The 114300-nt window shown below is 60.3% G+C and carries 107 protein-coding genes and 2 tRNA genes (2 of these 109 running past the window's edge); 50 read left to right on the forward strand and 59 right to left on the reverse strand.

All coding sequences use genetic code 11. The features are described 5' to 3' along the window. From pip to hutC, 14 genes are all read right to left on the reverse strand, one after another. A protein-coding gene (gene pip, locus L6D74_RS08430) for a prolyl aminopeptidase (RefSeq protein WP_007952436.1) crosses the window boundary here: on the reverse strand, window positions 1–967 show its 5' portion. 5 nt of this gene lie to the left of the window's left edge; the window shows 967 of its 972 coding nt (coding positions 1–967); the start codon lies at window positions 965–967; the stop codon falls past the left edge of the window. Between the two features lie 104 nt (window positions 968–1071). Next, window positions 1072–1989 (reverse strand): alpha/beta hydrolase, encoded by a 918-nt coding sequence (locus L6D74_RS08435; RefSeq protein ID WP_236188671.1) that lies wholly within the window; start codon window positions 1987–1989, stop codon window positions 1072–1074. Next, window positions 1989–2936 (reverse strand): choline ABC transporter substrate-binding protein, encoded by a 948-nt coding sequence (locus L6D74_RS08440; RefSeq protein ID WP_236188672.1) that lies wholly within the window; start codon window positions 2934–2936, stop codon window positions 1989–1991. The genes L6D74_RS08435 and L6D74_RS08440 overlap by 1 nt, the downstream gene beginning before the upstream one ends. A 205-nt stretch (window positions 2937–3141) precedes the next feature. Continuing rightward, window positions 3142–3945 carry an N-formylglutamate deformylase gene (gene hutG, locus L6D74_RS08445; protein WP_236188677.1) on the reverse strand — a complete coding sequence of 268 codons (804 nt, stop codon included), beginning with the start codon at window positions 3943–3945 and terminating at the stop codon, window positions 3142–3144. A 10-nt stretch (window positions 3946–3955) separates the two neighbouring features. Beyond that, the gene (gene hutI, locus L6D74_RS08450; protein WP_236188679.1) at window positions 3956–5161 is read right to left on the reverse strand and encodes an imidazolonepropionase; all 1206 of its coding nucleotides are present in this window, start codon (window positions 5159–5161) and stop codon (window positions 3956–3958) included. 57 nt (window positions 5162–5218) lie between these two features. Beyond that, window positions 5219–6751 (reverse strand): histidine ammonia-lyase, encoded by a 1533-nt coding sequence (gene hutH / locus L6D74_RS08455; RefSeq protein WP_007952448.1) that lies wholly within the window; start codon window positions 6749–6751, stop codon window positions 5219–5221. Window positions 6752–6868: 117 nt separating this feature from the next. Continuing rightward, window positions 6869–8392, reverse strand: a complete 1524-nt coding sequence (gene hutH / locus L6D74_RS08460; protein WP_236188681.1) for a histidine ammonia-lyase — start codon at window positions 8390–8392, stop codon at window positions 6869–6871. 134 nt (window positions 8393–8526) lie between these two features. Further along, window positions 8527–9357, reverse strand: a complete 831-nt coding sequence (locus tag L6D74_RS08465; RefSeq protein ID WP_236188683.1) for a quaternary amine ABC transporter ATP-binding protein — start codon at window positions 9355–9357, stop codon at window positions 8527–8529. Further along, entirely contained in the window at window positions 9354–10205 is an 852-nt protein-coding gene (locus L6D74_RS08470) for an ABC transporter permease (protein WP_007952475.1), read from the reverse strand. Before L6D74_RS08470 ends, L6D74_RS08465 begins: the two co-directional genes overlap by 4 nt. 84 nt (window positions 10206–10289) lie before the next feature. Then, window positions 10290–11258: an ABC transporter substrate-binding protein gene (locus L6D74_RS08475; RefSeq protein ID WP_236188685.1), complete on the reverse strand. Its 969-nt coding sequence runs from the start codon at window positions 11256–11258 to the stop codon at window positions 10290–10292. 70 nt (window positions 11259–11328) lie between these two features. Beyond that, the gene (locus tag L6D74_RS08480; protein ID WP_236188687.1) at window positions 11329–12801 is read right to left on the reverse strand and encodes a purine-cytosine permease family protein; all 1473 of its coding nucleotides are present in this window, start codon (window positions 12799–12801) and stop codon (window positions 11329–11331) included. Between the two features lie 144 nt (window positions 12802–12945). Next, a complete protein-coding gene (hutU, locus tag L6D74_RS08485; RefSeq protein ID WP_064382814.1) occupies window positions 12946–14628 on the reverse strand; it encodes a urocanate hydratase in 1683 nt (560 codons plus the stop codon). Window positions 14629–15048: 420 nt separating this feature from the next. Then, window positions 15049–15618, reverse strand: a complete 570-nt coding sequence (locus L6D74_RS08490) for a HutD/Ves family protein (RefSeq protein WP_236188689.1) — start codon at window positions 15616–15618, stop codon at window positions 15049–15051. Then, a complete protein-coding gene (hutC, locus tag L6D74_RS08495; protein ID WP_170844914.1) occupies window positions 15615–16325 on the reverse strand; it encodes a histidine utilization repressor in 711 nt (236 codons plus the stop codon). Before hutC ends, L6D74_RS08490 begins: the two co-directional genes overlap by 4 nt. Window positions 16326–16470: 145 nt before the next feature. Between hutC and L6D74_RS08500 the strand changes: the two genes are divergently transcribed. Continuing rightward, window positions 16471–17835: a formimidoylglutamate deiminase gene (locus L6D74_RS08500; protein WP_236188691.1), complete on the forward strand. Its 1365-nt coding sequence runs from the start codon at window positions 16471–16473 to the stop codon at window positions 17833–17835. 47 nt (window positions 17836–17882) lie between these two features. On the opposite strand, the gene L6D74_RS08505 is transcribed toward L6D74_RS08500, so the two are convergent. Together L6D74_RS08505 and L6D74_RS08510 are read right to left on the reverse strand one after the other, a co-directional pair. Continuing rightward, complete coding sequence (locus L6D74_RS08505; RefSeq protein ID WP_236188693.1) at window positions 17883–18452, reverse strand: lipocalin family protein; 570 nt, start codon at window positions 18450–18452, stop codon at window positions 17883–17885. 31 nt (window positions 18453–18483) lie between these two features. Beyond that, on the reverse strand, window positions 18484–18738 hold the full coding sequence (locus L6D74_RS08510; RefSeq protein WP_016772095.1) for a hypothetical protein: 255 nt from the start codon (window positions 18736–18738) through the stop codon (window positions 18484–18486). 282 nt (window positions 18739–19020) lie between these two features. Between L6D74_RS08510 and L6D74_RS08515 the strand changes: the two genes are divergently transcribed. From L6D74_RS08515 to L6D74_RS08525, 3 genes are all read left to right on the forward strand, one after another. After that, entirely contained in the window at window positions 19021–20913 is a 1893-nt protein-coding gene (locus L6D74_RS08515) for a methyl-accepting chemotaxis protein (RefSeq protein ID WP_221398512.1), read from the forward strand. 131 nt (window positions 20914–21044) lie between these two features. Continuing rightward, window positions 21045–21317: a type II toxin-antitoxin system Phd/YefM family antitoxin gene (locus L6D74_RS08520; protein ID WP_039764708.1), complete on the forward strand. Its 273-nt coding sequence runs from the start codon at window positions 21045–21047 to the stop codon at window positions 21315–21317. Next, window positions 21314–21646, forward strand: a complete 333-nt coding sequence (locus tag L6D74_RS08525; protein ID WP_039764706.1) for a type II toxin-antitoxin system RelE/ParE family toxin — start codon at window positions 21314–21316, stop codon at window positions 21644–21646. Before L6D74_RS08520 ends, L6D74_RS08525 begins: the two co-directional genes overlap by 4 nt. A 13-nt stretch (window positions 21647–21659) precedes the next feature. Here the strand turns inward: L6D74_RS08525 and L6D74_RS08530 are convergent, their stop codons facing one another. The 5 genes from L6D74_RS08530 to L6D74_RS08550 form a co-directional block, all read right to left on the reverse strand. Next, window positions 21660–22262 carry a DUF924 family protein gene (locus L6D74_RS08530; protein ID WP_236188695.1) on the reverse strand — a complete coding sequence of 201 codons (603 nt, stop codon included), beginning with the start codon at window positions 22260–22262 and terminating at the stop codon, window positions 21660–21662. A 3-nt stretch (window positions 22263–22265) separates the two neighbouring features. Beyond that, window positions 22266–23276, reverse strand: coding sequence for a class 1 fructose-bisphosphatase (locus L6D74_RS08535; protein WP_007952492.1), 1011 nt, complete (start codon window positions 23274–23276; stop codon window positions 22266–22268). Window positions 23277–23470: 194 nt separating this feature from the next. Next, complete coding sequence (locus L6D74_RS08540) at window positions 23471–24835, reverse strand: DUF3999 domain-containing protein (protein WP_236188704.1); 1365 nt, start codon at window positions 24833–24835, stop codon at window positions 23471–23473. Then, on the reverse strand, window positions 24832–28428 hold the full coding sequence (locus L6D74_RS08545; RefSeq protein ID WP_236188705.1) for a DUF2339 domain-containing protein: 3597 nt from the start codon (window positions 28426–28428) through the stop codon (window positions 24832–24834). Before L6D74_RS08545 ends, L6D74_RS08540 begins: the two co-directional genes overlap by 4 nt. Before the next feature lie 102 nt (window positions 28429–28530). Next, entirely contained in the window at window positions 28531–30981 is a 2451-nt protein-coding gene (locus tag L6D74_RS08550) for a glycogen/starch/alpha-glucan phosphorylase (protein ID WP_039764697.1), read from the reverse strand. A gap of 257 nt (window positions 30982–31238) precedes the next feature. On the opposite strand from L6D74_RS08550, the gene L6D74_RS08555 reads away from it, so the two are divergent. Continuing rightward, the gene (locus L6D74_RS08555; RefSeq protein WP_236188706.1) at window positions 31239–31676 is read left to right on the forward strand and encodes a YkgJ family cysteine cluster protein; all 438 of its coding nucleotides are present in this window, start codon (window positions 31239–31241) and stop codon (window positions 31674–31676) included. Between the two features lie 281 nt (window positions 31677–31957). Here L6D74_RS08555 and typA read toward each other — a convergent pair whose 3' ends face one another. Together typA and thiI are read right to left on the reverse strand one after the other, a co-directional pair. After that, entirely contained in the window at window positions 31958–33778 is a 1821-nt protein-coding gene (typA, locus tag L6D74_RS08560; protein ID WP_007952502.1) for a translational GTPase TypA, read from the reverse strand. Window positions 33779–33917: 139 nt separating this feature from the next. Then, a complete protein-coding gene (gene thiI / locus L6D74_RS08565; RefSeq protein WP_011332034.1) occupies window positions 33918–35372 on the reverse strand; it encodes a tRNA uracil 4-sulfurtransferase ThiI in 1455 nt (484 codons plus the stop codon). A 327-nt stretch (window positions 35373–35699) separates the two neighbouring features. On the opposite strand from thiI, the gene glnA reads away from it, so the two are divergent. The 6 genes from glnA (at window position 35700) to ntrC (ending at window position 42500) form a co-directional block, all read left to right on the forward strand. After that, window positions 35700–37106 carry a glutamate--ammonia ligase gene (glnA, locus tag L6D74_RS08570; RefSeq protein ID WP_011332032.1) on the forward strand — a complete coding sequence of 469 codons (1407 nt, stop codon included), beginning with the start codon at window positions 35700–35702 and terminating at the stop codon, window positions 37104–37106. A gap of 129 nt (window positions 37107–37235) precedes the next feature. Continuing rightward, window positions 37236–38525: a hypothetical protein gene (locus tag L6D74_RS08575; RefSeq protein ID WP_236188707.1), complete on the forward strand. Its 1290-nt coding sequence runs from the start codon at window positions 37236–37238 to the stop codon at window positions 38523–38525. 99 nt (window positions 38526–38624) lie between these two features. Next, window positions 38625–39131 (forward strand): DUF4124 domain-containing protein, encoded by a 507-nt coding sequence (locus L6D74_RS08580; protein WP_236188709.1) that lies wholly within the window; start codon window positions 38625–38627, stop codon window positions 39129–39131. Beyond that, on the forward strand, window positions 39128–39751 hold the full coding sequence (locus tag L6D74_RS08585; protein ID WP_236188711.1) for a DUF4124 domain-containing protein: 624 nt from the start codon (window positions 39128–39130) through the stop codon (window positions 39749–39751). The genes L6D74_RS08580 and L6D74_RS08585 overlap by 4 nt, the downstream gene beginning before the upstream one ends. A 230-nt stretch (window positions 39752–39981) precedes the next feature. After that, window positions 39982–41067 carry a nitrogen regulation protein NR(II) gene (gene glnL, locus L6D74_RS08590; protein ID WP_007952516.1) on the forward strand — a complete coding sequence of 362 codons (1086 nt, stop codon included), beginning with the start codon at window positions 39982–39984 and terminating at the stop codon, window positions 41065–41067. After that, window positions 41064–42500, forward strand: coding sequence for a nitrogen regulation protein NR(I) (gene ntrC / locus L6D74_RS08595; RefSeq protein ID WP_007952518.1), 1437 nt, complete (start codon window positions 41064–41066; stop codon window positions 42498–42500). The genes glnL and ntrC overlap by 4 nt, the downstream gene beginning before the upstream one ends. A gap of 410 nt (window positions 42501–42910) precedes the next feature. On the opposite strand, the gene L6D74_RS08600 is transcribed toward ntrC, so the two are convergent. Continuing rightward, a complete protein-coding gene (locus L6D74_RS08600; RefSeq protein WP_064592837.1) occupies window positions 42911–43351 on the reverse strand; it encodes a hypothetical protein in 441 nt (146 codons plus the stop codon). On the opposite strand from L6D74_RS08600, the gene L6D74_RS08605 reads away from it, so the two are divergent. Continuing rightward, complete coding sequence (locus tag L6D74_RS08605; RefSeq protein WP_007952520.1) at window positions 43350–43805, forward strand: tRNA (cytidine(34)-2'-O)-methyltransferase; 456 nt, start codon at window positions 43350–43352, stop codon at window positions 43803–43805. The genes L6D74_RS08600 and L6D74_RS08605 overlap by 2 nt on opposite strands. Before the next feature lie 131 nt (window positions 43806–43936). Here L6D74_RS08605 and secB read toward each other — a convergent pair whose 3' ends face one another. The 3 genes from secB to L6D74_RS08620 are packed head-to-tail and all read right to left on the reverse strand — an operon-like array spanning window position 43937 to window position 45145. After that, window positions 43937–44422: a protein-export chaperone SecB gene (gene secB, locus L6D74_RS08610; protein WP_007909233.1), complete on the reverse strand. Its 486-nt coding sequence runs from the start codon at window positions 44420–44422 to the stop codon at window positions 43937–43939. A 53-nt stretch (window positions 44423–44475) separates the two neighbouring features. After that, window positions 44476–44730, reverse strand: a complete 255-nt coding sequence (grxC, locus tag L6D74_RS08615) for a glutaredoxin 3 (RefSeq protein WP_236188722.1) — start codon at window positions 44728–44730, stop codon at window positions 44476–44478. Between the two features lies 1 nt (window position 44731). Continuing rightward, window positions 44732–45145: a rhodanese-like domain-containing protein gene (locus tag L6D74_RS08620; protein ID WP_007952524.1), complete on the reverse strand. Its 414-nt coding sequence runs from the start codon at window positions 45143–45145 to the stop codon at window positions 44732–44734. A 152-nt stretch (window positions 45146–45297) separates the two neighbouring features. On the opposite strand from L6D74_RS08620, the gene gpmI reads away from it, so the two are divergent. The 5 genes from gpmI (at window position 45298) to L6D74_RS08645 (ending at window position 51867) form a co-directional block, all read left to right on the forward strand. Next, window positions 45298–46824, forward strand: coding sequence for a 2,3-bisphosphoglycerate-independent phosphoglycerate mutase (gpmI, locus tag L6D74_RS08625; RefSeq protein WP_064592833.1), 1527 nt, complete (start codon window positions 45298–45300; stop codon window positions 46822–46824). A gap of 136 nt (window positions 46825–46960) precedes the next feature. Continuing rightward, the gene (locus tag L6D74_RS08630; protein ID WP_236188724.1) at window positions 46961–48247 is read left to right on the forward strand and encodes a murein hydrolase activator EnvC family protein; all 1287 of its coding nucleotides are present in this window, start codon (window positions 46961–46963) and stop codon (window positions 48245–48247) included. 31 nt (window positions 48248–48278) lie between these two features. Continuing rightward, on the forward strand, window positions 48279–49598 hold the full coding sequence (locus tag L6D74_RS08635; protein ID WP_011332024.1) for a S41 family peptidase: 1320 nt from the start codon (window positions 48279–48281) through the stop codon (window positions 49596–49598). Between the two features lie 2 nt (window positions 49599–49600). Next, window positions 49601–50377: a divergent polysaccharide deacetylase family protein gene (locus tag L6D74_RS08640; RefSeq protein WP_085647987.1), complete on the forward strand. Its 777-nt coding sequence runs from the start codon at window positions 49601–49603 to the stop codon at window positions 50375–50377. A 116-nt stretch (window positions 50378–50493) separates the two neighbouring features. After that, window positions 50494–51867: a Vps62-related protein gene (locus L6D74_RS08645; protein ID WP_236188726.1), complete on the forward strand. Its 1374-nt coding sequence runs from the start codon at window positions 50494–50496 to the stop codon at window positions 51865–51867. On the opposite strand, the gene L6D74_RS08650 is transcribed toward L6D74_RS08645, so the two are convergent. From L6D74_RS08650 to L6D74_RS08680, 7 genes are all read right to left on the reverse strand, one after another. Then, the gene (locus tag L6D74_RS08650) at window positions 51848–52603 is read right to left on the reverse strand and encodes a substrate-binding periplasmic protein (protein WP_236188728.1); all 756 of its coding nucleotides are present in this window, start codon (window positions 52601–52603) and stop codon (window positions 51848–51850) included. The two genes, L6D74_RS08645 and L6D74_RS08650, sit on opposite strands and share 20 nt — an antisense overlap. Window positions 52604–52679: 76 nt before the next feature. Continuing rightward, window positions 52680–53450, reverse strand: coding sequence for an imidazole glycerol phosphate synthase subunit HisF (gene hisF / locus L6D74_RS08655; RefSeq protein WP_007897430.1), 771 nt, complete (start codon window positions 53448–53450; stop codon window positions 52680–52682). A 9-nt stretch (window positions 53451–53459) separates the two neighbouring features. Beyond that, window positions 53460–54197 carry a 1-(5-phosphoribosyl)-5-[(5-phosphoribosylamino)methylideneamino]imidazole-4-carboxamide isomerase gene (gene hisA, locus L6D74_RS08660; protein WP_236188731.1) on the reverse strand — a complete coding sequence of 246 codons (738 nt, stop codon included), beginning with the start codon at window positions 54195–54197 and terminating at the stop codon, window positions 53460–53462. Window positions 54198–54239: 42 nt separating this feature from the next. After that, a complete protein-coding gene (locus tag L6D74_RS08665) occupies window positions 54240–54500 on the reverse strand; it encodes a DUF2164 domain-containing protein (protein ID WP_025110933.1) in 261 nt (86 codons plus the stop codon). Next, entirely contained in the window at window positions 54501–55139 is a 639-nt protein-coding gene (hisH, locus tag L6D74_RS08670) for an imidazole glycerol phosphate synthase subunit HisH (protein ID WP_236188735.1), read from the reverse strand. Continuing rightward, window positions 55139–55732 carry an imidazoleglycerol-phosphate dehydratase HisB gene (gene hisB / locus L6D74_RS08675; RefSeq protein WP_039764670.1) on the reverse strand — a complete coding sequence of 198 codons (594 nt, stop codon included), beginning with the start codon at window positions 55730–55732 and terminating at the stop codon, window positions 55139–55141. Before hisB ends, hisH begins: the two co-directional genes overlap by 1 nt. Before the next feature lie 291 nt (window positions 55733–56023). After that, window positions 56024–57688, reverse strand: a complete 1665-nt coding sequence (locus L6D74_RS08680) for an OFA family MFS transporter (RefSeq protein WP_039764668.1) — start codon at window positions 57686–57688, stop codon at window positions 56024–56026. Window positions 57689–58042: 354 nt separating this feature from the next. Here L6D74_RS08680 and L6D74_RS08685 point away from each other — a divergent pair, with 354 nt between their 5' ends. The 6 genes from L6D74_RS08685 to L6D74_RS08710 all read left to right on the forward strand — a co-directional run bounded on the left by L6D74_RS08685 (window position 58043) and on the right by L6D74_RS08710 (window position 64010). Then, on the forward strand, window positions 58043–60265 hold the full coding sequence (locus L6D74_RS08685; protein WP_236188736.1) for an AsmA family protein: 2223 nt from the start codon (window positions 58043–58045) through the stop codon (window positions 60263–60265). Then, window positions 60262–61329, forward strand: a complete 1068-nt coding sequence (mutY, locus tag L6D74_RS08690; protein ID WP_236188737.1) for an A/G-specific adenine glycosylase — start codon at window positions 60262–60264, stop codon at window positions 61327–61329. The genes L6D74_RS08685 and mutY overlap by 4 nt, the downstream gene beginning before the upstream one ends. Next, on the forward strand, window positions 61326–61598 hold the full coding sequence (locus L6D74_RS08695) for an oxidative damage protection protein (protein ID WP_007952551.1): 273 nt from the start codon (window positions 61326–61328) through the stop codon (window positions 61596–61598). The genes mutY and L6D74_RS08695 overlap by 4 nt, the downstream gene beginning before the upstream one ends. A 104-nt stretch (window positions 61599–61702) precedes the next feature. Beyond that, window positions 61703–61778: transfer RNA gene (locus tag L6D74_RS08700), tRNA-Phe, on the forward strand. A gap of 318 nt (window positions 61779–62096) precedes the next feature. Continuing rightward, window positions 62097–62702: a hypothetical protein gene (locus tag L6D74_RS08705; RefSeq protein ID WP_236188740.1), complete on the forward strand. Its 606-nt coding sequence runs from the start codon at window positions 62097–62099 to the stop codon at window positions 62700–62702. 516 nt (window positions 62703–63218) lie between these two features. Next, complete coding sequence (locus tag L6D74_RS08710) at window positions 63219–64010, forward strand: TSUP family transporter (RefSeq protein WP_085647980.1); 792 nt, start codon at window positions 63219–63221, stop codon at window positions 64008–64010. A gap of 34 nt (window positions 64011–64044) precedes the next feature. On the opposite strand, the gene L6D74_RS08715 is transcribed toward L6D74_RS08710, so the two are convergent. Continuing rightward, window positions 64045–64494, reverse strand: a complete 450-nt coding sequence (locus L6D74_RS08715) for a carboxypeptidase regulatory-like domain-containing protein (protein ID WP_236188742.1) — start codon at window positions 64492–64494, stop codon at window positions 64045–64047. Between the two features lie 260 nt (window positions 64495–64754). Between L6D74_RS08715 and L6D74_RS08720 the strand changes: the two genes are divergently transcribed. The 4 genes from L6D74_RS08720 (at window position 64755) to L6D74_RS08735 (ending at window position 67747) form a co-directional block, all read left to right on the forward strand. Continuing rightward, on the forward strand, window positions 64755–65813 hold the full coding sequence (locus L6D74_RS08720) for a PDDEXK nuclease domain-containing protein (protein WP_085647978.1): 1059 nt from the start codon (window positions 64755–64757) through the stop codon (window positions 65811–65813). Between the two features lie 69 nt (window positions 65814–65882). After that, entirely contained in the window at window positions 65883–66854 is a 972-nt protein-coding gene (locus L6D74_RS08725) for an alpha/beta hydrolase family protein (protein ID WP_236188743.1), read from the forward strand. A 20-nt stretch (window positions 66855–66874) separates the two neighbouring features. Continuing rightward, window positions 66875–67288, forward strand: a complete 414-nt coding sequence (locus L6D74_RS08730; protein ID WP_007952560.1) for a hypothetical protein — start codon at window positions 66875–66877, stop codon at window positions 67286–67288. 6 nt (window positions 67289–67294) lie between these two features. Further along, window positions 67295–67747 (forward strand): hypothetical protein, encoded by a 453-nt coding sequence (locus tag L6D74_RS08735; protein WP_085608645.1) that lies wholly within the window; start codon window positions 67295–67297, stop codon window positions 67745–67747. Window positions 67748–67817: 70 nt separating this feature from the next. Here the strand turns inward: L6D74_RS08735 and gabP are convergent, their stop codons facing one another. Then, window positions 67818–69209, reverse strand: a complete 1392-nt coding sequence (gene gabP / locus L6D74_RS08740; RefSeq protein WP_236188745.1) for a GABA permease — start codon at window positions 69207–69209, stop codon at window positions 67818–67820. Window positions 69210–69761: 552 nt separating this feature from the next. Here gabP and L6D74_RS08745 point away from each other — a divergent pair. From L6D74_RS08745 to L6D74_RS08790, 10 genes are all read left to right on the forward strand, one after another. Continuing rightward, window positions 69762–70535: an ABC transporter ATP-binding protein gene (locus L6D74_RS08745; RefSeq protein WP_007897462.1), complete on the forward strand. Its 774-nt coding sequence runs from the start codon at window positions 69762–69764 to the stop codon at window positions 70533–70535. Between the two features lie 13 nt (window positions 70536–70548). Next, entirely contained in the window at window positions 70549–71295 is a 747-nt protein-coding gene (locus L6D74_RS08750) for an ABC transporter substrate-binding protein (RefSeq protein WP_064592811.1), read from the forward strand. A gap of 78 nt (window positions 71296–71373) precedes the next feature. Further along, the gene (locus L6D74_RS08755) at window positions 71374–72069 is read left to right on the forward strand and encodes an ABC transporter permease (RefSeq protein WP_236188747.1); all 696 of its coding nucleotides are present in this window, start codon (window positions 71374–71376) and stop codon (window positions 72067–72069) included. Continuing rightward, window positions 72066–72755: an ABC transporter permease gene (locus L6D74_RS08760; protein ID WP_039764656.1), complete on the forward strand. Its 690-nt coding sequence runs from the start codon at window positions 72066–72068 to the stop codon at window positions 72753–72755. Before L6D74_RS08755 ends, L6D74_RS08760 begins: the two co-directional genes overlap by 4 nt. Then, window positions 72736–73971, forward strand: a complete 1236-nt coding sequence (locus L6D74_RS08765; protein ID WP_236188749.1) for a methyltransferase — start codon at window positions 72736–72738, stop codon at window positions 73969–73971. Before L6D74_RS08760 ends, L6D74_RS08765 begins: the two co-directional genes overlap by 20 nt. A gap of 344 nt (window positions 73972–74315) precedes the next feature. Next, entirely contained in the window at window positions 74316–75131 is an 816-nt protein-coding gene (locus tag L6D74_RS08770) for an FkbM family methyltransferase (RefSeq protein WP_236188751.1), read from the forward strand. Between the two features lie 76 nt (window positions 75132–75207). Next, window positions 75208–75283: transfer RNA gene (locus L6D74_RS08775), tRNA-Thr, on the forward strand. A gap of 172 nt (window positions 75284–75455) precedes the next feature. After that, entirely contained in the window at window positions 75456–76778 is a 1323-nt protein-coding gene (locus L6D74_RS08780) for a tyrosine-type recombinase/integrase (protein ID WP_236188753.1), read from the forward strand. Window positions 76779–77681: 903 nt separating this feature from the next. Next, window positions 77682–78662 carry an integrase domain-containing protein gene (locus L6D74_RS08785; protein ID WP_236188755.1) on the forward strand — a complete coding sequence of 327 codons (981 nt, stop codon included), beginning with the start codon at window positions 77682–77684 and terminating at the stop codon, window positions 78660–78662. After that, window positions 78659–78934: a hypothetical protein gene (locus tag L6D74_RS08790; RefSeq protein WP_010567876.1), complete on the forward strand. Its 276-nt coding sequence runs from the start codon at window positions 78659–78661 to the stop codon at window positions 78932–78934. The genes L6D74_RS08785 and L6D74_RS08790 overlap by 4 nt, the downstream gene beginning before the upstream one ends. A 738-nt stretch (window positions 78935–79672) precedes the next feature. On the opposite strand, the gene L6D74_RS08795 is transcribed toward L6D74_RS08790, so the two are convergent. The 4 genes from L6D74_RS08795 to L6D74_RS08810 all read right to left on the reverse strand — a co-directional run bounded on the left by L6D74_RS08795 (window position 79673) and on the right by L6D74_RS08810 (window position 84962). After that, window positions 79673–81841 carry a C39 family peptidase gene (locus L6D74_RS08795; protein ID WP_236188759.1) on the reverse strand — a complete coding sequence of 723 codons (2169 nt, stop codon included), beginning with the start codon at window positions 81839–81841 and terminating at the stop codon, window positions 79673–79675. 781 nt (window positions 81842–82622) lie between these two features. Beyond that, on the reverse strand, window positions 82623–83054 hold the full coding sequence (locus L6D74_RS08800; protein ID WP_236188760.1) for a ubiquitination-like system serine protease family protein: 432 nt from the start codon (window positions 83052–83054) through the stop codon (window positions 82623–82625). Next, the gene (locus tag L6D74_RS08805) at window positions 83051–84277 is read right to left on the reverse strand and encodes a ThiF family adenylyltransferase (RefSeq protein ID WP_309295709.1); all 1227 of its coding nucleotides are present in this window, start codon (window positions 84275–84277) and stop codon (window positions 83051–83053) included. Before L6D74_RS08805 ends, L6D74_RS08800 begins: the two co-directional genes overlap by 4 nt. Beyond that, window positions 84213–84962: a multiubiquitin domain-containing protein gene (locus L6D74_RS08810; RefSeq protein ID WP_236188763.1), complete on the reverse strand. Its 750-nt coding sequence runs from the start codon at window positions 84960–84962 to the stop codon at window positions 84213–84215. Before L6D74_RS08810 ends, L6D74_RS08805 begins: the two co-directional genes overlap by 65 nt. Window positions 84963–85174: 212 nt before the next feature. On the opposite strand from L6D74_RS08810, the gene L6D74_RS08815 reads away from it, so the two are divergent. Both L6D74_RS08815 and L6D74_RS08820 read left to right on the forward strand, forming a co-directional pair. Then, on the forward strand, window positions 85175–85546 hold the full coding sequence (locus L6D74_RS08815) for a helix-turn-helix domain-containing protein (RefSeq protein ID WP_236188764.1): 372 nt from the start codon (window positions 85175–85177) through the stop codon (window positions 85544–85546). A 14-nt stretch (window positions 85547–85560) separates the two neighbouring features. Further along, window positions 85561–86430 carry an ImmA/IrrE family metallo-endopeptidase gene (locus L6D74_RS08820; RefSeq protein WP_092201216.1) on the forward strand — a complete coding sequence of 290 codons (870 nt, stop codon included), beginning with the start codon at window positions 85561–85563 and terminating at the stop codon, window positions 86428–86430. Between the two features lie 499 nt (window positions 86431–86929). Here the strand turns inward: L6D74_RS08820 and L6D74_RS08825 are convergent, their stop codons facing one another. Together L6D74_RS08825 and L6D74_RS08830 are read right to left on the reverse strand one after the other, a co-directional pair. Further along, window positions 86930–87355: a type II toxin-antitoxin system HicB family antitoxin gene (locus tag L6D74_RS08825; RefSeq protein WP_064382776.1), complete on the reverse strand. Its 426-nt coding sequence runs from the start codon at window positions 87353–87355 to the stop codon at window positions 86930–86932. 31 nt (window positions 87356–87386) lie between these two features. Beyond that, on the reverse strand, window positions 87387–87569 hold the full coding sequence (locus L6D74_RS08830) for a type II toxin-antitoxin system HicA family toxin (protein WP_027611238.1): 183 nt from the start codon (window positions 87567–87569) through the stop codon (window positions 87387–87389). A gap of 454 nt (window positions 87570–88023) precedes the next feature. Here L6D74_RS08830 and L6D74_RS08835 point away from each other — a divergent pair, with 454 nt between their 5' ends. Beyond that, complete coding sequence (locus tag L6D74_RS08835; RefSeq protein ID WP_085698038.1) at window positions 88024–88290, forward strand: DUF3077 domain-containing protein; 267 nt, start codon at window positions 88024–88026, stop codon at window positions 88288–88290. Between the two features lie 58 nt (window positions 88291–88348). On the opposite strand, the gene L6D74_RS08840 is transcribed toward L6D74_RS08835, so the two are convergent. The 4 genes from L6D74_RS08840 to L6D74_RS08855 form a co-directional block, all read right to left on the reverse strand. After that, on the reverse strand, window positions 88349–89059 hold the full coding sequence (locus L6D74_RS08840; protein ID WP_085608639.1) for an SDR family NAD(P)-dependent oxidoreductase: 711 nt from the start codon (window positions 89057–89059) through the stop codon (window positions 88349–88351). A gap of 33 nt (window positions 89060–89092) precedes the next feature. Further along, entirely contained in the window at window positions 89093–89737 is a 645-nt protein-coding gene (locus tag L6D74_RS08845; RefSeq protein WP_236188765.1) for a DsbA family oxidoreductase, read from the reverse strand. Then, window positions 89734–89952 carry a tautomerase family protein gene (locus L6D74_RS08850; protein WP_007952610.1) on the reverse strand — a complete coding sequence of 73 codons (219 nt, stop codon included), beginning with the start codon at window positions 89950–89952 and terminating at the stop codon, window positions 89734–89736. The genes L6D74_RS08845 and L6D74_RS08850 overlap by 4 nt, the downstream gene beginning before the upstream one ends. Before the next feature lie 348 nt (window positions 89953–90300). After that, a complete protein-coding gene (locus L6D74_RS08855) occupies window positions 90301–90834 on the reverse strand; it encodes a PBECR2 nuclease fold domain-containing protein (protein WP_236188766.1) in 534 nt (177 codons plus the stop codon). A gap of 447 nt (window positions 90835–91281) precedes the next feature. Between L6D74_RS08855 and L6D74_RS08860 the strand changes: the two genes are divergently transcribed. Then, window positions 91282–92208: a LysR family transcriptional regulator gene (locus tag L6D74_RS08860; RefSeq protein ID WP_064592778.1), complete on the forward strand. Its 927-nt coding sequence runs from the start codon at window positions 91282–91284 to the stop codon at window positions 92206–92208. Here the strand turns inward: L6D74_RS08860 and L6D74_RS08865 are convergent. From L6D74_RS08865 to L6D74_RS08905, 9 genes are all read right to left on the reverse strand, one after another. Further along, on the reverse strand, window positions 92125–92442 hold the full coding sequence (locus tag L6D74_RS08865) for an AzlD domain-containing protein (protein ID WP_007952614.1): 318 nt from the start codon (window positions 92440–92442) through the stop codon (window positions 92125–92127). The two genes, L6D74_RS08860 and L6D74_RS08865, sit on opposite strands and share 84 nt — an antisense overlap. Next, window positions 92421–93137, reverse strand: a complete 717-nt coding sequence (locus L6D74_RS08870) for an AzlC family ABC transporter permease (RefSeq protein WP_236188767.1) — start codon at window positions 93135–93137, stop codon at window positions 92421–92423. Before L6D74_RS08870 ends, L6D74_RS08865 begins: the two co-directional genes overlap by 22 nt. Continuing rightward, the gene (locus L6D74_RS08875) at window positions 93134–93511 is read right to left on the reverse strand and encodes a GNAT family N-acetyltransferase (RefSeq protein WP_007952618.1); all 378 of its coding nucleotides are present in this window, start codon (window positions 93509–93511) and stop codon (window positions 93134–93136) included. Before L6D74_RS08875 ends, L6D74_RS08870 begins: the two co-directional genes overlap by 4 nt. Window positions 93512–93590: 79 nt before the next feature. Next, window positions 93591–94337 (reverse strand): 2OG-Fe dioxygenase family protein, encoded by a 747-nt coding sequence (locus L6D74_RS08880; RefSeq protein ID WP_011331995.1) that lies wholly within the window; start codon window positions 94335–94337, stop codon window positions 93591–93593. Window positions 94338–94569: 232 nt separating this feature from the next. Continuing rightward, window positions 94570–95856 carry an OprD family porin gene (locus L6D74_RS08885; RefSeq protein ID WP_064592776.1) on the reverse strand — a complete coding sequence of 429 codons (1287 nt, stop codon included), beginning with the start codon at window positions 95854–95856 and terminating at the stop codon, window positions 94570–94572. 299 nt (window positions 95857–96155) lie between these two features. Next, window positions 96156–96824 (reverse strand): DsbA family protein, encoded by a 669-nt coding sequence (locus L6D74_RS08890; protein WP_236188768.1) that lies wholly within the window; start codon window positions 96822–96824, stop codon window positions 96156–96158. A 244-nt stretch (window positions 96825–97068) separates the two neighbouring features. Then, window positions 97069–97281, reverse strand: coding sequence for a hypothetical protein (locus L6D74_RS08895; protein ID WP_007952633.1), 213 nt, complete (start codon window positions 97279–97281; stop codon window positions 97069–97071). 245 nt (window positions 97282–97526) lie between these two features. Next, window positions 97527–98633, reverse strand: a complete 1107-nt coding sequence (aguA, locus tag L6D74_RS08900) for an agmatine deiminase (protein ID WP_085647963.1) — start codon at window positions 98631–98633, stop codon at window positions 97527–97529. A 178-nt stretch (window positions 98634–98811) separates the two neighbouring features. Next, window positions 98812–101724, reverse strand: a complete 2913-nt coding sequence (locus tag L6D74_RS08905) for an aminotransferase (protein ID WP_236188769.1) — start codon at window positions 101722–101724, stop codon at window positions 98812–98814. Between the two features lie 180 nt (window positions 101725–101904). On the opposite strand from L6D74_RS08905, the gene rfbC reads away from it, so the two are divergent. The 4 genes from rfbC (at window position 101905) to L6D74_RS08925 (ending at window position 106246) form a co-directional block, all read left to right on the forward strand. Then, window positions 101905–102450 (forward strand): dTDP-4-dehydrorhamnose 3,5-epimerase, encoded by a 546-nt coding sequence (gene rfbC / locus L6D74_RS08910; RefSeq protein ID WP_236188770.1) that lies wholly within the window; start codon window positions 101905–101907, stop codon window positions 102448–102450. 106 nt (window positions 102451–102556) lie between these two features. Beyond that, window positions 102557–104365 carry a sensor histidine kinase gene (locus L6D74_RS08915; RefSeq protein WP_039764746.1) on the forward strand — a complete coding sequence of 603 codons (1809 nt, stop codon included), beginning with the start codon at window positions 102557–102559 and terminating at the stop codon, window positions 104363–104365. Further along, entirely contained in the window at window positions 104362–105750 is a 1389-nt protein-coding gene (locus L6D74_RS08920; RefSeq protein WP_074689475.1) for a sigma-54-dependent transcriptional regulator, read from the forward strand. The genes L6D74_RS08915 and L6D74_RS08920 overlap by 4 nt, the downstream gene beginning before the upstream one ends. 40 nt (window positions 105751–105790) lie before the next feature. Further along, complete coding sequence (locus tag L6D74_RS08925) at window positions 105791–106246, forward strand: YiiD C-terminal domain-containing protein (RefSeq protein ID WP_236188771.1); 456 nt, start codon at window positions 105791–105793, stop codon at window positions 106244–106246. Window positions 106247–106259: 13 nt separating this feature from the next. On the opposite strand, the gene cysQ is transcribed toward L6D74_RS08925, so the two are convergent. Together cysQ and nudE are read right to left on the reverse strand one after the other, a co-directional pair. Beyond that, window positions 106260–107093 (reverse strand): 3'(2'),5'-bisphosphate nucleotidase CysQ, encoded by an 834-nt coding sequence (gene cysQ / locus L6D74_RS08930; protein ID WP_085648154.1) that lies wholly within the window; start codon window positions 107091–107093, stop codon window positions 106260–106262. Window position 107094: 1 nt separating this feature from the next. After that, window positions 107095–107664, reverse strand: coding sequence for an ADP compounds hydrolase NudE (nudE, locus tag L6D74_RS08935; RefSeq protein WP_064592763.1), 570 nt, complete (start codon window positions 107662–107664; stop codon window positions 107095–107097). Between the two features lie 88 nt (window positions 107665–107752). Here nudE and yrfG point away from each other — a divergent pair, with 88 nt between their 5' ends. Continuing rightward, entirely contained in the window at window positions 107753–108415 is a 663-nt protein-coding gene (gene yrfG, locus L6D74_RS08940; RefSeq protein ID WP_236188773.1) for a GMP/IMP nucleotidase, read from the forward strand. A gap of 93 nt (window positions 108416–108508) precedes the next feature. On the opposite strand, the gene lysM is transcribed toward yrfG, so the two are convergent. Continuing rightward, window positions 108509–108949: a peptidoglycan-binding protein LysM gene (lysM, locus tag L6D74_RS08945; RefSeq protein ID WP_039764611.1), complete on the reverse strand. Its 441-nt coding sequence runs from the start codon at window positions 108947–108949 to the stop codon at window positions 108509–108511. A gap of 137 nt (window positions 108950–109086) precedes the next feature. On the opposite strand from lysM, the gene L6D74_RS08950 reads away from it, so the two are divergent. The 4 genes from L6D74_RS08950 (at window position 109087) to L6D74_RS08965 (ending at window position 113962) form a co-directional block, all read left to right on the forward strand. Then, window positions 109087–109974, forward strand: a complete 888-nt coding sequence (locus tag L6D74_RS08950; protein ID WP_085611192.1) for a LysR family transcriptional regulator — start codon at window positions 109087–109089, stop codon at window positions 109972–109974. A gap of 92 nt (window positions 109975–110066) precedes the next feature. Next, the gene (gene fdhD / locus L6D74_RS08955; protein WP_085611193.1) at window positions 110067–110906 is read left to right on the forward strand and encodes a formate dehydrogenase accessory sulfurtransferase FdhD; all 840 of its coding nucleotides are present in this window, start codon (window positions 110067–110069) and stop codon (window positions 110904–110906) included. Then, on the forward strand, window positions 110903–113251 hold the full coding sequence (locus tag L6D74_RS08960; protein ID WP_064592755.1) for an FdhF/YdeP family oxidoreductase: 2349 nt from the start codon (window positions 110903–110905) through the stop codon (window positions 113249–113251). The genes fdhD and L6D74_RS08960 overlap by 4 nt, the downstream gene beginning before the upstream one ends. Window positions 113252–113482: 231 nt before the next feature. Further along, complete coding sequence (locus L6D74_RS08965) at window positions 113483–113962, forward strand: glycine zipper domain-containing protein (protein WP_011331978.1); 480 nt, start codon at window positions 113483–113485, stop codon at window positions 113960–113962. Between the two features lie 65 nt (window positions 113963–114027). Here the strand turns inward: L6D74_RS08965 and L6D74_RS08970 are convergent, their stop codons facing one another. Then, window positions 114028–114300 carry the 3' portion of an acyl-CoA thioesterase gene (locus L6D74_RS08970; protein WP_039764604.1) on the reverse strand. The gene runs 159 nt beyond the window's last position, so 273 of the gene's 432 nt are visible here — the last part of the coding sequence; the start codon falls outside the window, past its right edge — the gene reads right to left on this strand; the stop codon is at window positions 114028–114030.

Genomic DNA, 114300 nt, shown 5'->3' on the forward strand with positions numbered 1-114300 from the left:
CTTCTTCGGGCGGCAGGTCGAGCAGACGACGGGCCATTTTGCTGGCGGCGCGCACCAATGCATCGGTGATGCCCGGTTCCGAGGCAGCGTGGCCGGCATCGCGGATCACCTGCAGCTCGCTGTTCGGCCAGGCCTGATGCAGTTCCCAGGCGTTGTCGAGCGGGCAGATCACGTCGTAGCGACCGTGGATGATCACGCCCGGCAGATGGGCGATCTTGCCCATGTCGCGAATCAGCTGGTTCGGCTCAAGGAACGCGTTGTTGGTGAAGTAGTGGCATTCGATCCGCGCGATCGACAAGGCGCGCTGCGGCTCGGAGAAACGGTCGACCACCAGCGGATTCGGACGCAGGGTCGCGGTGCGCCCTTCCCAGGTCGACCAGGCCTTGGCCGCGTGCATCTGGGCGATCTGGTCGTTGCCGGTCAGGCGCTTGTGGAAAGCGCTGAGCAGGTCGTCGCGCTCGTCCAGCGGGATCGGCGCGAGGTAGTCCTGCCAGTAATCGGGGAACAGACGGCTGGCGCCGGCCTGGTAGAACCATTCGATTTCCTGCGGACGGCAGAGAAAGATCCCGCGCAGGATCAGCCCATGCACGCGCTCCGGGTGGGTCTGCGCGTAGGCCAGCGCCAGGGTCGAACCCCAGGAACCGCCGAACAGCACCCATTTGTCGATGCCCAGATGTTTACGGATGCGCTCGAGGTCTTCGACCAGATCCCAGGTGGTGTTGTTTTCCAGGCTGGCGTGAGGCGTGGAACGACCACAGCCGCGCTGATCGAAGGTGACAATGCGATACAGGTTCGGATCAAAATAGCGGCGACTCTGGGCGTCGCACCCGGCGCCGGGACCTCCGTGGATGAACACCACCGGCAAACCTTCCGGTGAACCGCTTTCGTCGACGTACAGCGTATGGGTGTCATCGACGGCCAGATCGTGCCGTGCGTGAGGTTTGATCTGCGGAAACAAAGTCTGCATTGCGCGCTCCGTAAGGGGTCGAGGTCATCCCTGGGGGGACTTCTATTATTCTGCCGTCCGGCATCATAAACCCGATTTACGTCAATGAGCATGCCCGTGCGCTGTCACATTTTGTCAGCCATGAACCCCAGCAGGTTCTCAAAGAGACGATCGACCTCGGCGACCTGATGCCGCGCCCGCAGGCAGCCGTGAACCAGCCCTTCGCCGTAGTACAGCGCCGCGTCGACGCCCGCCGCGTTCAGCCGTTCGGCGTAACACACGCCGTCGTCACGCAACGGATCGAATTGCGCCACGGCGATCCAGGCCGGGGGCAGACCGCTGAAATCCCGGGCCAGCAACGGCATCGCATAGGCGCTCGGCTTTGTGGTGCCACGCAGGTACAAGGCGTGATAACAGTCGAGATCGCTGCTGGCGAGCAACGGCGCATCGGCGCATTCGCTGCGCGACGCTAACTGCTCGTCGCCTCCCAGCCCCGGATAAATCAAGACCTGCGCACCCGGCAGCGGCTCGTCGGCATCGCGCAGTGCCAGGCACAGCGCCGCCGCCAGATTGCCGCCGGCGCTGTCGCCCGCCACCAGCATCCGTCCGGGGTCGAACCAGAAGGGCCCACTGCGCAACGCGCGCCAGACGCTCAGGCAATCCTCGAAACCGGCGGGGAACGGATGTTCCGGCGCCAGCCGGTAATCCACCGCCACCACCATCGCCCCAAGCGCCATGGCCAGCTCGCAGCAGATGAAGTCATGGGAATCCAGCCCGCCGACCACCCAACCGCCGCCGTGCAGGTACAACACGCACGGCCAGCCACTGGCCGATGGCCGGACAGGCGGGCGATACGAACGCACCGCCACCCCGCTCAACTGGAAATCCACCACCTCCAGACCCACCGGCCGTTCGGGCGTGAAGGCGCGGCACATATCGTCATAGGATTTGCGCAATCCGCCGAGGCTGCTGTCATCGCTGGCAAAGCCTTCGGTTCTGGAAACGAAGGCTGCCATCGACGGCGAAAGTGGATAAGTGTCCATCAGTTTTTCAGGCTGGCCTGAACCGTGGCCACGCCGTCCTTGCCATCGAAACTGCTGACACCCGCCAGCCAGCGTTGCAGGTCTTCGGGATGCTCACGCAGCCAGCTCTTCGCCACTTCCTGAGGGGTCTTGCGCTCCATGATCGGCACCATCAACTGGCTTTCCTGGGCGGCGGTGAAGGTCAGGTTTTCCAGCAGTCGATGAACGTTCGGGCAGCGCTCGGCGTAGTCCGGCGCGGTGACCGTGGAAACGGTGGCGGCGCCTTCGTTCGGGCCGTAAACATCTTCGCTGCCGGTCAGGTAGGTGATTTTCATGTTGATGTTCATCGGGTGCGGGGTCCAGCCGACGAACACCACGAACTCCTTGCGGTTCACCGCCCGCTGCACGGCGGCGAGCATGCCGGCCTCACCGGATTCGATGATCTTGAAATCCTTCAGGCCGAAATGGTTGGTTTCGATCATGGTCTTGATCGTGGTGTTGGCGCCGCTGCCGGGCTCGATGCCGTAGATCTTAGCGCCGAGCTGATCCTTGAATTTCGCGATGTCGCCGAAGGTTTTCAGCCCTGCCGCCGCCACGTAGTCCGGAACCGCCAGCGTCGCCTGGGCGTCGGCCAGGCTGGGCTTGTCCATGACCTTGACCTGATTGGCGGCGAGGAACGGCGCGATGTTCTTGTCCATTGCCGGTTTCCAGTAGCCGAGGAAGATATCGAGGCGCTTGTCGCGGATGCCGGCGAAGATGATTTGCTGCACGGCGCTGGTCTGCTTGCTTTCGTAACCGAGGCCGTTGAGCAGCACGTCGGCCATGCCGCTGGTGGCGATCACGTCGGTCCAGTTGACCACGCCCATGCGCACGGTTCTGCAGGATGCATCGTCGGAAGCCATGGCGCCGGCGCTAAGCAGCGCACTGCCGGTAAGGATTAACGCACAACGAGTGAACAGTCTTTTCATGTGGGATCGTCTCGTGCGGCAGCGGGTTATTGTTCGGATCGGTGTCTTCTTGCACCGTGGCCGAAACATTACGCAGCAGACGAGCGGGAAAAGCGAACTGTGGCGACCGGGATTTGCACGGTGGCGACCCAAGCCGTGCACAAACCTGTGGTCACCACAAAAACTGTGGGAGCAAGCTCGCTCCCACAGGGTTCCTGGTGTGTATTCAGGATTTGTAGCGAGTCGCGCCCCAGGCAAGCAGCCCCTGCAGCAACTCCTTGAGCACCACCCGCGTCGGCTCCGCCAGATCGGCGCGGTAGCGGAACGGTTCGAACTCTTCCATGTAGGTGCACTGGCCCAGTTCCAGTTGCACGGCGTGGATGTTCTCGGCCGGGTTACCGTAGTGACGGGTAATGTGGCCGCCCTTGAAGCGTCCGTTCAGCACATGGCTGTAATCGCCATGGCGTGCGCAGATCGCTTCCAGTTGCGTGGCCAACTGCGGATCGCAACTGGCGCCGTTGAAAGTGCCGAGATTGAAGTCCGGCAGCTTGCCATCGAACAGGTGCGGGATGATCGAGCGGATCGAATGCGCATCGAACAGCAGCGCGTAACCGAACTCGGCTTTCAGCCGCGCCAGCTCTTCCTGCAAGGTGCGGTGGTACGGCGTCCAGATCTGCTCCAGATAGGTCGCACGCTCTTCTTTCGACGGCTCCTGCCCGTCCTTGAACAACGGAATGCCATCGAACAGGGTCGCCGGGTACAGCCCGGTGGTGGCGCCGGCGTACAGCGGTTTGTCGTCGGACGGCCGGTTCAGGTCGATGACAAATCGCGAGTACTCGGCCGCCAGGGTGCTGGCGCCCAGTTCGGCGGCGAAATCGTAGAGCTGCGGAATATGCCAGTCGGTGTCCGGCAGGCTTTTCGCGTCCGGGATCAACCCGGCCTCGACCGCCGGGGTCAGGCGCACACCGGCGTGGGGCATGCTGATCAGCAGCGGCACGCGACCTTGTTTGAAGTTCAGAACCTTATCCACAACCGCTCTCCTACAGACTTGATTCAACGCCGTGACGCACGACGCGTTTGTCCAGTTCACCACCCAGCCAGTACGCCAGATCCGCCGGGCGATCGATCTGCCAGGCGACAAAATCCGCGACCTTGCCGGCTTCCAGCGAACCATGGGTGTCGGCCATGCCCAAGGCTTGTGCCGCATGAATCGTGGCGCCGGCCAGGGCTTCTTCCGGGGTCATGCGGAAACAGGTGCAGGCCATGTTCAGCATCAGGCGCAAAGACAACGCTGGCGAGGTGCCGGGGTTGAGGTCGCTGGCGATGGCGATTTTCACTTTGTGTTTGCGCAGGGCGTCCATCGGCGGCAACTGGGTTTCGCGCAGGAAGTAGAACGCGCCCGGCAACAACACCGCGACGGTGTCGGACTCGGCCATGGCGATGGCGTCGGCTTCGTCCATGAACTCCAAGTGATCGGCGGAAAGTGCGTGGTAGCGCGCAGCGAGGCTGGAGCCGTGCAGCGACGACAATTGCTCGGCGTGCAGCTTCACCGGCAGATCGAGTTTTTGCGCGGCGATGAACACCCGCTCGACCTGTTCCGGGGAGAACGCCAGGTATTCGCAGAACGCATCCACCGCATCGACCAGGCCTTCGGCGGCCAGCGCGGGCAGCATCTCGGCGCAGATGTGATCGATGTAATCGTCGGCGCGGTCCTTGTATTCCGGCGGCAAGGCGTGGGCAGCTAGGCAGGTGCTGCGCACGCTGATCGGCAGCTCGGCGGCGAGGCGACGGATGACCCGCAGAATCTTGCGCTCGCTGGCCAGATCGAGGCCGTAGCCGGATTTCATTTCGACCGTGGTCACGCCGTCGCGCATCAGGCTTTTCAGGCGTTTGGCGGCGCTGGCGAACAGCTCGTCTTCCGAGGCTTCGCGCGTGGCCCGCACAGTGCTGGCGATGCCGCCGCCGGCCGCTGCGATTTCGGCATAGCTGACGCCTTGCAGGCGCTTCTCGAACTCGCCGCTGCGGTTGCCGCCGAACACGGTGTGGGTGTGGCAGTCGATCAAGCCGGGAGTGACCCACGCGCCTTGCAGGTCATTGACCGCCGGGTATTCGCCTGACGGCAATTGGCTGCGCGGGCCGATCCACTCGATGAGTGCACCGGACGTCACGATGGCCGCATCCTCGATGATCGAGTAGATGCCTTGCGCCATGGTTGCGACGTGGCAGTGTTGCCAGAGGGTTTTCATCCCAAGTCCTCGTCTTGCGATCGTTCCCACGCTCTGCGAGGGAACGATCAGTGGTGGTTAAAGGCTCGGCAGCAGTTTCGCCGGAACCAGCTCCGTCAGAACCCGCGAAGCCAGCAGTTCGGTCGCCGCATTGATGTCCGGTGCGAAGAAGCGGTCCTTCTCGTAGAACGGCACTTCGCGACGCAGAATCCCGCGGGCCTGCTCCAGTTTGGTCGAGGTCTTCAGGCCGTTGCGCAGGTCCAGGCCCTGCACCGCCGCCAGCCATTCCACCGCGAGAATCCCGCGCGTGTTCTCGGCCATTTCCCACAGGCGCTTGCCGGCGGCCGGGGCCATCGACACGTGGTCTTCCTGGTTGGCGGAGGTTGGCAGGCTGTCCACCGAATGCGGATGGGACAGCGCCTTGTTTTCGCTGGCCAGGGCCGCAGCGGTCACTTGGGCGATCATGAAGCCGGAGTTCACGCCTCCGTTGGCGACGAGGAACGGCGGCAGCTGCGACATGTGCTTGTCCATCATCAACGAGATGCGGCGCTCGCTCAGGGAACCGATTTCGGCAATGGCCAGGGCCATGTTGTCAGCGGCCATGGCCACTGGTTCAGCGTGGAAGTTGCCGCCGGAAATCACGTCGCCTTCGGCCGCGAACACCAGCGGGTTGTCGGATACGGCGTTGGCCTCGACAGCCAGCACTTCGGCGGCCTGGCGGAACTGGGTCAGGCACGCGCCCATGACTTGTGGCTGGCAACGCAGCGAGTACGGATCCTGCACCTTTTCGCAGTTCTGGTGCGAGTCGGAGACTTCGCTGCGCTCGCCCAGCAGATCGCGGTAAGCGGCAGCGGCGTCGATCTGGCCTTTCTGGCCACGGGCAGCGTGGATGCGTGCGTCGAACGGCGAACGCGAACCGAGCACCGCCTCCACCGTCAGACCGCCCAGCGCCAGCGCGCCGGCGAACAGGTCTTCACCTTCGAACAGGCCGCGCAGCGCGAATGCGGTGGAAACTTGAGTACCGTTGAGCAGCGCCAGACCTTCTTTCGCCGCCAGGGTCAGCGGGGTCAGACCGGCGACTTTCAGCGCTTCGGTCGCTTCCATCCACTCGCCCTTGTAGCGCGCCTTGCCCTCACCCAGCAGCACCAGCGACATGTGCGCCAGCGGCGCGAGGTCACCGGATGCACCGACCGAGCCTTTCAACGGAATGTGCGGATAGACCTCGGCGTTGATCAGCGCGATCAGCGCATCGATCACCACGCGACGGATGCCAGAGAAACCACGGCTGAGGCTGTTGACCTTGAGCACCATGATCAGGCGCACCAGCTCATCGCTGATCGGCTGGCCGACACCGGCGGCGTGGGACAGCACCAGCGAACGCTGGAGGTTTTCCAGGTCTTCGCTGGCGATGCGGGTCGAGGCCAGCAGGCCGAAACCGGTGTTGATGCCGTAGGCGGTGCGGTTTTCCGCAAGGATCTGCTCGACGCAGGCCACGCTGGCCTCGATCTGCGCGCTGGCGCTGTTGTCGAGGGTCAGCTTGACCGGGTTCTGATAAACGTCACGCAGTTGGGCCAGGCTCAGTTGGCCGGGGATCAGGTTCAGCGCAGTCATTTAAATGCTCCTTTTGAGGCATTGTTATTAACTACCAGTCGCTCCGGAGCATTCCGTTATCCGTCGCTTCTCGTCTTTTGGACGATCCGCGCCTTGGCACGCTGGTATGGGTAGTTGTCAGTGCAGATTCGGTAATGCGTTGTGCAGCAGATCCGGGTCTTTCAGAACGCTTGCGGCAGCGGCGATGTCCGGCGCCAGCCAGCGGTCCTGATCGTAGGCCGGGACCTTTTCGCGCAGCAGTCGCCAGGCGGTATCGGTGCCCGCGCCGAAGCGCTGTTCCTTGAGAAATTCAAACGCCTGGGCCGCCAGCAGGTACTCGATGGCGAGGATCTGCGTGCAGTTTTCCAGCGCGCGATGCAGCTTCAGCGCGGCGTTGGTGCCCATGCTCAGATGGTCTTCCTGCAGGCCCGAGGTGACGTAGTTGTCGAGCACCGCCGGTTGCGCCAACTGGCGGTTTTCCGCGCACAGCGACGCGGCGACGTATTGCACGATCATCATCCCGGAGTTCACCCCCGGATTGGCCACCAGAAACGCCGGCAGACCGCTGACGTGCGGGTTGATCAGGCGATCCAGACGCCGCTCGGCAATCGAGCCGATTTCGGCCATCGCAATCGCCAGCAGATCCGCCGCCAGCGCCACTGATTGCCCGTGCGGGTTGGCCTGGGACATCACCCGGAAGTCGTCCGGTGTGCCCAGCAGCAAAGGGTTGTCGGTGCAGCCATTGAGTTCGGTTTCGATCTGTTTGATCGCGTGTTCCAGTTGATCGCGGGCGGCACCGTGCACCTGCGGGATCGAGCGGATGCTCAAGGCATCCTGAGTGCGAATGCCTTTGCTCGCGGCGATCACTTCGCTGCCATCGAGCAAGGCGCGCAGATTGACGCCGACCTGCTGCATGCCCGGATGCGGTTTGAGCGCAATGATCTCGGCATCGAACGCGGCGATCTGACCGCGCTGGGCTTCGAAGCTCATCGCACCGATCACGTCGGCCCATTGCAGCAGACGCGTGGCGTCGGCAATCGCCAGGCAACCGAGGCCGGTCATGCACGGCGTGCCGTTGACCAGGCACAGACCGTCCTTCGCCCCGAGCTGCACCGGTTGCAGGCCCTCTTCGGCCAGCGCCTGCTGTGCAGACACGATCTGCCCGCGATAGCTGACATCGCCCACGCCCAGCAGCGCGATGCCGATGTGCGCCATGTGGGTCAGGTAACCCACCGAACCCTGGGACGGTACTTGTGGGGTGATACCGCGATTGAGCAGCGCCAGCAGCGCTTCGACCACCCGGCGATGAATGCCGGATTTGCCGTGGCTGTAGTTGCGGATCGCAGCGCACAGGATGGCGCGGGTCTGCTCATCGGCCAGCACCGGACCGACGCCACACGCATGGCTGAGCAAGGTGTTGCGCGACAGCTGACTGAGCTGTTCGTCTTTCAGCGAGACGTTGCACAGCGCACCGAGCCCGGTGTTCACGCCATAGGCGCGCTCACCGCTGGCGACGATGCGCTGGACGATGCCTTGCGCGTTTTCAATGCACGCCCAGGTCTGCGCCGACAGCTCGAGCTGCGCGCCATGACGAGCGACTGCGACCACATCCTGCCAACGCATCGGGGCGTCGGCGATAACGATTTTTTCAGCCTGGGACATCTAAAACCTCACCCGAACATTGATGCAGCTTTGCCGACGCTATCGCGAGCAGGCTCGCTCCCACAGGAGACCGCATTCCAACTGTGGGAGCGAGCCTGCTCGCGATGGGGCCGGCCCAGCCAACACAAATCTGTTTAAACCACCGCCGCCCGCCGCTGCACGAAGCGGTCGACATATTCGTCCGCCGGCGAATGCAGGATCTCTTTCGGCGTACCGACCTGGATCAGGCGGCCGTCCTTGAGGATCGCGATGCGGTTGCCGATGCGCACGGCCTCGTCGAGGTCGTGGGTGATGAAGACGATGGTCTTGTGCAGGGTTTTTTGCAGCTCCAGCAACTGGTCCTGCATCTCGGCGCGGATCAGCGGATCCAGCGCGCTGAACGCCTCGTCCATCAGGATGATGTCGGTGTCCGCCGCCAATGCCCGGGCCAGACCTACACGCTGGCGCATGCCGCCGGAGAGCTGGTGCGGGTATTTGTTTTCGTAGCCCTTTAGGCCCACGGTGTTGATCCAGTGCAACGCGCGTTCGGCGCACATCTGCTTGCTCTCGCCGCGCACTTTCAGGCCGTAGGCGACGTTGTCGAGCACGGTCTTGTGCGGCAGCAGACCGAAGCTCTGGAACACCATGCTGATCTTGTGCCGGCGAAATTCGCGCAAGGCGTCCATGTCGTATTGCAGGATGTCCACGCCATCCACCAGGATCGCGCCGCTGGTCGGGTCGATCAGGCGGTTGAAGTGGCGCACCAGGGTCGATTTGCCGGAGCCGGACAGGCCCATGATCACGAAGATCTCGCCGGTGCCGATGCTCAGGGACAAGTCGTTGACCCCGACCACGCAACCGGTTTCGTTCAGCACCTGATCCTTGGTCTTGCCCTGGCCGACCATCGCCAGAGCGTCCTTGGCGCGGTTGCCGAAAATCTTGAAGACGTTTTTGACTTCGATCTTGCTCACGGTTGCGTTGCTCATTTGCTCACCTCATGCCGTGGCCGACCATACGCCTGGGTAATGCGGTCGATGACCACTGCGAGAATCACGATCGCCAGACCGGCTTCCAGGCCACGTCCGACGTTGAGGGTCTGAATGCCCACCAGCACATCTTCACCCAGGCCACGGGCGCCGATCATCGAGGCGATTACCACCATCGACAGGGCCATCATGGTGGTCTGGTTGATCCCGGCCATGATGCTCGGCAGGGCCAGCGGCAGTTGCACGCCGAACAGTTGCTGCCAGCGGTTGGCGCCGAAGGCGTTGATGGCTTCCATCACTTCGCCGTCGACCTGGCGGATGCCCAGATCGGTCAGGCGGATCAGCGGCGGCGCGGCGTAGATCACGGTGGCGAAAATCGCCGGCACCTTGCCCAGGCCGAACAGCATCAGCACCGGAATCAGGTACACGAAGCTCGGCATGGTCTGCATGATGTCGAGCAGCGGCATCAGCACCGAACGCAGGCGATTGCTGCGCGCCGAGAGAATCCCCAGCGGTACGCCGATCAGCACCGAAATGACCGTCGCCACCATCATCAGCGCGAGGGTCTGCATCAACTTGTCCCACAGACCGACGGCGCCGACCAGGAACAACAGACCGACGATCACGGCGGTGGTCACGACTTTGCGCGTTGCGTGCCAGGCCACGACGCCGACGATGGCCAGCATCAACCACCACGGTGCGGCGCGCAGCAGGCCTTCAAGATTGACGATGGCCCACAGCAGGGTGTCGGAGATGTGGCGGAACACATCGCCATAGTTGGTGACCAGCGCATCGACCCAACCGTTGACCCAGTCGGCGATGGAAAAGGTAAAGCTTTCGGGAAACATAAGCGGCTCTCAATCAGGAAACTCAATCAAGCGATTGCGGCGAACACCCCGGCCAGCCTCTCGGTTGGCCGGGAGGAATTCGACCTACAGCGCCGCGTCGATTTTCTTGGCAGCGTCTTCACTGACCCACGCATGCCAGACCTCAGGATGTTCCTTGAGGAAGATTTTCGCCAGTTTTGGCGACTCGATACGTTCCTTCGCCATGCGGCCCAGGTTCTGGTTCAGCAGGTCGATCGGCAGGTTGACCTTTTCCAGCACGGCCACCAGCTCCGGCGCTTGTTCGTGGAAGGTCTTGGACAGACCGACCTTGATGGTCACGGTTTTGTCGACGCCCGGTTTCTCATCCAGTTTGACTGCGTCGATCTGGCCCATCAGCGGGGTTGGCGTCCAGTAGTAGAACAGGATCGGCTCGCCACGTTTGTAACTCGACAGCACGGCCGCATCCAACGCCGGACCAGTGCCCGGGCGGAAGTTGGTGTAGCTGTTTTCCAAGCCGTAGCTTTTCAGCATTTCGCTGTTGTCCAGCTCGCAGGTCCAGCCGGCCGGGCAGTTGTAGAAGCGGCCCTTGGAAGGCTCTTCGGCGTCTTTGAAGACGGCGGCGTATTTGCCCAGATCGGCGATGTTTTTCAGGTCCGGTGCCTTCGCTTCGATCTTGCGCTTGGCATCGCCTTCGATCACGTAGCGCGGCACGTACCAGCCTTCCACCGCACCGACCACCGGCGCGCCGACACCGACGACCTTGCCGGCCTTCTCGGCCTTGTTCCAGACCTCGCTGCGGCCAACCCATTCTTCGGCGAAGATCTGGATGTCGTTGCTGCTCAGGGCGTTTTCCATGGTGATGGAGTTGCCCGGCAGGCTGTCGGTCTTGCAGTCGTAACCTTTTTCCAGCACCACTTGCAGAAGGTCGGTCAGCAGCATGCCGCTTTCCCAGTTCAGGCCGGCGAATTTCACCGTTTTGCCGGACTCGCACCAGCCGGCGGCCTGGGTCGCGCCGGCGCTGGCCAGCAGGCCCATGGAAAGCAATGTGGTCAGCAGGGTCTTGTTCGATTTCATTGTTGTGACGCTCCTAATCATGAATTGGCTTACGGCAGTCAAGAGGCATCCAGCCCTGTCCACGTCCAAATCAGGCCTGCGCCGCAGCGCGACCGGCCCCGCTTGTTTTAGGTTGTACAACGCTGTCCTGCTCGACGGGCAGAATCAGTCGATCGGGTACGGTGCCGTGCCATTTTTTCGCGCAGACGTAGTACAGCGCTGCGGGAAGCACGAGACCGATGATCCAGGAAATATCCACATCCCCCAGGGCTGCTACCAATGGACCGGTATAGAACTTGGTGGAAATGAACGGCAGTTGCACCAGCACCCCGAACACGTAAACGCTGATACCGAGGATGTTCCAGCGGCCGTAGCGACCGTTCGGATCCGCCAGCGCCGGTACGTCGTAGCGCTCGCGGGTAATGCAGTAGTAGTCCACCAGATTGATCGCGCTCCACGGCGTGAAGAACGCCAGCAGGAACAGGATGAAGGACTTGAACGCACCGAGGAACGAGTGCTGGCCGAGCAGCGCGATCAGGGTCGCCGCGCCGACGATCCCCAGCACGAACACCAGACGCTGCATGCGGGTAACCGTCAGGTGGCCACGGAAGCCGCTGATGATGGTCGCGATGCACATGAAGCTGCCGTAGGAGTTCAGGGTGGAGATGGTGACCTTGCCGAACGCGATGCTGAAATACAGCAGCGCGGCGGTGGCACCGGTCCCGCCCAGACCGACGATGTAGGCGACTTCATGACCGGCGAATTGCCCGTTGGCCGAAGCGGCCGCGAACACACCGAGGATCATCGCCACCTGCGCACCGATCACCGAACCGGCACCGGCGGCGAAGAAGGTTTTCACCGAAGACACCTGGCTCGGCAGGTAACGCGAGTAATCCGCCACGTACGGGCCGAAAGCGATCTGCCAGGAGGCCGCGAGCGACACCGCCAGCAGGAAACTGCTCCAGCTGAAGTGGCGGATTTCCAGAAGTGCGCCGACGTCCACCTGACTCATCAGACGGCTGAACAGGTACACGAAAGCAATCACGCCAATGACACTGGCGATGCGGCCGATCCAGTGAATCACCCGATAGCCGAGCACCGTGACCACGACGATGACGCTGGCGAAAAGCAGGATGCCGACGGTGTCGCTGACCCCGAACAACTGGCCCAGCGCCTGACCCGACAACACCGTTCCGGTGGCGGTGAAGCCGAGGTACATCAGGCACACCAGCACGATCGGAATCGCCGCGCCGTAGACGCCGAACTGCACCCGGCTGGAAATCATCTGCGGCAGGCCAAGCTTCGGCCCTTGCGCCGCGTGCAGCGCCATCACCCCGCCGCCCAGCAGTTGACCGATCAGCAGACCGATCAACGACCAGAACACATCGCCACCCAGCACCACGGCCAGGGCCCCGGTGACAATCGCGGTGATTTGCAGGTTGGCACCCATCCACAGGGTGAACTGACTGAACAGACGACCGTGTCTTTCCGCTTCCGGGATGTAGTCGATCGAACGCCTTTCGATCAACGGTTTACTGCCTGCACGATCGGTGTTGCCCGCCATGATTCAACCTCTGTGGATTGTTCTGGATTTTGCTGTTTTGGTTCCTGTGGGAGTGAGCCTGCTCGCGATGAGGGCGGTTCATGCAACATTTTCGTTGACTGACAAACCGCTATCGCGAGCAGGCTCGCTCCTACAGGGCAAGCACTACTTGCCGGTGATCATCGGCAGGTTCAGCCCTTGTTCCTTGGCGCAGTCGATGGCGATCTGGTAACCGGCATCGGCGTGACGCATGACCCCGGTGCCCGGGTCGTTGTGCAGCACGCGAGCGATACGCTCGGCCGCTTCGTCAGTACCGTCGCAGACAATCACCATGCCCGAGTGCTGGGAGAAGCCCATGCCGACGCCGCCGCCGTGGTGCAGGGACACCCAGGTCGCACCGCTCGCGGTGTTCAGCAGCGCGTTGAGCAGCGGCCAGTCGGAGACGGCATCGGAGCCGTCCTGCATCGATTCGGTTTCACGGTTCGGACTGGAGACCGAGCCGGAGTCGAGGTGGTCGCGACCGATCACGATCGGCGCCGACAGCTCGCCGCTGCGCACCATTTCGTTGAACGCCAGACCGAGCTTGGCGCGCAGGCCCAGGCCGACCCAGCAGATACGCGCCGGCAGACCCTGGAAGCTGATGCGCTCGCGGGCCATGTCCAGCCAGTTGTGCAGGTGCGCGTCGTCCGGGATCAGCTCTTTGACCTTGGCGTCGGTCTTGTAGATGTCCTGCGGATCACCCGACAGCGCAGCCCAGCGGAACGGGCCGATGCCACGGCAGAACAGCGGACGGATGTAGGCCGGTACGAAGCCAGGGAAATCGAATGCGTTTTCGACGCCTTCTTCCTGAGCCATCTGACGGATGTTGTTGCCGTAGTCGAAGGTCGGCACGCCCATTTTCTGGAAGTCGAGCATGGCTTTGACGTGCACGGCCATCGATTGCTTGGCGGCCTTGACCACAGCGGCTGGCTCGGTCTTGGCGCGGGCGCGGTATTCGTCCCAGGTCCAGCCGGCCGGCAGGTAACCGTTGAGCGGATCGTGGGCGCTGGTCTGGTCGGTGACCATGTCCGGGCGCACGCCGCGCTTGACCAGTTCCGGGAGGATTTCAGCGGCGTTGCCGCACAGGGCGATGGAAACAGCCTTGCCTTCGGAGGTGTATTTGGCGATGCGGGCCAGCGCGTCGTCGAGGTCTTTGGCCTGCTCGTCGACGTAGCGGGTCTTGAGGCGGAAATCGATGCTGATCTGCTGGCATTCGATGTTCAGCGAGCAGGCACCGGCGAGGGTTGCGGCCAGTGGCTGGGCACCGCCCATGCCGCCGAGGCCGGCGGTCAGGACCCACTTGCCGGTGAGGTTGTCGTTGTAGTGCTGGCGACCGGCTTCAACGAAGGTTTCGTAGGTGCCTTGGACGATGCCCTGGCTGCCGATGTAGATCCAGCTGCCGGCAGTCATCTGGCCGTACATGGCCAGGCCTTTGGCGTCGAGTTCGTTGAAGTGTTCCCAGGTCGCCCAGTGCGGCACCAGGTTGGAGTTGGCGATCAGTACGCGCGGGGCGTTGCTGTGGGTCTTGAACACGCCGACCGGCTTGCCCGATTGCACCAGCAGGGTTTCGTCTTCGTTGAGGTTGGTCAGGCTCTCGACGATCTTGTCGTAGCACTCCCAGTTACGCGCAGCGCGACCGATGCCACCGTAGACCACCAGCTCTTTCGGGTTCTCGGCGACTTCCGGGTCGAGGTTGTTCATCAACATGCGCAGCGGCGCTTCGGTCAGCCAGCTCTTGGCGGTCAGCTTGTTGCCGCGGGCGGCACGGATTTCGACGTCACGGAATTTAGTGCGGTTGTTGTCAGTCACGAAAAAGACTCCTCAGCGATCAATTCAAACCAACCCTGGCAGTGGGCAAGCAGCCTGTGCGCCTCAGTGCGCGACAAGCGAATCAGTGGACGCTGCGGAGAGTCTCGATCGACTCATACGCATACGTCTTTACTTGTACATACAAGCATATGCAATCGAGCGGCCAACTTGTTGGAGGGCTGTTCAATAAAAATTCCGAACAGGGCTGCAGAGCGCCTGAATCAAGGGCTCTGGCGTCCATGAAATTTTTCGCGGGGTGGATAGAGGGTGGCGAGAGGTTGTTACGGAAACGTGGTTCTGCGCCACGCTGGGGCGTTCGGTAACAAGTTGGTGCGCATTTCGGGAACGTCGGGACGAAAAAAAACCGCTGCTTTCAAAGCAGCGGTTTTTGATCGTTTCCCACGAAGAACGTGTGAAGGATCAGCGCGGGGACAGTTCGATCACGCAGCAGCCGGCATTCACGGCGATCTCGGTCAGCCCGGTGTTACCGTCCAGTTGCAGGCAGTCATGGCGGCCGAGTTGCGAGGCGCTGTCACCGACCGTGACCTCCAGCAGCTCGCTGACGCTGAAGACCAGCACGATACTTGCAGAACTGAAAAACCGCTGTTCGCCGTCCAGCCATTGCAGGCGTGCGCTGTAACGCTGGGGCGAGTAGATCAGGTTGAAGTCGCGGATCGCGCCGCCGAGCAAGGTGCAGGACACCTGGCTTTCGCCGCTGAAGGCAAACGGGTCGAGAGGTAACAACGGCCGGGTATCGTCGCCGTCGACACACAGAGTCATGCCGTCGCCCTGCAACACCGTGATGACCCGCTGGTAACCGGCGAAGGTCGAAAAGCCGCCGGATTCGGCGATGTCGGCAATCGACAGACGCCAGCCGAAACCGTCGAGGCCGGCGCCGGCGTCACGGGTGATTTCCTCGGTGCTGCCGCCGCCGTTTTTCCACGGCATGCGCGGGTAGCCTTCGGCGCGTAATACCTTCAACTCTTTCATTTATGAAACCGACCTTCCAGACGATGACGAGAACCGGGGTGAATCAGGCGCGCCGCCGTCACCGGCTGACGACCCGACCACGTGCGGCGGCGGATCAGCAGGCAAGGCTCGCCTTTTTCGATCTGCAGCAATTTGCATTCGGACGCTTCGGCAAGGATCGCTTCGACCACGTGCTCACCTTCGGTCAGCGGCGCGACCTGGTTCAGGTAGGCGTAAGGCGTCTGCAGGGTGAAGTCCTGCTTGAGGTATTCCGGGGCGACCAGCGCATTGACGAAGCGGTCTTCGATTTGCACCGGAATATCGTTTTCGTAGTGCACGATCAGCGAGTGAAAGACCTTCTGCCCTTCGCGCATGTCCAGCGCCAGCGCGCGCTCGGAACCGGCGGCCTCCTCTTCCAGGGTGATCACCTGGCAGGTGTGGCGATGGCCACGGGAGGCGATTTCGTCGGCGATGTTGTGCACTTCGAACAGCGCGGACTGGCTCTTCGGTTCAGCAACGAAAGTGCCGACGCCTTGCATGCGCACCAGCAGACCGTCGGCGGTCATTTCCCGCAGTGCGCGGTTGATGGTCATGCGGCTGAAGCCCAACTGGCTGACCAGCTCGCTTTCCGACGGCACGCGGTAATGCGGCGGCCAGTTACCGCTGTCGATCTGCTGGGTGATCATCTGTTTGACGCGGGCGTACAAGGGCGCCGGACTGTCGCCCATGTTCGCGGCCAACGGGGAGACTGGAGGCGGAGTCGGCACGGTGGATCCCTGTTCATTGGTGAAAGTGGCTAGCTTGCCGGAGTTTACCGGGCAGGCAAACGTCTGTATATGTATATACAAATAACACACGATGGGGTGCTGAACCATGTCCGCCTTCTTTGCCGAACGCGCGCTGCTGCCTAACGGATGGGCCAACAATGTACGTCTCGAGGTCAGCGCCGATGGCGTGTTGACCCGAATCCAGGCCGATTCCACTGCAGACGGCGCCGAACGGCTGAGCGGTCCGCTGCTGCCGGGGATGCCCAATCTGCACTCCCACGCGTTCCAGCGAGCGATGGCAGGACTGGCGGAAGTGGCCGGCAATCCCAACGACAGTTTCTGGACCTGGCGCGATCTGATGTATCGGCTCGTCGGAAAAATCAGCCCCGACCAGCTCGGTGTGATCGCCCGTCAGCTGTACATCGAAATGCTCAAGGCCGGTTACACCTCGGTCGCCGAATTCCATTACGTCCACCACGATAACAACGGCCAGCCTTACGCCGACCCGGCGGAACTGGCATTGCGCATCAGCCAGGCGGCCAGTTCCGCCGGCATCGGTCTGACGTTACTTCCCGTGCTCTACAGCCACAGCGGTTTCGGCGGCCAGACGCCGAACGAAGGCCAGCGCCGCTTCATCAACAGCACCGAAAGTTACCTGAAGCTGCAATCGCGTCTGCAACCGTTGCTGGCACAGCAAAAGGCGCAGTCGCTGGGCCTGTGCTTCCACTCGTTACGCGCAGTCACGCCGCAGCAGATCAGCGAAGTGCTGGCGGCCAGCGACCAGCAATGCCCGGTGCACATCCACATCGCCGAGCAGCAGAAGGAAGTCGATGACTGCCTGAGCTGGAGCGGACGTCGCCCGCTGCAATGGCTGTACGAAAACACCGAAGTCGATCAGCGCTGGTGCCTGGTGCACGCGACTCACGCCAATCCGGAAGAAGTGACACTGATGGCCAAGAGTCGCGCCATCGCCGGCCTGTGCCTGACCACCGAGGCCAACCTCGGCGACGGGATTTTCCCGGCGGTGGATTTCCTCGCTCAAGGCGGGCGCATGGGCATCGGCTCCGACAGCCATGTGTCGTTGAGCGTGGTAGAGGAATTGCGTTGGCTGGAATACGGCCAGCGTCTGCGCGATCAACGGCGCAATCGCTTGTATGGCGCGGATCAGCCGATGGTCGGCCGTACGCTGTATGACGCGGCGCTGGACGGTGGCGCTCAGGCGCTGGGCCAGCCGATCGGCGCGCTGGAAGTCGGCAAGCGTGCCGACTGGATTGTGCTCGATGGCAGCGATCCGTACCTGGCCACGGCCAGCGGTGACGGGATTCTCAATCGCTGGCTGTTTGCCGGCGGCGACCGTCAGGTGCGCGATGTGCTGGTCAATGGTCAGTGGGTCGTGCGGGAGGGGCGCCATGCCGGGGAAGAGGACAGCAATCGCGCCTTCACCCAGGTTCTGCGAGACCTTCTGGGCTGACATAAAAAACCTGTGGAGGGCAACCTCCACAGGTTTTTTGTTGCGCGTCAGTTGGACGTCTTGGCCATTTGCTGATCCGACGCCCGCCAGATCAGGCGCGTGGTGTCATAACCCTGCTGACGCGCCTTGCTCAGCAGTTCCTCACGCACCACACCGTTGACGGTCGGCGTGCGGGACAACAGCCACAGATAGCGACGACTCGGGTCGCCCACGAGGGCGGTCTTGTAGTCATCGCTGACGTACAGCACCCAGTATTGACCCTTCGCCATACCCGGAATCAGGCGCGAGAACCAGGTATCGAACTCGACCCACAGCTTGTCGGTCTTGCCCGGCACCTGTGGATAAGCCGTGCCTTTGACCTCTTCCCACTTCCAGTCTGCCGTCAGACAGCGGTTGTACACCGCGATATTGCCGTCGGGCTTGAGCGAGTAACGGGCTTCGGATTGCGCGCAATTGCGCTGGAAATACATCGGCAGCCGGGCCAACTCGTACCAGGTGCCCTGGTAACGCTTGAGATTGACACTGTTGACCGTCTTCGGCGCCAGCGGATCTTCACCGGACGTGGCGCAGCCGGCCAATACCAGGCCGGCCAAAAGGACAAGCAATAACCGCTTCATTGTTTTTCTCCCGTGGGCGCGTAGCCCCGGTTTACTTCAGGCCTTGGCCGGAAAACATCAGCACTTTGTCACCGGCGTACTGCACGCTGATAAAGCTGTTCTTGTCGCCCCAGGTGCAACTGGACATACCCAGCGCGCCCGAGCAATCGGTGGGCTTGCCAAGCAGCGTCTCGACTTCGGACTTGGCCATGCCGGCCGAGAGCTTCGAATAGTTTTCCTGATTGACCTTGCTGCATGCGGCCAACAGCACGCAAAACGACAGCAGGGCGATAGATCGCAGCGACATGGTGTAACTCCTGGAGCGGAAGGGGGATGGCATGGCGCCAACCAGAAGCTTAGAAGAGAAAACCCCTGTCTGGTTCCCTGGCAGACCGGCTATTTGTTCGCCCGCTCGTCCGGCATTCGTCGGTAAATCAGACACTTTGTGGGGCTATTGAGCATTTCGTCGACTTTCACAAAAGCCGCCTAATCTTTGGCGCGCCGCGGTCGAAATAAGAGCAGCGCAAAGCCCGATAGTGTGGCAAATTGCCGCCCTTTCTTGACCAGCCCCTTCGCGGTAGCTCTCTTAATGACCAGAAACATGAAATTCAGCCACAAGATCTTGTTGGCTGCCGCCCTCGTGGTGGCCGTTGCATTCGCCTGTTTCATTTTTTTCAACGACTATCGCCAGCGCGAAGCCCTGCAAAGCAGCACCGAAGCGTCGATGCAGGAACTGGGCAGCCTGACCACCAGCAACATCCAGACCTGGCTGGAAAGCCGCATCCAGTTGCTGCAATCGATGGCGCAACAGGTTGTCGCCGACGGCAACGCCCCGGCCAGCCTGAAACGCATCATCGACCTGCCCGCCTACACCGGCAATTTCCAGCTCAGCTACTTCGGCGGCGCCGACGGCGTCATGTTCTCGGTCCCGGCCGGCAACCGCGCGCCGGATTACGACCCGCGCGCCCGTGGCTGGTACAAGGCCGCCAACGCTGCGCAACAGACCATCGTCACCGAACCGTACATCGCCGCCTCGTCGGGCAAACTGGTCATCACGGTCGCCACCCCGGTGCAGCGCCAGGGCCAGATGATCGGTGTGGCCGGCGCCGACATTGATCTGTCCAGCGTAAGCGCGATCATCAACTCGCTGAACTTCGGCGGCCACGGCCATGCGTTCATCGTCAGCGCCGACGGCAAGATCCTGATCCACCCGGACAGCAAGCTGGTGCTCAAGACCCTCGCCGAGGCCTACCCCAACGGCGCGCCGAAAGTCAGCCCGGGTCTGAAAGAAGTCGAGTTCGACGGCAAGACCCAGCTGATCTCCTTCACCCGCGTCAACGGCGTGCCGTCGGCCGACTGGTACGTGGCACTGGTGCTGGACAAGGACACCGCGTTCTCGATGCTCAGCGAATTCCGCACCTCGGCGCTGATCGCCATGGTCATTGCCGTGGTGATCATCATCGCCCTGCTCGGCATGCTGATCCGCGTCCTGATGCAGCCGCTGCTGACCATGGGCCGCGCCATGCATGACATCGCCGAAGGCGAAGGCGACCTGACCAAACGCCTGACCATCCACGGCCACGATGAATTCGGTGCGCTGGGGCTGTCGTTCAACCGTTTCGTCGAGCGCATCCACACTTCGATCCGCGAAGTATCGTCCGCCACCGGGCAAGTCAACGAAGTCGCGCTGCGCGTGGTCGCAGCGTCGAACTCGTCGATGTTCAACTCCGACCAGCAAGCTTCGCGCACCAACAGCGTGGCCGCCGCGATCAACCAGCTCGGCGCCGCCGCCCAGGAAATCGCCCAGAACGCCGCCCTCGCCTCCCAGCACTCAAGCGACGCGCGAAGCCTGGCCGAAGACGGCCAGCAGGTTGTGGATAAAACCATCCACGCGATGCAGCAACTGTCGGCGAAGATCAGCGACTCCTGCGGCAACATCGAAACCCTGAACAGCAACACCGTGAACATCGGGCAGATTCTGGAAGTGATCACCAGCATCTCCCAGCAGACCAATCTGCTGGCGCTCAACGCCGCGATCGAAGCGGCCCGTGCCGGTGAGGCCGGTCGCGGTTTCGCCGTGGTCGCCGACGAAGTCCGCAACCTGGCGCACCGCACCCAGGATTCGGCGCAGCAAGTGCAGAAGATGATCGAAGAGCTGCAAGTCGGCGCACGTCAGGCGGTCGGCATCATGACCGAGAGCCAGCGCGAGAGCGAAAGCAGCGTCGGCATCGCCAACCAGGCCGGCGAACGCCTGGGCAGCGTGACCCAGCGTATCGGCGAGATCGACGGCATGAACCAGTCGGTGGCGACCGCGACGGAAGAGCAGACGGCAGTGGTCGAGTCGATCAACGTTGATATCAACGAGATCAACACGCTGAACCAGGAAGGCGTGGAGAACTTGCAGGCGACTTTGCGGGCTTGTGCGGATCTGGAGCAGCAGGCTGCGCGGTTGAAGCAGTTGGTTGGCAGCTTCCGAATCTAAGTCGTTCGAAGCCGTCTTCGCGCTTGAACCCGCGAAGACGGAACAACGCTAGACACGCTTGTCACCTCGGACTGACTCAGGACTGAATTAAGACTAAACTCAGTCCTAGTCCACTCAGCGAGGCGCAGCCCGTGAAGCTTTCATCCCAGATCAAACCCATCAGCTACCTGAAAAGCCATACCGCCGAAATCGTCAAAACGATTAGCGAAAGCCGTGAGCCGCTGGTGATTACCCAGAACGGCGAAGCGAAGCTTGTAGTCATGGACGTCAAAAGTTTTGAAGAGCAGGAAGAAACAATGGCTCTGCTCAAACTGCTTGCCATGGGAAATCGAGAAATTGAGGAAGGCAAGTACAGGGACGTTGAAGACGTTTTCGCAGAGTTGGACAGGATCGACCCCCAATGAGTTTGAAGGTCGTTATTCTTCAGTCCGCCGAAACAGATCTCAAAGATCTTCGCACCTACCTCATCAAACAGTTCTCACCTCAAACCTGGCATAGCACTTATGCCAGCTTGAAGATCGCTATTCGCAGTCTCGCATCCTTACCCTATTCAGGTTCCATTCCCGAAGAAATAGAAAGGCTGAACCTTGGTCAATATCGACAAGTCATCTCTGGCTTGAATCGCATCATTTATGAAGTCCGAGAGCAAACCATCTATATCCATATCATCGCCGATACGAGAAAAAACCTGCCTGCACTCTTGATGAAGCGTTTGCTTCAAGGCAATCCGTGAGTCTGATGCAGCTTCAGAAACTCGACCCCGGCTGCGAAAGAAACTCCAGCTCCTCAACCGTAGACTCCCGCCCCAACACCGCATTGCGATGCGGAAACCGTCCAAACCGTGCAATCACCCGCTGATGCCGCTCGGCATAATCCAGGTTGTCGACAAACACTCCGCGCTCCGCCTCCGGCTGTTCAGCCACCAGTTCGATGAATCGCGAGACCGCTTCATTCTGCACCGCGAGGTTTTCGCAGTGTTCGAAGACGAGGTAGATGAAGAGTCGCTGGATCGGCTTCAACTGCCGATCGAAGTCTGCAGCAATCCCCTGAGCCACCAGTTTCTGTGCCCGTAGATCGCCGGAAAAAGCCTTGGGCGTATCGCGAAAGATCATTCGCGGGAGTTGGTCGAGCAGCAGCACCAGCGCCAGCCAACCTTCGGGATGTTGCGTCCACTCGGTCAATTCGCCAGCGAGGGCCTGATCGACAAAGACCCCGAAACGCTCACGCGCTTCGAGGTCCTGGCTGTCTTTCTTGCCGAACCACAACTTGCCCTTTTCAGCCGTTACATCCTTTGCCGATTCGGACTGACCGAACCACCAATCGAGCAACGGCTGCCAGGGCGCGGTCATGGTTTATTCCTTGTGGTAAGCCGTGGCGCGGGCGACTTCTTCTTTCGAGCCGAGGAACACCGCTACGCGCTGGTGCAGGCCTTCAGGCTTGATGTCGAGAATGCGCTGGTGGCCGTCGGTGGAAGCGCCGCCCGCCTGTTCCACCAGGAACGACATCGGGTTGGCTTCGTACATCAGGCGCAGTTTGCCCGGTTTGGACGGCTCGCGGCTGTCGCGCGGGTACATGAACAGACCACCACGGGTCAGGATGCGGTGCACGTCGGCAACCATCGCCGCGACCCAACGCATGTTGTAGTTCTTTTTCAGCGGGCCTTCTTCACCGGCCAGCAGCTCCGAAACGTAGCGCTGTACCGGAGCTTCCCAGTGACGCTGGTTGGACATGTTGATGGCGAATTCCTGGGTGGATTCAGGAATGGTGATGTCTTCGTGAGTCAGGACGAAGCTGCCCATTTCGCGGTCCAGGGTGAAGCCTTTGACGCCGTGGCCCAGGGTCAGCACCAGCATGGTTTGCGGGCCGTAGATCGCATAACCGGCGGCAACCTGCTGAGTGCCTGGCTGCAGGAAGGCCTTTTCATCCAGCGCTTCGTTCTGGCTCAGGTATTCGTTCGGGCAGCGCAGCACGGAGAAGATAGTGCCGACCGGGGCGTTGATGTCGATGTTCGACGAACCGTCCAGCGGGTCGAATACCAGCAGGTAGGCGCCTTTCGGGTATTTGCCCGGGATCTGGTAGGCATTGTCCATTTCTTCGGACGCCATGCCGGCCAGGTGACCGCCCCACTCGTTGGCTTCGAGCAGGATTTCGTTCGACAGCACGTCGAGCTTCTTCTGCACTTCGCCTTGCACGTTTTCCGTGCCCATGCTGCCCAGAACACCGCCCAGGGCGCCTTTGGACACGGCGTGGCTGATCTCTTTACAGGCGCGCGCCACCACTTCGATCAGGAAACGCAGATCGGCAGGAGTGTTGTTGCTGCGGGTCTGCTCAATCAAATAGCGACTCAGGGTAACGCGGGACATGGACGGCTCCGGTGGAATGGGGGGCTAAAAACCCGCGCAGTTTACAGGGAGTCTGAAACCGTAGCGAGCAATGACGCCGGTAACGTGCGTCGGGGGCAATTCCTGCTATCAGACGTGATCGAACCGAGAGAGTTCAGGCACCGGATTCAGCGTAGATGCAAACCGGACGGGTGTGGAGGTCACACCCGTCATATTCACGACTTGGCCGACGGCTTGCGCAGCAGACTGAAGGCCATCGCTGCCAGAAACAGCACACTGAGCAGCAACACCGCCCACAGGCCGAATTTCTTCCAGTGGGTATCGGTGGTCGCAGCCGTGGTGGCCGTCGAGGTCTGAGTCGCCAGCGCTTCACCCTGCACCGTGGCCTTGCCCAGCGTGGCCAGTTTCTCCGGTTTGAAATCCGGGATCAGCGTGGTCAGCGGCAGGTTCGCCGTTTTCACGGTCGGATTGCCCAGTGCCAGGCTGTAAGGCCCGTCGCCGCGCGCGAGGAAGATCACCTGCGTGGCGCGCACCGCGTATTTCACGCTCGGCGCCTGTTCGCCGAGACCGCCGCCGCGTTCGTCGACCATGAGTTTCAACTGCTGCACGGTCTGGCCGTAGAGCTGCAATTCGTTCTGCACCACGTCCTGGCCGTTCTGGGTCAGACGATAGAGCAAGCCGCTGCTCAGCGGTTGCCACGGCAGGCTGCTTTCGCGACGCCCCGACAACGTCACCGGCGCGAGGCTGTTGGCCTGTTTCAGTTCGACCTGCACCCGCTCGATGTTCAGCCCCATCGGCAACTGCCAGGTGTATTCCCCGGCCTTGCCGCTGCTGCCGGCCAGTGCCGGCGACCAGACCAATGGCAGCGGCAGGTTGCGCGGGTCGCTGCTTTTCAGTTGCGCCGACGTCAGGACCGGCGCCGAGGCCGGCGAATCCCACAGCAAACGCAGATAGCGCGCCGATTGCCCGGGCAGCGCCACTTCATGTTGCTCGACCCGTTCGTCGGCAAAGGTCAGGCGCGCCACCTGACCTTCGCCCCAGGCTTGCCAGTGCTGCAGGTCGTCGCTGGCCTCGATGCTGAAACGCTGGAAGCCGTCGCGCTCGCTGGTCCAGTCGAGGATCAGTTGCTGCAACGGCGCCTTGATCGCGCTGGCGTCGAGCAGCCAGCCGCGCAGCACTTCTTCCCCGGCTTCGAGCTGACTGGACGGCTGCACTTCCACCAGCGTACCGGTGGTGGTGGATTGCACGCGTACGCTCGGCGCGCGCTCGGTGGCATCCGCCGAGTTGTACAGCGGGAACCACTTCACCTCATGCAACTGGCCATCGTCGCGGGTCTGCGCTGATTCCCGGGCCAGCGCGTAGGCCTGTGGCTCTCCGGCGGCGTTGAACACCCGCAGGTCGCTGAGATCGGTCTGGCGCGCCTGCAACTGCACGCTCAGCGGCAGTTCGAGGCGATACCACGGGCCGGAACCGCTGACCGACAACGGCACCTGCGCGGCGAAGTCCGCCGGTTTTTCCTGGGCGCCGGCCGTCATGGCCACGCCCAGCAACAGCCACCCGAGATTAAGCTTGCGACTCAAGACGACACTCCTTCGGTTTCCGGGGCCGGTTGGTCCGACACTGGTGCAGCTTCAACGCGTTTGGGCGGCAGCGGCGCAAAGTAGCCCACCACCAGCAGCAACACGCCGACGCCGATGAACGAGACGATCCGGGCCAGTCCGCCACGGTTGCTCAATTCGACAAAAATCAGTTTGGCCACCACCAGCGCAATCAGCGCCGCGCCGATCAGCCACACTTCGCGGCGATGGCGCAGGTGCCCGCCGATCATCAGCCCGAGCGCCATCAGCGTCCAGACGATGGACAAGCCGGCCTGCACCAGCATCGAGTCGAGCAACAGATCCAGCTCGAACGGAATGCCCGCCCAATGGTGCGCGGCGCGGGTCACCAGCGCGGTGCAGAACGCGAACAGGGAAACGCCGGCAATCAGTTGCGTCGGGTATGCCGCGTAATCCTGGCGGATCGACAGCTCGGCAACGGCGCTGCGCGACCAGACGTAGACACCGAACAGCGCAAACAGCAGACCCAACTCCAGCGGGTTGAGCAGCGGCACATAAGGCAACGGTTCGGCATTGCCATCGCTGACGCCATTGGCCAGCCAGAACCAGACCAGCATCAACACCGCCAGCGGCGCCGCCGCGTACAGGCGATATTCACGAGGGAACGCTGCCACCGGCCATGGCCACTGACGCGGCGCGGCCATCAGCAACAGATACACACTCGGCAGAATCGCCCAGCCCAGCCAGCGCCAGGCGTTGTATTGCTCGGACAACAGCAGCAGGCCGTAGCGCAACTCCAGCGCCAGCACGCCGATCAGCAGCCAGCAACCGAGCACATGGGCCGTGCTCAAGGCCCGCGCCGGCAGCATCGGTGCCAGACGTCGCAGGCAGATGAAATGCACAACGAACACCGCCGCCCACGCCAGCCAGCCGAAATCCGCCGCCGGGTGATAACGCGAATGCCACGCGGCCAGCAACACCAGCCCGGCCGCTGGAATCAGCAAGGTGCAGAGCAACCCGAGCGACGGCCATTTCAGGCGCAAGGCCAGCAGTGCCCACAACGCGGCGCTCAGCGCAGCGACCAGCAGCAACAGTGGCCCCTGCAGATTCAGCGGCGCAAACCGCAGCACTTCGCTGACCCACGCCAGCGCCCACCAACCGGCGCCCCACACCAGCAACACCTCGGACAGTCGCTGCAGGCTCAGCACATCGAACGCCGAAGCGTGATTGCCCAATTGCAGGCGCCACGCCCCGATCATCGCCGCCAGACCCAGCACCAGCGGCGTCCAGAATCCGCCATGGGCCAGCGGTCGCAGCCCCTCGCTGGACAACGGCCCGAGCAACTCGGGGCCGGCGAGCAGAAACGCCGCGCCGCCGATCAGTTGCAACAGCAGACCGAAGACAAAACTCACGCGCTGCTTGAGATACAGACTGAGCCAGATGATCAGCAAGCCACTGGCCGCCCATACCGCGCTCGCGGTCTGCCATGGCAGCACGAACAACACCGCCAGATTGATCAGCACCAGACCCGCCAACAGCACCACCGACAACCCGCGCAGCAGACGAACATCGCTGCGCACCATCTCGTCGCGCGCCGCCAGCAGCATGCCGGCGATCAACGCCAGACCGATCAATGAGGCGCTGAGCAGACCGCTCCAGCCAGCGCTGAACACCGCCGCCGAATCCTCGCCCGCCCCTTGCAGGCGCAACAGGAACAACGCCCCGCCGAGCAGTTGCACGGCAAACGCGGTGAACAGGAACGTGCGCGATTGCAGGCGCAAGCCGACGAACAAGGTCGCCAGCCCGGCCAATGCCCAACTGATCGCCGTGCCCTGAATGAAGAAGAACAGCGGCGCCAGCAAATACAGGAAGGTCAGCCCCAGGCACGCCAGCACCGGCAAGCCCTGACGCTCCCACAGCGAGGTTTGCTCCGGCGACGCCTTGCGCAATTGATAGAAGCTGAACAACAAGGCCGCGCCGAGCATCAATGCGCCCAGCGGCGCAGCGTCGAGCAGGCTGCTTTCGCCAACCCGCAACTGACTGAGAAACGCCAGCGCCGAACCCAGTTGCAGCAGCAATGCGAAAGCCCGGGCCAACGGCCGTTGCTGACGCAAACCGAGCCAGAAAATCCCCGCGCCCTCCACCGCCCAGGCCGCGGACGTCCAGCGCGCATCCAGCCCCAGCGGAATCGCCAGGCTGGCGAAAATCACCCCGAGCGCCAGGCAAGTCTCGCCCAGCAACATCGCCCGGCCACCCATCAGCACTTTGGCCAGGGCCATGTAGATCATGCCCAGCGCCAGCGCACTGAACGCGGCAGCGAATTCCAGATGCTGGACCAGCGCGAATTGCAGGCCGAAACCCACCAGCGGCGGACCGAACAGCATCGTCCCGTCGACGTAATCGCCCTTGCGCGCCGACCAGTGCAGCAGCGCCTCGCGGTCACGGTCCGCCGGGGCATCCGGCATATCCAGCAACTTGCGCCGGGCGAACAGCAGACCGATGGCCAGGTACATCAGGAAGAACAGAATGAGGAACGGTTCGGTGCTCCACAGCAGTTCCGGCGTGTACAAACGCAAGCCCCAGGCGAAACCGATGCCGAAGGAGCCCACGAAGCCGATCAGGTTGAGCAGGCGCCAGGCCTTGAACCAGGCGATGGCCAGAATGCCGGCGTTGAGCAGCGCGAAATAACTGAACAGCGCGACGTGGTTGCCGGCCCCGGTGGAGGTCAGGATCGGCGCGGCGAAACCGCCCAGTGCGGCGACGCAGGCCAGGGCCAGGGAATCCTGGGTGATGGCCAGAATGGCCGAAAACACCGTCACCGCCACCAGCAAGCCCAGCGCGGCAGACGGATCGAGCAGCGGATGCAGACGCATCGCCGCAAACACCGTCAGGTACAACACCGCAATCCCGGTGCCCTGCAGCATCAAGGCGTAACTGTTGTTGCGATGGCGCAACCACCAACCCAGCGCCAGCAAGCCCAGCGCTGCTGCCGCAACTCCGGCGTAACGCAATTCGATCGGCACCACCATGCCTTCGGTGGCGTAGCGCAGCAGGAACGCCAGACCGAAGAACAACAGCACCACGCCGACCCGCAGCACGGTGTTGCCACCGAACAGCCAGTTGCGCGCAGCGCTGATGCCGCGCTCGATGAGATTCGGGCCACGGGGCTCGGCGGGTTGTCGGGGTTCAGGTTCAGGCGTAACGGCGTCCAGACGCCAGACATCGACCGGCAGCGGCTGGCTGGATTCGCTGGCGGCGACGCCAACAGGTTCGAGTTCGGGTGGCAGTTCCCAGACCAGCTCGGGTTCTGCGGCAGAGGGTTGTTCAACTACCGTGACGGGCTCAACGACCGTTGCGCTGGCCGGGGCGACACTCGGCGGCGCTGGCGAATATGCCGGAGCACCCTCCAGCAGAAACAGTCGCTGTTCGACGCCCTGCAACGCGATCTTCGCGTGATCCAGCTGACGCTGTTGCTCGGCAGCCTGTGAACCGAGCCGCGCGATACGCATCGCCTGGCCGATGACGAGCCCGAGCAAGGCGCCCAACAGCGCATCGCTGAACGACTCGTCGAGCAGCCAGCCGAGCAGCAGCCCGATCAACATGAACATCCATTGCATGGTCGATATCCCTGAGCAGCCCCGTGGCGGGGCGGAACCAAGGCTCAGTATATCGGCCCGGCCCAACAATCGTGGGGCCGGGCGCACATTTGTCGCTAAAAGTTACTCCAGTGCCTTCCAGATATCCGTGGCGTACTCGCGGATCGTCCGGTCGGAGGAGAACCAGCCCATGCGCGAGGTGTTCAGCACCGCCGAGCGCCACCAGTTGTTGGCGTCGTGCCAGAGCGCATCGACGCGCATCTGCGCCTCCCAGTAGGAGTCGAAATCGGCGCAGACGAAGAACCGGTCGTAATCCACCAGCGAATCGATTAGCCCGGTGTAGCGCGACGTGTCGTCCGGCGAGAACACCCCGCTGCGGATCGCCTGCAACACATCATTGAGGCGATGGGACGCGGCAATGTCCGGCACCGCGCTGAACTCGTGGTTCTGCTTACGCGCTTCGACCTGTTGAGCGCTCAGGCCAAAGATAAACATGTGCTCGGCGCCGATGCTCTCGCACATTTCCACGTTGGCGCCGTCGAGGGTGCCGATGGTCAGCGCGCCGTTCAGGCCGAACTTCATGTTGCTGGTGCCCGAGGCTTCGAAACCGGCGGTGGAGATCTGCTCCGACAGGTCCGCCGCCGGAATGATGCTCTCCGCCAGGCTGACGTTGTAGTTGGGCAGGAACACCACTTTGAGCAGGCCGCGCACGGTCGGGTCGTTATTCACCACCCGGGCGATGTCGTTGGTCAGCTTGATGATCAGCTTGGCCTGGTGATAACTCGCCGCGGCTTTGCCGGCGAAGATTTTCACCCGCGGCACCCAGTCGATTTCCGGCTCGGCGCGGATCGCCTGATACAACGCGACGGTGTGCATCAGGTTGAGCAACTGGCGCTTGTATTCGTGGATCCGCTTGACCTGCACGTCGAACATCGCCGCCGGATTGACCGCGATCCCCAGCCGTTCATGGATCAGGTAAGCGAGGGCTTTTTTGCTGTGCAGCCGCTGCTCGGCGAAGGCTTTGCGGAAGGCGGGTTTTTCGGCGAACGGCTCAAGATCGAGCAAACGCTCTTCAGGGTTGTCCAGCACGTCGGCGCCAAGGGCATCGACCAACATCGACGTCAGTTCCGGGTTGGCCTGATACAGCCAGCGGCGGAAGGTGATGCCGTTGGTCTTGTTGTTGATCCGCTCCGGATACAGCTTGTGCAGCTCGGCAAATACGGTTTTGCGCATCAGTTGCGTGTGCAGCCCGGACACGCCGTTGACGCTGTGCGAGCCGAGGAACGCGAGGTTACCCATGCGCACCCGACGGCCGTTGTCTTCCTCGATCAGCGACACCGCGCGCAGCACGTCGAAATCGTGGATGCCCTTGGCCCGCAACGAATCGATGTGCTGGGCGTTGATCAGGTAAATGATCTGCATGTGCCGCGGCAGCATGCGCTCCATCAGCCCCACCGGCCAGGTCTCCAGGGCTTCGGGCAACAGCGTGTGGTTGGTGTACGACAGCGTGTCGACGGTGACTTGCCACGCCGCGTCCCAGGCCACGTCGTAGACGTCGACCAGTTGACGCATCAATTCGGCAACGGCAATCGAAGGGTGGGTGTCGTTGAGCTGGATTGCCGCGTGATCGCCGAGGGTCAGCACCGAGGTGTGCATGTTGCGATGACGGCGCAGCAAGTCCTGAAGCGACGCAGCGACGAAGAAGTATTCCTGACGCAGGCGCAGTTCCTGCCCGGCTTCAGTGCTGTCCGCCGGGTAGAGCACGCGGGAGATACTTTCGGCCCGGGCTACTTCGGCGACGGCGCCCAGGTGGTCACCGGCGTTGAAGCGCTCCAGGTGCAGGTCTTCCATCGCCCGTGCCCGCCACAGGCGCAAGGTGTTGACGCTCGCCCCGCGCCAGCCGACCACCGGGGTGTCGTAGGCAATGGCCCGGACGGTTTCCGCCGGGTGCCAGACTTGCCGGGACTTGCCGCTGGCGTCGGTGACGGTCTCGACGCTGCCGCCAAAGCCGATCGGATAGACCACCTCCGGCCGCTCGAACTCCCAGGGGTTGCCGAAATCCAGCCAGTGCTCGGTCTGCTCCTGTTGCCAGCCATCGACGATGGCCTGACGGAATAACCCGTGCTCATAACGAATACCGTAGCCGTGGCCGGCGATACCGAGGGTCGACATGCTTTCCATGAAGCACGCCGCCAATCGTCCGAGGCCACCGTTGCCCAGCGCCGCGTCCGGCTCCAGGATGCGGATGCGCTCGAGATCGACGCCCAGTTCGGTCAAGGCTTCACGGGCGACGTCCAGCAAACCGAGGTTGCTCAGGCTGTCGTACAGCAAACGGCCGATGAGAAATTCCAGCGAGAGGTAATACACCCGTTTCTGGCCTTTGCGGTAAATCTGCCGGGTGTGGTCCATCCAGTGCTCGACCATGTGATCGCGCGCCGCCAGGGCGATGGCTTCGAACCAGTCATGGTCGAAGGCGTGATCCGGGTCTTTGCCCACCGCATAGGTGAGTTTGGTCAGGACGGCGTCGCGGAATGCGGCCACCTCTGCTTCGCGAACTAGTGGTTCTTGAGTCATCGATAGGACCTCGAGCGAGCGGGGAGTTGTCAGAGCCTAGACGGTCTGACCGACGGTAAGGGCTCTGGTTCGGCAGTTTTTACCGAGAGTGTGAGATCGACCGGCATTACTTTGTCATATGCCTCAATGAATGCAGGGGCCGTGCCGAATTGTCGCCCCTGCAACCGCGCGAAGAAAAAATCTGGCGAAAGGTTGTTCAAAATTCCACCCGTCCCGGTATGATCGCGCGCCCTGATGCACACGCCTGGTAAACACCGATGATGAAGCCCAACCTGATCGCCGCAGCCGAGATCGACCGTCTCGATACCTGGGCCAAATATTCGGCCCCGATGTGCGGCTCGTGCATTTCCAGCTGCTGCACGCTGCCGGTCGAGGTCAAGATCAAGGATCTGGTGCGCATCGGTGTGGTCGACGAGTTCGAACTGGGCGACCCGCCGAAGAACATCGCCAAGCGCCTGCAAAAGGAAGGTCTGGTCGAGCGCTTCAACCAGAAGTCGGGGATCTTCACCCTGCAGCGCATGAGCAACAACGATTGCTACTACCTGGATCGTAAGAGCCGCCTGTGCACCATTTATGACAAGCGCCCGGACACCTGCCGCAACCACCCGAAGATCGGCCCGCGCCCGGGTTATTGCGCGTATAAGCCGAAGGAAGTGGAGCGGGTGCAGAACTCCCGTTCGATCGAGCGCTTCTAAAAGCCGACCCTCACCCCAGCCCTCTCCCGGGGGGAGAGGGAGCCGACCGAGGTGTCTTGCGAAATCCATCGACCTGAAACAACCAGTCGATTATGGATTCGGCACAGCCCGATCAGGTCGGCGTATCTCTTGAGCATCCCCCGATCAGTCCCCTCTCCCTCCGGGAGAGGGCTAGGGTGAGGGGCTCTTGATCTTCAAGGCCTATTCCACATTTTCCCCAGACAAACAAAAACGCCCCCGATCTCTCGACCGGGGGCGTTTTTTTCAGCCTTGGCTAAATCTTACGCCTTGGCTTTCTTGGCAGCGCGGGTACGCTCGCTTTCGTCCAGGATCTTCTTGCGAAGACGGATGGACTTAGGAGTGACTTCGCACAGCTCGTCTTCCTGGATGTACTCCAGAGCCTGTTCCAGGGTGAAGCGAACAGGTGGGACCAGAGCGATGGTTTCGTCTTTACCCGAAGCACGCATGTTGTCGAGCTTCTTGCCTTTGGTCGGGTTCACACCCAGGTCGTTGTCGCGGGAGTTCTGACCAACGATCTGACCGTTGTAGATCTCCTGGCCGTGTTCTACGAACAGCTTGCCACGAGCCTGCAGGGTTTCCAGGGAGTAGGTCAGTGCCTTGCCGGTTTCAACCGAAACCAGAACGCCGTTCTGACGGCCGGACATGTGGCCCGACTTCACTGGAGCATAACGGTCGAAGATCGAGGTCAGGATGCCAGCACCGTTGGTCAGGGTCAGGAACTGGTTACGGAAACCGATCAGACCGCGAGCAGGGATGTTGTATTCCAGACGAACACGGCCCTTGCCATCCGGCACCATGTTGCTCAGGTCGCCTTTACGCAGACCCATCTCTTCCATGACCTTGCCCTGGGATTCTTCAGGGATGTCGATGGTCACGTTTTCGAACGGTTCCTGCTTCACGCCGTCAACTTCACGGATGATCACTTCAGGACGGCCCAGGGCCAGCTCGAAGCCTTCGCGACGCATGGTTTCGATCAGTACCGAGAGGTGCAGCTCACCACGGCCGGAAACCTTGAACTTGTCAGCCGAGTCGCCTTCTTCAACGCGCAGTGCAACGTTGTACAGCAGCTCTTTGTCCAGACGATCCTTGATGTTACGGGAGGTCACGAACTTGCCTTCTTTACCGCAGAATGGCGAGTCGTTTACCTGGAAGGTCATGGAAACGGTTGGCTCGTCAACGGTCAGTGGCTTCATCGCCTCGACGTTGTTGATGTCGCACAGGGTGTCGGAGATGAACAGCTCGTCGAAACCGCTGATGCAGACGATGTCGCCGGCCGCTGCTTCTTCAACGTCAACGCGGTGCAGACCGTGGTGACCCATCAGCTTCAGGATACGACCGTTGCGGCGCTTGCCGTCGGCGCTGATAGCGACAACCGGAGTGTTCGGCTTGACGCGACCACGAGCGATACGGCCAACACCGATAACACCCAGGAAGCTGTTGTAGTCCAGAGCGGAGATCTGCATCTGGAACGGACCGTCACGGTCAACAGCCGGAGGCGGAACGTGGTCGACTACCGCCTGGTACAGCGCGGTCATGTCTTCGCCCATGGCGGTGTGGTCCAGACCGGCGATGCCGTTCAGGGCCGAAGCGTAAACAACCTGGAAGTCCAGTTGTTCTTCGGTGGCGCCCAGGTTGTCGAAAAGATCGAAGATCTGGTCCAGAACCCAGTCAGGACGCGCGCCCGGACGGTCAACCTTGTTGATGACCACGATTGGACGCAGGCCGGCTTCGAAAGCCTTCTTGGTCACGAAACGGGTTTGTGGCATAGGGCCGTCCTGGGCGTCGACCAGCAGCAGCACGGAGTCAACCATGGACATAACGCGCTCGACTTCGCCGCCGAAGTCGGCGTGGCCCGGGGTGTCCACGATGTTGATGTGGTAGCCGTTCCAGTTGATGGCGGTGTTTTTCGCCAGAATGGTAATGCCGCGCTCTTTTTCCTGGTCGTTGGAGTCCATCACGCGCTCGTCGTTGAGCTCGTTGCGCTCCAGAGTGCCGGATTGACGCAGGAGTTTGTCTACCAGGGTGGTCTTACCATGGTCAACGTGGGCAATGATGGCGATGTTGCGTAGATTTTCGATCACTTGTGTATCTCGATCAGAGGATTCGGTTTGCTGACAAGTCTTGGCAGCGATTGACAGTAGTGTCCGGCATGGCCGTTACAGCTTGACGGCGGTGTCGGGGGGCCGGTGACGCAGGCCACAGGCAAACAGCCCCGGGCACTTAGCTCGGTCGATAAACGCGCACATTGGCATGCCCCTCACTGAGCAAATGGTGGGCATGCAGGCGACTCATCACGCCTTTGTCGCAATACAGCAGGTACTGGCGAGTAGGGTCCAGTTCCTTGAAACGAGCGTTCACTGCGTAGAACGGCATCGTCTGTACCTCTATGCCGGCGAGCTCCAGCGGGTCATCCTCGGCGGCATCCGGGTGACGGATGTCGATGACGATCTGACCGGCCAGCGCTTCGCTGACTTCTTCGATCTGCAAATCCTGGCCCAATTCGTCGATCACCCGATCGATCGGCACCAGTCTGGCGTTTGCGAGCGCACGCTCGAGCACCGCCATGTCGAATTCCTGCTCTTCGTGCTCGACGCGGCCGCGCTTGGCGGCGGTCTTCGGGTTGACCGAGATGACGCCGCAGTATTCCGGCATGTGCCGGGCGAAATCACCGGTACCGATCTGGTCGGCCGTGTCGATGATGTCCTGCTTGTGGGCGACGATCAGCGGCCGCAGGACCAGTTTGTCGGTGACGCAATCGATGACCGACAGGTTCGGCAACGTCTGGCTCGATACCTGGGAAATCGCTTCGCCGGTGACCAGCGCATCGATGTGCAGGCGTTCGGCAATGCTCGACGCTGCGCGCAACATCATACGCTTCAATACGACGCCCATATGACTGTCGTCGACCTTGCCGAGAATTTCGCCCAAGACTTCTTCGAATGGAACACTGACAAATAGCACGCGTTGCGAGCTGCCGTACTTCTTCCAGATGAAATGCGCGACTTCCATTACGCCCAATTCGTGAGCACGACCGCCCAGATTGAAGAAGCAGAAGTGCGTCATCAGGCCGCGACGAAGGATCTGGTACGCGGCAACCGTCGAGTCAAAGCCACCGGACATCAATACCAGCGTCTGCTCCAGCGCACCGAGCGGGTAGCCGCCGATGCCATTGTGCTGGCTGTGAATCACGAACAACCGTTTGTCGCGAACTTCGATACGGACTTCGATTTCCGGCTGCTTCAGGTCGATTCCGGCAGCGCCGCACTCACGGCGCAGCTTGCTGCCGACGTATTTTTCGACGTCCATCGAGCTGAACGCATGCTTGCCCGCACGCTTGCAGCGCACCGAAAAGATCTTCCCGGCCAGTGCATCGCCGTAGTGCTGCTTGCACTTTTCGGTGATGTCGTCGAAGTCGCCCAGCGGGTACTCGTCGATCTGCAGAAAGTGCGCGATGCCCGGCATGCAGGTCAGGCGCTCGCCCATCTCTTTCAGGGCCTTGGGGTCGGTGACGCGGGTTTCCAGCTCGAGATTGTCCCACACACCGTTCACCACCACGGCCGGGTCCAGGTCGCGGAGCACGGTGCGGATGTTCTTGGCCAACTGGCGGATGAATTTCGTCCGGACAGGTCGGCTTTTGATGGTGATCTCGGGGAAGACTTTTACGATTAGTTTCATGAAAACAGCGCGCGCAGGGCCAGCCGAAAAAGGGGGGCGCGGATTATAGCGGAAATTGCTCAAGGTTTAACCAGTTAATGTGCAGAAGGTTTTGCACGCACCAAAACGGATCATTTTTCGATTTGAGCGCTACATTACAGGGCGAGATTTTCGCCTTTAAGGCACTTTCGACCTTTAGAAGCGTGAATTTGGGGCAAAAAACCCATGCTGGGGCACTGGCATGCAATTTGCTCCCTTGTGAGGCAGGTTGCCTTGGCAGAGTATTCGCGCCGGCATCACCACTATTAAGGGCATCCACTACCCGCCCTAATTCACCCGGAGGACACTATGTCGAAGTCGGTTCAACTCATCAAAGATCATGACGTCAAGTGGATTGATCTGCGCTTCACGGACACCAAAGGCACTCAGCACCACGTGACCATGCCGGCTCGCGATGCGCTGGAAGACGACTTCTTCGAAGTTGGCAAGATGTTCGACGGTTCCTCCATCGCTGGCTGGAAAGGCATCGAAGCCTCCGACATGATCCTGCTGCCGGACGACGAAACCGCCGTTCTGGACCCGTTCACCGAAGAGCCGACCCTGATCCTGGTCTGCGACATCATCGAACCTTCGACCATGCAAGGTTACGATCGCGACCCGCGCGCCATCGCCCGCCGCGCCGAGGAATACCTGAAGACCACCGGTATCGGTGACACCGTATTCGCCGGTCCAGAGCCAGAGTTCTTCATCTTCGACGAAGTGAAGTTCAAGTCCGACATCTCCGGTTCGATGTTCAAGATCTACTCCGAGCAAGGCTCGTGGATGTCCGACCAGGACGTGGAAGGCGGCAACAAAGGCCACCGTCCAGGCGTGAAAGGCGGCTACTTCCCGGTTCCGCCGTTCGACCACGACCACGAAATCCGTACCTCCATGTGCAACGCACTGGAAGAAATGGGCCTGACCGTTGAAGTTCACCACCACGAAGTGGCAACTGCCGGCCAGAACGAAATCGGCGTCAAGTTCAACACCCTGGTGAAGAAAGCCGACGAAACCCAGACCCTGAAGTACGTTGTGCACAACGTTGCCGACGCCTACGGCCGCACCGCGACCTTCATGCCGAAGCCACTGTACGGCGACAACGGTTCGGGCATGCACGTTCACATGTCCATCTCCAAAGATGGCAAGAACACCTTCGCGGGTGAAGGTTATGCCGGCCTGTCCGACACCGCCCTGTACTTCATCGGCGGCATCATCAAGCACGGTAAGGCCCTGAACGGCTTCACCAACCCGGCCACCAACTCCTACAAGCGTCTGGTGCCAGGCTTCGAAGCTCCAGTGATGCTGGCCTACTCGGCTCGCAACCGTTCCGCCTCGATCCGTATTCCTTACGTCAACAGCCCGAAAGGCCGTCGTATCGAAGCCCGCTTCCCGGATCCGGCTGCCAACCCGTACCTGGCTTTCGCAGCGCTGCTGATGGCAGGTCTGGACGGTATCCAGAACAAGATCCACCCAGGCGATGCTGCCGACAAGAACCTGTACGACCTGCCGCCTGAAGAGGCGAAAGAGATCCCGCAAGTTTGCGGCAGCCTGAAAGAAGCCCTGGAAGAGCTGGACAAGGGCCGTGCGTTCCTGACCAAGGGCGGCGTGTTCTCCGACGACTTCATCGACGCTTACATCGCGCTGAAATCCGAAGAAGAAATCAAGGTCCGCACCTTCGTACACCCACTGGAATATGAGCTGTACTACAGCTGCTGATCCGGTAGCGCCGCGCTACGCGGCGTGACAAAAGAGAGGCCTCCTTCGGGAGGCCTTTTTTGTGCCCGCTCATCCATGGATAATCCACCGCTTTCGCGCCACGACCGGCGCCTTGACGAAGGGATTCGCATGAAGTGGTTACGGGCTATCGCCATGATGGCCGGCCTCGCCTGCTCAACAACTGGCGCTGCCGAGTTCTACGAAGACAAGCCGCTGGCTCACCCGCTGATCCAGGGCTTGCAGGAAAGCTCGATGACTCTGGCGTTCATCAAGGAAACGAAGGGCGTCAAAGGCTATTACTGCCGTTGCGACACGCCGGGCGAACGCCCGCAACTGCTTGATGAGTTCGGTCAGGTGAACATCGAATCGGTTTTTCTCATGTCGCTCGACAGTGAGGATCCGACCCGCTTCGTGCTTTTTCGGCAAGACGACCGCTACAAAATCTACGCCTACAAATACAACGCGAACGACCACCTCTACAGTCGCGTCACGCGATTGCAGCCGGCGCTGGACCGCATCGCCGAAGGTCGCAAACACCTCGACGCCCTGACCATCAAGAAGGCTCTGAGCCAAATCACCCCGCTCAACTACAGCCTCTTCCTCGAAGAGTCCGGCATACCGGAATTCGACCAGCTCGATTTCAGCCAAGGGAAACTGGTGAGCTTTTACGGCCAGTACTACGACCCACTGAGCGACCCGACGCCAGATGACGAACCTTACTTCTTCAAGAAGACCTATCAGGAAAAAAACGGCCGGTTCCTTACCGTTACTTTCTGGCGATGGCTCGACGAGACGCTCGTCGAGGGCAAGCGCACGCTCTACAACTATCGGGTGAGGCGTATTGCCTGGGAAACCGAACCGGCTAAATTCACCGGCAGTGAAGACGGCCAATCGGTGTCTTATGATTCTGGCTCGCTCACGGCCCAAGGTGCCTACAAGCAGGGTGTGCGGATCGGCCCGTGGTCTTCTTCCAAAGACGAGAAATATTCGGAGTCCGGCAATTTCGTAGAGGGCAAACGAGAGGGCCAGTGGACGCTGTACCAGGATGGGCAAACACTGGAGGGCGAATTCCACAATGATTTGCGCGAGGGTCGCTGGCAGCTTCTCAACCACGACGACATGGAATGGGTCGCCACCGGATTCCAGACCTATGCCCACGGCCAACTCAACGGCCTGAGTGAATTGACTGTTCGTGGCACTACCGAGCGGGGTGAATATCGCGATGACAAACGCCAAGGCCTCTGGGTGACCAGGCTCGACAATGGCCACACCCTCAACGTCAACTTTGTTGACGACGTAAAGGAAGGCGAGTTGCGCGAAGTTGACACCAAGGGTGTGCCGGTCCTGGTCGAGCACTACAAGGCAGGCGTCCTGTCCGGCGCCCGCGAGAATGCCGTTACACCTGGCGCCGCACAATAAATCCTGTGCGGTTTGTGTGAGCAGATATTGTCCCGATTGGGCTTACCGCCGCCCCTGGCCTATGCTGCAAGCCAATCTCATTGTTGATCGGTCGAATCCATGGGTCGTGGTTTTTTCTTCCTGCTGCTGATCGCCCTGCCCGCCGCCGCGCAGATCTACAAGTACACCGATGCCAGCGGCAACACGGTGTACAGCGATCACGCACCGGACGGCGTACAGGCGCAGCCGGTGGAGTTGCCGCCGCTCAACAGCGTTCAGCCCCAGGCACCGAGCCCGCCCTCTTCAGACACCCCCAGCCCTGCGCCAGGACGCAATGCCTATGAAGTGCTTGAGCTGACCGGCCTGCCCACCGAAGAGGCCCTGCGCGCCAACAACGGCACCTTCACGGTCAGCGTGCTGATCAAGCCGCGCCTGCAACCGCCGCATCAATTGCGCCTGCTGCTGGACGACGCACCTTATGGCCAGCCGAGTAATGTGCCGATCCTGCAACTGGTGAACGTCGACCGGGGCGAGCATCGGCTCGCGGTGCAGGTAATCAATGGCGAGACGATCATTCAGCAGAGTCCTGCGGTGGTGTTCACCGTGCAGCGGGTGCACAGGCCATGATGCGAGGATTGATTGCCTTGTGCCTGTCGCTGATCGCGTTTGGCGCATCGGCCGAGGTGTTCACTTACATCGATGCACAGGGCAATCGCGTCTACACCGATCAACCGCGCGCCAATGCCAAGCGTGTGCCGCTGGCTAACAGCAATCGCATGGCCTCGAATCCGACCGCCACTGCACCGGTCAAGCCGTCGATGAAATCAGCAGAGCCGCCGCTGTTCCACTACGACATGCTGCGGGTGCTGATCCCCGAGCCGGACGCGACCATTCGCAGCAGCGCCGGCGAACTGATCGTCAGCGTCACCAGCGAGCCGGGCCTGCAAAAAGGTCATCGGTATCGCCTGCTGCTGGATGGCCAGGCCGTCGGCGAACCCGGCCTGAGCCCGGTGTTCCCGCTGAGCAACATCGATCGTGGCAGCCACAACCTGTCGGTCGAGATCCTTGATGCTGAGGGCCGCACCGTGGAGAAAACCGCCAACCAGCCCTTCCACATGCAGCGCATTTCCCTGGCACAGAAGCGTCAGGTCAAACCCTGCGTCAGCGCCGACTACGGCGTGCGCCCGGAATGCCCGCTGAAAGACAAACCCGCCGAACCGAAAAATCCTTTCCTGCGTTTCTTCTGACGCCGTTCAGCTTTGCGCACTATATTGGTGCAATACATTGCACCGTACTCACATTCCAACCCATTTTGGTTCGAAAGTACCCGCCAGAGCGGTTTGACTGCCACGCAAACGAGCGTCAAACGCCCGTTTCAGGGGTTGAACGCTTCTTTTCGGAGCCTTGGTTTGGTTTTTGCATTTTCCTCGTATCAGCGCTGTATCCCTGCGCGCGCCATGCTCCAAAAGAGGTCCTCATGACCATCAGTGACGCACTGCATCGCTTGCTACTCGACAACCTGACCACCGCCACCATCCTGCTCGACAGCGAATTGCGCCTCGAGTACATGAACCCGGCGGCGGAGATGCTGCTGGCCATCAGCGGTCAGCGCAGCCATGGGCAGTTCATCAGCGAGCTGTTCACCGAGTCCACCGAGGCGCTCAACTCGTTGCGTCAGGCGGTGGAGCAGGCGCACCCGTTCACCAAGCGCGAAGCGATGCTCACCGCCCTCACCGGCCAGACCCTGACCGTGGATTACGCGGTAACGCCGATCCTCAGCAACGGCGCGACCCTGCTCCTGCTGGAGGTCCATCCCCGTGACCGCCTGTTGCGGATCACCAAGGAAGAGGCCCAGTTGTCGAAGCAGGAAACCAGCAAGATGCTGGTGCGCGGCCTGGCCCACGAGATCAAGAACCCGCTCGGCGGCATTCGTGGCGCCGCGCAACTGCTGGCCCGGGAACTGCCGGAAGACAGCCTGCGCGACTACACCAACGTGATCATCGAAGAGGCCGACCGCCTGCGCAATCTGGTCGACCGCATGCTCGGTTCTAACAAACTGCCGTCGCTGGCCCTGTGCAACGTCCACGAAGTGCTGGAGCGGGTCTGCCAACTGGTCGAGGCCGAAAGCCAGGGCTGCATCACGCTGGTGCGCGATTACGACCCGAGCATCCCCGATGTCCTGATCGACCGCGAACAAATGATTCAGGCGGTGCTGAACATCGTGCGCAACGCGATGCAGGCCATCAGCAGCCAGAACGAGCTGCGCCTGGGCCGCATCAGCCTGCGCACCCGCGCCATGCGCCAGTTCACCATCGGCCACGTCCGTCATCGCCTGGTGACCAAGATCGAGATCATCGACAACGGTCCGGGCATTCCGGCGGAACTGCAGGAAACCATCTTCTTTCCCATGGTCAGCGGCCGTCCGGACGGTACCGGGCTCGGCCTGGCCATCACCCAGAACATCATCAGCCAGCACCAGGGCCTGATCGAGTGTGACAGCCATCCAGGCCACACCACGTTCTCGATCTTTCTGCCACTGGAACAAGGAGCCACATCGACATGAGCCGTAGTGAAACCGTGTGGATCGTCGATGACGACCGTTCTATCCGTTGGGTTCTGGAAAAAGCCCTGCAACAGGAAGGCATGACCACCCAGAGCTTCGACAGCGCCGATGGCGTGATGAGCCGCCTCGCGCGCCAACAGCCGGACGTGATCATCTCCGACATCCGCATGCCCGGCGCCAGTGGCCTGGACCTGCTGGCGCGGATCCGCGAGCAGCACCCGCGGTTGCCGGTGATCATAATGACCGCTCACTCCGATCTGGACAGCGCTGTCGCCTCCTACCAGGGCGGCGCGTTCGAGTACCTGCCCAAGCCGTTCGACGTTGACGAAGCCGTGTCGCTGGTCAAACGTGCCAATCAGCACGCCCAGGAGCAGCAAGGCCTGGAAGTCGCCCCGACCCTGACTCGCACCCCGGAAATCATCGGCGAAGCGCCGGCGATGCAGGAAGTGTTTCGCGCCATCGGGCGCTTGAGCCACTCCAACATCACCGTGCTGATCAACGGCGAATCCGGCACCGGTAAAGAACTGGTGGCTCACGCCCTGCACCGCCACAGCCCGCGCGCGGCCTCGCCGTTCATCGCGCTGAACATGGCGGCGATCCCGAAAGACCTGATGGAATCCGAACTGTTCGGCCACGAAAAAGGCGCGTTCACCGGTGCGGCCAACCTGCGTCGTGGCCGTTTCGAACAGGCCGACGGCGGCACGCTGTTCCTCGATGAAATCGGCGACATGCCGGCGGACACCCAGACTCGCCTGCTGCGGGTGCTGGCCGATGGCGAGTTCTATCGCGTTGGCGGGCACGTGCCGGTCAAAGTCGATGTGCGGATCATCGCGGCGACCCACCAGAATCTGGAAACCCTGGTTCACGCCGGGAAATTCCGTGAGGACTTGTTCCACCGCCTCAACGTGATCCGCATCCACATCCCGCGTCTGTCGGACCGTCGCGAAGACATCCCGACCCTGGCCAAGCACTTCCTCAGCCGCGCCGCGCAAGAGCTGGCGGTGGAGCCGAAGCTGCTGAAAAGCGAGACCGAGGAATACCTGAAGAACCTGCCGTGGCCTGGCAACGTGCGCCAGCTGGAAAACACCTGCCGCTGGATCACCGTGATGGCGTCCGGGCGCGAGGTGCATATCAGCGACCTGCCGCCGGAACTGCTGAGCCTGCCGCAGGACTCGGCGCCGGTGACCAACTGGGAACAGGCGCTGCGCCAATGGGCCGATCAGGCCCTGGCACGCGGGCAGTCGAGCCTGCTCGACAGCGCGGTGCCGGCGTTCGAGCGAATCATGATCGAAACGGCTCTGAAGCACACCGCCGGGCGTCGTCGCGACGCTGCCGTGCTGCTGGGCTGGGGCCGGAACACCCTGACCCGCAAGATCAAGGAACTCGGCATGAAGGTCGATGGCGGGGATGACGATGAGGGTGATGAAGGCTGAGATTCAGCGCCAGCCTGCACCGCTGCAAGGCACCGTGACCCTTAATCGGGCACGGTCACCGGCCCAGGCTTGCACTGTAAACAGCTGAAAATCCCAACCTGTAAAAAGACGAAGGCCCCGTACTACGGGGCCTTCGTCATTGTGTGGGACTTTTTTGTTTCAAAACGAGAAAAACTGGCACGCCCCCTGCAATAACTCCATCAGGTGATTCGATTCACCCACCCTTTCGGGGGCCTTGGTACAGGCAGGCCGGGGATTCCCCTCTTTACACCGGACTCATCGAGTCCACCCTTTTGGGGCCCTTGATACAGGCAGGTCAGGGGTTCCTTCTTTACACCGGCTCAGAACGCGATGCGATGAGCCCGCCCGTTTCGGGAACCTTGGTACAGGCAGGCCGGGGATTCCCTCTTTTATTGCTCCCGGAGATGGATCTCCAGCCGCCAGCGGTCATCGACCGCCTGGCCGGCCCAGTCGCCCTGCAGCGGCCGCGCCGCCACCAGCGTCAGCAACAATCCCCCGTCACTCAACCGCGTCCGCCAGTTCACGTCCTTGCCGTTGAACTTGAGCTGGCCTTTCTGCGCCTGGCCTTCGGCCTCGAACAACAGCGCAACGCTGCCATCGACGATCTCGCCATGCAGCTTCGGCTCGTTGTTGAACCAGACCGCCAGCCCGCCATCGATCACCTCGACCTGCTGCAAAACGGTCGGGTCAGGCGTGGTCAAACGGCCGATCATCATCCCGACCATCACACCGACGATCGCCAGTGAGGCCATCACCCGCGGGAATAGTTTCGAACGCGGATCCGCTTGCGGCGTAGAATGCGCGTCATCTTTACCTTCGGAGCCGTGCATGTTTCACGTCATCCTTTTTCAACCGGAAATTCCGCCGAACACCGGGAACGTTATCAGGCTGTGCGCCAACAGCGGCTGCCACCTGCATTTGATCGAACCGCTGGGTTTCGAGATGGACGACAAGCGCTTGCGCCGCGCCGGTCTCGACTACCACGAGTATGCCACCTTGCAGCGCCATGCCGACCTCGCCAGCTGCCTGGAAAGCCTCGGTCATCCACGGCTGTTCGCCTTCACCACCAAGGGTTCGCGGCCGTTTCACGATGCCGCGTTCGTCCCCGGCGATGCATTCATCTTCGGCCCGGAAAGCCGTGGCCTGCCGCCGGAAGTGCTCGACGCCCTGCCCGGCGAACAGCGCCTGCGCCTGCCGATGCGCGAAGGCTGCCGCAGCCTGAACCTGTCCAACACCGTGGCAGTGGCCGTTTACGAAGCGTGGCGGCAGAACGACTTCAAATAACACCGCATAACAAATGTGGGAGCGGGCTTGCTCGCGAAGGGGCCGCATCAGATGACATTTATGCCACCTGACACACCGCTTTCGCGAGCAAGCCCGCTCCCACATTGGACTTGCGTCAACGCTCAGATCATTTACTGAACGGTCGGAGTCTCGCCGGATTCCTGCATGCGCTGCAGCTCTTGCGCGTACAGGGCGTCGAAGTTCACCGGGGCCAGCATCAGGGCCGGGAACGAACCGCGGGTCACCAGGCTGTCCAGGGTTTCGCGAGCGTACGGGAACAGGATGTTCGGGCAGAACGCACCCAGGGTGTGGCTCATCGAAGCCGCGTCCAGGTTTTTGATCAGGAAGATACCGGCCTGTTGCACTTCAGCGATGAAGGCCACTTCTTCACCGTTTTTCACGGTGACGGACAGGGTCAGCACGACTTCGTAGAAATCACCTTCCAGGGCTTTCTGGCGGGTATTCAGATCCAGAGCGACCGCCGGGTCCCACTGCTGGCGGAAGATCGCCGGGCTTTTCGGGGCTTCGAAGGACAGGTCGCGTACGTAGATGCGCTGCAAGGAGAATTGCGGTGCGGTTTCTTCTTCGCTGGCTGCAGTGTTCTGTTGGTCAGTCATCTCAGATCCTTTCTGATCTTGGGTCTTTTAGGGTTCTTTACGTGTGCAGCAGGTCAGGCCTTGAGCAGCGCGTCGAGCTTGCCGGCGCGCTCCAGGGCATACAAATCATCACATCCGCCGACGTGGGTGTCGCCGATCCAGATCTGCGGCACGGACGTGCGTCCGGCCCTCTGGGCCATGGCGGCGCGCACCTGCGGCTTGCCATCGACCTTGATCTCTTCGAAGGCCACGCCTTTGTTCGCGAGCAGGTACTTGGCGCGCGAGCAGTAAGGGCAGTAATCGCTGGAGTAGACGATGACGTCGCTCATGTCACTTCACCAACGGCAGGTTGTCGCCTTTCCAGCTGGAAATCCCGCCGGACAGCTTGGCGGCGGTGAAGCCGGCCTTCATCAGCTCGCGGGCATGGGTGCCGGCGGTCTGGCCCAGGGCGTCGACCAGAATGATGGTCTTGGCCTTGTGTTTTTCCAGCTCGCCGATGCGGGCGGCCAGTTTGTCCTGGGGAATGTTCACCGCGCCAACGATGTGACCGGCGGCGTAGTCCTTGCTCGGACGGATGTCCACCACCACGCCGGCTTCCTTGTTGACCAGTGCGGTCAGCTCGCCCGTGCTCAGGCTTTTACCGCCGCCCTGCACCGTATGCGCCAGCAGCAAAGCCAGCAGTACGACGAAGATACCGACAAGAATGTAGTGGTTAGTGGCAAATTCAATCAGGTGAGCAACCATCGAAGGAGGTTCCAGGGCGTTAAAATGTCGGCCAGTATACACAGCCACTATGGTCGGCCAAACCCCGTCCGGCGGTGACGCCGCTGGAACTTCGCTTTAAACTCCAACTCCCTTTTCCATCGCCCTCTTCTTATTAGCCACGAGTGGATTCCATGACTACCACGCCTAAACCTTTGGTCCTGATGATTCTCGACGGCTTCGGTCACAGCGACAGCCCCGAATCCAACGCCGTCTATGCGGCCAAAAAGCCTGTGCTGGATCGCCTGTGGGCCACCGTGCCGAACGGCTTGATCTCGGGCAGCGGCATGGACGTCGGTCTGCCGGACGGCCAGATGGGCAACTCTGAAGTCGGCCACATGAACCTCGGCGCCGGGCGCGTGGTGTATCAGGACTTCACGCGCGTGACCAAAGCGATCCGCGACGGCGAGTTCTTCGAGAACCCGACCATCTGCGCCGCCGTGGACAAGGCCGTGGCCGCCGGCAAGGCCGTGCACTTCATGGGCCTGCTGTCGGATGGCGGCGTTCACAGCCACCAGGATCACCTGATCGCCATGGCCGAACTGGCCTTCAAGCGCGGCGCCGAAAAGATCTACCTGCACGCCTTCCTCGACGGCCGTGACACGCCGCCGAAAAGCGCCGCCTCGTCGATCGAACTGCTCGACGCGACCTTCCAGGCCCTCGGCAAGGGACGCATCGCCAGCCTGATCGGCCGCTATTACGCCATGGACCGCGACAACCGCTGGGATCGCGTGGCCCAGGCCTACAATCTGATCGTTGACGGCAAGGGAGAATTCAACGCCGCCACCGCCCAGGAAGGTCTGGAAGCCGCTTACGCCCGTGGCGAGAGCGACGAATTCGTCAAAGCCACCAGCATCGGTGAGCCGGTGAAAGTCGAAGACGGCGATGCCGTGGTGTTCATGAACTTCCGCGCCGACCGCGCCCGCGAGCTGAGCCGCGTGTTTGTCGAAGACGGTTTCAAGGAATTCGAGCGCGCACGCCAGCCAAAAGTGCAGTACGTGGGCCTGACCCAGTACGCCGCCAGCATCCCGGCACCCGCAGCCTTTGCCCCCGGCAGCCTGGAAAACGTGCTCGGCGACTATCTGGCGAAAAACGGCAAGACCCAGCTGCGCATCGCCGAAACCGAGAAGTACGCCCACGTCACCTTCTTCTTCTCCGGCGGTCGCGAAGAACCGTTCCCGGGCGAAGAACGCATCCTGATCCCGTCGCCGAAAGTCGCCACGTATGACTTGCAGCCGGAAATGAGCGCACCGGAAGTCACTGATCGCATCGTCGAGGCCATCGAGAACCAGCGCTACGACGTGATCGTGGTCAACTACGCCAACGGCGACATGGTCGGCCACAGCGGCGTGTTCGAAGCCGCTGTGAAAGCCGTGGAATGCCTGGACACCTGCGTCGGCCGCATCGTCGAGGCACTGGAAAAGGTCGGCGGCGAAGCACTGATCACCGCCGACCACGGCAACGTCGAGCAGATGGCCGACGAATCCACCGGTCAGGCACACACTGCACACACCACCGAGCCGGTGCCGTTCATCTATGTCGGCAAGCGTGACCTGAAAGTCCGCGAAGGTGGTGTGCTGGCGGACGTGGCGCCGACCATGCTGAAACTGCTGGGCCTGGAAAAACCGGCGGAAATGACTGGCACTTCGATTCTGGTCTGATATCAAAAACGCCCTGTAATCAGCCTGAAACGGCTTTTTATGACGAACGCCTCAAAGCAGTTGGCTTTGAGGCGTTTTTTTTGCCGCGTCGGGCGGGCATACTAGGCCGTCCCTTACCCTGGTGCCGCCCGCCTCTATGCTTCGCGTCCTGATCGCCCTCGCTCTGACATGCCTGCTCCAACCGGCCTTCGCGGATGAGCGCGCGCAAACCCAACAGCAACTGGACGCCACGCGCCAGGACATTGCCGAGCTGAAAAAACTGCTGGGCAAGCTCCAGGAGGAAAAATCCGGGGTACAAAAGGAGCTCAAGGGCACCGAAACCGAGATGGGCAAGCTTGAGAAGCAGGTCGAAGCCCTGCAGAAAGAGCTGAAGAAGAGCGAGTCCGAGCTGCAGCGGCTCGATGCGGAGAAAAAAAAACTCCAGAGCGCGCGCACTGAACAGCAGCGACTGATCGCCATCCAGGCCCGCGCCGCCTACCAGAACGGTCGCCAGGAATACCTCAAGCTGCTGCTCAACCAGCAGAATCCCGAGAAATTCGCCCGCACCCTCACCTATTACGACTATCTGAGCCAGGCTCGCCTGGAGCAGCTTAAAAGCTTCAACGAAACCCTGCGCCAACTGGCCAATGTCGAAAAGGACATCGGCTTGCAGCAAGCACAGCTGCTGGTACAGCAAAACGATCTCGACACTCGGCGCGAAGCGCTCGACAAGGTCCGCAAGGAGCGCCAGCAGGCCCTTGCCAAGCTCAATGACGACGTGAAAGCCCGAGACCAGAAACTGGCCGCCCGCGAGCAGGATCAGGCAGACCTGTCTAAAGTCCTTAAAACCATTGAAGAAACCCTGGCCCGCCAGGCTCGTGAGGCAGAAGAAGCGCGACAGAAAGCGCTCATCGCCCAGCAGGAAGCCGAAAAAAAGCGCTTGCGTGAGGCCGAGGCGGAAAACTCCGACGCCCCACGCAAACCGGTCAGATCGACACCCGGCGCTCTGGTGTCCAGCGGCGGCGAGACCTTCGGTGGCCCTTTTGCATCAAGTCGGGGAAAACTTCCATGGCCGGTTGATGGTCGACTGCTGGCACGCTTCGGCGAAACCCGTGGCGACGATGCCCGCACCAAGTGGGACGGCGTGATGATCAGCGCCTCCGCCGGCAGCCAGGTGCATGCCGTACACGGCGGGCGCGTGGTGTTTGCCGACTGGCTGCGCGGCGCCGGGCTGCTGGTGATCCTCGATCACGGCAACGGTTTTCTGAGTCTTTACGGTCACAACCAGACGCTACTGAAGTCGGCAGGTGACGTGGTAAAAGCCGGTGAGTCCATCTCCACTGTGGGTAACAGTGGCGGCCAGGACACACCAGCGCTGTATTTCGCAATTCGTCAGCAGGGTCACCCGAGTGATCCGGCGCAATGGTGCCGTGCGCAAGGATAAGCACGCCATCTAATTCAGGAGTTCGTTCGACATGCTGCATTTGTCCCGCCTTACCTCGCTGGCCCTGACGATCGCCCTGGTGATCGGCGCGCCTCTGGCGTTTGCCGCTCAACCGGCTCCGGCCGTCGCTCCGGCAGGTACTGCCGCGACTTCCAAGGCGCCGTTGCCGCTGGAAGAGCTGCGCACCTTTGCCGAGGTCATGGACCGGATCAAGGCCGCCTATGTCGAGCCGGTGGACGACAAGACCCTGCTGGAAAACGCGATCAAGGGCATGCTCAGCAACCTTGATCCGCACTCCGCCTACCTGGGCCCTGAAGACTTCGCCGAGTTGCAGGAAAGCACCAGCGGTGAGTTCGGTGGTCTGGGCATCGAGGTCGGCGCCGAAGACGGCTTCATCAAGGTCGTGTCGCCAATCGACGACACCCCGGCGTCGAAGGCCGGCATCCAGGCCGGCGACTTCATCGTCAAGATCAACGGGGCGCCGACCCGCGGCCAGACCATGACCGAAGCCGTGGACAAGATGCGCGGCAAGATCGGCCAGAAGATCACCCTGACCCTGGTGCGCGACGGCGGCACGCCGTTCGACGTGACCCTCGCCCGCGCGGTGATTCAGGTGAAGAGCGTCAAGGCACAGCTGCTCGAATCCGGCTATGGCCTGATCCGCATCACCCAGTTCCAGGTCAAGACCGGCGAGGAGGTCTCCAAGGCCCTGGCCAAGCTGCGCAAGGACAACGGCAAGAAGCTCAACGGCATCATCCTCGACCTGCGCAACAACCCGGGTGGTGTGCTGCAAGCGGCGGTGGAAGTGGTCGATCACTTCATCACCAAAGGCCTGATCGTCTACACCAAGGGCCGAATCGCCAATTCCGAACTGCGCTTCTCCGCCACCGGCAAGGATGAAAGCGAAGCGGTGCCGATGGTCGTGCTGATCAACGGTGGCAGTGCCTCAGCTTCGGAAATCGTCGCCGGCGCCCTGCAGGATCAGAAACGCGCCGTGGTCATGGGTACCACCAGTTTCGGCAAGGGCTCGGTGCAGACCGTGCTGCCGCTGAACAACGACCGCGCGCTGAAGATCACCACGGCGCTGTACTTCACGCCGAACGGCCGCTCGATCCAGGCCCAGGGCATCGTCCCGGACATCGAAGTGCGCCGCGCCAAGATCACCAACGAGGCGGACAGCGACTACTTCAAGGAAGCCGACCTGCAAGGTCATCTGGGCAACGGTAACGGCGGCGCGGACAAACCGACCGGCTCCGGCGGCAAGGCCAAGGCGATGCCGCAGGATGATGATTACCAGTTGGCCCAGGCCCTGAGCCTGCTCAAAGGCCTGAGCATCACGTCCGGCCGTTGAGGATGTCTTTGCGTTTCCTCTTTGTCCTGCTGTGCTGTCTGGCGGGTGCTGCTTACGCAGAACCTGCCAGACCCACACCTCAAAAAGCCTACCTGACACTGATCATCGACGACCTGGGGCAGAACCTGCCCCGGGATCGCCGCGTGCTGGCCCTGCCCGGCCCGGTCACCACAGCGATCATGCCCGACACCCCGCACGCCACCGAATTCGCCCGCGAAGCCCATCGCGCCGGCAAGGTCGTGATCCTGCACATGCCGATGGACCCGGCCACCGGCCCGTTCGCCTGGCATCCCGAACTGCCCATCGAAGAACTCGAAAAACGGCTGAATGCCGCGTTCAAAATGGTCCCCTACACCGCCGGAATCAACAACCACATGGGCAGTCGCATGACCGCACAGCCGGTAGCCATGGCGTGGTTGATGGGCGAGTTGCAGCGCCGCCACAAGTTCTTCGTCGACAGCCGCACCAGCGCGCAGACTGTGGCAGCGCAGCAAGCGCAAAAGATCGATCTGGCGAGTGTTTCGCGGGATGTGTTTCTCGATGACGAGCGCACAGAAGCGGCGATCCTGACTCAATTGCAGACAGCGATCAGTCTGGCGCACAAACAGGGTTCGGCCGTGATGATCGGGCACCCTTATCCACAGACGCTGGCAGTGCTGGAGCGGGAACTGCCGAAGCTGAAAGCCCAAGGCATCGAGTGGATCGACATCAAGCAGATGATCAGTGTGCGCAGCAATCGCGCCACGGCCGCGCATGGCAAAGACGGGATTTATCGGTAACAAACCGACACACGCCCATAAATAGTTACCGCCTGACGCCTGCCCTCTTTCCGGATAGTCAGACCTGCCACAGGTCTCAACTCTTTCGAGTTGCCATTCAATTATCAGGATTGACTATGACTACCAACGACAATGCTTCATTGCGAGACAGGCCAATGGAGCCGATCAGGCTCGACAACCTGCTGATCAACTTCACCAGCGAATTCAACCGTATCTGGAACAGCAACGGCACACGGGCCAGGCCCGCCACCTTCTGGCGCCCTGCGCCGGCCCCCGATCTTCTGCCGGGATACTTTCCGCTGGGAGACATCCTCATCCCCAACACCACCTCCATCAACGGCGAAATTGTCGCCGCAGTGGTCTGCGAGGCAACGTTACAAGACGACGGTAACACCAGGGGCAAAGCACTCAGCCGCCCCACCGACTTCGAACTTGTCTGGAAAGAATCCGGATCGGGAGCCGCCACGCGCACTTCAATCTGGCGCCCGATTGCGCCGCAAGGCTATGTCGCGCTGGGTATGACCTGCTCCAGCGATCACGGCAAACCCTCACTCAACGCCATCCGTTGCGTCAGGGCCGATCTGGTCGTTGCTGCCGACCTCGGCGATCTGCTCTGGGATGACAAAGGCAGTGGTGCAAAGCTGAACTTCAGCGCCTGGAGCATTGATCCCCCGACCGCCGCGGCGGGCGAAATCTGCTTTGCGCCCGGCACCTTCATCGGCGCCCCGAGCCACAACAAACCGGCAACCGGCCCTTTCGCGTATGCATTACGGATACCGATTCCGGTTCAAGTCAGCGTACCTGCAGAAGCTCCGGTACTGACTGCACACATGAATCCCGAAAGTGCAGTGGCGAGGGTCACGCAGACTGCCCGCCTGCCGTGGTTTGCAGTCAGGGATTACGCTCAACCCAATGATGGATTTCACCATTCGCGTTACTACGATCTGAAAAGAACCGACCAATATGTGCTGGTCGGGTACGGCCGAAATGCCACGGAGCAGGCTCAGTCGATCAAATGGAAAGCGCCAAGAGCGCAAAATGCAGCGGCCATGCGGCTATTCAATCGCCATACCGCCGTGGAATTCACCAAGGCCTGGCCGGCTGCGATGCCCAGTGATATCCGGGCAACAAAGTTCTCGGCGTGCCTGCCGCGGGATTTCACTCACACCGAAACGTCCTCCAGCGAGTGGAGCGAATCAGGCTCTCGGGTCGTCATCGCCATGGCGGCGAAACTCAAATCGGTCGCGGTGTATCAGATGGAAAGTCACTACGAGCTGGTCCGGGAGGATGGCACTGAAGTCACCGTCCCGCTTGGTTACACCGATGACACCCGCCTGGTCATGAGTGAATACCCGCCAGAAGCCGTCGAGACAGCAACCCCGATGCCTGTCATGGCGGCAAACCCATCGACAGAAACCATCACGAGCGGCGCCGGCGTTGTTGCGCAATCGTCGCCGGGCTCGTCGACTGCTACAGATAGCGCCCCATGATTTCGTCGACCACGCCTTCCTTGCGCATCTGATCGAGCGCGGCTTGAAGCTTGGCAACGGCTTCGTCCGGTACGTCCTTGTTCAGTGCCAGATACAACTCGGCGCTGTTGAAGCGCAGTACGGTTTTCAGCCCGGTCACGCCATCCTGCCGCGCCAGATAGCGTCCGGCCGGGTCGCCGGTGGCCCACAGGTCGATCTGGCCGCTGACCAGTTTTCTGGCGTTGTCCTGATCGCGCAGCACCACTGCCGGCTTCAGCCCCTGCTTGGTCAGGGTCTCGGCAATCGCATCGCCCTTGTAGGCGCCAATCTTGTATTTGCGCGCGTCGTTGAGGGTTTCGAGGGTGATCTTGCTGTCGGCCTTGGCCAGCATGACCCAGTCGTCCGGGCCGATCGGGCCGACCCATTTGAAGAGTTTTTCGCGGTCCGGCAGACGCGCCATGACGAACGCACCGTAACCGGGATTCTCCAGTGCCAGCTTGTAGACCCGCTCCCAGGGGAAACGCAGGGTCAGGCTGTAAGTGATGCCGGCACGCTTGAACATCTCGCGCACGATGTCCGTGGCGATGCCGTTGATGTTTTCGTCCTGAGCGAAATTCTTGCCGTTCTTCGCCATGTTGTACGGCGGGAAGTTTTCGGTGAGGAGCACCAGATCGGTGTCGGGACTTTCTTCGGCGTGGCCGTTGTTGATCAACAACACAGAGGCACTGGCGAGGGCGAGAAGCAGGCGTTTGATCATGTCGGGCTACCGAAATCCATGGCGTGCCCAAGAGTGCCTTGGGTACGCCATACTGTCCACTGGCCTGTATGGATGTTTAACGCATTACGATGCCGCGATGGGCCATGTAAGCCTTGGCTTCCTGAACGGTGTATTCGCCGAAGTGGAAAATACTCGCCGCCAGCACCGCACTGGCGTGACCCTCAAGTATGCCGTCAGCCAGATGCTGCAGGTTGCCGACGCCACCGGAAGCGATCACCGGAATGCCCAGCGCATCGCTGATGGCGCGGGTCACACCGAGGTCGAAGCCGTTTTTCATGCCGTCCTGATCCATGCTGGTCAGGAGGATTTCACCGGCGCCCAGGCCTTCCATTTTCTTCGCCCACTCGACCGCGTCGAGGCCGGTCGGCTTGCGGCCGCCGTGGGTGAAGATCTCCCAGCGCGGGGTTTCGCCCGGGCCGGAGACCTTCTTCGCGTCGATGGCGACGACAATGCATTGCGAGCCGAAATGCTGCGCCGCTTCGCCGACGAATTCCGGGTTGAATACGGCAGCGGTGTTGATCGACACCTTGTCCGCACCGGCGTTGAGCAGGTTGCGGATATCCTGCACGGTCCGCACACCGCCGCCGACGGTCAGCGGGATGAACACCTGGCTGGCCATGCGCTCGACGGTGTGCAGCGTGGTGTCACGGCCATCGACGCTGGCGGTGATGTCGAGAAAGGTAATCTCGTCGGCACCCTGCTCGTCGTAGCGACGGGCGATTTCCACCGGATCGCCGGCGTCACGGATGTTTTCGAACTTCACACCTTTGACGACCCGGCCGTTGTCCACGTCCAGGCAAGGGATGATGCGTTTGGCCAGCGCCATGGTCAGTCCTCAGCCTTGGTACGAGTCGCAGAAAGCTTGCGCTTCAGCGACGTCGAGAGTGCCTTCGTAAATCGCCCGGCCGGTGATCGCGCCGATGATGCCCGGTGCCTTGGCGTCGAGCAGCGACTTGATGTCACCCAGGTTGTGAATGCCGCCGGATGCGATCACCGGGATCCTGGTGGCAGCAGCCAGCGCAGCGGTGAACGGCACGTTGCAGCCCTGCATCATGCCGTCTTTGGCGATGTCGGTATAAACGATCGAGGACACGCCGTCGGCTTCGAACTGCCTGGCCAGGTCGATGACTTGTACGGTGCTGATTTCAGCCCAGCCATCGGTGGCGACAAAACCGTCTTTGGCATCCAGACCAACGATGATCTTGCCCGGAAACGCACGGCAGGCTTCAGCAACGAACGCCGGATCCTTCACCGCTTTGGTGCCGATGATCACGTAGCTGACACCAGCCTTGACGTAGTGCTCGATGGTTTCCAGCGAACGGATGCCGCCGCCGATCTGGATCGGCAGGGTCGGGTAGCGCTTGGCGATCGCGGTCACCACGTCGCCGTTGACCGGCTGGCCTTCGAAAGCGCCGTTCAGATCGACCAGATGCAGACGACGGCAGCCGCCCTCCACCCACTTGGCAGCCATGCTCACCGGGTCATCGGAGAACACTGTGGAATCTTCCATGCGGCCCTGGCGCAGACGTACGCAGGCACCGTCTTTGAGATCGATAGCGGGAATAATCAGCATCTGGCAAACCTTCAAATTTGAATGTTCAGCTTGGCTCGGAAATCAGTTTTTCTCGAGCGCCCACAGGTCGCTTTCGATGCTTTCAAACCGCTCCTTGAGGTGGGTCTGCACATCGAAAATCGCCCTGTTGTAATAGTGCGGAGCAATTTCGCGGGTAAACAGCTCAAGAATTTCCGCCGCCTCGAACGAACCCAGGTCCAGTTCGAAACGATCCTCCATGAACCGCTGAATCTTGCGGTTGGCCTCGTTCTCCTGCTCGGGAGTGAGGGTCAGAATCGGCGGCTTGGATTTCTTGACGGCCATTTACCAGCGACCGTCCCACGCTGCGAAGTTCTGCAGCAATTGCAGGCCATGGGTATGGCTCTTCTCCGGGTGGAACTGCACGGCGAAACGCGAACCTTCGGCCAGTGCCGCAGCGAAATCGACGCCGTAATGACCGCTGCCGACCACCTGCCGCGGGTTGCCGGCGGCGATGTAGTAGCTGTGCACGAAGTAGAAACGCGCCAGGTCCGGAATGTTGTGCCACAGCGGGTGATCCACCGCATGCTTCACTTCGTTCCAGCCCATGTGCGGGACTTTCAGGTGCTCGCCGTCTTCATGCAGGTCTTTGCCGAAGAACTTCACCGCGCCCGGGAACAGGCCGATGCAGTCGACGCCGTCGTTTTCTTCGCTGGAGTCGAGCAAGGCTTGCATGCCGACGCAGATGCCGAGGAACGGACGGTCCTGGCTGACCTCACGTACCAGCGAATCGAAACCGAGGCGACGGATCTCCGCCATGCAATCGCGAATCGCACCGACACCGGGGAATACCACACGGTCAGCTTCGCGGATCACTGCCGCATCGCTGGTGATCAGCACCTTGCCGGCACCGACATGCTCGAGAGCCTTGGCCACCGAGTGCAGGTTGCCCATGCCGTAATCGATAACTGCAACCGTCTGCATTACAGGACGCCTTTGGTCGAAGGCATCTGGCCGGCCATGCGCTCGTCCAGCTCGACGGCCATGCGCAGCGCGCGGCCGAAAGCCTTGAACACGGTTTCGATCTGGTGGTGAGTGTTGGTGCCGCGCAGGTTGTCGATGTGCAGGCTGACCAGCGCGTGGTTGACGAAGCCCTGGAAGAATTCCTGGAACAGGTCGACGTCGAAGCCGCCAACGGTGGCGCGGGTGTACGGCACGTGCATCTGCAGACCCGGACGGCCGGAGAAGTCGATCACCACGCGCGACAGCGCTTCATCGAGCGGCACGTAGGCGTGGCCGTAGCGACGGATGCCTTTCTTGTCGCCAATGGCTTGCGCGAAGGCCTGGCCGAGGGTGATACCGACGTCTTCCACCGTGTGGTGGTCGTCGATATGCAGATCGCCCTTGCATTGGATATCCAGGTCGATCAGCCCGTGACGGGCGATCTGATCCAGCATGTGCTCAAGAAAAGGAACACCGATATCGAATCGGGCCTTTCCGGTGCCATCAAGGTTGATCGAGGCTTTGATCTGGGTTTCCAGAGTGTCGCGCTCGACAGACGCCTTACGTTCGGCCATCACCAGCTCCGCAAAATCATTGGGCGAAAAAGGCAGCCATTATAGGGGCGCGGGGCCGAAACAGAAACACGATAGGTGGAATGACTGACGGATAGAACCCCGTGCTGTCGGGGATAGACATGTCCATACAAGCCATTTCGGACAGCCCAAAACAACTGTGGGAGCGAGCCTGCTCGCGATGAGGGTCGTACATTCAACATCACTGTCGACTGTCAGACCGCTATCGCGAGCAGGCTCGCTCCCACAGGATTTGGCGCTGACCTGAAGATTTTCAGGCCAGCGCTTGGCTACTTAGTGGAACAGAACCGCCGTCTTCTGCAGGGTCACCCACACACCCCACGCCAACGGAATCCCCACCACCAGCCACGCAGCGATCGCCAACGGCTTGCTGCCCGGCGCGGCTTTCCACTCCAGCACGGTGCTGCCGTCAGCACCCTTGTCGTGGCCCAGCGCCTGTTCGGCCGCCAGTTCAGCGTCGGTCATGAAGTACTTGTCGGCCACCGGGCGCACCAGCAGGTTGCACAGGAAACCCAGCACCAGCAGGCCGGCGAGGATGTACAGGGTGATGTCGTAAGCGGCGGCGCGTTCAACGCCGATGCTCAGCTGATACTCACGCAGGTAGTTCACCAGCACCGGACCCAGCACGCCAGCGGCAGCCCAGGCCGTCAGCAGACGACCGTGGATCGCGCCGACCATTTGCGTACCGAACAGGTCGGCCAGATACGCCGGAACGGTGGCGAAACCACCGCCGTACATCGACAGGATGATGCAGAACGCCGCCACGAACAGCGCAACGTTGCCCAGGTGACCGAGGTTCGGGATCAGCGCGTACAGCGCAAAACCCAGTGCGAAGAACACGAAGTAAGTGTTCTTGCGGCCCAGGTAGTCCGAGAACGAGGCCCAGAAGAAACGGCCGCCGATGTTGAACAGGCTCAGCAGACCGGTGAAACCGGCCGCAATTGCAGCGATGGAAGCCAGTTGACCGGCGTCCAACTGACCGAACGGCAGATCGTTACCCAGCAGCTTGCCGCCGAACACTTCCTGCAACAGTGGCGAAGCCATGCCGAGGATGCCGATACCGGCGGACACGTTCAGGCACAGCACCAGCCACACCAGACGGAATTGCGGGGTTTTCCACGCCACGTTCACGTGAACGTGACGGTGGGTGATCATCGCGTTCGACGCTTTCTTCGCCGGCGCGGTCCAGCCTTCAGGCTTCCAGCCGGTTGGCGGTACGCGGTACGCCAGCGCGCCACCGATCATGAACACGAAGTAGATCGCGGCCATGGCCACGAAGCTCTGCCACACGCCGACACCGGTTGGCGAAGCGAAATGACTCATCAGAGCGGTCGCCAGTGGCGCACCGACCATCGCGCCACCGCCGAAGCCCATGATCGCCATGCCGGTCGCCATGCCGCGCTTGTCCGGGAACCACTTGATCAGGGTCGACACTGGCGAGATGTAGCCCAGGCCCAGACCGATACCGCCGATCACGCCGGAGCCGATCCACATCAGCCAGATCTGGTGGGTATAGATACCCAGCGCAGAAATCAGCAGACCGCCACACCAGCAAAGTGCCGATACAACACCGGCCTTGCGAGGACCTGCATGTTCGAGCCAGCCGCCCCAGATCGCTGCCGAGCAGCCGAGGAAGATGAAGAACAGGGTGTAGATCCAGCCGAGCATGGAGATCGGCCAGTCGCATTGCGACGAGAAGACTTGTGCGATGAAGCTCATGTCCGGTGCGCAAGCCACCGGAGCAGTGACGCCCAGCGCCTTGGACAGCGGCAACCAGAACACCGAGAAGCCGTAGGCCATGCCGATGCACAGGTGAATGGCCAGAGCGGCCGGCGGGACCAGCCAACGGTTGAAACCGGGCTTGGCGATGATGCGTTCCTTGGACAGGAACCCGGGCTGATCGGCTTTGAAGCCGTCCGCCGTAATGGTCGTGCTCATTGTGTATCCCCCAATTATTAGTATGGTTCGCCAGCCACTGCCCACCCCGGCCTTTATGCACGCAGGCATGACCGTTTTTTGCGGGTGAAGCTCCTTGAAAGCGCGACGTTAAGTCGCAGATGGGCGGACGAACGGGCGAAGGTTACCATTTGCACGTGACAGAAAAACCAAACTGATATCACCTTTTTCATGTCATCTGATCTCAGGACGCCCGGGAACCCCGATGCCGATCGTTGTCGAAGCGCTGTATATCGCGGTTCAGCAGCCTTGACGGGGCATCGCGACAGCGAGGGTTGATGCAGCGCTATACTCCCCGGCTAAATTACGAATTCGACTACTTACAAGGACTCGCCCATGAAAGCGTTCGGCAAAATCCTGGGTCTGGTACTTCTCGGGCTGTTGCTGATCATTGTGGCGGCGGGCTTCGCCCTGACCCACCTGTTTGATCCCAACGACTACAAGGACGAGATCCGCCAGATTGCCCGCGACAAGGCCCACATCGAGCTGACGCTCAATGGCGACATTGGCTGGAGCCTGTTCCCGTGGCTCGGCCTGGAACTGCACGAGGCCAGCGTCGCGACCCTGGCCAAGCCTGCCGAACCGTTCGCCGACCTGCAGATGCTCGGCCTGTCCGTGCGCGTGCTGCCGCTGCTGCGCCGCGAGGTGCAAATGAGCGACGTGCGCGTCGAAGGCCTGAACCTGCGCCTGAACCGTGACAAGAATGGTCACGGCAACTGGGAAGACATCGGCAAGGTGCCGGCTCCCGCCGGAAGCACACCGCCAGCGACCGCCGGGGAAGCCTCTCCAGCAACACCGGCCCCGGTGGAAAAACCGGCCCAGCCGATTCGCCTCGACATCGACAGCCTGACCGTCAACAACGCCCGCGTGGAGTACAACGACGAGCTGACCGGCAAGCAATTCAGCGCCGAAAGCATCCAGTTGAGCACCGGCGCTGTTCACGATTCGACCAACATCCCGGTCAAGGCCACCGCGTTCCTCGGCACCAACCAGCCAGTGCTGCGGGTGCGCACCGAGCTCAACGGCGAGCTGCGTTTCGAGCGCGCCCTGCAACGCTACAAGTTCGAAGACCTGAAGCTGTCCGGCGAAGTCGCCGGCGATCCGCTGCAAGGCAAGACCGTGACCTTCGCCGCCCAAGGGCAATTGTTGCTGGACAAAGCCGCCAACGTCGCCGAATGGACCGGCATCAAGCTTTCGGTCAACCAGCTGCGTGCCCTCGGCGAGCTGAAGGCCAATGACCTGGACAAGACGCCACAGATCAGCGGCGGAATTTCCATCGCCCAGTTCGACCTGGCGAAATTCGTCGACAGCATCGGCCAGACTTTGCCGGCCATGGCTGAAGGCAGCTTGAGCAAGGTTGAACTGGTCAGCCGTGTCGCCGCGACGCCGACCAGCTTGGCGCTGGACAACATCAACCTGAAACTCGACGACAGCAGCTTCAGCGGCCGTATCGCCGTCGAAGATTTCGCCAAGCAATCGCTGCGGGCGGTCCTCAAGGCCGACACCTTCAACGTCGACCGTTACCTGCCGCCGAAATCGGAAAAAGCCAACACCGCTACCCAGGTCCGTCAGGCCGAAGTCGCCAGCACCGAAGCCGATGCGATGGCCGGGGCCGGCAGCACCCCGCTGCCGGAAAAACCGAGCAAAAGCGCCTGGAGCACCGAGCGCCTGTTCCCTGTCGAGCGCCTGAGCAAGCTCGACGTCAACGCCGACCTGACCTTCGGCCAGCTGACCCTCGACAAGTTACCGATCCAGAACGCCGCACTGAAAGCCACCGGCCAGGGCGGCCTGCTGACCCTGGAGAACCTGCGCGGCGAGCTGTACAACGGCGACTTCGAAGCCAAGGGCACGCTGGATGTGCGCCAGACCGCGCCGGTGCTGAACCTGCAAACCCGGATCAACCGGGTGCCGGTGGAGAAAATCCTCGAAAGCCAGGGCAAGAATCCTCCGGTCAAAGGTCTGGTCAATCTCACCAGCACGGTCACCGGCAGCGGCAACAGCCAGCAGGCGCTGATCGAAACCCTCAACGGCAACGCCAGTTTCGTGATCAACAACGGCGTGCTGCTCAACGCCAACCTTGAGCAGCAACTGTGCAAAGGCATCGCCACCCTCAACCGTAAATCCCTGAGCGGCGAACCGCGCGGCAAGGACACACCGTTCCAGGAGCTCAAGGGCAACCTCACGTTCCGCAACGGGGTGGCCAGCAACCCGGACCTGAAAGTGCGCATCCCCGGCATGAGCGTCAACGGTGACGGCGATATCGACCTCAAGGTGCTGGGCATGGACTATCGCGTCGGCATCGTCGTCGAAGGCGATACCAGTGCCATGCCGGACCCGGCCTGTCAGGTCGGCGACAAATTCGTCGGCATCGAATGGCCGCTGCGTTGCCGTGGCCCGCTGGAGCTGGGCGCCAAGGCCTGCCGCGTGGACAACGAACGCATGGGCCAGGTCGCGACCAAACTGGCCGGCGACAAGATCAGCGAAAAAATCGACGAAAAACTGGGCGACAAAGTCAGCCCGGAACTGAAAAACGCATTGAAGGGGCTGTTCAAGCGATGAGAGCGGAGCAGTTTTCCACGGCGGTGCTGGAATGGTTCGACCGCCACGGCCGCCATGATTTGCCCTGGCAACAGAACATCAACCCGTACCGGGTGTGGGTGTCCGAGATCATGTTGCAGCAGACCCAGGTCAGCACCGTGCTCAATTACTTCGACCGCTTCATGGCCGCCCTGCCGACGGTCGAAGCCCTGGCCGAAGCGCCGGAAGACGAAGTGCTGCACCTGTGGACCGGGCTCGGTTACTACACCCGCGCGCGCAATCTGCAGAAGACCGCGAAGATCGTCGTCAGCCAGTACGGCGGCGAGTTTCCCCGGGATGTCGAGAAACTCACCGAGCTGCCGGGCATCGGCCTGTCCACCGCCGGCGCGATCGCCAGCATCAGCATGGGCCTGCGCGCGCCGATCCTCGACGGCAACGTCAAACGGGTGCTGGCGCGTTTTACCGCGCAGGAGGGTTACCCCGGCGAGCCGAAGGTCGCCAAGCAACTGTGGGCCAACGCCGAGCGCTTCACGCCGCAGGATCGGGTCAACGCCTACACCCAGGCGATGATGGACCTGGGCGCCACGCTCTGCACCCGCAGCAAACCGAGCTGCCTGCTGTGTCCGCTGAAAAACGGCTGCGAAGCGCACATGCTCGGCCTGGAGACGCGCTACCCGATCCCCAAGCCGCGCAAGGCCATCCCGCAGAAACGCACGTTGATGCCGCTGCTGGCCAACGAGGACGGCGCGATTCTGCTTTATCGGCGCCCGTCCAGCGGATTGTGGGGTGGTTTGTGGAGTCTGCCGGAACTCGACGACCTCGACGATCTGCAACACCTCGCCGCGCAGCACTCACTGGAACTGGGCGAGCAGCAGGCACTGCCGAGCCTTGTCCACACCTTCAGCCACTTCCAGCTGTCCATAGAACCCTGGCTGGTTCAGGTGCAAGAGGCCGGCGGTCACGTGGCCGAGGCCGACTGGCTCTGGTATAACCTCGCCACCCCGCCGCGCCTGGGCCTCGCCGCCCCGGTCAAGACCTTGCTCGAACGCGCGGCCACCGTCTTGAATGCAGGAGAGTCGACATGACCCGCACCGTAATGTGCCGCAAGTACAAAGAACAACTCGAAGGTCTGGAGCGCCCACCGTACCCGGGCGCCAAGGGCCAGGATATTTTCGAACACGTCTCGGCCAAGGCCTGGGCCGACTGGCAGAAACACCAGACCCTGCTGATCAACGAAAAACGCCTGAACATGATGAACGCCGAAGACCGCAAATTTCTTCAGGGCGAAATGGACAAGTACTTCTCCGGCGAGGAATACGCTCAGGCCGAAGGCTACGTTCCGCCCGCAGAGTAAACCCCGCGAAATCGGGGGTCGGATCGTAAGCGACGGAATTAATTTAAGAAATTTTAAAAAAGTGTTTGACGTAAATCCGAAAAACCCTTTTAATGCGCCCCGTTGCCCAGATAGCTCAGTCGGTAGAGCAGGGGATTGAAAATCCCCGTGTCGGCGGTTCGATTCCGTCTCTGGGCACCAAATACCGAAAACCCTGAATCGCAAGATTCAGGGTTTTTTTATGCCTGCGATTTGATGAACTGCAGTTCTATAGCGCTGTGCACACTGCCAATCTCCTGCTGATTCCCTCTCAACACATCACGATATCTCTCGCGCCCTGAAGGGATGCAGCCTGAATCCCACAGGCATGGGTGATCGATAAATCTCAAAATCCTTCAAATAGACCGGAACGCTCCGTAAGCCTCAGCGGAAATGGCCGACATACATTCATCCCAGGATTGAGCAGAATCGCGCCCTGAGTTGCTAGCCAAAAACAGATACACGACAGGGACGTATTCGATGATCGACGCCATCAAGCCCAACACCGCAATCGCTGAGCCTTGCATCGGACGAGAAACAAGAATTTTCAACTTTGAAAGGCAGCAATCGAACCTGCTTCAGAAATTCACGATGGAATTGGCCAATATTGGCGGACCACAGGCGCCAGGAGCCTGCCTCATCGCCTCTTCGGCAGCTACTAAGTTGAGATCTTCATTTTCCGAGCATCAATGCGCACTTCTTGATGCGTACTCTGACTGTCTGCACTCCGTACTGATCTTCGAAGGCCTACAAAAGATTGCTGACTTAGGCCCGCCTGATGAACTGCCCGATCTCGCGTCCATGGAAAGTCGCCACGACGTGCTCTGCCTTGCTGCACGCAACCAGATACTGTTGAAACTGGTTGACAACACTGCGTTCGCCTATGACATGGATAACGATGGAAAACTGGTTCGACTGGTAGCCAACTTCAAGGGTGGCGGGCTTACAACAATTGAGGGTGAGCCCGAATACAAAGAACTGAGCTCACACTCCGGCCTTGCACTTGGGCCGCACACCGAGGCGCCATGGCCATTCGCCTTCGCCGTCCTCACTCATACTTTCCGCCCTATGGAACCCTTCCCGTGAACCCACACGCATCATTCCACTTCCTCCCGTCTTAGAAAGGATCGGCATAACCAATTGCCTTGCGCTGACCACAAACAACTTTCAGTTCACCCGTAGCGACTCGTTTGTCAGGGGCAAAGGAGAGGACGGGAGTAACGTCTCGATCCTTGAGTTTGACGACCGAGCAGGTTTCGCAGCGCGATTCAATTCTTATCGTTTCTCGACAAGTAGTAACGTCTCGCCAACCGTAAAAAAGGCGTACTCCGCTCTATGCCAAGCGGTGAGTGAGTCGACTACGACAGATTATGCGCTCACTCAAGAGTCGGCCATGGTCATCAACAACGCCCGAGCGTTGCACTGTCGAGACATCATCAAAGACAACAGACGAGTGCTGGTGCGCATTTTCGGACTTTCCAAATTTGCCTCTCCAATTGTCATTTCAGAGGATCCATTACTGCTACAGGGATGATCTCCATACAAACAGACCGCTGAGCATCTCGCGATCCAACAATAAATAAATCATGAAAAGGGGAAGCAATGTCCTGGGACATAATCGGCACGTTGGCGCTTGTTGCTTTTTGCGCTGGATTCTTTGATGCGATTGCCGGCGGCGGCGGTTTGATTACGTTGCCTGCCCTGTTTCTGGCCGGTGTCGACCCGATCAGCGCAATTGCCACAAACAAGTTCCAGGCCGCCTCAGCCACTATTTCGGCAACCGTCACCTTTGCTCGCAAAGGAATGATTGAGTGGCGCGAAGGACGCTTTCTGGTTATCTGCGCGTTTCTGGGTGGAGCCAGCGGTGCTCTGCTGATCAGCTCCATCGACAAGCATTATCTGGAAGTGTGCGTGCCCATCATGCTTATTCTGGTGGCGATTTACTTTGCACTCTCGCCGAAATTGGCCAATGAGGATCGACGCAAGAGAATCGGCATTCTGCTGTTCTCCTTCACTGTTGCGCCGATCCTGGGCTTCTACGACGGCATCTTTGGTCCCGGCGTAGGCTCGTTCTTTATCGTCGGTTTCGTTCTGCTCTGCGGACTTGGAATGATGCGGGCAATGAGCTTCACCAAACTGGCCAACGCCTCCTGCAATCTAGGTTCGTTGTCAGTCTTCATCACCAAAGGCGTGATCATCTGGCCGATCGCGATTGCCATGGCTCTGGCGGCCTTCCTTGGCGCACAACTGGGTGCAAAAGCCGCCGTCCGGGTCGGCCCGCGCTTGATCAAGCCCATGTTGATCGTGGTCTGCTGCGCACTGGCGATCAAACTTCTGAGCGATGAGACCAATCCACTGCGAGTCGCAGTCATTCACACCTTGGCAGCCTTGTGAGTACCCGCGCCTTGTTCCACGACTACATCCATCGCTATCCAGCGTCAATCCAGTGGAACACCAGATTGCGCGCAACACTGCCGCCAATTTCCGCCGCATCCCGGCGGGTTTCACCATTGCGGGTCGCGACGACCGTGTATTTGCCGGGCGGTAACTGCACGTAGACCAATGGCCCGGTCTGATTCAGCGTCAGCACGGTCTGGCCGGGGGCTTTCTGAATCATCACGTCGACATCGGCGGTGTATTCGTTTTGCGTACCGACAGCGAAGGTCATGTGCAGGTTGTAGCCCGCGGATTGCTGAATGGCTTTCGACTCATCTTCACCAATCCCGCCGGCCAGATAACGAACACCGTTTTGCTCTTGCTGCTGAACCTGCACAGCGGAATTGTTGATCGGCTCCAGACTCGCAGCCTGCGCCATGAGCGGAAACAGCAATATCGCCGCAGCGGCGACGGGCAGCACGAATGAAAGAACGCGTTTCATGAGGACGACTCCCGGGTTCTCGCGGAACCCAATCGTTACCTCTTTTTAGATTTTGTCTTGCGGGGTGGGTTTTAGAACGATTGGGAGTTGCGGTTGATACGAAAAGGACTACACGCCGTACTCCTCGTTCGCAGACTTCGTCAGCCTGATCTCGCAAAACCCGCCCACTGTTCCTTCAGTGGCATCAGATGCGGCCGGCATCCCCAGGCCAAGGCAATTGGCATGCTCTTGCTTCTGTTCCCCCTGAGCCGGAAGACTTGATGAGCCAACTAAAACCTGCTGACACGCAAGATCCAAAAATTGATTCGCTGCTGGGCAACCTGGGCGAGCTGATACGAGAGGCGCGGCAGAAAGTGCTGCGAACGGTCGACACGATTCAGGTCCAGACCTGCTGGCAGATCGGGCGACACATTGTCGAGTTCGAGCAACAGGGTGCCCGGCGCGCGGGGTATGGAAAACAGCTTCTGGCTACGCTGGCAAAGGAACTGACTGCGGACTTTGGGAAAGGCTTCGACGTTACCAATCTTCGAAAAATGCGGCAGTTTTATCAGCTCTTTCCAATTCGAGACGCACTGCGTCTCGAATTGAGCTGGACCCATTACCGCAGGATATTGCAGGTCGAAAGCGAACCGGCCCGGCAGTGGTACATGAACGAAGCCGCTGCACAAAACTGGTCAAGCCGCGCCCTTGATCGCCAGATCAACACGCTCTACTACGAACGCCTGTTGCTGAGCCGAGACAAAACCGACGTCTATGCAGAGGCCGCGACCAACATTGCCGCGATGAAAAGCAATCCCCGGGAATTCATCCGCGACCCCGTCCTTCTGGAGTTTCTCGGCCTGCCATCACCGGGCAAACTTCAGGAATCCGAACTGGAACAGGCCTTGATCGACCAGCTCCAGGGATTTCTCCTTGAGCTGGGCAAAGGCTTCGCTTTTGTCGGTCGCCAGCAACGCATCAGCGCTGGCGACGATGACTTTTACATCGACCTCGTGTTCTATAACTACCTGCTCAAATGCTTCGTCATCCTCGATTTGAAGCGCGGCAAACTCAGCGCCCGCGACGTGGGCCAGATGGATATGTACATCCGCATGTACGACGACCTCAAACGCAGCGAGGGCGACGGGCCAACGGTGGGGATCATCCTCTGCGCACAGCAAAATGAATCGGTTGCGCGCTACACGATCCTCAAGGGCAATGAACAACTGTTCGCCAGCAGCTACAAACTGGTGCTGCCGAGCGAAGAGGAGTTACGCGCGGAGTTGAACCGTGAACACACGCGGCTGGAAGAGCGCTTGAGCGAACAGACGGCTGATTGACCGTCGACGGATTGTTCACCGAGCTGGCTGGGACTATCGTTGGCAGCTACTCCGCGAAGGTCGAGAGCCATGGGTTTTCAAGAGACGCACGCACTGGAAGATCCCCAAAACAGAACCGCGCTCGCCAGCGATGTTCAGGACGCACCCTTCCACGAGCCCGCCGCCGACGGCTATCTGCTCGGCGGTTTCACCTGGCGTCACGCCTCACCGGATCCACAACGCCCGGTTGTGATCATCAACGCCGCCACATCCGTGCGTTGCCGCCACTACTCGCGTTTCGCGGCGTATCTGTTCGCCAATGGGGTCGACGTGATCATTTACGACTACCGAGGCATTGGCGAATCGCGGCCGAAGTCGATGAGGCATTTGCAGGCTTCGTGGACGGATTGGGGCGCGCTGGATTTCGAGGCGATGCTCAAACGCGCACAGCGGGAGTTTCCCGGTCAGCCGATCGATGTGGTCGGGCACAGCTTCGGCGGCTGCGCAGCAGGCCTGGGGGCGTCCGGACAGGTAATCCGACGACTGGTGACGGTTGGCGCGCAGTTCGCTTACTGGCGCGATTACGCGCCCGAGCACCGCTGGCGGATGTTCGGCAAATGGCATCTGCTGATGCCGCTGGTCACGCTGTTCTGTGGATATTTTCCGGGCAAGCGACTTGGCTGGCTGGAAGACACGCCCGCCGGCGTAGTGCGCGACTGGAGCACACCTGCCGCACGTTATGAGCGGCGTCCGAGCGGTAGAACGATGCGCAACCTGCCCTTCGCCAACGTCCGGGCCAAAGCCCTGGCAATCAGCATCAGCGACGATTCCTACGGCACGATTCCCGCCATCGAACGCCTGCTGGCTTACTTCCACAATGCGCAAATGACCCACCTGCGAATCGAACCGCAAGACATCGGTGAACAGCAAGTCGGACATTTCGCCTTTTTTCGCAGCGCATACCAAGCCACACTATGGCCCATCGCTCTGACCTGGCTGCAGACCGGCGAACTGGCCTCCGACACACCGGGGCGCGAAATCCCACGCAGCCAAGCCCTTTAACGCACCACGGAACACACACCATGGCTTCCGCCAACAAACAGCAAAAACGCGCCGCCCGGGCCAAGACCAAGGCCAAGCAGAACCGCACCAAACGTGCCGAGGCGCCGGTCGAGCTGGACCCGAACGACGACCGCATCGATTTCGAATCGGTGGACCTGACCGAACTGTTCAAGAAAATGATCGACGCCGAGAAGATCAGCCAGCAGGCCCTGTGCACCGCGTTCCTCGAAGACCCGCTGCTGGAGCTGGTGTACGAGCAGGAAGGCGAAGAAGGCGCGATGGATTTCATCCTCGCCGCGCTGATCGAGTACCGCCAGTGGTCCACCGAGACCGACGAGGCCGGCGCTCTGGCGTGGATCGAATCGCCGGATTTCCAGAAAGACTATGTGGCCGCGTCCGACGCAATCGCCGCACAAACCCAACAGAAAAACTGAGTTCCCATGGCATCCCTGAACAAGCAACAGAAACGCGCCAAACGCGCCAAGGCCAAAGCCAAGCAGATCCGCATGGTCGGTCGCAAACCCCTGGCGCAGGACGATGACCTCGGCCACCTGGCCGAGCCGATCCCGGAATACACCTTGGCGATGTTCAGCAAGATGCGCGACGCCGAAGCCGTCAGCCGCAACGAAATGCTGCTGACGCTGCTGCGTGAGCTGGCGTTCATCATCGTCGATCACCCTGAACTGCTGGACATGGAAAACGCCGAGAACGAAGGCATGGCCGCCACTCACCTGGCCGCCGACATGTTGATCGACTACCGCATGTGGGCCGATGGCATGGATCGCGAAACCGCCCAGGCCTGGCTGAGCGAGCCGGAGTTCATCAGCGATTTCGGGATTGCGCTGGACACCTATGGTCAGTCGGTGGAAGCGCAGGAAGAGAAGAGCGAATAAACCGCTCGCAGTAACAAAAACGGCCGCTTGTCATCACTGACAGCGGCCGTTTTGCGTTACACGTTGCGGATCAGTTCAGCACTGCGGCGCCACGCTTTTCCAGATTGCGGCGGCGAGCCACCAGCAGACCGGCCGCGACCACCAGCAGACTGAGCAGGCCGGTCGCGAGGATTTCCACGCGATGGGCATCCTGGAACAGCATGATGGTCAGGGCCGCCACGATGAACACGATCACCGCGTAGGTCAGGCCCGGGAACAGCCACATGCTGAAGACGATTTTCTCGCCGCGAGCAATGCGTTGTTTACGCATGCGCAGTTGCGAAATCGCGATCACCAGGTACACCAGCAGCGCGATCGCGCCGGAGCTGGCCAGCAGGAACTCGAACACCGCCGCCGGGGCTACGTAGTTGGCGAAGGTGCACAGGAACGCCGCGCCAGTGGACAGCATTACCGCCCAGTAAGGGGTGCCGCTTTTGTTGGTGCGGGTCGCCATGGCCGGGGCATCGCCGCGCTTGCCGAGGGAGAACAGCATGCGCGAAGAGGTGTACAGCGCCGAGTTCAGGCAACTGGTTACAGCGACCAGAACCACGATGTCGACGATCATCTTGGCGTTCGGGATGCCCATGCGCTCAAGTACGGTCTGGTAGGAACCGACGCTGGCCAGAACCGGGTCGTTCCATGGCACCAGGGCCACAACGATGAAGATCGAAACGAGGTAGAACAGGCCGATTCGCCAGATCACCGAGTTGGTGGCCTTGGAGATCTGCTTGCCCGGGTTCTTCGATTCCGCGGCCGCAATGGTCACGATCTCGGTACCCATGAAGGAGAACATGGTGGTCAGAATCGCGCCCAGCACTGCGCCCATGCCGTTCGGCAGGAAGCCCTGGGTGTCGAAGATGTGCGACACGCCGCTGACCTGGCTGTTCGGCAGGAAGCCGAAAATGGCCGCGATGCCGAGAATGATGAAACCAATGATCGCCACGACTTTGAGCAGGGCGAACCAGAATTCAAACTCACCGTAGTTTTTCACGCTGAACAGGTTGGTCACCGTCAGCAGCATGGTGATGATCAGCGCGAACGCCCAGATATCCACACCCGGGAACCACGCATGCAGGATGGTTGCGGCGGCGTTGGCTTCCAGCGGAATCACCAAAACCCAGAACCACCAGTACAGCCAGCCGATGGTGAAACCGGCCCAATGGCCAATGGCGCGGTCGGCGTAAGTCGAGAACGAGCCAGTGTCAGGCGAGGCAACCGCCATTTCGCCGAGCATGCGCATCACCAGCACAACCAGCGCGCCAGCAGCGGCGTAAGCCAGCAGAACAGCGGGACCGGCAGCGGCGATGGCGTGGCCGGAGCCGACGAACAGACCTGCACCGATCACCCCGGCGATCGACAGCATGGTCACATGACGCGGTTTGAGCCCCTGTTCGAGGCCATTGGAGCTTTGGGTACTGCTCATTGGAACTACCTTTGCGAGGAAAGCGATTGCGTCCGGCCCGTCTGGCGTTCCTTCTCGTAAAAAGAATCCAACGGGGCGTTCCGGATTCTGCACGCAATAAATGCGCCAAAATGTTTCAAACTCTTCTGCTCTGCGGTTTTCCGCGCGACCGGACAGTCATCGCAAGTCCTTGAGAATAATGGCCTTTCGCCAAAGCGTTACCCTGCGACTCACTTTCCAAACGAACGAGCGCACCAGAAACACACTGAAAAAGTGCGGGATGCACAATAAAAGGGCGAATGAGGAACGATCGGCCGGATAGCGCTTCCAACACCCCGCCAAAGGTGGCAACATCGCGCCTTTTTTTACGCGACACCCACGGGAATCCACGTTCAAACACCCGTTCGGTTGTTGATGGGGCGACAGTCTGCTGCGCCGATGCGACAACCTGCCACACGCCATCCGTTTACCGCTCGTAGCGCTGTTGGCTGCCATTGAAACGCTATGCTAGCTTGGCCGCCTCGCCAGGAAGGCCAACCAACAGCAGGAGCGCAACATATATGAGGAACGCACATGGCTGAGGCCACGCCCGCGCTTGAAATCCGCAACTTGCACAAACGCTACGGACAGCTTGAGGTGCTCAAAGGCATCTCGCTGACCGCCCGCGACGGCGATGTGATCTCGATCCTGGGTTCCTCCGGTTCCGGCAAGTCCACGTTCCTGCGTTGCATCAACCTGTTGGAAAACCCGCATCAGGGCCAGATCCTGGTGGCCGGGGAAGAACTCAAGCTCAAGGCCGCCAAGAATGGCGAACTGGTTGCCGCCGACGGCAAGCAGATCAACCGCCTGCGCTCCGAAATTGGTTTTGTGTTTCAAAACTTTAATCTGTGGCCGCACATGAGCGTGCTCGACAACATCATCGAAGCCCCGCGCCGCGTGCTCGGCCAGAGCAAGGCCGAAGCCATCGAAGTCGCCGAAGCGCTGCTGGCCAAGGTCGGCATCGCCGACAAGCGCCACGCCTATCCGGCGCAACTGTCCGGCGGCCAGCAACAGCGCGCGGCGATTGCCCGCACGCTGGCGATGCAGCCCAAGGTGATCCTGTTCGACGAGCCCACCTCCGCCCTTGACCCGGAAATGGTCCAGGAAGTACTTAATGTCATCCGCGCATTGGCCGAAGAAGGCCGCACCATGTTGCTCGTGACCCACGAGATGGGCTTTGCCCGTCAGGTTTCCAGCGAAGTGGTGTTCCTCCACCAGGGCCTGGTAGAAGAGCAAGGATCGCCACAGCAGGTGTTCGAAAACCCGCTTTCGGCGCGCTGCAAACAATTCATGTCCAGCAACCGCTAACGGAGCTACCCGCATGCAGAACTACAAAAAGGTCTTCCTGGCCGCCGCCGTCACCCTCGCGTTCAGCGCCGGTGCCATGGCCGAGACCCTGAAGATGGGCATCGAAGCGGCTTACCCGCCGTTCAACAACAAAGACGCCAGCGGTAACGTCGTCGGCTTCGACAAAGACATCGGCGACGCCCTGTGCGCCAAGATGAAAGTTGAATGCTCCGTCGTCACTTCGGACTGGGACGGCATCATCCCGGCCCTGAACGCCAAGAAGTTCGACTTCCTGATCTCCTCGATGTCCATCACCGACGAGCGCAAGCAAGCGGTGGACTTCACCGACCCGTACTACTCCAACAAGCTGCAATTCATCGCGCCGAAGGATAAAGAGTTCAAGACCGACAAGGACTCCCTGAAAGGCAAAGTGATCGGCGCCCAGCGCGCGACCCTCGCCGGCACCTTCATGGAAGACAACATGCCGGGCGTCGAAGTGAAACTCTACGACACCCAGGAAAACGCCTACCTCGACCTGACCTCCGGTCGTCTGGACGGCATCCTCGCCGACAAATACGTCAACTACGAGTGGCTGAAAAGCGACGCCGGCAAAGCCTATGAATTCAAGGGCGATCCGGTGGAAGAAAGCGACAAGATCGGTATCGCTGTACGTAAAGGCGACCCGATCCGCGAGAAGCTGAACGCTGCGCTGAAGGAAATCGTTGCCGACGGCACCTACAAGAAAATCAACGACAAGTACTTCCCGTTCAGCATCTACTGATCCTGACCTGCCGGATCGGCGCCGTCACATGACGGTGCCGATCCCCGGCCTTGCCTGCCGCGATTTGAAAAGAAATCCATGATTATCGACCTCTACGGATTCGGCCCGGCGCTCTTCGCCGGCGCGCTGATGACCGTCAAACTGGCACTTTCGGCCCTGTGCCTGGGGCTGGTACTCGGTCTGCTCGGCGCCTTGGCCAAGACTTCCCCGTACAAGCCTTTGCAATGGCTTGGCGGAACCTATTCGACCCTGGTGCGCGGCATCCCGGAATTGCTCTGGGTGCTATTGATCTACTTCGGTACGGTCAACGCCATGCGCGCGCTCGGTGAGTTTTTCGGCAATCCCGGACTGGAACTCAGCGCCTTCGCCGCCGGCGTCATTGCGCTGGGCCTGTGCTTCGGCGCCTACGCCACGGAAGTGTTTCGCGGCGCGATCCTCGCCATTCCCAAAGGCCACCGCGAGGCTGGCGTGGCCCTGGGCCTGTCGAAATGGCGGATCTTCACCAAACTGATCATGCCGCAGATGTGGCGCATCGCCCTGCCCGGCCTGGGCAACCTGTTCATGATCCTGATGAAAGACACCGCGCTGGTGTCGGTCATTGGCCTGGAAGAAATCATGCGTCACGCGCAGATCGGCGTGACCGTGTCCAAGCAGCCATTCACCTTCTATATGGTGGCGGCGCTCATGTACCTGTGCCTGACCGTGCTGGCGATGATCGGCATGCACCTGCTGGAGAAACGCGCCGCACGCGGCTTCGCGAGGAGCGCTCAATGAATTGGGAAGTCATCATCAAGTGGCTGCCGAAACTGGCCCAGGGCGCAACGCTGACCCTGGAACTGGTGGCCATCGCCGTGATCGCCGGTTTGCTGCTGGCGATTCCGCTGGGCATCGCCCGTTCTTCGAAGCTGTGGTACGTGCGCGCTGTGCCCTACGCCTACATCTTCTTTTTCCGTGGCACGCCGTTGCTGGTTCAGCTGTTCCTGGTCTACTACGGCCTGGCGCAGTTCGACGCGGTGCGTAACAGCTCGATGTGGCCGTACCTGCGCGATCCATTCTGGTGCGCCACTGCGACCATGACCCTGCACACCGCGGCGTACATCGCCGAGATCCTGCGCGGGGCGATCCAGGCGATTCCGCCGGGCGAGATCGAAGCGGCGCGGGCGCTGGGCATGTCCCGGCCGAAAGCGTTGTTCTACATCATCCTGCCGCGTGCCGCGCGCATCGGCCTGCCGGCCTACAGCAACGAAGTGATCCTGATGCTCAAGGCCAGCGCCCTGGCCAGCACCGTGACCCTGCTGGAACTGACCGGCATGGCGCGCACGATCATTGCCCGCACCTACCTGCCGGTGGAGATTTTCTTCGCCGCTGGCGTGTTCTATCTGGTGATGGCCTACGTGCTGGTTCGCGGCTTCAAACTGCTGGAACGCTGGCTGCGCGTCGATGCGTGCCAGGGACGCTGATTCTTCCGACGTGCTGACGGGCGAGGCCCTACTCGCCCGCTTCACGGCACTGGATACATTTCTCACAACGCATCAGGCGCTGTGGAAACCCCGCCCGTTCACTCATCTGCAACTGCCATGGGAAGCGTCCTACCCTGAATTGTCCTCGTGGCTACGCGGGCGGTCGCTGGAAGATGCGGAAAACGCCCACAACCAACCTGCCGAACTCTTGGATGCGCCGGAGCCGTTTGCTTCACTGGCTGCGTTGTCGCTTGAACTGAGTTCGGTCGGTGAGCTGCCTGCACATTCGCTGCAAGCCGCCGGGCATCGTTTGAATGTCGATGTGCCGGGGCGCAAATGGCAGCAGATCGAGGCCTTTGCCAGCCGCTTGTCGTTTGCCGCGCAACCGAAGCACTGGCTGGATTGGTGTTCGGGCAAAGGCCATTTGGGCCGGCGCCTGCTCGGCACTGGCCAGCAACTCACCTGTCTGGAATACGACTCGGCGTTGGTCGCCAGCGGCCAGGCACTGAGTCAGCGTCATCACCTGCATGCGCTGCATGTCGAGCAGGATGTGCTCGCGGCGAACACCGCGTCATTGCTGCACGCCGAGCACACGCCTGTCGCCCTGCATGCTTGTGGCGATCTGCATGTACGCCTGATGCAATTGGCCTCCGCCGCTGGCTGTCGACAACTGGCAATTGCACCGTGCTGTTACAACCGGATCAGTCGCACTGAATATCAGGCGTTGTCCTCCGCAGTTTCATGCTCCGCCCTACAGCTCTCGCTGGAAGATCTGTCCCTGCCGATGAGCGAAACCGTCACCGCCGGTGCCCGCGTCCGACGTCAGCGTGACACCTCCATGGCCCGCCGACTGGCTTTCGATCTGTTGCAACGGCAAGTGCGTGACGTCGACGAATACTTGCCGACGCCGTCCCTGCCGAGCGCCTGGCTGGACAAACCGTTCGCTGATTACTGCCGCGATCTGGCAGCGTTGAAAGAGTTATCCACAGTTGGCGCGCCAGATTGGGTAGCACTGGAAGCCGCCGGTTGGCAGCGGTTAGCCGAAGTTCGCAACCTGGAACTGCTGCGTGGAATGTTCCGACGGCCGCTGGAGCTTTGGCTGAATCTGGATCGGGCACTTTTCCTCACCGAACAGGGATACGTCGTACGTCTCGGCACCTTCTGCGAAGCGCCGCTCACACCGCGCAATTTCCTGTTGCTGGCAGAGCGCGTTTAATCTTTCACAGCCTGTGGATAACTCTGTTGATGGATTTATCGTGGATCCAATATCCACGGCTGTTTCAGGCCATTAACAGCACTGGTCATTTTTTGTTCACATAAATAAAAAACCGGCAAAACAGGGATTTGCGATTCAAATGAGAACCCGTCCACAAAATCCCCTCTAAGCCCGTCCTCTTCAAAGCCTGTTGTGCATAAGCCCTCGACCAAAAGGACATAACCGCCGAATCGCGGACGCCGGCAATGGACAATTGCACCGGCCATCTGCCCTTGCTATACAGACCTGTGCCGTGCAGGTAGCGCACGCCCGAACAAGAAAAATCTGACCGACAGGAAGCGACCGTGACGTTCATTTCTTACGCACAGAATTTCGAGGACGTTCGCCTCTGGCGCGCCCTGCAGTATTTTGAAAACGGTTTTTATATCGACGTCGGCGCCAATGACCCGATCCACGACTCGGTCACCAAGGCCTTCTATGATCGCGGCTGGCAAGGCATCAACGTCGAACCGATGCAGAACTACTACGACGCACTCCGCCAGCATCGCCCCCGCGACACCACGCTGCAATGCGTGGCCAGCGACCAGCCGGGCGAACTGACTTTCTACGGCATTGCCGACACCGGCCTGTCCACCGCTGACCCGGTCGTTGCGCAAGAACGCAAAAACCTCGGCATGGACGTGCAAAGCTTCACTGTCAACGCACGCAAACTGACCTCGATCTGCGAAGAACACGCCGCCGAGCGGCCGATCCACTTCCTGAAAATCGACGTCGAGGGTCACGAAGAGACCGTCCTGCGCGGCATGGACTTCAGCCGCTTCCGCCCCTGGATCATCCTCATCGAAACCCCATGGGAGCGCGACCACACCTGGGAACACCTGGTGACCGACGCCGGCTATACCAACGTCCTGTTCGACGGCCTCAACAGCTTCTTCCTCGCCAACGAACACATCAACCTCAAACCCGCGTTCGACCTGCCACCGTGCAACCTCGACAACTTCCAGCTGTGCAAAGGCCACAACCTCGCCCACCCGGTAAACCCGGCCCTGGAAACCGCCCTGCAACGCGCCGAACAAGCCGAAGCCCAACTGCGCGCCATGCAAAACAGCCGCGCCTGGCGCGCTGTACAAAAACTGCGCAACGTCCTGCGCCGGGCGTGAATCGCAGAGGGCGCAAAAATAGTCTGAATTCAGGGGTTTACAGAAGCCCCCGAGTCGCTATAATCGTCGCCCACACGCCGGTATAGCTCAGATGGTAGAGCAACTGACTTGTAATCAGTAGGTCCCGGGTTCGATTCCTGGTGCCGGCACCATACAAGGTTCCATAGAAGGCTTTCAAAATCTCTGGAACCCCCGAAAAACCCGCCTTCTGGCGGGTTTTTTCGTTTTGGCGTTCCGTCGGATTCCGCCAAAATCTTATGGATACCAGCCGTTTTAAGGATAAAGATAGGGGTAAGGTCATTCGATAAAGGGAGGAGTACCCTTATGTCGCGCACCACTGCCCCGCTCTCTGATTCGGCTTGCCGTTCAGCCAAGCCCACCGACCGCGCCTACAAGCTTTTCGACGGCGACGGCCTCTACCTTTTAGTCCAACCCAATGGCCGCAAAGGCTGGCGTTTCAGGTATGTAAAACCTGATGGTCGTGAAGGACTGACCTCGTTTGGCAACTACCCCGTGGTCGGCCTCGCCGATGCGCGCAAGAAGCGGCTGGAGGTCAAGCGGATGCTGGTGGATGGCATCGACCCCGTCGAGTCCAAACATCAAGCCAAAACGAAAGCCACAATCCGAGGCCGAACCTTTGAGGGCGCCGCCTTGGACTGGCACAAAGCGATGTCTGCCAAATGGGCTCCGGGCCATGCCAAGACGGTCCTGAGCCGCCTCAAAACCCATGTTTTTCCTCTAATCGGTGATCGCGCTATTGTCGACCTAGACACTCACGACTTGATGCAACCTCTGGAAGCAATCCAAAAGCGTGGCACGATTGACGTCGCGTTAAGGGTACAAAACTACCTGCAAAGCATCATGCGCGAGGCGAAACGTGCTCGACAGATCGCAGCAAACCCTGCCTCCGACCTTGAAGGTTTGATCAAAGCCCCGAGGGTAGTGCACCGCCCAGCTTTACCCTTATCGCGCCTGCCTGAATTGCAGGAGCGCATCGACAACTACAAAGGACGAACGCTGACTCGGCTGACAGTCATGCTCTCTCTACATGTGTTTGTCCGCTCGAGCGAACTACGCTTCGCCCGCTGGAGCGAGTTCGACCTCAAGCGCGGCACCTGGGAGATACCGGACACTCGACCCGCGCTGTACGGAGTACCCTTTTCAACAAGAGGTACGAAGATGGCCGGGGACATCCACCTTGTACCCTTATCGCCGCAAGCCGTGACCCTGCTTGAACAGATCCGCACCCTCACCGGCGAATTCGACCTGGTATTTGCGGGCGATGCCAACCCGTCGAAACCGATGTCTGAGAACACGGTGAACAGCGCGCTTCGAAATATGGGTTACGACACCAAAACCGAAATCTGTGGCCATGGCTTCCGCTCAATGGCATGTAGCGCACTGATTGAGTCAGGACTGTGGTCCGAGACCGCCATTGAAAGACAGATGAGCCACAAAGAACGCAACAACGTCCGCGCCGCTTACATCCACAAGGCCGAATTCATTGAGGAGCGCAGATTGATCATGAACTGGTGGAGCCGGTACCTTGAGACGAATCGACAGGAGCATGTCACCCCCCACGAATTCGCGAACCAGACCGGATCAAACGTCACTCGCTTAAAAGCAAAACGTGGCGCAACTGAGTAAGCGCTCGGTCTTTATATCTCAGTGATCCGCTTATCCACGCGGGTCCATCCAAACAGGGCTGCAAAGCCGCCCTGTTTGGATGGACCTCACTTAAAAAATCTAAAGCTCACGCAACTGTCTGTGGAAAACCACGGATTTCCACCGGTGGATAATTTCATCCACAGCCGCACAACTCCCGAAAATTCGAGCCTTGACCCGAATTATCCACAGGCGTAGAAAAGATCGGGCAAAGCGCTGTCGTTGACAGCAACCCAGGTAGCCAGAACCTTTAAGGCTACGCCACACCGTGGTGGTTCTCCCAAAGTGCGATTAGCGTCCGGCAGCTCGCACGGTCACAGCGATGTGATGGATGCCTACTTCTACCAGAGTGCCACTGCGGCAACTCATCCCCCTTCATAGCTGCCCTGCAGCAACCTATCCGCTTGGCCATTTCATTGCGCCAACCTGCGCCCGTCTCTTTCTTCCGGAAAGAGACGGGCGCTTCTACCACTGCTGCAGCCCAACTCGTACAAGGCTTTGCGGCATTCCCCCTCGTGACAATCGGCGTGACAAACACCGAAGTCACCGGCAACAGCAATGCAGATGATGGTGCCGCAGCCCAGGGAATGGACTGCACCTGACTGACAGTCAGGCATGCCCCTGTCATCGCATCGCTGCCTTCACCTGACTCAGGATCTCGCGTCGCTGGTTTCGTCAGCCAATGCAGCCTCCACCCGCCCTCCGGTAACGGTGCTCAGGAGGCCAGATCATGAGATGCCCATGCTCCCGGTAGTAAGGAGCCGTCAGTCACGCGTTAGTGGACATCCCCATAGGTCGCAGGGGCCTTGATCCCTGATAACACTCAACATTCTTGGCGGGATGACGTGGGGCGGGATCGGGAGGTACAAGTAGGAGGTAGTCGATATGGCATTGGTGGGAAAACGGGATGGCCGTAACTTTGGGTACGGCAGGCAGTTGAGTTATGCGGGGCCGCAGGCGCTGAAAGACATGTTCGGCGGCGGCCACTACGGCACGGTCAAGGCGCACTGTGATCGGTGGTTGGCATTCGTGAAGTGGTGTCGGTCTGAAGCAGGTCCCGGGGTCAATGATGCGCGGCAGATTGATCGCGAGGTATTGTCGGACTATGCCGCATACCTTCGCGGCCTGGTGGAGCACGGCGACATAGCTATCAGCACTGCACAAAACCGGCTATCCAGCGTTAACACGACCATGGCAGCGCTTCGTGGTGATCAGTATGTGAAATTGCCAAGTCCGAGCAAGACATTAGGTATGCAGCGCACTGGGATTCGTCACTCGGTGCCGCAGGGCCAAGACCGCGAACAGGTTAAGCAGATTGTCGATGCGCTTTGCAGACATCATCAGCTACGGTCAGCAGCGATCATTCTATTGGCACGATCCACCGGCATGCGCTTGCGTGAGGCCATCTTGGCTGACCTGCCACGACTAAGTCGTCAAGCTAAAGACTTAGACAAGATCAACATTCAGGACGGCACCAAAGGCGGCCGCGCCGGTGCATCAGCACCCCGTTGGATTACGGTGGACGAGCGCATTCGAGGCGCGCTTGAGTTTGCACAGCAGGTATCGCCTGCAGGTAGTCGCAACCTGATTGCGCCAAGCGAAAGTTATTTGAATGTTCTGCAGGAAGTCGTCCGCCCTGCACGGGACATTCTTCATGCATCCAACCTCAAAGGCTTTCATGAGCTCCGGGCGGCGTACGCATGCGAACGCTATGAGCAGATCACCCAGCATCGCGCACCTATCAACGGAGGTAAATGTAGCCAGGTAGATCGGTGCCTTGATCGTGAGGCACGGAGGCAAATCAGCTATGAGCTCGGGCACGGTCGGATCGATGTGGTCGGCGCCTACATTGGGAGGCACACATGAGTAAGTCATTCGATATGGAACTGTTCTTGGCTGGCGTGCTGACCGGATCGCATGCGACCCGGCAACGTCATTTACGTCAGGCGAAGCTAATCCAAACGGAAATTGCAAAGCGTTGGCAGCGAGAGACGCCTTGGGCTTGGCAGAGAAAGCATGTGGCTTGGTTTCTCGAACATCGCATGAGCCAGCGCAGTGAGGCGGCGCGGTATTACTACCTGCTGACGATCCGGCTGCTCGCTCGACGCCTAGAAACATCATGGATTTTCAATCTCTGAGTCGGACCTGGTCTTGATAGTCACGGCCGACAGCAATCGGCCGAGGCTGTGTAAAAACATTTTTCAGCGCGACAGGTACTCAAAACCGGACTGGAAATCGCGCTTCTACGCAAAATCCACATCTGCTGACGTGCCGATAAATTTCAGATTTAACGTAGACGCGCGCACCTAAATTTTGGCGAAGCTTTTTTACACACTCTGGGCCATAAGCGGCCATCGTGCGCACACCAAGACGTGCGGGGCTACACCATCTCGATGCAGCTCATCTTGGGATATACCATGCATGTCTTATGCATCATAAGACCAGTGCGTCCAGTAGTGCCCGGGCTTGATCAGAGCGGCGAAGGTGCTCTCGCATGACACCGCCGCCGCTTGGGCAGCCTCTCGCCGCCTGGCGATGATGATCCCGGCTACCTCATTGAACGTTGAATCCAGGCCGTGCTCCCACACCCACGCTCTGAGCTCCGAATAGATTTGGCGATGGTAGCTGTCGAAGCTACCCCAATGCTGACCAATGTCGGACGGGTACGATCGCTGTCTTGCTGGCGGAGAACAAAATCCTGGAGCCGGCGTGCGGTTCCGTAGGAGTCGTCCAGAAGGATGTGTCGGTGCTGATCGTAAGGTGACTGTGGCTTCTCTGGCTTCTCGCGAGTGGAGTGCCTTGCCAGCCTAGACTACGGAAGCATGCCGCCTCGGTGTCATTAGGGGGAAGGACATAGCCCTCCCCTAATGAAACCATCACTCCGCCTTGGGAGCGGGAGCGTCCGGGTAAAACGCTTCAAACGTATCGCGAGGAAACAGTGATCGGATCTTCAGCAGGGCATTCGCAAGATACAGGGTCTTCTCAGCCGCAGAGTAGTCACTGCTGTATCGGCCAGAGAAGAAATTGACGACCCAGCCGTCTTTGGTGCGACGTATCTCTCCTGCAATTCGTGCAGCCTGCATCCCCGTCATGCTCGGGTGCCCTAGCTCAGCCGGCTTAGGAATGTCTTCGGCGAGGAATAGCACACCATCCTTACCAATCGCCCAAATAAGCTTTCGCGTGAAGCTTGGGTCTTCAGCCACCTCTTTGTACGCCTCATGAATTTCACTGAGGGGTATTTGTTGAGGATCCCAGAATCGCTTCGCGGTCGGATTGGTACCCTTGCCGTCCCGTGAAACTTCGTTATCTTTGATATGGTTGGGCGCTCTCAACGTTCCATACATGCTGTTGAGGTGGCTTTCGTAGTCATCCCGGCGACGCTTGAGCGCTCGAGTGAAGGCAGAGAAAAAGTGTTGATCGTCGAGCCCCCCAACCTTCAGCTCCAGGCCCTTGAATCCTCCAAGCATGGCATCAGCGTAGATCGGATCGTGTATATAAATGCCCGAAACGGCGTTGCCCAATGGAATATCCGTAGCGTCAAGCAATATACGAAACGCAGGCTCGCCATCCCAGAAAAAGTCGATCTGCCATTGCAGGCGGGCAAGGTGGCCGTTCAAGAAAGCGAGCTTGTCTTCTCTCCAGCGAACGATCAAGGACTCATCTAACTCCCATTCGCCCAAGCGGTCGCCCGGCTTGCGATGAGTCACATGTGTTCGCACATCATCACGGGCTTCGGCAATCGAGGCCAGTTTTATGTGGAAGCTAACCTTCGGCACCTTGACCTTAATCAGAGGGCATACCTCTGATACCAGGAAGCCGTCGATCTGCTCGGCGATCCGAATTGCCGTGCCATGGGCATAGATGAAAGGCAACCGAGTCTTTCTATCGGCTGGAACGATGGAGATGTCAGGCACGATCACTTCGTGCGGCTCGACCCATGTCGAGGCATCAGGCTCTCGAATCGACATCGCCAAGCCCCAGCGCGTCTCCATCCCCTCAGGCGTGTTCTTTTTGAGGATGTCTTTAAGCATGACCATTTGAGCACGAGCGTATGGCCCAAGGCGGTCGTCATGGACATAGACCCATTTATTGCCATCTCGGAAATCGTAACCGAGGGCGGTGATGGCGTGCCCAGCTTTGACAAACTCTCCGGATTCGTCAGGTGTCAGGCCAAACACAGTACCAGTCAAAATTACAGGCAAGTCGCTGTCGATGTGCGCGGCCAAGTATTCCTGGAAGAATTCCTGGCTGGATTTCTCCAGGTTGCTGTTGTGGTAACGCAAACCTTCGACATCCAACGTTCGCTGAATCTGCTTATTGCTAAGCTCTTTGTTTGGGAAACCGTTGCTTGATCCGTCCACAAAATTCAAAGCCGCGGTGGTGATCTCACTGCAGGACTTGATGTCTTTAACCCCTCGGCCTGGCAGGCCATGAAGGGCCGTCCAGATCGCGGTGGTAGCGCATGCAGCAACAACCTTGTCCTGTTCTTGGAAGGCGATTGAGTCGACGGTGAGCTTCAGGCCGAAGAGGTTCACCTCGTAGCGCCTGTCGATTTTCTTCTTGCCCGGCCCTCTGTCACCACTTACCCGCAGGCAGGTTTTACCCACGAACGTTCGGGTCAGTGGCTTGATCACCATGAAACCGAGGTAATGTTCCTGCAGCGACTCCAGAGTCAGCTTCAGTTCTGGCTTGTCTGCAAAAACCACATCCGAGTCCCCCACCAGCAGCGCGTCGAGCTGCTTGTGCGTGAGGTCGCAGTTGAAGAAATGCAACCGAGCGCACTTATAGCCATCGTTGCCGAAACGCCCCAGGTAGAAACGCGAGTAATCTTCTAGGAAGTCTCGGTCGATGTACTGATGCTCGAGCAGAATGCTACCGACAGTCTTCTTATCTTCCGGTAGCTCCGGCATGAACGACTTGAGGTAGTTGTAGATGTACTTGATCTGGCGCTTTTCGAAGATGTCAGCGTGGTCGTAGGCAAACGGCTCATGGATCAACGCTGCCAGCGTCGCTTCCTCGAAGCTGGTAATGAGGTATGGGGTCATTGTGATCGCGCAAAAAAAAGCAGCCCATCAGGCTGCTTTTATATGAAGAGATTTTTCAGAGGCTGCAGGTCTTGGCCAACAGAGCCGGAGTCACTTCTTGAGCCGTGAAATGAGAAGCCAGACGCTTATTGGTGTTAACCATACGCTCACGCGCAGCCCGTAGGCTCTCTGCATGCGTGCCATTGCGAGTGCGGGCTTCTTCAATCAGACGCTCAAGAGTCATCGCTCTATCCTCTAAAATACAGGTTCCACTTACAACAAGTAGTACCCAATGCGCGACCACAGACTTCGAAAAATCGAAGCTAGCGTGGTACTCGAGACGCTCACCAAGGAGGCGCGGATTATCAATCCTCGCCATCTCTCACTACAAGCAACCATCTCACCAGCCGACAAGCGGCAATAAGACTGTAGTTCAGACCGAGCAAAAGCTCCAAGGTTCATGAAAAACAGCTCCAGAGCTGGCAACGAGCAGTACCCAAGAGGGTGATCCGCTCACGCAGATCTTGGTTGGCCCGCCTTACCCTACGGCACAGAAATGCCGAAACCTCCACACACGGAAGTGCCCTAACGAGGGCAGGAGGCATTGGATGGATCCAGTATGGCATATGGCCGTCGTACACTTAAAGTGTAATTTTCGACAAATTTGAGCACCCTAACGGTGCAAAAAGACGGGAGATTCAGTCGAGGGGAGGTCGCTTCAATCGCAGAATTAGGGCCCTTCCTAGCACGGGCCCTTCCTCTTTCTCTACATACAGTGGAACGTGAGAGGCCAAGCTGGCCATTACAACCCCAGCCATTTCCTCAATTTTTCGAACAGTGAGAGCTCTGACTGTAATGTCGGCACAGGTTGATGAGTCTCGCCGCTTGGCTTGGCAACCTGAAGGCGCGCCTTCGCTTCCGCGTCTCGCTTACGCCCGGCGTTGATCGCTTCCTGAGACATGTCCCCAGCCCACTCGATACGACCCGAGCGTACCCAATAGTGCGAGCGACAAGGAAACGTCCAGTTGCCCACAGAGGGCTTGAGAGAAACGTTTTCCCCATCGAATGACATTTGCCAATCGGTTGGGGAAAAAGGTGTGATCACCTTGGTTCCGCAACCACAGGCGCACAGGTGAGCGGCGGTGGCGAACTCCATGGCGAGATAGAGCTCTCCTGGCTCCAGCTTGCCTGGGAAGCTTTCGACAAACTGCGGTGCCAAATGCTTTACCTTCATGACTCGTCCTCGCTGTTGCCCATCTCGTTGAGGTTGGTCGAGTAAGTGACGTGGCCCGCTTTACATTGATCGACGTAGAAGCCACAAAGCCGCTTCCACATGCCCACTGCGAGAACCGCGTTGAGTGCATTCAGATCAGCGATCTGAATGTTCGAGCGGTAAGCATCCTCTGCCTCATTGTCGGTCAACGGCATCGTACGGGCGGCGTGGTCATGGTGAGTCAGTGTCAGAGCCGTCACCCGGCAGGTGCCCCAGACCTGCTGAGTATCATTGACCAGATGTACTCCCATGCCCACATCAAGCAGTGACGTACGAGTTCCATTGAGTTCCCGGACGACCAGAGCTCGCGCTGGGGTGTTGTCTACACAAAGAAACACGTAATCAAATTGTCGGAGCTCACCCACGTTCTCTGCGGTGATCATCGACGGGTGCTGAGTGATTCCACGATGCATCTGGCTGTATACCTCGTGGAGATACTCCACCTTTTTCAGTCCTCGCTCCAATGTGGCAAACGGTACAGCACCTGGATAGCGGAATGCGTTGTGCTGCTGGAGCAGATCGCCATCGTAGAGGTGAATCTCTGCCGCTGGCGTTTTCGCGATCTGATCCAGGATGTAAGCACCGGTGCCGCCCAACCCTACAATCGCAATTTTCAGCCCCTTGAAATTCTGTGTGGGCATCGCGATACCTGCGCGTGGTGACGCCGTGTCCGTGTAGGCGAACACAGTGTCTTCCGTCTCCGACCGAATGGGAGCGAAGGTTTTAGCAGTTACGCTAGGGTCTATTGCCTGGGCTTGGCCGGTCAACATTGATACGTAGATCGAGACTTTCTGGTAGTAATCGGCGTAGTCGCTACCCCGAAGCTTGGCCGAGAAATAGTGGTTCACCACCAAGTCCGGCAGCAGCGTAGCCGCGTTGCTGTTGTTGATGATTTCATCGAGGGGACGCCCTTGCGAATTGCAAGGGCGGTCACCAATGAAATGTGCTGTATGGTCGCTCGGTTTTCCCGCAACATCAGCCACCAGGTTGAGCGCCATAACCAACACGCCTTTGCACACCTGACGCTCAGCGTTCACGTAGGGGACGTCCCGAACCAGGAGATAACCTTCCTTGGTGTCTAGGTTGTACCCTTCGTTGCGCAGACTCAGGAGATGAGGACTACGACTTATCAGTTGGTGTGACATTGAAGTGCATCCCCTTCTTGATACGGACGTGCTGGCCATCAACCAGGTTAGTGAGCGAGTTGCCTTCGTGGCCTTTGGCGTAGGTCACGGTGAAGTGGGCATTGGGGGCCGGCTGCGCATCCGGGTAGGCCAAGTGCACTACCTCCCAGTACGACAGAGTGTGGGAGTGAACAAACACTGGCTGCGTATTGACGAAGACCTTGATGTTGATTTCAACCGCAGCAAAGTGCTCCACACCCGGGCGGGCCAGATCGAACAGGTCACGATCCTCGATCAGCTCATCGTCATCGCCCGGCACCACCAGGAAAATGTCGTACTTCTGCGCGTCAACGCCGGCGAGTTGCTTGAGAGTGCGCCCGGAGATCCGCTGAGCCCCCCAGTCCTGAGCTTGGCCATCGATGAAGAAGCGGTAGGAGCGGTCGCTTTTGAAAGCTAAAAATTTCTCAATACCAGCCAGACGCAGATCTGTCGTGCCTCCCGGGCTGAGCAGATCTAGATGGCCGTTGGTGAGAAGTTGATACAGCAGGTATTCGTCGACCGGACGGAAGCCGGCCTCCTCCAGCACCTGCCGCCCGGTTGGAACGGGGTCAGTAATTACGAGAGGCCGGTACTCCAGATTTTCGTTCCCAATCTGAATTTTGTAGGGGCCATGGTCACGTACCTGGCGACCTGCGGCGAGGGCGGCGGCAACGTCTTCAATCTCTAAGTCGTTCAACTGTGTCATGGATAAATCCTCGCATTTGAACCAGATGAGCCGTTGCCTAGCCAGACAACACTATGGCTCTAAAAAACGACCCCGAAGGTCGTTGCCTAGCCAGACAACAGTAGACTTCAAAAAAAACCCGCTTATCATGGATCATGAATCGCGAGCTGTTGCCTAGCTAGACAACAGCCTACTCCCGCCCCAATGGGCATTGCAATAGGTTGGAGAAAATAATGGATTTGGCCGGGTTCATCGCGAGCATGCGTGAACGAAAAGAGCTGAGTTTCCGTGACTTGGAGAAGCGGGCAGGTGATCTTGATCACGCCTACATCTGGAGGCTGGAGAAGGGAGATCGGGCGGCTCCGTCAGAGGATGTCGTCGTCCGCCTGAGCCATGCACTCGAGCTCGACAACCGAGAGAGTGACGTGTTTCGGTTACTGGCCAAGTCCGTGACGGTAGAGAACGCGCTGTATCTCCTAATGCTCGAGCGCAAGGACATCCCTTGGGAAGACTTCGAGGATGTGGCCACCATGAGCTTCCGGGGCGAACGCCCAAATACCAAAGAAGCCTGGATAAAGCGGATCGAGCTCATTCAACAGATGTAGGAACGGAGATTTTCATGGACGAAACCACTGCGGTTTTATTGGCCCGCAAGCTGCTGAAAGACGCCAACGTCACAACGGCGCCAGTTGATGTTGAGGCATTGGCGCAGTCATTGGGCTTCCAAATCTCCCGGAAAGAGCTCGATGAGGGTGAGGCAGGCTTCACGCTCATACGGCGCGAGAAGAAGTACATTTGCGTAAACCAGCAGGACAGCGTAGTGAGGCAACGCTTCACAATTCTCCATGAGATTGCACACCATGTGCTCGATCAACCGTCCAAACATGAGAAGGTGCCTTCTGACGAACTAGAGCGCTTCACCGGGCGCCCTCCCGAGGAAATTCTGTGCGACATCTTTGCTGCAGAATGCTTGGTGCCATGGCAATTGATCCAACCGCTCGCGGAACAGAAGGACTTTACGCTGGAGCATCTGACCGAACTGGCTGAGCAGTTCCAGGCTTCCCGCTCCTGCATTGCCTCCAGATTTGCCCAAGCTTCCAATGATCACTTGGCATTCGTGGTGACCGAAGACGGCATCATCAAATACTCCATCGTTTCTAAGGCACTCAAGGCATCAAGAGTATGGATCAGCAAAAACGTCGTCCTTCCTAAAAACTCCGCTGCCGCCGAGGCATTGAAGTCGGGTGTCAGCGGGCTTCATGAAGCAGATACGGAAGGTCTGGATTGGAGTAATAGTGATGACGCTAGGCGGTTCGCCTGCTATGAGCAAGCAACTTATTACGCACCGACCAAACAGACCCAGTCCATCATCATTTTCGATGAGCTTGAACAGCGCCCGGCTTCAGCAGGCTATCGTGCCGCCGATGACAACGGTGGTTTGCTGGAGGAGCTCGATGGCTATCCTGGGTGGTCGAAGCCCCGTTACTAACCGCTCCCCCGGCATCTAACAGAGGGTGAGCAGCTAGCGCTCACAAGCTCAAAACTGATATCGCAAGTATGCTTGTCCAACGCGATCTGGCCTGAGCCCGGCGTTCGATAGGGAACGGTGGTTCCCAGCTCATCTGGCGAGTTCTTCAGGCGTCGCGAAATGAACTGAATCATCGAGTCCGGGAAATACACCAACGCCTCGTTGAAACCGACCCGTTGCTCGATCAATCTCACCGAGTAATCGCTCCTAATTTGGCTTTTCTTGCGTCGATGAAAGAACGGGCACGTCAAAGGATATTTTTAGAGGTAGTTGGTTGTACATCATCAAGAAAAGTATTTATAAATCATATGGCTAATAAGATTTTCGACTCCTGGTGCCGCACCATACAAAACGAAGCCCCTGCAGAAATGCAGGGGCTTTGTTGTTTCTGGGATTGGTTTTTTCCACCCCAAATGAAAAGCCACCGACAGCGATCGCTGTCGGGGGCTTTTCTCCAATCTTAAGCAGCCTCAACCGAAAGCAAAATCCGCCGCCCGAGCTGCTGCAATGCACGCTCGACATTTTCGATCTTGGAGTGATGCAGGAAATCGACTAACCGATCTACCTGGGGTCGTTGCACCCCCAACCGACGTGCAAGTTCAGCCTTGCTGACTCCAGACTCCAAAAGCGTATTCCAGAGCCCAACCTTCGCAGCAGTCAGTGCAGGCAGACGCAAAACAGCGTCACTTTCCTGCTCTCCCACATCACCTGTCGGAATCAACCGGCGATCATCAACGTAGATCGACAATGCCGTTTCCATAGCATCAATAGCGCCGTCGAGCGCTTCTTCGAGGGTGTCGCCAGCGGCGTGCATCTCTGGAATTTCTGCGCAGGACAACCAGACACTGCTCGGCTCCTCGTGGACTTCCAACGCATATTCGAACATCACGTTTCCTCTCATGGGGTACAACTGGGTCTCAATCCTTGAGGCCCAGTTGTTTGATTATCGATTTTCTCAACCCTTCGCCTATCTCCTTGGCTCCGTGGTCGGGAAAGACAGTTGATTTGCCATTCAAGGAAACCTTGAAATGACTACCCTTGCCGGTTTGGAACTCGACGCCTTGGGCTTTCAACCATCGCCGAAACTCGCTGTACTTCATGTGCATCACTCGCTGTTCGGTCGAGCAAATGTGCAACATATTTGTTTCGCATGCAACATAACTGTTGCACCACACATCTGGAACATCGCTAACCCGCCACCACCTGGCCACGATTGCGCTCTCCCCTTCCCTCAAGCTACCGTCAAACCCGTCGCTGCCAATTCAGCGACCGGGCCTGAGAACCCGCGTAAGATGCAGGCGCTCCAGCGCCCCAACCCACGTTTGCCGGCGTTTTTTTGTGCCTGCATTTCCGTGCAATGGCGGCTGTGCGTGGGAGGCTTTCGAGCCTGCCGGGTTCCTGTATCTCCGGTTTCTCAGCCTGCGCATAGCTGCCACCCTTTCGCCTGAGAACGAAGTGGCAGCGCTCATTTGATACAGGGAGTTTCACAAATGATTAGCATCGATCCGTCCAAAGTCTGCCCTTTCCACCAACCAGCCAACGGTAGGTGAAGCCATGACCAACCCCCACGACCTAAAAACCCTCGGTCTCACCCATTTTTCCTTCCAGTCCAACCACGCACTGTTCCGCACCAACCCCGGCGTCCCGGTCGTCACCGCCCTCTCCCACGCCTCGCATCTGCTGCACATCTCCAAACTGCTCACATCAGATACTTCTGCTGCCAACGATCCAGAACTCCACGCTTGCGCCTCGCAATATTTGCAGGAGTTGAGCAAGGCGCTGGTCGATGACGCGGTCAAAGTGTTGAGTCCGGATCCGTAAATCGTCGCCCACAAAAAAGCCCTCGCATCGCGGCGAGGGCTTTGTGTTACCGGATCAATCAGTGCCCAGCGCTTTGCCCACCATCCACATGCAGAATCTCGCCGGTCACAAAATTCGCGTTATCGAGATACACCACCGCCTGCGCAATGTCGTCGATCTCGCCCATGTGTCCAACCGGATGCAGCGCGCCCAGTGCCGCGTGGGTTTCCTCGCCGTGCATCGGTGTCTTGATGATGCCCGGCGATACCGCGTTCACCCGGATTCCGCGTTTGGCGTATTCGATGGCCAGGGATTTGGTCGCGGCGTTGAGGCCGCCCTTGGTCAGCGACGCGAGGACCGAGGGTACGCCGTCGATGGCGTGGTCGACCAGGCTGGTGGTGATGTTGACCACGTGGCCCTTGCCCTGTTTTTCCATCTCGGCGATGGCCAGTTGGGTGATGTAGAAGAAGCCATTGAGGTTGACCGACAGCACTGCGGCGTAGTCTTCCGGGGTGTAGGCGGTGAAAGGTTTGGCGACGAAGATGCCGGCGTTGTTGACCAGGGTGTCGATACGGCCGAAGCGCGCCACGCCTTCGCTGATTACGCGCTGTGCGGTGGCCGGGTCGCCGATGTCGCCGGCGATGGTCAGGATTTGCGGGTCGTTCGACGGTTTGATCGAGCGCGAGGTGGCGACGATGTTGTAGCCCAGTTCGCGGAAGGCCTTGACCATGCCTTCGCCCAGACCTTGGGAAGCACCGGTGATAACGACAGTTTTTTTCGAATTGCTCATGATGAAATCCTCAATCAATAAGTAGGTGTTGAATCAGGCCGCAGCCAGTTTTTTCAGCATTTGTTCGTAGTACTCGACCGATTGCGAACCGGAGACGAGGTGCTTGCCGTTCAGGATCAGCGCGGGCACCGAGTGGATCCCGTGCTGCCGGTAGAACGCCTGCAGTTGCCGCACTTCGCTGGCGAATTCATCGTTGGCCAGCACCTTGCGGGCCCTCGCCGCATCCAGTCCCGCTTCGGTCGCCAGACGGATTAGCGTCGGGTGATCGTTGGGGTTGTCGCCGTCGCGGAAGTAAGCGCGCAGCAGGATCTTTTTCAGTGCGACTTGCCGCCCTTCCTGCGCCGCCCACATCAGCAATCGATGAGCGTCGAAGGTGTTGTGAAAGTGCGTGCGTTTCTCCAGGTCGAACTCGAAACCGATGGCTTTGCCGCGTTCGATCTGCATCTTCTTGCCGGCGGCGACGTCTTCGGCGGTGCGGCCGTATTTGCGCATCAGGTGCTGCACGGCCGGTTCGCCTTCGGCGGGCATGTCCGGGTTGAGTTCGAAGGGCTTGTAGGTCAGCTCCACCGAAATCTCGCCGACCAGGTTGCCGATCGCCTGCTCCAGCGCTGTTGCCCCGAGTGCGCACCAGGGGCACACCACGTCGGAAACGAAATCGATGGTTACGGTCGGGGTCATGACTGCCCCCGTTCCGCCAGTTGTCGGCGGTATTCGGTGGTGGTGATGCCGGCGTAGCCCCAGTTATCGGTGTCGACTTCTTCGATCACGATGTGGGTCAGGTCCGGACGTTTGTTGAGGACGCGCTCCAGGGTTTCGGTGATTTCGGCGATCACCTGAGCTTTCTGCTCACGGGTAACGCCGTCGCGGGTGATGCGTACGCTGACAAATGGCATGACGACTACTCCAGTGACCTGCCCTCGGGATGATGGTCAGGTGTTGGAGCTCAATTTAAGCGTGTGCCGGGAGGGGAAAAAGTAGGGGTGGGGTACTTCATTTGTGAGGTGGTGTAATGAATTGATACACCTACGTCGCTACCACTTACCGCTTGAAGTCTTAGGTTGACACATCAAATTCAGTGGCCGAGAATCGGCCCCAAGAGCGCGAAACCGACTGCCATCAGGTGGCGATAGTCGGCGTTAGGAACCCCGTTGATGACCTGATAATCAGCGTTCGGGTGAGACCTCTTCTCCCCTGCTTGAGGGAGCACAATATCAAGCAACTTTTTCGTGAAGGGCAGCCTGTTAAGGCTGCCCTTTTTGTTTGGGCCATCGGTAACGTTGAAACAGCAGCTCTCCATGCCGATGCTTGTTCAGTCCCTTTTTGTCACAGTTCATGAAGTTCCAAAGTACGTTGCCGTGATCGATATGGATCACGACCAGCATCTGGTATTTCGTGTTGTAGACACCGATGTATGTCAGTCGGAAAGAGTCGTCATCGTAGGAAATCTTCCAGATCTCTAACGGCTTTTTCAGGGTGTCTTGCGCGAAGTCCGTGAAGCGCTCTCGAGCATTCGGGCGTTTTTCCACAATGTGCAACAAGTGCTCGCGCCTCACCAGAACTGGGCAAATGGGTGTCTCAATCACTGTTGAATTGAGGCCGTCATAAAGCCCGAAGCCTTTGGCAACTTGCGCCCATGCAGCCTCCAGACTCTCGGCACCCGGACATTCTCTGATCGCAGAAGTCAGCAACTCGGGATCAATGTCCCGAATGTCCGGTAAACCAAGATCCTTCCAGTTCTTTTGTTCAGGTAACGCCCTGCTCCCAGGCACACTCATTGGCATCCTCTCGCTAGCTTCGCGGATGCCGGCATTGCCTGGATATCCAATGGCCTCGGACTGAAAATGTCCCGAAATTAACTGCCTGATATTTCAGCCACTTGTGCTGCGGTAATAAATCAGCCCGTTCTTGTCTTTCAATAGGAGGCTTCCGGCATCAACGCTGAACAGCGCGAGATGGCTGTACGAAATTGTCCCAGCCGCTGTAACCCCACTGCACAAAAAAAGTGCACGACTCCTTCGATTCGGGCACTTTTTTTGACCCCAATCACCCCCACGTCACCAAAAAACCCGATCCTGTGTCAGCCTCCAGCCATCGGCAGGGACATCAATTCGCTACTAATTGCGCGACAACTATGCTCAGGTACAGGAATATAGCCGGCAAATGGCGCCGTTCAGGCCGTCACGTACACAACAATACCCAGCCCACTTCAGAGGGCATTACCCATGGATAGCAGAACCTTACGCAACCTCATGCGCATCGTGCAGACCGGCTCGTTGTCGGCCGCAGCCGAGCATTCGTGCCTGACCGTGCAGGCCCTGGCCGCACAGTTGAACAAGGTCGAAGAGCAGTTCGGTTTCCGCTTGTTTAGACGATCCAACAAGGGGCTGACGCTGACGCCGCAAGGCACCGAGCTGACGCCCTATATGGACAGAGTGCTGATCGCCACGCGGCAGATGGAAGCGAAAGTCGAAGCGTTGAAGGTGCCGGGACAGCGCACGTTGAAAGTGGCGTTGAACACCACGCTGGACCCGGATTTCAACCGGCGACTGATCGGGCGCCTGATCGAGGTGTTTCCTGATTACCAGATGGAATTCAGCTACGCCGAGTCGATGGAAAACCTCAGCAAGCTGAAGAACGAGGACTTTGACCTTGCGGTGCTGATCGGTCCGCAGCGTCCGGGTCTGCCGAGCATTGTCCTGCCTGAAGTACAGGTGCAGGTGGTCGGCGCGCACTGTGGTCAGGAGAACGATCCGCTGACCTTGCTTGGCAACAAGTTTCAGGTGCGTCCCGCAGAAGATTGTCCGTATTCCCACAGCTTTTTGCGTTTTCTCGACGCCGGGCTGGGCAATCACGAGAACAGCCAGCGCACGATTTATTCCTGCAGCGAAACGCTGACCCTGTCGCTCATCACCCAAATGGATGCGGTCGGCATGGTCTCCCGCGAGGCCGCGCAGAAGAACGGCCTGACGATTTTCCCCGGGTTCGAGGATTTCCTCGAAGTGCGCCTGGCGGTGAACAACCCGGATCTGTCCGGCCAGGCGTTGAACGACGTGGTCGATCTGCCGCTACATGAACGAGCCGAGCGCAATGTACGCAGCCGTCCCAACCGCCACACTGAGAAAGAGGTTTTTGCTGAAATACGCACATAACAGCGTCGGAATCGCTGCATAGAATTCCGGGCGATCGAGCTGTATGTGCTGATCCTTGATCAACAAGGGTGTCAGGCTGATCGCAGCGACGATCGCCACCGGCAGGTACTCCAGCGCGCGGGCGACGAAGGGCGGCCAGTGCTCGGTGTTGACCTGCAGCGGCAAGGCCCGTGGCAGGAAGGTCACGGCCATCATCAGCGCGACCACCAGGATCAGGAACGTTTGGTCAGGCATACACCCACTCCGCAGCCCACAAACGTGGCGATGAAAACGTTGAATGGCGAGCTGCCCACCAGGCTCAGTGCGCCCATGCAGACGACTGCAGCCATAGCGGCGATGAATTTATTGCGGGTGTTGCAGAGCGAGACCAGCACGTAGAGCATCATCGCGGTCAGCGCGTAATCGAGCTGGTATTTGATCAAGTGCGACGCGTACTGCGCACACAGGGCGCCGAGCAATCCGCCGATCACCCAGGAGGTGTGGCAGAACAGGTTGAAGCCGATCAGATAGCGAACGTTCACCGGTGCCCCGGTGCCCAGTTTGACGCTGTGAAAGGCGAACGACTCATCGGTCAGCCCGCCGGCATAGCACCAGCGCTCCATGCGGCTCAGGCCCAGCGCCCGCAGGGCCTTCGCCATGTAGACCGACATCAACATGTGCCGCGCGTTGATCAGAAACGTGGTCAGCACGATGGTGGTCAGTGACGCACCGCTGCTGATCAGCGCCAGCGCCGCAAACTGCGAAGCCCCGGCATACACGAACAGACACATGGCCACCGGCAGCCACAGTGGCAGCCCGGCATTGACCGCCATCAGCCCGAACACGAACGACACGGTGAAGTAACCAGCGACCACCGGGCTGGCTTCGGCAAAGGTGCGCGATGGCTGACGGTCGACCATCAGCGGCGCACTGCCGGATGTTTCATTCATAGATCCCTCTCAAATGTCCGCTCGCCGTGAGGTTCGCAAAAACCCTGGGCCGTCCAGAAACGCTTGCCCGCGAGGTTAGCATCATCGACGAACAGGAACATCCGCAGCACCCCGACCCGTTTCATGTCGGCCGACGCCGCTTCCACCAGCCGCTGGCCCACGCCCTGGCTGCGATAGCGCAGGCTGACCGCCAGATGGTTGATCGTGCCACGGCTGCCGAGCATGCCGCCCAGCACCGCGCCGACGATCTCGCCTTCGACGTCGAAGGCGAGATAGGCCGTGGTGGTTTTCTGGATCAACACGCCGCGCAGGCATTTGGCGTCCTGCCATTCACAGAACGACACTTCGTCGAACTGGCGGAAGAAACGCTCCATGCGCTGCGCGTCCTTGGCCGTCGCGCGCCGCAGCACCACCGGCGTCGAGCATTCGACGCCGTCGATTGGGGTGATCTGATTAGCGAACAATGTCGAAAGCGGTCCCGGGCCGCGAGAAGGAAATAGCCAGGATCTGCCGGTACGCCATGGCGTGGGAGTGAGTGTTGCGTGCCGGTGTCACGTAGTGGCGCATGTCACGGTCGAGGAAGTAGGTGGTGTCGAGGATTTCCTGGTAAGTGGTCGACGCCAGTTGCTGCTCGTGGATGTCGTACAGGCGGCTTTCGGCGCCCTCGACATTGTTGCGCCCCCAGAAGTGCACGCCGCTGAACGGGTAACCGTCGCAGTGAATCCCTTCCGGAGTGATTTCCAGTTGTTTGCCGGGCTTGATCTCGATGCGGATCTGATGGATCTGGCACTGCCAGATTTCATCGTGCAGCTCTTCCGGCAACACGCTTTTGTACACTTCGAAATCGGTGTCGATCAGGCTGCGCATCACCGGCGAGCTGATGACTTCGTCCGAGAAGTCCTGGAAGTGCCGCACCACGCCGCCCACATAGCTGTTGTTGGCCTTGGACTGCACGTACGCGCGATGTTCCAGTTGCTTCAGTTCGCGAGTCTTGGGGTTGTACTCAAAGTCGCTGTAACGACGGTAACGCATGCCGGCTTCGGCCTGACCGTAGTAACTGTCAGGCTCCATGTTTTCCCAACTTTTGGTCAGTCTGACGAAGTCGGCGAAATGACCGTAGAGATTGAAGTCAGCACCCTGCACATTGGCGTACTTGTCGCGCCGTAGCGATTCGCCCACTTCTCTGGTTAAAACGATCATTACCAAATTCTCCGCTGCATTGAGCGGCCTAATCTATTAGGTGGAGAATTTGCGTCCATGAGAAAGAATTTCAGGCATTTAAAGCCCTGTTTGAAACGCGATTTGAAACGGCTTGAAAGTGCATTTCAAATGACAAAAACACGGGTTTTTATGCTGTTTTTTCAAAAAGCGTCAAAAAAAAACCCCGAACCAGTCGGGGTTTTTCTGTCGCGTTTTGCGGGTCAACCGATCATCAGAAGATATTGATCGGGTAATCCACGAATACACGCAGTTCGTTGCCGCTGACGTTGTATTCGCTGGATTTCTGCGAAACACGCAGGATCGAGCTACGCAGCTTGATGCTCAGGTCTTTGGCCGGGCCACTTTGCACGACGTACTTGAACTGGTTGAAGATCTCACGCTCGGTGCCGCCTTCGCTGGTGGACGTGGTGATGTTGTCGCCACGCACGTACGCGAAGTTGTAGCTCAGACCCGGTACGCCGAATGCGCTGAAGTCCAGGCCGTAGCCCAACTGCCAGCTACGCTCGTCTTCAGCGTTGAAGTCGGACCAGTAGGAGTTGGCCAGGTAGATGGTGTTGCCACCGTCACCCACGCGACCCTGACCTTTCTGATAACCGCCGTAGGCGTAACCCAGGTTGCTGTCGCCGGTGGAGCGCTGGTGTGCCACGGTGAACGAGTGCGGGCCGGTGGCGAAGGTCGCTGCCAGACTCCAGATCTTGTTGTCGTCGCCGGTTACACCGTTTTCGCGGACGTAGGAGTTGTCCAGCTTGGTGCGGTAACCGTTGAAGTCCAGGGTCAGGGACTGATCCTTGTCGATCGGGAACACGTAGTTGGCGTTCACGTATTGCTTCTTCAGCACGTCTTCGACGTCGGAAGCGTACAGCGCTGCCTTGAACTGTTCGGTGAACTGGTAGCTACCGCCCAACACGTTGATCGATTTCAGACCACCGCTGTCACGGCCTTCAGCGCTCTTGCGCGATTCGGCGGTGAAGCGACCGGCGTTCAGCTCCAGACCCTTGATCTCTTTGGAAGTGATCAAGGTACCGGTGTAGCTTTCCGGCAGCAGACGCACGTTGTCGTAGCTCAGCACCGGCAGGGCCGGCATCTGGTCACCGTAAGTCAGTACGGTGTTGGAGATACGGAATTTTACCGCTGCGCCACCCTTCGACAGGTCGTCAGCCGCGTTGCCGCTGTCACCCTGTTTGAAGAAGTCGATACCACCGGCACCGCTGCGGCCCTTGCCGCCGTCCAGGCGCAGTGCATACAGACCGAAGGCATCCACACCCACACCCACGGTGCCTTGAGTGAAACCGGACGAGAACGTGCCGATGGCCGCTTGGCCCCATTCGGCTTTGTCCTGGTTGCCATCTTTGTAGTCACGATTGATGTAGGCATTGCGCAGCAGCACTTTGAGGCTGCTGTCTTCAACAAAACCCTTGGACTCGGCCTGGTCGTTAGCCATGGCCGAAGTGGCACTCAACATCCCCAGTGCGATCAAACTGATTCGCTTGTTCAACATTTTGTTTTCCTTATTACGGGTTGAAACGCGCTGTGTCGAACGGCTGAAACGGCGCTTATTGCACTCTTTTATTCACCCCGAAACAAAAAGACCCGCTCAAGACAATGTCATGGCGGGCCTGCTCCTGATTTTGAGTCATGGCGGTTAGCCACAGGCGTTGGGCCGAATCGTAGCCGCGCCCTCAACAATGTGTCAATTTCAAGAATCGTCTTTAAATAGGCGAAAAACTTCTAAAAAAAGTAAATTTTGCGGTGGCTTCGTGCAGGGAAACGCCTGTAATCAGGGATTTTAATGCCGGGTCACGCACCCCCGTCGAGGCCACAGACCGGCAAGGCATGCGCCGCTGTCGCAGGCGTAAACGACTCACTCAACCATTGAGCGAAGGCCTGCGGTTTACCGAGCCACGGGCCGATATCCACCACTGTGAACTGACCATCCTGCTCCAGTGCGAGAGTCGGAAAACCCTGCCCGCCGAGTTTCGCCAACAGAGCGCGGCTGTTCTTCATATGTTGCTCGGTGTCGACGGACTGCTTGGCGTTCAAGAAAGTAGCGGCGTCGTAACCCTGCTGGACCGCGTATTCCAACAGCACACTTTCGTCGGCAATTCGGCGCCCCTCGACATAGTGCGCCGTCTGCAAACGCCCCAGCAGCTCCAGGCCACGGCCGTCGATTTTCTCCGCTGCCAGCACAGCGGCAATCGGCGGTGCCGAATCAAACACCGCGGTGTGATCGCGCAACAGGCCTTCGAAATAGGCTTCGCCAAACGGCTGACCGGTGTATTCGGCAATGCGCCGGTCATGAGGCATCACGTAATTGCGCAGTTGCGGTGACACGTTCTGGCGGTTGGCACCGGTCATCATGCCGCCGGCGTGGGCGATCACCGGCAGCACTTGCTGTGCGGCTTGCACCAGTGGTTTGGCGCCATAGCACCAGCCGCACAGCGGGTCGTAGATGTAATGAAGAGTCATCGGAAAGCTCCGGCTGGAAGGTGGGAAAAATGATGTCGGCACATTAGTCCCTCGGTCGTTGCGGAAAAACGCCGGAATGGCTTTCAGTGTGTTTCGGCAATCGGTCAAATCGAGACCGGCAGCCGCCACTTCCAGATCAGGCAGACAACCTGGTGGGCATTGGCACCTGCAGCTTCTGATATCGCTCCCATAAAAAAAGCGCTGCCATCCCGGCAGCGCTTTTTACAATCCCTGTTTGTTCTTCTTATCCTTCCATCACATCCCAGAGTGCTTCCAGTTCGGCCTCGCTGAACAGGCCAGCGGGGTAACGCTCGATCATCATCCGGCGCGGATCAGGTTCCCTGATCTGACGCGTTCCATTGGACTTCAACCAGTGCGCGACAATCTGGAGCGACTCACTATTTACAGCCATGGGATGCAACGTCCGCTCGCTGATTACGTTCACTTCGGCGTTCATTTCAGCGCTCTCTCCCCGTTCATGAGCGGCTAAGTTATCCAAGGTATATGACAGAACTGTTGAAGTTCTCCCCCCTCCCTAGTGCACCATGAGCGATACAAGAGCTATGCCAATGTCTGGCAATTGTCGACCAGCGGACATAAAGAAACCCGCAGTCCTGACGGGCTGCGGGTTTCTCTTCAAGCGTGGGCAACAAACGACTGCCCGGTCGATTTCCCAATCAACTCAAGCTGTTACATCCGCACTCACTCTTTGTGCGGCGCGGGCTGCTGTTGGGTAAGGCAGTGAATGTTGCCGCCGCCCAGTAACAGTTCGCGCCCCGGCACCATCACCACTTCGTGTTGCGGGAACAGGTTCTGCAGGATCTCCCGAGCCGGGGCGTCCATCGGGTCGTCGAAGCTTGGCGCGATGATCCCGCCGTTGACGATCAGGAAGTTCACGTAGGAACCGGCCAGGCGCACGCTCGGGTTGCGCTCCTGAGTGCCGTCCACCGGGTCCACGCCAGCGCATTCTTCTTCGGTGGCAAACAGCGGCCCCGGAATCGGCATCTTGTGCACCGTGAACGGGCGGCCCTTGGCGTCGGTGCTGCTTTCCAGCACTTTCATCGCGGCCTGGCAACGCGGGTAGTTCGGATCCTGCGGATCGTCAGTCCAGGCCAGCAGCACTTCGCCCGGACGCACGTAGCAGCAGAAGTTATCCACATGGCCGTCGGTTTCGTCGTTGAACAGGCCATCCGGCAGCCAGATGATTTTGTCCACCGACAGGTTTTCACTGAGCACCGCTTCGATTTCTTCGCGGCCCAAGTGCGGGTTGCGATTGCGGTTGAGCAGGCATTCTTCGGTGGTGATCAGGGTGCCTTCGCCGTCGACGTGAATCGAGCCGCCTTCGAGCACAAAGCCTTCGGTGCGGTAGCGCGGGCTGCGCTCGATTTCGAGGATCTTGCCGCCGACCTGGGAGTCGCGGTTCCACGGCGAATACAGGCCACCGTCAAAGCCGCCCCAGGCGTTGAAATCCCAGTTCACACCGCGCACTTCGCCGCTGTTGTTGATCACGAAAGTCGGTCCGCTATCGCGAACCCAGGCGTCATCGCTGGACATCTCGACCACGCGGATATTCGGCACGTCGAGGCGAGCGCGAGCGTTTTCGTACTGGCCGGCGGACACCGCCACGGTTACCGGTTCGAAACGCGCGATGGCCTTGGCCACGGCGACGTGAGCGGCCTGCGCAGGTTTGCCGCCCAGACGCCAGTTGTCCGGACGTTCGGGCCAGATCATCCAGGTCTGGGTTTGCGGTGCCCATTCGGCCGGCATGTAGAAGCCATCGGCGCGTGGTGTGCTTTTCAAAGTGGTCATGTCGATCAGACTCCAGGGAACCGTCGAGGGTTTTCAACACGCCGTACAGGGTTGGACGACGGACTATGGCGACTTTATAAACGATAAATATCGGCTTTAGAAGCCAATAATAAAAAACAATCTGAATTAATCCCTTCAAATACCGATACAAATCGGTATTTGAAGGTTGCCGATCGCCTCAAAGCCCTTCTTCAAGCACCTTCGCCAGCATGTCGACAAAGAAATCCACGCTCTGACGCGAGGTGACCATCGGCGGTTTGATCTTCAGAACGTTCAGGTAATCGCCGGTCGGCTGCATGAAGATCCCCAGCTCGCGCAGGCGATCACACAACAGCGTGGTTTCCTCGGTTGCCGGCTCCAGGGTTTCCCGATTGCGGATCAGCTCGACCCCCAGATAGAACCCCGAACCGTGCACTGCGCCGACCAACGGATATTGATCGATCAGCGCTTCCAGCCGCGCCTTGAAGTGGGCGCCGACCACCTGGGCGTTTTCCCAGAGCTTTTCTTCTTCCATGACATCGAGCACCGCCATGCCGATCTGGCAGCTCACCGGACTGCCGCCGGCGGACGAGAAGAAATAGCCCTCGGCCTCCAGCGCTTCGGCAATTTCCCGGCGGGTGATCACCGCGCCCAGCGGCTGGCCGTTGCCCATGCCTTTGGCCATGGTGATGATGTCCGGCACCACGCCTTGCTCTTCGAAACCCCAGAAGAAATGGCCCATACGGCCGTAACCGACCTGCACCTCATCGGCGATGCACACGCCGCCACGGGCGCGCACCAATTCATAGACCTTTTTCAGATAACCCGGCGGCAGCGAAATCCCGCCCGCATTGCCGTAGACCGGCTCGCAGATGAACCCGGCCAGTTGCCGCTTCTGCTCATCGAGCTTCGCCAGATGATGTTCGACGCTGCGCACGTAATCCGGTGCCGAATCCGCGCCGCGAAATTCGCCGCGATAGGTGTTCGGCGCGGTCACCGCATGCACCCAGTCCGGGCGACTGCTCAGGGCTTGCGGGTTATCGGCAATCGAGGTCGAGACCGCGTCCGCGCCGACCGTCCAGCCGTGATAAGCCTCCAGCACGCTGATCATGTCGCGGCCACCGCTGGCGGCCCACGCCAGGCGGATCGCCAGGTCATTGGCCTCGCTGCCGCTATTGACCAGGAACACCCGATCCATGCCCTCCGGCGCCAGCTTCAGCAAACGTTCGGAGAACTCGGCGACGGCCGCATAGTTGAATCGCGAGTTGGTATTGAGCAACGACCACTGGCGGCCCGCGACCGCCGCCATGCGCGGATGACCGTGGCCGAGCACCGCGACGTTGTTGAGCATGTCGAGGTAGGAACGGCCCTGCATGTCGATCAGGTGATTGCGCCAGCCACGTTCGATACGCGGCGGGTCGACGTAATAGTGTTTCTGGGTGCGGGCGAAACTGGCGTCGCGACGCGCCAGCAGGGTTGCTGCGTCCAGCTCGGGTTCGGCGTCGCAGGCCAGACCCAGCAGCGCGGCCGGTGATGGGGAAAGTGCTTGCCAAGCAGCCGCACGGCTCGGCGTGCAGAACAGCGGCGCCTCAAGCTGTGCGCCGCGAATCAATTGCACGATCAACGGACCGTCCACCGAACCCAGCACCTGACCTTTCACCAGCGCAGCGCCGCTGTGCAACGAAGGTTTCACGCCCCACAGACGCAGGCTCAGTTGCGGGCCGTCGAGTCGCAGTGCGCCGTCGGCCGACAGGTGCAGTACGCCAGCGAACGGCGCCTCCACCGTCGAACCTTGGGGTACATGCAATTCGACGTGCAGCGGGAAAGTCTCTGGCTCATCGGCGCTGTCGGGCCGGGTGCGGGACAGAAGGTATTGTCCATAGCGACTGGCCGCCAGACCATGGATGGCGGCGGCCTCGCTCAACAGGCGCTGATCGATGCCTGGCTGCTCCCAATTGCCCGCCTCGAAGTGCGCGCTCAACACACCCAGATCGATCAACGCGAATTCGCGCCCGACCAGATCGGGCAACAACGGCGCAAAACCTTCACTGTCGATGGCCGGCAATGTCTGGCCGACCGCCGTCAGAATCGCCGCCTCCATCAATGCCAGCGGCACCGAGGTGGCGACCCGGAAGATCTCCCATTCGTGGGTCAGGTTGTCGCGGCTGTAGGTGTTGCCCGGATCGATGCTGACCTGTTGTTCGCCACTGAGCACCAGCACCGCCGCCCGCGCCACGATCAGCGGCCACAGCGCCAGCAGTTCTTCGTGCTGCAGCGGATTGACCTCGTGATAGGCCTGCACGGCCGGCAGAATCACCAACGGATCGCCGGCGGCGTGATGCAGCAATGCGGCGCAGGTGACCGACAGATCGGTGATGCGCCAGGTGCGCACCAGATCGCCGAAATCGATGACGCCCTGCAACTGCCAGTGCCGCCGGGCATCCCGTTGCCAGACCACGTTGTCGTCGGTGATGTCCATGTGGATCGCCTGCACCGGCAGCTTCTCCACCAGCGGCTGCAAACGAAGTCTGGCCTGTTCGGCAGCCTCGGCGATCAGCGCGCGCTGGCGTTCGTCTTCGATGACCGGCAGCAGGTGCTCGATCAGTGCGCTGGCGTGGCGCGCGTCCCATTGCAGCGTGCGCTCGAGTCCCGGATGGTCGAACCCGGCCAGGGCCAGATCCATTTCGCCGCAGAGCCGGCCGAACCCGGCAACAACCTCATGGCCAAGATGATCGAGAGCCGTCAGTGGCTGGCCCTCGATGTAATCGAGCAGCCGCACATGCACCGATTCGCCCTCGACGTCCAGGGTCAGCAGGTCAGCACCGTTACTGGCCGCAATCACCCGAGGCACCTTCACCGCGCCGTGCTCGGCCAGGTACTTAAGGCCCGCATGCTGGGCTTGCAGCTCGACCAGCGAATAATCGCCCCGGCAGATCTTCAGCACGAACCGCCCACGGTCGCTGTCGACCCGGTAATTGAGATCCTGCTGGCTGCCCAGGGCCTGCAACGTGCCGTTCAAGCCGTAATGCTGCGCCAGCAGATGCCGTGCCTGCTCCAGTGAAACCTGAGGGCTGGGCAAACTGGCGCGATGAATCAACGTGGCGAACGACATGGAGCGACCCCTGAAATTTTATTAGGCGCCTATATCGCCATTGCTTCAGGCGATAAGCAACCCCCAGACCATCCGTCCCCTGACAGGTTGCGAAGCAGGGGGATTTGCATGCCCCTCTCGCACCCACCGGCACTTTGCGCAAGAATGTCGGCCATTCAAACCTGCCACTGGAATATCCCCATGAATGTAATCCCCACTGACCTGCCTGGTGTCCTGATCATCGAACCCAAGGTGTTTGGTGATGAGCGCGGGTTCTTTTACGAAAGTTTCAATGCCAAGGCCTTTCAGGACGCCACCGGCCTCGACACGCAATTTGTCCAGGACAACCATTCGCGCTCGCAGAAAGGCGTTCTGCGCGGGCTGCATTACCAGCTGGAAAACACCCAGGGCAAACTGGTCCGCGTTACCGCTGGCGAAGTCCTCGATGTCGCTGTGGATATCCGTCGCAGCTCGCCGCATTTCGGCAAGTGGGTGGCCGTGCGCCTGTCCGCCGACAACCACCGTCAACTGTGGGTACCGGAAGGTTTCGCCCACGGTTTCGTGGTGCTGAGCGAGTTCGCCGAATTCCTCTACAAGACTACTGACTACTACACCCCGTCGGCCGAGCGCAGCATTCGCTGGGATGACCCGGATCTGGCTATCGACTGGCAGCTGGACGAAGCGCCAAAACTGTCGGCCAAGGATCAGGCAGCCGCCTTCTTCAAGGAAGCCGACGTCTTTTCCTGAAGCCCTGTGTGAATTTTCAGCGCCGCTGCACACCCGGCCACGGGTGCGCAGACTGCGCCGGCAAGCCTAGGCATAATGCGCCTGTACCCACAGGCGCCCGATGCTCATGACTCCGACCCTTCCCCGTCGCCCCCGCTGGCGCAGTCTTGCCCTGCTGGCTCTGTGCCTGGCACCGCTGCTGTGGCCGCTGGAACACTTGGCCGAGCGCTATTACCGCAGCGAACTGGCCGGTCAGAATCGCCAGACCCTCGACCTCTACGTCGCCAACCTGTTGGGCACGCTGCATCGCTATGAAGTGCTGCCGCAAATCCTCGGCGACCTGCCGGCCCTGCGCGCGGTGCTCGGGGCGCCGGACGACGGCGTGACACAGGGCAACGCCAACCGCCTGCTGAAGAACATCGCCGCGCAGACCGGCGCCGAAGTCATGTACCTGATGGACACCAACGGCCAGACGCTCGCAGCGTCGAACTGGGACAAGCACGACAGCTTCGTCGGGCGTAATTTCTCATTCCGGCCGTACTTCAGCGAAGCCATGGCCGGACGCCTCGGGCGCTTCTTCGGGTTGGGCACTACCTCTGCCAAGCGCGGCTACTTCTTCGCCGCCGCCGTGCGCAACGGCGAAAAAATCATCGGCGTGCTGGTGATCAAGGTTGACCTCGACCACACCGAAAGCCTGTGGGGCAAAACCCCGGAACAACTGCTGGTGACCGACCACAACGGCGTGGTCATCCTCACCTCGCGCCCGGAATGGCGTTTTCGCGCGACCCGCACCCTCAGTGATGCCGAGCGCGCGGCGATCACCGCAATCCAGCCCTACCCGACCCGCGAGCCACGCCCGCTGAACCTGAGCCCGACCGCGTGGTTGCCGCAAACCCAGGAGATCGCGGAAACCGGCTGGAGCGTCAGCATCCTCGCCCCGCGTACGTTGATCGACCGACCTGTGCGCACGGTCGTGGCGATCGGCGGCGCCACCTTGCTGGTGGTGATGCTGTTGCTGGGCCTGATGATGCAGCGTCGTCGTCATTACCTGGAACGGATCGCCTTCGAAGCCAAGGCCCGGCGGGAACTCGAAGGACGGGTCGCCGAACGTACCAGCGATCTCGAAGGCCTCAACCGCCGCCTGAAACAGGAAGTGCTGGAACGCGAACAGGCCCAGCAGGAACTGGTGCGCGCCCAGGACGATCTGGTACAGGCAGGCAAGCTGTCGGCGCTGGGGACGATGTCGGCGAGCATCAGCCACGAACTCAACCAGCCGCTGGCGGCGATCCGCAGCTACGCCGAAAACGCCGAAGTGCTGCTCGACCACGAACGCACCGAAGACGCACGAGGCAACCTCAAACTGATCAGCGAGCTGACCGGGCGCATGGCATCGATCATCGCCCACCTGCGCGCCTTCGCCCGCCGCGACCGCCACGCCCCGGAAAGCGTGGCCCTGCAACCGGCGCTGGACGACGCACTTGCCTTGCTGGCCAAACGTCGCCGGAGCATGGATGTCGAACTGATCCGCGACCTGCCGGCCGCCACCCTTTGGGTCGAGGCCGGGGAAACCCGTCTGCGCCAGGTGCTGGGCAACCTGCTGGCCAACGCCCTCGACGCTCTGACTGAAAAAGGCCCGCCGCGCAAATTGTGGCTGAGTGCCGAATCCACCGACGAAGGCGTCAATCTGTACATTCGCGACAATGGCCCGGGTTTCTGCATGGAAGCCCTGGGCCGTGCCAGCGAACCGTTTTACACGACCAAGACCCGCACCCAGGGTCTGGGTCTGGGGTTGGCCATTTGCGAAACCCTGATGCGCGCCTTCGGCGGTGAACTGTCGTTCGCCAACCACAAGCAAGGTGGCGCCCTGATCACCCTGCGGCTGCGCGCCGGCGCGCCCGGGGTCAGCCTGCAACCGTCCGAGGATCGAAGCGCATGACCATCGACAACCGCATTCAGGTGGTGCTGATCGACGACGATCCGCACCTGCGTCAGGCCCTTGGCCAGACTCTGGATCTGGCCGGCCTGAAAATTCTTCCGCTGTCCGAGGCCAAGGGTCTGGCCGCGCAACTGGAGCGCGACTGGCCGGGCGTGGTGGTCAGCGACATCCGCATGCCCGGCATGGATGGCCTGGAACTGTTGAGCGAGTTGCACGCTCAGGATCCCGAGTTGCCGGTGCTGCTGATCACTGGCCACGGCGATGTGCCGCTGGCCGTACAAGCCATGCGCGCGGGTGCCTACGACTTTCTGGAAAAGCCCTTCGCCAGCGACGCCCTGCTCGACAGCGTGCGCCGCGCCCTGGCCCTGCGCCGCCTGGTGCTGGACAACCGCAGCCTGCGCATGGCCCTGAGTGATCGCAACGAGTTGAGCGCGCGGCTGGTCGGTCAGTCGGCGCCGATGTCGCGCCTGCGCGAGCAAATCGGCGCGCTGGCGGCGACCAAGGCCGATGTCTTGATCCTCGGCGAAACCGGTGCCGGCAAGGAAGTCGTCGCCCGCGCCCTGCATGACCTGTCGAGCCGGCGTAACGGCCCGTTCGTGGCGATCAACGCCGGGGCGCTGGCCGAGTCGGTGGTCGAAAGCGAACTGTTCGGCCATGAGCCCGGCGCCTTCACCGGCGCGCAAAAGCGCCGGATCGGCAAGTTCGAATTCGCCAATGGCGGCACGCTGTTCCTAGACGAAATCGAAAGCATGAGCATGGACGTGCAGGTCAAACTGCTGCGCATGCTGCAGGAGCGAGTGGTCGAGCGTCTGGGCGGCAATCAGTTGATCCCGCTGGACATCCGCGTCATCGCCGCCACCAAGGAAGACCTGCGCCAGGCCGCCGATCAGGGACGTTTCCGTGCCGACCTGTATTACCGCCTCAACGTGGCACCGCTGCGCATTCCGCCGTTGCGCGAACGAGGCGAAGACGCGTTGATGCTGTTCCAGCATTACGCCGACGAAGCCAGTGCCCGCCACGGTCTACCACCGCATGAACTGCAACCGGCGCAACGGGCGTTGCTGCTGCGCCATTCATGGCCGGGCAACGTGCGGGAATTGCAGAACGCGGCGGAGCGCTTTGCCCTCGGCCTGGAGCTGGCCCTGGACAACACGCAGCCCGATGGCAGCCCCGGCACCACCGTCGAGATCACGGCGGGCGGGCTCAGCGAACAAGTGGAAAATTTCGAGAAATCCCTGATCGCCGCCGAACTGGCCCGCTCTCACAGTTCCGTACGCAGTCTCGCCGAAGCCCTGGGCATTCCGCGCAAGACCCTGCACGACAAACTGCGCAAGCACGGTCTGAATTTCGCTGGCAGCGGCGGCCATTCCGACGAATCCGAATGAAGCGCGCTCAATTCACTTTTCTGCCGCAAGAGGTCCGGGCATGAAGCACGACAGTCGTTATCTGGAATCCGTTCTTCACCACGACATCCCGCTGACCCGGGACATGGGCCTCAAGGTGCTCGACTGGCAGGAACAGCAACTACGCCTGCACTTGCCGCTGGACGCCAACGTCAATCACAAGAGCACCATGTTCGGCGGCAGCCTGTATTGCGGCGCGGTGCTGGCCGGTTGGGGCTGGCTGCATCTGCGATTGAAGGAAGAAGGCATCACCGACGGCCACATCGTGATCCAGGAGGGGCAGATCAGTTATCCACTGCCGGTGACCGGTGATGCCATTGCGATTTGCCCGTCACCGAGCGCAGCGCAGTGGAAGAAATTTCTGACAATGTATCAGCGCTACGGGCGGGCGCGACTGACGCTGCACACGCGGGTCGTCAATGCCGGGAGCAATGAAGATGCAGTGACGTTCAGCGGGCAGTACGTCCTGCACCGCTGAAGACTGAACACGCTTACGAGCGGGCAAGTTCGAGCAGCTTCGCCCGCCATGCGGCTTTCGCCGGCAACGCCAGGAAGAAACTGTTCAACAAAGACTCCCGAGCTGGATAACAGAACGCTGCGCCACTCAGGTCGAGCACTTCACCGCCCGCCCCTTCCAGAACGCCCTGCGCCGCCGCCGTGTCCCATTGCGAAGTCGGCGCCAGTCGCGGGTAACAATCCGCCGCACCTTCGGCCAGCAGACAGAATTTCAGCGAACTGCCGATGTTGGCCAGCTGCAACTCGCCAAGGCTGGCGCTCAAACCGGCCAGCAAGCGTTCCTGCTCCGGACTCGAATGACGGCGGCTGGCAACCACGGTGAACGCTTCGCCAGGCCCCGGTACGTCACGAACCTGAATCGCCACCGGCGTGCCGCCCGTGTCGCCGCGCCAGGCACCGAGCCCCGCACCGCCGACGTAGAACCGCCCAGTGGTCGGCATCGACACCACACCGAACACCACCCGGCCGTTTTCGATCAACGCAATGTTGACGGTGAATTCTTCGCTGCCGCTGATGAACTCCTTGGTGCCATCCAGCGGGTCCACCAACCACCAGCGCTGCCAGCCTGCGCGCACGCTTTGCGGGATGTTGGCGTCCTCTTCGGACAGCACCGGAATGCTCGGGTCCAGCGCCGTCAGGCCCGCCACGATCACGTGGTGAGCGGCCATGTCCGCCGCCGTCACCGGCGAATCATCGGACTTGGCGGTGACCGCCACATCGGCACGCCAGAACGGCAGGATCGCCTCACCGGCCCGCAGGGCCAGTTCAACCACCGGCGTCATCAACGGATGGGGAAAATTCATCGATATCTCACTCATGACTGAAAAATCCGCGCTGGGTCAGCAGATCGCGGGTCAGGTACAGCGCCGCAAGGGCGCGGCCCTCACTGAAATTCGGATTCTGCGCCAGTGCCGACAGCTGTCGCAGATTGACTTTGTCTACACGCATCGGCTCGGGTTCGTCGCCTTCGAGACGCTCTTCGTACAGGTCGGTGGCCAGCACCACCTGGATTTTCTGGCTCATGTAACCGGGGGACAACGACAATTCGGTCAGATGCTCCAGCTGTCGCGCGCCATAACCGGCTTCTTCCTTGAGCTCGCGTTCGGCGGCAGCCAGCACATCTTCGCCGGGCTCGATCAGGCCTTTGGGCAGCGACAGTTCATATTCGTCGGTACCGCCGCAGTATTCTTCGACCAGCACCGCGTGCTCGGCATCGAGCATTGCCACGATCATCACCGCGCCATAGCCGGCGCCCTTGCCGACCAGTCGCTCGTAGGTGCGTTCCACGCCATTGGAGAAACGCAGCTTCAGCTCTTCGACGCAGAACAGCCGGCTGGTGGCGACGATCTCGCGGGCAAGTACGGTGGGTTTCTGGCGCATGCAAAGCTCCTTGGCGTGAACGCGCTACTATAACGCGGCTTTTCCGATTGTTTGCGTCGGATATCCTTCTACCGCTCGAGACGTTGCCATGCCTTCATTACCCTGGTCCGACATCGACACCGTTCTGCTCGACATGGACGGCACGTTGCTGGACCTGCACTTCGACAACCACTTCTGGCTCGAACACCTGCCGCAGCGCTACGCCGAACTGCATGGCGTGAGCCGGGCCATGGCGGAAATGGAATTGCAGCCGCTGTTCGAGCGCCACGCCGGTCAGTTGCAGTGGTACTGCCTGGACTTCTGGAGCGCGGAGCTGAAGCTGTCGGTGCGTGAACTGAAACGGGAAACCGCCCACCTGATCGCCCTGCGCCCGGACGCCGACACTTTTCTGGAAGCGATCAAGCGAGCCGGCAAACGCGTGGTGATGATCACCAACGCCCACCGCGATTCACTGTCGCTGAAACTGGAACGCATCGAACTGGCGCCGTACTTCGAACGGCTGATCAGCTCCCACGATTACGGTTTCCCCAAGGAAAACCCGCAATTCTGGGACGCCTTGCAGGCCGATATCGGTTTTGACCCGGCGCGTAGCCTGTTCATCGACGACACCTTGCCGATCCTGCGCAGTGCACAGAATTTCGGCGTGGCGCATCTGTTGGCCGTGAAAGAGCCGGACAGTCGCAAAGGGCCGAAGGACACCGGGGAGTTCGCGGCGGTCGAGGATTATCGGGATTTGATTGCGGGCCTGTAGACCGCATCGTCCCCATCGCGAGCAGGCTCGCTCCCACAACTGAAATGCATTCCAATGTGGGAGCGAGCCTGCTCGCGATAGCGGTATCTGCGGTTACTCGGGAATACGCAGCGTCTGCCCCGGATAAATCTTGTCCGGATGTGACAACAGCGGCTTGTTGGCCTCGAAGATCTTGTTGTACTGGTTGGCGTTGCCATACACCGCCAGGGAAATCGCGCTGAGGGTGTCGCCCTTCTTCACGACCACAAAACGCGCCGCCGCCACAACCGGCCCGGTCACGGTGATCTGGTCATCGACGCTGCCGACACCGGCAATGTTGCCCACTGCCAGAAGAATCTTCTCTTTCTCTTCCTGACTCGCCACTTCACCGGTAACGGTCACCTTGTCCCCGTCCACGGTTGCCTGGACATTCGGGTTACCCAGCCCGACCTTGCTGATGTGTTCCTTCAATTGCTCGCTGGCATTGGCGTTGCCGGGGGTCAGCAGGTCGAGCAGTTTCTCACCCGCTTCTTTCACAAAGCTCAAAAGACTCATGGCGCACACTCCTTGATTTGGGTTCCAGACGCCCAAGCCTAGACCACCCCGGACAAACCCGGTTCCAAGCCGACCAATGACCCTGCCGTCACTCAAGCGGTAGAATCGCCCACCCCTGCCAGCGCCCCGGAGCGAAGATGGACATCAAGCAGCTGAAATTCCTCATCGCCCTCGACGAAACCCGCCACTTCGGCCAGGCCGCAGCCCGCTGCCACATCACCCAGCCGACCCTGTCGATGCGCCTGCGCAGCCTCGAAGAAGAACTCGACCTGCCACTGGTCAACCGTGGCCAGCGCTTCGAAGGGTTCACCGCGCCGGGCGAACGGGTGCTGGCCTGGGCGCGCACGGTACTGGCGGCCTACGACGGTTTGCAAGCGGAAGCGGCGGCCTGTCGCGGCAATCTGATCGGCACCCTGCGCCTGGGCGTGGTGCCGTTGTCGAGTTTCGATGCGCTGCCGTTGATGCAGCGCCTGCACGCACAACATCCGAACCTGCGCTTCGAACTGTCCTCGCTGAGCTCCGAACAGGTTCTGGAGCAACTGGCGAACAACCGCATCGACATTGGCGTGTCTTACCTGGACCGCCTCGACGGCGAGCGGTTTGAATCCCTGGCCTTCAGCGAAACGCAGATGGGCCTGCTCTACGACCAGCGGTTCTTCAACTTTGGTGAGGCACCGCTGAGTTGGGAATCGCTGATCGAACTGCCCCTGGGCATGCTCACCAGCGGCATGCACTTTCGCCAGTCCATCGACCATAACTTTCACAGTCGTGGCCTGACCCCACAACCCTTGCTGCAAACCGATGCCGTTCACCAATTGTTGCAGGCTGTGCACGGCGGCCTTTGCTGCGCGGTGATGCCACTGGACGGCGGCCTGGAAAACCTGACCGATCATCTGCGCCTGCAACCCATCGAAAACGCCCAGACCCTCGCCCGACTGGGCCTGATCATGCGTCGCGGGGCACCACGATCGGCGCTGGCCGAAGCCTGTTTCGCGCTTTATCAAAAATCACCCACGGACACTTGATCGACGGCATCTATCAAGGGATCGACACTAGCGATTAGACGCGACATCTTGCCGCGCCTAGTCTTAACGTTGATCAATCCGTCGGTGATGCCATGAACGCCAAGCGCCCGGCCTGCGCGGCGCCTGCTCTCGAAACGCCCGCGCCAGCCGCCAGTCAGACCTACAGCTACAGCGATCTCCCCCTCGCGGAATCGGCCAGCACCGCGCTGGCCGAAGAAGTCGCGTTGGCGATTGCCTACAACGGCATCAGTCAGGCCGTGATGCTGGTGACGCCGACCGACCTTGAAGACTTCATCGTCGGCTTCAGCCTCGGCAGCGGCATCATCGAAGACGCCTCGGACATCTACGACCTGCAACTGAGCGGTTCGGGCTCGGCGCAATACGCGCAAGTGACCATCGCCAACCGCGCCTTCTGGAACCTCAAGCAGCAGCGGCGGCAACTGGCCGGCACCAGCGGTTGCGGACTGTGCGGCGTGGAAGCGGTGGAGCAGGCGCTGCCTGACCTCAAGGTCTTGCCCGGCGCACCTTTGCCGCCCGCCGAATGGCTCGATGGTTTGCGCCAGCGTATCGGCGCATTCCAACCGCTGGGTCAGCATTGCGGCGCAGTGCACGCGGCGGTGTTCATGAACGCCAGCGGTGAATTGCTGTTGGGCCGCGAAGACATCGGCCGGCACAACGCCCTCGACAAGCTGATTGGCGGTCTGATCCGGCAAAAGATATCCACAGCCGGCGGCCTGGCAATTGTCACCAGCCGTTGCAGCCTCGAATTGATCCAGAAAGTCCTGCGGGCCGGGATTCAGACCCTGGTCAGCCTGTCCGCGCCTACCGGTCTCGCCGTGCAATGGGCGCGACGCCACAACCTCAATCTCATCCACCTGCCGCAGAAGAACGCGCCGCGGGTGTATAGCCCAGAAATGGAGAAACACCCGTGAGCCAACATCATCAAGCCGACCAGAAACCCGTTCCGCGCTACAAGCCTTACAAGGGCCCGGCCGGTGGCTGGGGCGCCCTGATCAGCGTGGCCCAGGCCTGGTTGACCAGCGACAACGCGCTGAAAAACCTGCGCATGATGCTCAAGACCAACCAGAACGGCGGCTTCGACTGCCCGGGCTGCGCCTGGGGCGACTCGCCGGAAAGCGGCATGGTCAAATTCTGCGAGAACGGCGCCAAAGCGGTGAACTGGGAAGCGACCAAGCGTCGGGTCGACGGCAAGTTCTTCGCCAAGCACAGCGTCACCTCGTTGCTGGAGCAGAGCGACTACTGGCTTGAATATCAAGGTCGTCTGACCGAACCGCTGGTGTATGACGCCGAAACCGACCGCTACAAACCCATCAGCTGGGACGATGCCTACGCGCTGATCGGCAAACACCTGCAAGCGCTGTCGAGCCCGGATCAGGCCGAGTTCTACACCTCGGGCCGCGCCAGCAACGAAGCGGCGTATCTGTATCAACTGTTCGTGCGCGCCTTCGGCACCAACAACTTCCCCGACTGCTCGAACATGTGCCACGAGGCCAGCGGCGTGGCCCTGGCACAAAGTGTCGGCGTCGGCAAAGGCACCGTGACCTTCGACGACTTCGAACATGCCGATGCGATTTTTGTCTGGGGCCAGAACCCCGGCACCAACCACCCGCGCATGCTCGAACCGCTGCGTGAAGCAGTGAAACGCGGCGCCCAGGTGGTGTGCGTCAACCCGCTGAAAGAACGCGGCCTGGAACGCTTCCAGCATCCGCAGCATCCGCTGGAAATGCTCACCAACGGCGACAAGCCGACCAACACCGCGTATTTCCGCCCGGCGCTGGGCGGCGACATGGCGGTGCTGCGCGGCATGGCCAAGTTCCTGCTGCAATGGGAGCGCGATGCGCAGAAGGCTGGCGCACCGGCCGTGTTCGATCACGATTTCCTCAATGAGCACAGCGTCAATGTGCTCGAGTACATTGGTGTCGTCGACGATACCCCTTGGGAGCAGATCGTCACCCAGTCCGGCCTGACCCTGGTGGAAATCGAGCAAGCGGCGCGCATGTACGCCAAAGGCAAGAACGTGATCATGTGCTGGGCGATGGGCATCACCCAGCATCGCCACTCGGTGCCGACCATCCAGGAGATCGCCAACCTGATGCTGCTGCGCGGCAACATTGGCAAACCCGGCGCCGGTCTGTGCCCGGTACGCGGCCACAGTAACGTGCAGGGCGACCGCACCATGGGCATCAACGAACGTCCGCCGGTGGCGTTCCTTGATTCCCTTGAGCGCCGCTTCCAGTTCAAGGTGCCACGTCACAACGGGCACAACGTGGTCGAAGCGATTCACGCGATGGCCGAAGGTCGCGCCAAGGTGTTTATCGGTCTGGGCGGCAACTTCGCCCAGGCCACGCCGGACAGCCCGCGCACCTTCCAGGCCCTGAGCAACTGTGACCTGACGGTGCAGATCAGCACCAAGCTTAATCGCAGCCACCTGGCCCACGGCAAGGACGCGCTGATCCTGCCGTGCCTGGGTCGTACCGACATCGATATCCAGACCGAAGGCCCGCAAGCCGTCACCGTGGAAGACTCGTTCAGCATGGTGCACGCCTCCAACGGCCAGTTGCAGCCGCTGTCGAACCAGATGCGCTCGGAGCCGTCGATCATCGCCGGCATTGCCGCCGCCACCCTGGGCAGCAAACCGGTGGACTGGAACTGGCTGGTGGCCGACTACCGGCGCATCCGCGAACTGATCGCCGACACCATTCCGGGCTTCAAGGACTTCAACGAGAAGGTCAAGAACCCGGGCGGCTTCTACCTCGGCAACAGCGCCGGCGCGCGCAAGTGGAACACCACGTCGGGCCGGGCCAACTTCAAGCCGAACATGCTGCCCAAGGACCTGATCCACGAACGCACCCGCGCTACCGGCAAACTGCCGGACCTGATCCTGCAATCGATGCGCTCTCACGATCAGTACAACACCACGATTTATGGTCTCGACGATCGTTATCGCGGGGTGAAGGGACAGCGCGATGTGTTGTTCGCCAACGAAGCCGACATCATCCGTCTGGGCTTCAAGCCGGGACAGAAGGCTGACATCGTGTCGCTGTGGGACGATGGTCGCGAGCGTCGGGTGAAGGGCTTCACGCTCTTGGCGTTCGATATTCCTGCAGGGCAGGCAGCGGCTTATTACCCTGAGGTGAATCCATTGGTGCCGTTGGAGAGCACCGGCGATGGCAGCCATACGCCGACTTCGAAGTTCATTGCCATTCGCCTGGAAGCGGCGAGCGAAACGGGGCTGATCATGGCCAGATCGGCCTGATACGGCGCCTGAGGGCGTTCGCGAGCACTTTTCGAACGCCCACAAAAAAGGCCGCTTTGTGATCAAAGCGGCCTGTCCGAAGTAGTTAAAGACCGGCGAAAATCAGTTAAGTTCCGCCCAAAAATCAGCAACTTGCAGAATTGTATACAGGTCGTGCTATTCGTCGGATTTCGATTGTCACGCCCATTCCAGAGCCTCAGGATCGCGCCGTCATCCCTTTGAGGCTCCTCTATGAAGTTCTCCTCGATTCTCTTGTTGTCCCTTGGCCTGGTCAGTGGCTTCGCTTCTGCCGGAGGCACCACCGAAGCAGGTGTGGGCGGCGCATTGGGCGGGGTTCTTGGCTCGGTCGTCGGTCAATCGTTAGGCGGCAGTACAGGTTCAACCATCGGCGCAGCCCTGGGCGGCGCGGGTGGTAGTGCGGTGGGCGCCGACAAGCGCAGCCGTGGTGAAGCAGCCATTGGCGGTGCGCTGGGCGCAGCCGGCGGCAACGTGGTCGGCCGCAGCATGGGCGGCACCACCGGCAGCCTGATCGGCGCAGCAGCCGGCGGTGGCGCGGGTGGCGCGCTGGGCAACTACATGGGCAACAAGAGCGATGACGATGATCGTCATTACGATCGTCGCCATGATGATCGTCGCTACTACCGTGACCGTCACCCAGGTCGTGGCCATGCCTATGGCCATCGCAAGCATCACCGCTACTATCGCGACTGAGGCCTGGCCTCTTTAGCCGATACATCCAGATCGCAGCTCCCCCGGGCTGCGATTTTTTTTGCCTGTCACATCGCCAGGCGTTCCAGCGCTTCGCGCAATCGGGTTGGAATCGACACCGGCTGATTGGACGCCCGGTCGACAAACACATGCACGAAGCGCCCGGCGGCACAGGCCTCGTCTTCTTCGGCCTTGAACACCGCCAGTTCGTATTGCACCGAACTATTACCCAGCTTGCCAACCCGCAAGCCGATCTCGATTCGATCCGGAAAAGCGATCGAGGCGAAGTAGTCGCAGGACGAACTCACCACAAACCCCACCACCTCGCCGTCATGGATATC

It is taken from the genome of Pseudomonas pharyngis (genome assembly GCF_021602345.1).
In the GTDB taxonomy this organism is placed as follows: Bacteria; Pseudomonadota; Gammaproteobacteria; order Pseudomonadales; family Pseudomonadaceae; genus Aquipseudomonas; species Aquipseudomonas pharyngis.

Excerpts from the sequence above, each read along its gene's own strand:
- L6D74_RS08435 (WP_236188671.1), bottom strand. The coding sequence starts at position 1,989 with ATGGACACTTATCCACTTTCGCCGTCGATGGCAGCCTTCGTTTCCAGA.
- L6D74_RS08440 (WP_236188672.1), bottom strand. The coding sequence starts at position 2,936 with ATGAAAAGACTGTTCACTCGTTGTGCGTTAATCCTTACCGGCAGTGCG.
- hutI (WP_236188679.1), bottom strand. The coding sequence starts at position 5,161 with ATGAAAACCCTCTGGCAACACTGCCACGTCGCAACCATGGCGCAAGGC.
- hutH (WP_007952448.1), bottom strand. The coding sequence starts at position 6,751 with ATGACTGCGCTGAACCTGATCCCCGGCCAACTGAGCCTGGCCCAACTG.
- hutH (WP_236188681.1), bottom strand. The coding sequence starts at position 8,392 with ATGTCCCAGGCTGAAAAAATCGTTATCGCCGACGCCCCGATGCGTTGG.
- L6D74_RS08465 (WP_236188683.1), bottom strand. The coding sequence starts at position 9,357 with ATGAGCAACGCAACCGTGAGCAAGATCGAAGTCAAAAACGTCTTCAAG.
- L6D74_RS08470 (WP_007952475.1), bottom strand. The coding sequence starts at position 10,205 with ATGTTTCCCGAAAGCTTTACCTTTTCCATCGCCGACTGGGTCAACGGT.
- L6D74_RS08475 (WP_236188685.1), bottom strand. The coding sequence starts at position 11,258 with ATGAAATCGAACAAGACCCTGCTGACCACATTGCTTTCCATGGGCCTG.
- L6D74_RS08480 (WP_236188687.1), bottom strand. The coding sequence starts at position 12,801 with ATGGCGGGCAACACCGATCGTGCAGGCAGTAAACCGTTGATCGAAAGG.
- L6D74_RS08490 (WP_236188689.1), bottom strand. The coding sequence starts at position 15,618 with ATGAAAGAGTTGAAGGTATTACGCGCCGAAGGCTACCCGCGCATGCCG.
- hutC (WP_170844914.1), bottom strand. The coding sequence starts at position 16,325 with ATGGGCGACAGTCCGGCGCCCTTGTACGCCCGCGTCAAACAGATGATC.
- L6D74_RS08500 (WP_236188691.1), top strand. The coding sequence starts at position 16,471 with ATGTCCGCCTTCTTTGCCGAACGCGCGCTGCTGCCTAACGGATGGGCC.
- L6D74_RS08505 (WP_236188693.1), bottom strand. The coding sequence starts at position 18,452 with ATGAAGCGGTTATTGCTTGTCCTTTTGGCCGGCCTGGTATTGGCCGGC.
- L6D74_RS08510 (WP_016772095.1), bottom strand. The coding sequence starts at position 18,738 with ATGTCGCTGCGATCTATCGCCCTGCTGTCGTTTTGCGTGCTGTTGGCC.
- L6D74_RS08515 (WP_221398512.1), top strand. The coding sequence starts at position 19,021 with ATGACCAGAAACATGAAATTCAGCCACAAGATCTTGTTGGCTGCCGCC.
- L6D74_RS08525 (WP_039764706.1), top strand. The coding sequence starts at position 21,314 with ATGAGTTTGAAGGTCGTTATTCTTCAGTCCGCCGAAACAGATCTCAAA.
- L6D74_RS08530 (WP_236188695.1), bottom strand. The coding sequence starts at position 22,262 with ATGACCGCGCCCTGGCAGCCGTTGCTCGATTGGTGGTTCGGTCAGTCC.
- L6D74_RS08535 (WP_007952492.1), bottom strand. The coding sequence starts at position 23,276 with ATGTCCCGCGTTACCCTGAGTCGCTATTTGATTGAGCAGACCCGCAGC.
- L6D74_RS08545 (WP_236188705.1), bottom strand. The coding sequence starts at position 28,428 with ATGCAATGGATGTTCATGTTGATCGGGCTGCTGCTCGGCTGGCTGCTC.
- L6D74_RS08550 (WP_039764697.1), bottom strand. The coding sequence starts at position 30,981 with ATGACTCAAGAACCACTAGTTCGCGAAGCAGAGGTGGCCGCATTCCGC.
- L6D74_RS08555 (WP_236188706.1), top strand. The coding sequence starts at position 31,239 with ATGATGAAGCCCAACCTGATCGCCGCAGCCGAGATCGACCGTCTCGAT.
- thiI (WP_011332034.1), bottom strand. The coding sequence starts at position 35,372 with ATGAAACTAATCGTAAAAGTCTTCCCCGAGATCACCATCAAAAGCCGA.
- glnA (WP_011332032.1), top strand. The coding sequence starts at position 35,700 with ATGTCGAAGTCGGTTCAACTCATCAAAGATCATGACGTCAAGTGGATT.
- L6D74_RS08575 (WP_236188707.1), top strand. The coding sequence starts at position 37,236 with ATGAAGTGGTTACGGGCTATCGCCATGATGGCCGGCCTCGCCTGCTCA.
- L6D74_RS08580 (WP_236188709.1), top strand. The coding sequence starts at position 38,625 with ATGGGTCGTGGTTTTTTCTTCCTGCTGCTGATCGCCCTGCCCGCCGCC.
- L6D74_RS08585 (WP_236188711.1), top strand. The coding sequence starts at position 39,128 with ATGATGCGAGGATTGATTGCCTTGTGCCTGTCGCTGATCGCGTTTGGC.
- glnL (WP_007952516.1), top strand. The coding sequence starts at position 39,982 with ATGACCATCAGTGACGCACTGCATCGCTTGCTACTCGACAACCTGACC.
- ntrC (WP_007952518.1), top strand. The coding sequence starts at position 41,064 with ATGAGCCGTAGTGAAACCGTGTGGATCGTCGATGACGACCGTTCTATC.
- L6D74_RS08605 (WP_007952520.1), top strand. The coding sequence starts at position 43,350 with ATGTTTCACGTCATCCTTTTTCAACCGGAAATTCCGCCGAACACCGGG.
- L6D74_RS08600 (WP_064592837.1), bottom strand. The coding sequence starts at position 43,351 with ATGCACGGCTCCGAAGGTAAAGATGACGCGCATTCTACGCCGCAAGCG.
- secB (WP_007909233.1), bottom strand. The coding sequence starts at position 44,422 with ATGACTGACCAACAGAACACTGCAGCCAGCGAAGAAGAAACCGCACCG.
- grxC (WP_236188722.1), bottom strand. The coding sequence starts at position 44,730 with ATGAGCGACGTCATCGTCTACTCCAGCGATTACTGCCCTTACTGCTCG.
- L6D74_RS08620 (WP_007952524.1), bottom strand. The coding sequence starts at position 45,145 with ATGGTTGCTCACCTGATTGAATTTGCCACTAACCACTACATTCTTGTC.
- gpmI (WP_064592833.1), top strand. The coding sequence starts at position 45,298 with ATGACTACCACGCCTAAACCTTTGGTCCTGATGATTCTCGACGGCTTC.
- L6D74_RS08630 (WP_236188724.1), top strand. The coding sequence starts at position 46,961 with ATGCTTCGCGTCCTGATCGCCCTCGCTCTGACATGCCTGCTCCAACCG.
- L6D74_RS08635 (WP_011332024.1), top strand. The coding sequence starts at position 48,279 with ATGCTGCATTTGTCCCGCCTTACCTCGCTGGCCCTGACGATCGCCCTG.
- L6D74_RS08640 (WP_085647987.1), top strand. The coding sequence starts at position 49,601 with ATGTCTTTGCGTTTCCTCTTTGTCCTGCTGTGCTGTCTGGCGGGTGCT.
- L6D74_RS08645 (WP_236188726.1), top strand. The coding sequence starts at position 50,494 with ATGACTACCAACGACAATGCTTCATTGCGAGACAGGCCAATGGAGCCG.
- L6D74_RS08650 (WP_236188728.1), bottom strand. The coding sequence starts at position 52,603 with ATGATCAAACGCCTGCTTCTCGCCCTCGCCAGTGCCTCTGTGTTGTTG.
- hisF (WP_007897430.1), bottom strand. The coding sequence starts at position 53,450 with ATGGCGCTGGCCAAACGCATCATCCCTTGCCTGGACGTGGACAACGGC.
- hisA (WP_236188731.1), bottom strand. The coding sequence starts at position 54,197 with ATGCTGATTATTCCCGCTATCGATCTCAAAGACGGTGCCTGCGTACGT.
- L6D74_RS08665 (WP_025110933.1), bottom strand. The coding sequence starts at position 54,500 with ATGGCCGTCAAGAAATCCAAGCCGCCGATTCTGACCCTCACTCCCGAG.
- hisH (WP_236188735.1), bottom strand. The coding sequence starts at position 55,139 with ATGCAGACGGTTGCAGTTATCGATTACGGCATGGGCAACCTGCACTCG.
- hisB (WP_039764670.1), bottom strand. The coding sequence starts at position 55,732 with ATGGCCGAACGTAAGGCGTCTGTCGAGCGCGACACTCTGGAAACCCAG.
- L6D74_RS08680 (WP_039764668.1), bottom strand. The coding sequence starts at position 57,688 with ATGAGCACGACCATTACGGCGGACGGCTTCAAAGCCGATCAGCCCGGG.
- L6D74_RS08685 (WP_236188736.1), top strand. The coding sequence starts at position 58,043 with ATGAAAGCGTTCGGCAAAATCCTGGGTCTGGTACTTCTCGGGCTGTTG.
- mutY (WP_236188737.1), top strand. The coding sequence starts at position 60,262 with ATGAGAGCGGAGCAGTTTTCCACGGCGGTGCTGGAATGGTTCGACCGC.
- L6D74_RS08695 (WP_007952551.1), top strand. The coding sequence starts at position 61,326 with ATGACCCGCACCGTAATGTGCCGCAAGTACAAAGAACAACTCGAAGGT.
- L6D74_RS08705 (WP_236188740.1), top strand. The coding sequence starts at position 62,097 with ATGATCGACGCCATCAAGCCCAACACCGCAATCGCTGAGCCTTGCATC.
- L6D74_RS08710 (WP_085647980.1), top strand. The coding sequence starts at position 63,219 with ATGTCCTGGGACATAATCGGCACGTTGGCGCTTGTTGCTTTTTGCGCT.
- L6D74_RS08715 (WP_236188742.1), bottom strand. The coding sequence starts at position 64,494 with ATGAAACGCGTTCTTTCATTCGTGCTGCCCGTCGCCGCTGCGGCGATA.
- L6D74_RS08720 (WP_085647978.1), top strand. The coding sequence starts at position 64,755 with ATGAGCCAACTAAAACCTGCTGACACGCAAGATCCAAAAATTGATTCG.
- L6D74_RS08725 (WP_236188743.1), top strand. The coding sequence starts at position 65,883 with ATGGGTTTTCAAGAGACGCACGCACTGGAAGATCCCCAAAACAGAACC.
- L6D74_RS08730 (WP_007952560.1), top strand. The coding sequence starts at position 66,875 with ATGGCTTCCGCCAACAAACAGCAAAAACGCGCCGCCCGGGCCAAGACC.
- L6D74_RS08735 (WP_085608645.1), top strand. The coding sequence starts at position 67,295 with ATGGCATCCCTGAACAAGCAACAGAAACGCGCCAAACGCGCCAAGGCC.
- gabP (WP_236188745.1), bottom strand. The coding sequence starts at position 69,209 with ATGAGCAGTACCCAAAGCTCCAATGGCCTCGAACAGGGGCTCAAACCG.
- L6D74_RS08745 (WP_007897462.1), top strand. The coding sequence starts at position 69,762 with ATGGCTGAGGCCACGCCCGCGCTTGAAATCCGCAACTTGCACAAACGC.
- L6D74_RS08750 (WP_064592811.1), top strand. The coding sequence starts at position 70,549 with ATGCAGAACTACAAAAAGGTCTTCCTGGCCGCCGCCGTCACCCTCGCG.
- L6D74_RS08755 (WP_236188747.1), top strand. The coding sequence starts at position 71,374 with ATGATTATCGACCTCTACGGATTCGGCCCGGCGCTCTTCGCCGGCGCG.
- L6D74_RS08760 (WP_039764656.1), top strand. The coding sequence starts at position 72,066 with ATGAATTGGGAAGTCATCATCAAGTGGCTGCCGAAACTGGCCCAGGGC.
- L6D74_RS08765 (WP_236188749.1), top strand. The coding sequence starts at position 72,736 with ATGCGTGCCAGGGACGCTGATTCTTCCGACGTGCTGACGGGCGAGGCC.
- L6D74_RS08780 (WP_236188753.1), top strand. The coding sequence starts at position 75,456 with ATGTCGCGCACCACTGCCCCGCTCTCTGATTCGGCTTGCCGTTCAGCC.
- L6D74_RS08785 (WP_236188755.1), top strand. The coding sequence starts at position 77,682 with ATGGCATTGGTGGGAAAACGGGATGGCCGTAACTTTGGGTACGGCAGG.
- L6D74_RS08790 (WP_010567876.1), top strand. The coding sequence starts at position 78,659 with ATGAGTAAGTCATTCGATATGGAACTGTTCTTGGCTGGCGTGCTGACC.
- L6D74_RS08795 (WP_236188759.1), bottom strand. The coding sequence starts at position 81,841 with ATGACCCCATACCTCATTACCAGCTTCGAGGAAGCGACGCTGGCAGCG.
- L6D74_RS08800 (WP_236188760.1), bottom strand. The coding sequence starts at position 83,054 with ATGAAGGTAAAGCATTTGGCACCGCAGTTTGTCGAAAGCTTCCCAGGC.
- L6D74_RS08805 (WP_309295709.1), bottom strand. The coding sequence starts at position 84,277 with ATGGCCAGCACGTCCGTATCAAGAAGGGGATGCACTTCAATGTCACAC.
- L6D74_RS08810 (WP_236188763.1), bottom strand. The coding sequence starts at position 84,962 with ATGACACAGTTGAACGACTTAGAGATTGAAGACGTTGCCGCCGCCCTC.
- L6D74_RS08815 (WP_236188764.1), top strand. The coding sequence starts at position 85,175 with ATGGATTTGGCCGGGTTCATCGCGAGCATGCGTGAACGAAAAGAGCTG.
- L6D74_RS08820 (WP_092201216.1), top strand. The coding sequence starts at position 85,561 with ATGGACGAAACCACTGCGGTTTTATTGGCCCGCAAGCTGCTGAAAGAC.
- L6D74_RS08825 (WP_064382776.1), bottom strand. The coding sequence starts at position 87,355 with ATGTTCGAATATGCGTTGGAAGTCCACGAGGAGCCGAGCAGTGTCTGG.
- L6D74_RS08830 (WP_027611238.1), bottom strand. The coding sequence starts at position 87,569 with ATGAAGTACAGCGAGTTTCGGCGATGGTTGAAAGCCCAAGGCGTCGAG.
- L6D74_RS08835 (WP_085698038.1), top strand. The coding sequence starts at position 88,024 with ATGACCAACCCCCACGACCTAAAAACCCTCGGTCTCACCCATTTTTCC.
- L6D74_RS08840 (WP_085608639.1), bottom strand. The coding sequence starts at position 89,059 with ATGAGCAATTCGAAAAAAACTGTCGTTATCACCGGTGCTTCCCAAGGT.
- L6D74_RS08845 (WP_236188765.1), bottom strand. The coding sequence starts at position 89,737 with ATGACCCCGACCGTAACCATCGATTTCGTTTCCGACGTGGTGTGCCCC.
- L6D74_RS08850 (WP_007952610.1), bottom strand. The coding sequence starts at position 89,952 with ATGCCATTTGTCAGCGTACGCATCACCCGCGACGGCGTTACCCGTGAG.
- L6D74_RS08855 (WP_236188766.1), bottom strand. The coding sequence starts at position 90,834 with ATGAGTGTGCCTGGGAGCAGGGCGTTACCTGAACAAAAGAACTGGAAG.
- L6D74_RS08860 (WP_064592778.1), top strand. The coding sequence starts at position 91,282 with ATGGATAGCAGAACCTTACGCAACCTCATGCGCATCGTGCAGACCGGC.
- L6D74_RS08865 (WP_007952614.1), bottom strand. The coding sequence starts at position 92,442 with ATGCCTGACCAAACGTTCCTGATCCTGGTGGTCGCGCTGATGATGGCC.
- L6D74_RS08870 (WP_236188767.1), bottom strand. The coding sequence starts at position 93,137 with ATGAATGAAACATCCGGCAGTGCGCCGCTGATGGTCGACCGTCAGCCA.
- L6D74_RS08875 (WP_007952618.1), bottom strand. The coding sequence starts at position 93,511 with ATGGAGCGTTTCTTCCGCCAGTTCGACGAAGTGTCGTTCTGTGAATGG.
- L6D74_RS08880 (WP_011331995.1), bottom strand. The coding sequence starts at position 94,337 with ATGATCGTTTTAACCAGAGAAGTGGGCGAATCGCTACGGCGCGACAAG.
- L6D74_RS08885 (WP_064592776.1), bottom strand. The coding sequence starts at position 95,856 with ATGTTGAACAAGCGAATCAGTTTGATCGCACTGGGGATGTTGAGTGCC.
- L6D74_RS08890 (WP_236188768.1), bottom strand. The coding sequence starts at position 96,824 with ATGACTCTTCATTACATCTACGACCCGCTGTGCGGCTGGTGCTATGGC.
- L6D74_RS08895 (WP_007952633.1), bottom strand. The coding sequence starts at position 97,281 with ATGAACGCCGAAGTGAACGTAATCAGCGAGCGGACGTTGCATCCCATG.
- aguA (WP_085647963.1), bottom strand. The coding sequence starts at position 98,633 with ATGACCACTTTGAAAAGCACACCACGCGCCGATGGCTTCTACATGCCG.
- L6D74_RS08905 (WP_236188769.1), bottom strand. The coding sequence starts at position 101,724 with ATGTCGTTCGCCACGTTGATTCATCGCGCCAGTTTGCCCAGCCCTCAG.
- rfbC (WP_236188770.1), top strand. The coding sequence starts at position 101,905 with ATGAATGTAATCCCCACTGACCTGCCTGGTGTCCTGATCATCGAACCC.
- L6D74_RS08915 (WP_039764746.1), top strand. The coding sequence starts at position 102,557 with ATGACTCCGACCCTTCCCCGTCGCCCCCGCTGGCGCAGTCTTGCCCTG.
- L6D74_RS08920 (WP_074689475.1), top strand. The coding sequence starts at position 104,362 with ATGACCATCGACAACCGCATTCAGGTGGTGCTGATCGACGACGATCCG.
- L6D74_RS08925 (WP_236188771.1), top strand. The coding sequence starts at position 105,791 with ATGAAGCACGACAGTCGTTATCTGGAATCCGTTCTTCACCACGACATC.
- nudE (WP_064592763.1), bottom strand. The coding sequence starts at position 107,664 with ATGCGCCAGAAACCCACCGTACTTGCCCGCGAGATCGTCGCCACCAGC.
- yrfG (WP_236188773.1), top strand. The coding sequence starts at position 107,753 with ATGCCTTCATTACCCTGGTCCGACATCGACACCGTTCTGCTCGACATG.
- lysM (WP_039764611.1), bottom strand. The coding sequence starts at position 108,949 with ATGAGTCTTTTGAGCTTTGTGAAAGAAGCGGGTGAGAAACTGCTCGAC.
- L6D74_RS08950 (WP_085611192.1), top strand. The coding sequence starts at position 109,087 with ATGGACATCAAGCAGCTGAAATTCCTCATCGCCCTCGACGAAACCCGC.
- fdhD (WP_085611193.1), top strand. The coding sequence starts at position 110,067 with ATGAACGCCAAGCGCCCGGCCTGCGCGGCGCCTGCTCTCGAAACGCCC.
- L6D74_RS08965 (WP_011331978.1), top strand. The coding sequence starts at position 113,483 with ATGAAGTTCTCCTCGATTCTCTTGTTGTCCCTTGGCCTGGTCAGTGGC.